The organism is Micromonospora cathayae (assembly GCF_028993575.1).
Taxonomy (GTDB): Bacteria; Actinomycetota; Actinomycetes; order Mycobacteriales; family Micromonosporaceae; genus Micromonospora; species Micromonospora cathayae.
In genome coordinates, this window is record NZ_CP118615.1 from 570,326 (window position 1) to 684,632 (window position 114,307).

General features: G+C 72.3%; 104 protein-coding genes, 4 tRNA genes and 3 pseudogenes (2 of these 111 cut by a window edge). 43 read left to right on the forward strand and 68 right to left on the reverse strand.

Translation table 11 applies throughout. The features are described from left to right. The 11 genes from nusG to PVK37_RS02670 form a co-directional block, all read right to left on the reverse strand. A protein-coding gene (nusG, locus tag PVK37_RS02620) for a transcription termination/antitermination protein NusG (RefSeq protein ID WP_275032076.1) crosses the window boundary here: on the reverse strand, positions 1–525 show its 5' portion. Its footprint begins 198 nt before the window's first position; the window shows 525 of its 723 coding nt (coding positions 1–525); it begins with the start codon at positions 523–525; its stop codon lies off the left edge, out of view. 27 nt (positions 526–552) lie between these two features. Then, positions 553–945: a preprotein translocase subunit SecE gene (secE, locus tag PVK37_RS02625; RefSeq protein ID WP_275032077.1), complete on the reverse strand. Its 393-nt coding sequence runs from the start codon at positions 943–945 to the stop codon at positions 553–555. Between the two features lie 211 nt (positions 946–1,156). Continuing rightward, positions 1,157–1,229 (reverse strand) — tRNA-Trp (locus PVK37_RS02630). Positions 1,230–1,357: 128 nt separating this feature from the next. After that, positions 1,358–1,750, reverse strand: a complete 393-nt coding sequence (locus tag PVK37_RS02635; RefSeq protein ID WP_275032078.1) for a MaoC family dehydratase — start codon at positions 1,748–1,750, stop codon at positions 1,358–1,360. Position 1,751: 1 nt separating this feature from the next. Continuing rightward, positions 1,752–2,198 (reverse strand): MaoC family dehydratase N-terminal domain-containing protein, encoded by a 447-nt coding sequence (locus PVK37_RS02640; protein ID WP_275032079.1) that lies wholly within the window; start codon positions 2,196–2,198, stop codon positions 1,752–1,754. 122 nt (positions 2,199–2,320) lie between these two features. Next, positions 2,321–2,488 (reverse strand): 50S ribosomal protein L33, encoded by a 168-nt coding sequence (rpmG, locus tag PVK37_RS02645; RefSeq protein WP_013288652.1) that lies wholly within the window; start codon positions 2,486–2,488, stop codon positions 2,321–2,323. 130 nt (positions 2,489–2,618) lie between these two features. Beyond that, positions 2,619–2,691: transfer RNA gene (locus tag PVK37_RS02650), tRNA-Met, on the reverse strand. Positions 2,692–2,717: 26 nt separating this feature from the next. Then, positions 2,718–2,790 (reverse strand) — tRNA-Thr (locus tag PVK37_RS02655). Positions 2,791–2,897: 107 nt separating this feature from the next. Next, positions 2,898–5,426: a putative bifunctional diguanylate cyclase/phosphodiesterase gene (locus PVK37_RS02660; RefSeq protein ID WP_275032080.1), complete on the reverse strand. Its 2,529-nt coding sequence runs from the start codon at positions 5,424–5,426 to the stop codon at positions 2,898–2,900. Positions 5,427–5,606: 180 nt separating this feature from the next. Next, positions 5,607–5,741 carry a hypothetical protein gene (locus PVK37_RS02665; RefSeq protein ID WP_275032081.1) on the reverse strand — a complete coding sequence of 45 codons (135 nt, stop codon included), beginning with the start codon at positions 5,739–5,741 and terminating at the stop codon, positions 5,607–5,609. 475 nt (positions 5,742–6,216) lie between these two features. After that, on the reverse strand, positions 6,217–7,077 hold the full coding sequence (locus PVK37_RS02670; protein ID WP_275032082.1) for an SDR family oxidoreductase: 861 nt from the start codon (positions 7,075–7,077) through the stop codon (positions 6,217–6,219). Between the two features lie 126 nt (positions 7,078–7,203). On the opposite strand from PVK37_RS02670, the gene PVK37_RS02675 reads away from it, so the two are divergent. The 3 genes from PVK37_RS02675 (at position 7,204) to PVK37_RS02685 (ending at position 8,921) form a co-directional block, all read left to right on the forward strand. Next, a complete protein-coding gene (locus PVK37_RS02675) occupies positions 7,204–7,557 on the forward strand; it encodes a winged helix-turn-helix transcriptional regulator (protein ID WP_275032083.1) in 354 nt (117 codons plus the stop codon). 69 nt (positions 7,558–7,626) lie between these two features. Continuing rightward, entirely contained in the window at positions 7,627–8,112 is a 486-nt protein-coding gene (locus PVK37_RS02680) for an Rv0361 family membrane protein (RefSeq protein ID WP_275032084.1), read from the forward strand. Between the two features lie 155 nt (positions 8,113–8,267). Beyond that, entirely contained in the window at positions 8,268–8,921 is a 654-nt protein-coding gene (locus tag PVK37_RS02685) for a hypothetical protein (RefSeq protein ID WP_275032085.1), read from the forward strand. 4 nt (positions 8,922–8,925) lie between these two features. On the opposite strand, the gene PVK37_RS02690 is transcribed toward PVK37_RS02685, so the two are convergent. After that, positions 8,926–9,183 carry a hypothetical protein gene (locus PVK37_RS02690; protein ID WP_275032086.1) on the reverse strand — a complete coding sequence of 86 codons (258 nt, stop codon included), beginning with the start codon at positions 9,181–9,183 and terminating at the stop codon, positions 8,926–8,928. Continuing rightward, positions 9,183–9,494 (reverse strand): DivIVA domain-containing protein, encoded by a 312-nt coding sequence (locus tag PVK37_RS02695; protein ID WP_275032087.1) that lies wholly within the window; start codon positions 9,492–9,494, stop codon positions 9,183–9,185. Before PVK37_RS02695 ends, PVK37_RS02690 begins: the two co-directional genes overlap by 1 nt. A 263-nt stretch (positions 9,495–9,757) precedes the next feature. On the opposite strand from PVK37_RS02695, the gene PVK37_RS02700 reads away from it, so the two are divergent. The 5 genes from PVK37_RS02700 to PVK37_RS02720 all read left to right on the forward strand — a co-directional run bounded on the left by PVK37_RS02700 (position 9,758) and on the right by PVK37_RS02720 (position 13,559). Next, complete coding sequence (locus PVK37_RS02700; protein ID WP_275032088.1) at positions 9,758–10,588, forward strand: sigma-70 RNA polymerase sigma factor region 4 domain-containing protein; 831 nt, start codon at positions 9,758–9,760, stop codon at positions 10,586–10,588. Positions 10,589–10,590: 2 nt separating this feature from the next. Then, complete coding sequence (locus PVK37_RS02705) at positions 10,591–11,439, forward strand: protein phosphatase 2C domain-containing protein (RefSeq protein WP_275032089.1); 849 nt, start codon at positions 10,591–10,593, stop codon at positions 11,437–11,439. Continuing rightward, on the forward strand, positions 11,426–12,325 hold the full coding sequence (locus PVK37_RS02710) for a DMT family transporter (protein ID WP_275032090.1): 900 nt from the start codon (positions 11,426–11,428) through the stop codon (positions 12,323–12,325). Before PVK37_RS02705 ends, PVK37_RS02710 begins: the two co-directional genes overlap by 14 nt. Before the next feature lie 124 nt (positions 12,326–12,449). Next, on the forward strand, positions 12,450–12,986 hold the full coding sequence (locus PVK37_RS02715) for a DUF3592 domain-containing protein (RefSeq protein ID WP_275032091.1): 537 nt from the start codon (positions 12,450–12,452) through the stop codon (positions 12,984–12,986). A 123-nt stretch (positions 12,987–13,109) separates the two neighbouring features. Then, complete coding sequence (locus tag PVK37_RS02720; RefSeq protein WP_275032092.1) at positions 13,110–13,559, forward strand: hypothetical protein; 450 nt, start codon at positions 13,110–13,112, stop codon at positions 13,557–13,559. Positions 13,560–13,712: 153 nt separating this feature from the next. Here the strand turns inward: PVK37_RS02720 and PVK37_RS02725 are convergent, their stop codons facing one another. The 3 genes from PVK37_RS02725 to PVK37_RS02735 all read right to left on the reverse strand — a co-directional run bounded on the left by PVK37_RS02725 (position 13,713) and on the right by PVK37_RS02735 (position 19,652). Then, entirely contained in the window at positions 13,713–16,328 is a 2,616-nt protein-coding gene (locus tag PVK37_RS02725; RefSeq protein WP_275032093.1) for a KGGVGR-motif variant AAA ATPase, read from the reverse strand. 2,457 nt (positions 16,329–18,785) lie between these two features. Then, positions 18,786–19,493 carry a hypothetical protein gene (locus tag PVK37_RS02730; RefSeq protein ID WP_275032094.1) on the reverse strand — a complete coding sequence of 236 codons (708 nt, stop codon included), beginning with the start codon at positions 19,491–19,493 and terminating at the stop codon, positions 18,786–18,788. 75 nt (positions 19,494–19,568) lie between these two features. After that, positions 19,569–19,652: transfer RNA gene (locus PVK37_RS02735), tRNA-Tyr, on the reverse strand. 159 nt (positions 19,653–19,811) lie between these two features. On the opposite strand from PVK37_RS02735, the gene PVK37_RS02740 reads away from it, so the two are divergent. Both PVK37_RS02740 and PVK37_RS02745 read left to right on the forward strand, forming a co-directional pair. Continuing rightward, positions 19,812–20,306 carry a YajQ family cyclic di-GMP-binding protein gene (locus PVK37_RS02740; protein WP_275032095.1) on the forward strand — a complete coding sequence of 165 codons (495 nt, stop codon included), beginning with the start codon at positions 19,812–19,814 and terminating at the stop codon, positions 20,304–20,306. Positions 20,307–20,427: 121 nt separating this feature from the next. Then, positions 20,428–20,991: a GNAT family N-acetyltransferase gene (locus tag PVK37_RS02745; RefSeq protein ID WP_275032096.1), complete on the forward strand. Its 564-nt coding sequence runs from the start codon at positions 20,428–20,430 to the stop codon at positions 20,989–20,991. Between the two features lie 73 nt (positions 20,992–21,064). Here the strand turns inward: PVK37_RS02745 and PVK37_RS02750 are convergent, their stop codons facing one another. The 8 genes from PVK37_RS02750 to PVK37_RS02785 all read right to left on the reverse strand — a co-directional run bounded on the left by PVK37_RS02750 (position 21,065) and on the right by PVK37_RS02785 (position 30,089). Beyond that, positions 21,065–22,333: an MFS transporter gene (locus PVK37_RS02750; protein ID WP_275032097.1), complete on the reverse strand. Its 1,269-nt coding sequence runs from the start codon at positions 22,331–22,333 to the stop codon at positions 21,065–21,067. Positions 22,334–22,508: 175 nt separating this feature from the next. Next, positions 22,509–23,387 (reverse strand): zinc metalloprotease HtpX, encoded by an 879-nt coding sequence (htpX, locus tag PVK37_RS02755; protein WP_275032098.1) that lies wholly within the window; start codon positions 23,385–23,387, stop codon positions 22,509–22,511. A gap of 189 nt (positions 23,388–23,576) precedes the next feature. Further along, a complete protein-coding gene (locus tag PVK37_RS02760; RefSeq protein ID WP_275032099.1) occupies positions 23,577–25,046 on the reverse strand; it encodes an NADH-quinone oxidoreductase subunit N in 1,470 nt (489 codons plus the stop codon). Further along, positions 25,043–26,605, reverse strand: a complete 1,563-nt coding sequence (locus tag PVK37_RS02765; protein WP_275032100.1) for a complex I subunit 4 family protein — start codon at positions 26,603–26,605, stop codon at positions 25,043–25,045. Before PVK37_RS02765 ends, PVK37_RS02760 begins: the two co-directional genes overlap by 4 nt. Before the next feature lie 88 nt (positions 26,606–26,693). After that, entirely contained in the window at positions 26,694–28,610 is a 1,917-nt protein-coding gene (locus tag PVK37_RS02770) for an NADH-quinone oxidoreductase subunit 5 family protein (RefSeq protein ID WP_275032101.1), read from the reverse strand. After that, positions 28,607–28,984, reverse strand: coding sequence for an NADH-quinone oxidoreductase subunit NuoK (nuoK, locus tag PVK37_RS02775; protein ID WP_275032102.1), 378 nt, complete (start codon positions 28,982–28,984; stop codon positions 28,607–28,609). The genes PVK37_RS02770 and nuoK overlap by 4 nt, the downstream gene beginning before the upstream one ends. Then, positions 28,981–29,505 carry an NADH-quinone oxidoreductase subunit J family protein gene (locus PVK37_RS02780; RefSeq protein WP_275032104.1) on the reverse strand — a complete coding sequence of 175 codons (525 nt, stop codon included), beginning with the start codon at positions 29,503–29,505 and terminating at the stop codon, positions 28,981–28,983. Before PVK37_RS02780 ends, nuoK begins: the two co-directional genes overlap by 4 nt. Then, a complete protein-coding gene (locus tag PVK37_RS02785) occupies positions 29,502–30,089 on the reverse strand; it encodes a NuoI/complex I 23 kDa subunit family protein (protein WP_275032105.1) in 588 nt (195 codons plus the stop codon). Before PVK37_RS02785 ends, PVK37_RS02780 begins: the two co-directional genes overlap by 4 nt. Before the next feature lie 24 nt (positions 30,090–30,113). On the opposite strand from PVK37_RS02785, the gene PVK37_RS02790 reads away from it, so the two are divergent. Then, positions 30,114–30,809: a Uma2 family endonuclease gene (locus tag PVK37_RS02790; protein ID WP_275032106.1), complete on the forward strand. Its 696-nt coding sequence runs from the start codon at positions 30,114–30,116 to the stop codon at positions 30,807–30,809. A 108-nt stretch (positions 30,810–30,917) separates the two neighbouring features. Here the strand turns inward: PVK37_RS02790 and PVK37_RS02795 are convergent, their stop codons facing one another. Further along, positions 30,918–31,511 (reverse strand): TetR/AcrR family transcriptional regulator, encoded by a 594-nt coding sequence (locus PVK37_RS02795; RefSeq protein ID WP_275032107.1) that lies wholly within the window; start codon positions 31,509–31,511, stop codon positions 30,918–30,920. Positions 31,512–31,572: 61 nt separating this feature from the next. Here PVK37_RS02795 and PVK37_RS02800 point away from each other — a divergent pair, with 61 nt between their 5' ends. The 3 genes from PVK37_RS02800 to PVK37_RS02810 all read left to right on the forward strand — a co-directional run bounded on the left by PVK37_RS02800 (position 31,573) and on the right by PVK37_RS02810 (position 34,959). Then, a complete protein-coding gene (locus PVK37_RS02800; RefSeq protein WP_275032108.1) occupies positions 31,573–32,298 on the forward strand; it encodes a CPBP family intramembrane glutamic endopeptidase in 726 nt (241 codons plus the stop codon). A 93-nt stretch (positions 32,299–32,391) separates the two neighbouring features. Beyond that, positions 32,392–33,474 carry a glutathione S-transferase family protein gene (locus PVK37_RS02805; RefSeq protein WP_423791047.1) on the forward strand — a complete coding sequence of 361 codons (1,083 nt, stop codon included), beginning with the start codon at positions 32,392–32,394 and terminating at the stop codon, positions 33,472–33,474. Positions 33,475–33,696: 222 nt separating this feature from the next. Next, complete coding sequence (locus tag PVK37_RS02810) at positions 33,697–34,959, forward strand: S8 family peptidase (RefSeq protein WP_275032110.1); 1,263 nt, start codon at positions 33,697–33,699, stop codon at positions 34,957–34,959. Positions 34,960–35,000: 41 nt separating this feature from the next. Here the strand turns inward: PVK37_RS02810 and PVK37_RS02815 are convergent, their stop codons facing one another. After that, positions 35,001–35,963 (reverse strand): complex I subunit 1/NuoH family protein, encoded by a 963-nt coding sequence (locus PVK37_RS02815; protein WP_275032111.1) that lies wholly within the window; start codon positions 35,961–35,963, stop codon positions 35,001–35,003. Beyond that, positions 35,963–36,715 carry an NADH-quinone oxidoreductase subunit C gene (locus PVK37_RS02820; RefSeq protein WP_423790986.1) on the reverse strand — a complete coding sequence of 251 codons (753 nt, stop codon included), beginning with the start codon at positions 36,713–36,715 and terminating at the stop codon, positions 35,963–35,965. The genes PVK37_RS02815 and PVK37_RS02820 overlap by 1 nt, the downstream gene beginning before the upstream one ends. Positions 36,716–37,008: 293 nt before the next feature. Here PVK37_RS02820 and PVK37_RS02825 point away from each other — a divergent pair, with 293 nt between their 5' ends. Then, positions 37,009–38,055, forward strand: a complete 1,047-nt coding sequence (locus tag PVK37_RS02825; protein WP_275032113.1) for a glucose 1-dehydrogenase — start codon at positions 37,009–37,011, stop codon at positions 38,053–38,055. Between the two features lie 13 nt (positions 38,056–38,068). Here PVK37_RS02825 and PVK37_RS02830 read toward each other — a convergent pair whose 3' ends face one another. Then, positions 38,069–39,385, reverse strand: coding sequence for a DUF2252 domain-containing protein (locus tag PVK37_RS02830; protein ID WP_275032114.1), 1,317 nt, complete (start codon positions 39,383–39,385; stop codon positions 38,069–38,071). A 37-nt stretch (positions 39,386–39,422) separates the two neighbouring features. Continuing rightward, entirely contained in the window at positions 39,423–40,016 is a 594-nt protein-coding gene (locus tag PVK37_RS31790) for a hypothetical protein (protein WP_423790987.1), read from the reverse strand. Between the two features lie 263 nt (positions 40,017–40,279). Between PVK37_RS31790 and PVK37_RS02840 the strand changes: the two genes are divergently transcribed. Further along, a complete protein-coding gene (locus PVK37_RS02840) occupies positions 40,280–40,465 on the forward strand; it encodes a helix-turn-helix transcriptional regulator (protein WP_275032115.1) in 186 nt (61 codons plus the stop codon). A gap of 1,215 nt (positions 40,466–41,680) precedes the next feature. Here the strand turns inward: PVK37_RS02840 and PVK37_RS02845 are convergent. Next, positions 41,681–42,277 (reverse strand): NADH-quinone oxidoreductase subunit B, encoded by a 597-nt coding sequence (locus tag PVK37_RS02845; protein ID WP_275032116.1) that lies wholly within the window; start codon positions 42,275–42,277, stop codon positions 41,681–41,683. Between the two features lie 131 nt (positions 42,278–42,408). Between PVK37_RS02845 and PVK37_RS02850 the strand changes: the two genes are divergently transcribed. Together PVK37_RS02850 and PVK37_RS02855 are read left to right on the forward strand one after the other, a co-directional pair. Next, positions 42,409–42,969: an RNA polymerase sigma factor gene (locus tag PVK37_RS02850; protein ID WP_423790988.1), complete on the forward strand. Its 561-nt coding sequence runs from the start codon at positions 42,409–42,411 to the stop codon at positions 42,967–42,969. Beyond that, the gene (locus PVK37_RS02855; RefSeq protein ID WP_275032118.1) at positions 42,962–44,188 is read left to right on the forward strand and encodes a hypothetical protein; all 1,227 of its coding nucleotides are present in this window, start codon (positions 42,962–42,964) and stop codon (positions 44,186–44,188) included. The genes PVK37_RS02850 and PVK37_RS02855 overlap by 8 nt, the downstream gene beginning before the upstream one ends. A 24-nt stretch (positions 44,189–44,212) precedes the next feature. Here PVK37_RS02855 and PVK37_RS02860 read toward each other — a convergent pair whose 3' ends face one another. The 3 genes and pseudogenes from PVK37_RS02860 to PVK37_RS02870 all read right to left on the reverse strand — a co-directional run bounded on the left by PVK37_RS02860 (position 44,213) and on the right by PVK37_RS02870 (position 47,697). Further along, a complete protein-coding gene (locus PVK37_RS02860; protein ID WP_275032119.1) occupies positions 44,213–45,748 on the reverse strand; it encodes a pyridoxal phosphate-dependent decarboxylase family protein in 1,536 nt (511 codons plus the stop codon). Positions 45,749–45,939: 191 nt separating this feature from the next. Next, positions 45,940–47,280, reverse strand: a pseudogene (locus tag PVK37_RS02865) (MFS transporter); the annotation flags it as partial. Positions 47,281–47,373: 93 nt separating this feature from the next. Beyond that, positions 47,374–47,697: an MGMT family protein gene (locus PVK37_RS02870; RefSeq protein WP_275032121.1), complete on the reverse strand. Its 324-nt coding sequence runs from the start codon at positions 47,695–47,697 to the stop codon at positions 47,374–47,376. Positions 47,698–47,733: 36 nt separating this feature from the next. On the opposite strand from PVK37_RS02870, the gene proB reads away from it, so the two are divergent. From proB to PVK37_RS02885, 3 genes are all read left to right on the forward strand, one after another. Next, positions 47,734–48,891 (forward strand): glutamate 5-kinase, encoded by a 1,158-nt coding sequence (gene proB, locus PVK37_RS02875; protein ID WP_275032122.1) that lies wholly within the window; start codon positions 47,734–47,736, stop codon positions 48,889–48,891. 15 nt (positions 48,892–48,906) lie between these two features. After that, positions 48,907–50,151 (forward strand): glutamate-5-semialdehyde dehydrogenase, encoded by a 1,245-nt coding sequence (locus PVK37_RS02880; RefSeq protein WP_275032123.1) that lies wholly within the window; start codon positions 48,907–48,909, stop codon positions 50,149–50,151. Positions 50,152–50,372: 221 nt separating this feature from the next. Continuing rightward, the gene (locus PVK37_RS02885; RefSeq protein WP_275032124.1) at positions 50,373–51,389 is read left to right on the forward strand and encodes a methyltransferase; all 1,017 of its coding nucleotides are present in this window, start codon (positions 50,373–50,375) and stop codon (positions 51,387–51,389) included. A gap of 125 nt (positions 51,390–51,514) precedes the next feature. On the opposite strand, the gene PVK37_RS02890 is transcribed toward PVK37_RS02885, so the two are convergent. The 6 genes and pseudogenes from PVK37_RS02890 to PVK37_RS02915 all read right to left on the reverse strand — a co-directional run. Then, positions 51,515–52,393: a prenyltransferase/squalene oxidase repeat-containing protein gene (locus tag PVK37_RS02890; protein ID WP_341483415.1), complete on the reverse strand. Its 879-nt coding sequence runs from the start codon at positions 52,391–52,393 to the stop codon at positions 51,515–51,517. Positions 52,394–52,545: 152 nt separating this feature from the next. Beyond that, positions 52,546–53,794: pseudogene (gene moeZ / locus PVK37_RS02895) on the reverse strand (adenylyltransferase/sulfurtransferase MoeZ). Between the two features lie 71 nt (positions 53,795–53,865). Further along, a complete protein-coding gene (locus PVK37_RS02900; RefSeq protein ID WP_275032127.1) occupies positions 53,866–54,762 on the reverse strand; it encodes a DUF3152 domain-containing protein in 897 nt (298 codons plus the stop codon). A gap of 62 nt (positions 54,763–54,824) precedes the next feature. After that, complete coding sequence (locus PVK37_RS02905) at positions 54,825–55,424, reverse strand: DUF3152 domain-containing protein (protein WP_275032128.1); 600 nt, start codon at positions 55,422–55,424, stop codon at positions 54,825–54,827. Between the two features lie 330 nt (positions 55,425–55,754). Then, a complete protein-coding gene (locus tag PVK37_RS02910; RefSeq protein ID WP_275032129.1) occupies positions 55,755–56,714 on the reverse strand; it encodes an alpha/beta fold hydrolase in 960 nt (319 codons plus the stop codon). A gap of 23 nt (positions 56,715–56,737) precedes the next feature. Beyond that, positions 56,738–58,120: pseudogene (locus PVK37_RS02915) on the reverse strand (hypothetical protein); the annotation flags it as partial. Between the two features lie 492 nt (positions 58,121–58,612). Here PVK37_RS02915 and PVK37_RS02920 point away from each other — a divergent pair. The 3 genes from PVK37_RS02920 to PVK37_RS02930 all read left to right on the forward strand — a co-directional run bounded on the left by PVK37_RS02920 (position 58,613) and on the right by PVK37_RS02930 (position 61,047). After that, positions 58,613–59,695, forward strand: a complete 1,083-nt coding sequence (locus tag PVK37_RS02920; protein WP_275032130.1) for a hypothetical protein — start codon at positions 58,613–58,615, stop codon at positions 59,693–59,695. A 394-nt stretch (positions 59,696–60,089) separates the two neighbouring features. After that, positions 60,090–60,755 (forward strand): TetR/AcrR family transcriptional regulator, encoded by a 666-nt coding sequence (locus PVK37_RS02925; RefSeq protein WP_275032131.1) that lies wholly within the window; start codon positions 60,090–60,092, stop codon positions 60,753–60,755. Between the two features lie 64 nt (positions 60,756–60,819). Continuing rightward, positions 60,820–61,047 carry a DUF3107 domain-containing protein gene (locus tag PVK37_RS02930; protein WP_275032132.1) on the forward strand — a complete coding sequence of 76 codons (228 nt, stop codon included), beginning with the start codon at positions 60,820–60,822 and terminating at the stop codon, positions 61,045–61,047. Positions 61,048–61,185: 138 nt separating this feature from the next. On the opposite strand, the gene PVK37_RS02935 is transcribed toward PVK37_RS02930, so the two are convergent. Beyond that, the gene (locus tag PVK37_RS02935; protein WP_275032133.1) at positions 61,186–61,839 is read right to left on the reverse strand and encodes a ferritin-like fold-containing protein; all 654 of its coding nucleotides are present in this window, start codon (positions 61,837–61,839) and stop codon (positions 61,186–61,188) included. A 408-nt stretch (positions 61,840–62,247) separates the two neighbouring features. Here PVK37_RS02935 and PVK37_RS02940 point away from each other — a divergent pair, with 408 nt between their 5' ends. The 3 genes from PVK37_RS02940 to PVK37_RS02950 all read left to right on the forward strand — a co-directional run bounded on the left by PVK37_RS02940 (position 62,248) and on the right by PVK37_RS02950 (position 65,791). After that, positions 62,248–63,933: a DEAD/DEAH box helicase gene (locus PVK37_RS02940; protein ID WP_423790989.1), complete on the forward strand. Its 1,686-nt coding sequence runs from the start codon at positions 62,248–62,250 to the stop codon at positions 63,931–63,933. A gap of 76 nt (positions 63,934–64,009) precedes the next feature. After that, entirely contained in the window at positions 64,010–65,206 is a 1,197-nt protein-coding gene (locus PVK37_RS02945; RefSeq protein ID WP_275032135.1) for a class I SAM-dependent methyltransferase, read from the forward strand. A gap of 168 nt (positions 65,207–65,374) precedes the next feature. After that, positions 65,375–65,791: a helix-turn-helix domain-containing protein gene (locus PVK37_RS02950; RefSeq protein WP_275032136.1), complete on the forward strand. Its 417-nt coding sequence runs from the start codon at positions 65,375–65,377 to the stop codon at positions 65,789–65,791. Between the two features lie 141 nt (positions 65,792–65,932). Here the strand turns inward: PVK37_RS02950 and PVK37_RS02955 are convergent, their stop codons facing one another. The 10 genes from PVK37_RS02955 to PVK37_RS03000 all read right to left on the reverse strand — a co-directional run bounded on the left by PVK37_RS02955 (position 65,933) and on the right by PVK37_RS03000 (position 76,052). Continuing rightward, on the reverse strand, positions 65,933–66,829 hold the full coding sequence (locus PVK37_RS02955; RefSeq protein ID WP_275032137.1) for a hypothetical protein: 897 nt from the start codon (positions 66,827–66,829) through the stop codon (positions 65,933–65,935). 116 nt (positions 66,830–66,945) lie between these two features. Further along, positions 66,946–69,294, reverse strand: a complete 2,349-nt coding sequence (locus PVK37_RS02960; RefSeq protein ID WP_423791048.1) for a RecQ family ATP-dependent DNA helicase — start codon at positions 69,292–69,294, stop codon at positions 66,946–66,948. Positions 69,295–69,414: 120 nt separating this feature from the next. After that, positions 69,415–70,167: an SDR family NAD(P)-dependent oxidoreductase gene (locus tag PVK37_RS02965; protein ID WP_275032138.1), complete on the reverse strand. Its 753-nt coding sequence runs from the start codon at positions 70,165–70,167 to the stop codon at positions 69,415–69,417. A 171-nt stretch (positions 70,168–70,338) separates the two neighbouring features. After that, positions 70,339–71,466, reverse strand: coding sequence for a branched-chain amino acid ABC transporter permease (locus PVK37_RS02970; protein WP_275032139.1), 1,128 nt, complete (start codon positions 71,464–71,466; stop codon positions 70,339–70,341). Beyond that, positions 71,463–72,353, reverse strand: a complete 891-nt coding sequence (locus tag PVK37_RS02975) for a branched-chain amino acid ABC transporter permease (RefSeq protein ID WP_275032140.1) — start codon at positions 72,351–72,353, stop codon at positions 71,463–71,465. Before PVK37_RS02975 ends, PVK37_RS02970 begins: the two co-directional genes overlap by 4 nt. Continuing rightward, complete coding sequence (locus PVK37_RS02980) at positions 72,350–73,105, reverse strand: ABC transporter ATP-binding protein (protein WP_275032141.1); 756 nt, start codon at positions 73,103–73,105, stop codon at positions 72,350–72,352. Before PVK37_RS02980 ends, PVK37_RS02975 begins: the two co-directional genes overlap by 4 nt. 117 nt (positions 73,106–73,222) lie before the next feature. Next, positions 73,223–73,966: an ABC transporter ATP-binding protein gene (locus tag PVK37_RS02985; protein ID WP_275032142.1), complete on the reverse strand. Its 744-nt coding sequence runs from the start codon at positions 73,964–73,966 to the stop codon at positions 73,223–73,225. Between the two features lie 7 nt (positions 73,967–73,973). After that, positions 73,974–75,179, reverse strand: a complete 1,206-nt coding sequence (locus PVK37_RS02990) for a substrate-binding domain-containing protein (protein WP_275032143.1) — start codon at positions 75,177–75,179, stop codon at positions 73,974–73,976. Positions 75,180–75,438: 259 nt separating this feature from the next. After that, positions 75,439–75,708: a hypothetical protein gene (locus PVK37_RS02995; RefSeq protein WP_275032144.1), complete on the reverse strand. Its 270-nt coding sequence runs from the start codon at positions 75,706–75,708 to the stop codon at positions 75,439–75,441. Beyond that, positions 75,705–76,052: a DivIVA domain-containing protein gene (locus tag PVK37_RS03000; protein WP_275032145.1), complete on the reverse strand. Its 348-nt coding sequence runs from the start codon at positions 76,050–76,052 to the stop codon at positions 75,705–75,707. The genes PVK37_RS02995 and PVK37_RS03000 overlap by 4 nt, the downstream gene beginning before the upstream one ends. 286 nt (positions 76,053–76,338) lie before the next feature. Between PVK37_RS03000 and PVK37_RS03005 the strand changes: the two genes are divergently transcribed. Together PVK37_RS03005 and PVK37_RS03010 are read left to right on the forward strand one after the other, a co-directional pair. After that, positions 76,339–76,566: a winged helix-turn-helix domain-containing protein gene (locus tag PVK37_RS03005; protein WP_275032146.1), complete on the forward strand. Its 228-nt coding sequence runs from the start codon at positions 76,339–76,341 to the stop codon at positions 76,564–76,566. Between the two features lie 78 nt (positions 76,567–76,644). Next, positions 76,645–76,875: a GntR family transcriptional regulator gene (locus PVK37_RS03010; RefSeq protein WP_275032147.1), complete on the forward strand. Its 231-nt coding sequence runs from the start codon at positions 76,645–76,647 to the stop codon at positions 76,873–76,875. 51 nt (positions 76,876–76,926) lie between these two features. Here the strand turns inward: PVK37_RS03010 and PVK37_RS03015 are convergent, their stop codons facing one another. Continuing rightward, the gene (locus PVK37_RS03015; RefSeq protein ID WP_275032148.1) at positions 76,927–77,475 is read right to left on the reverse strand and encodes an AAA family ATPase; all 549 of its coding nucleotides are present in this window, start codon (positions 77,473–77,475) and stop codon (positions 76,927–76,929) included. Between the two features lie 204 nt (positions 77,476–77,679). Here PVK37_RS03015 and PVK37_RS03020 point away from each other — a divergent pair, with 204 nt between their 5' ends. Next, positions 77,680–78,183: a zinc metalloprotease gene (locus tag PVK37_RS03020; RefSeq protein WP_275032149.1), complete on the forward strand. Its 504-nt coding sequence runs from the start codon at positions 77,680–77,682 to the stop codon at positions 78,181–78,183. A gap of 3 nt (positions 78,184–78,186) precedes the next feature. Beyond that, the gene (locus tag PVK37_RS03025) at positions 78,187–78,735 is read left to right on the forward strand and encodes a hypothetical protein (protein WP_275032150.1); all 549 of its coding nucleotides are present in this window, start codon (positions 78,187–78,189) and stop codon (positions 78,733–78,735) included. A 99-nt stretch (positions 78,736–78,834) separates the two neighbouring features. On the opposite strand, the gene PVK37_RS03030 is transcribed toward PVK37_RS03025, so the two are convergent. Continuing rightward, complete coding sequence (locus tag PVK37_RS03030; RefSeq protein ID WP_275032151.1) at positions 78,835–79,953, reverse strand: glycerophosphodiester phosphodiesterase; 1,119 nt, start codon at positions 79,951–79,953, stop codon at positions 78,835–78,837. Positions 79,954–80,228: 275 nt separating this feature from the next. Here PVK37_RS03030 and PVK37_RS03035 point away from each other — a divergent pair, with 275 nt between their 5' ends. Continuing rightward, on the forward strand, positions 80,229–81,563 hold the full coding sequence (locus PVK37_RS03035) for a TrkH family potassium uptake protein (RefSeq protein ID WP_423790990.1): 1,335 nt from the start codon (positions 80,229–80,231) through the stop codon (positions 81,561–81,563). Then, positions 81,553–82,230, forward strand: coding sequence for a potassium channel family protein (locus PVK37_RS03040; RefSeq protein WP_275032153.1), 678 nt, complete (start codon positions 81,553–81,555; stop codon positions 82,228–82,230). Before PVK37_RS03035 ends, PVK37_RS03040 begins: the two co-directional genes overlap by 11 nt. A gap of 22 nt (positions 82,231–82,252) precedes the next feature. On the opposite strand, the gene PVK37_RS03045 is transcribed toward PVK37_RS03040, so the two are convergent. From PVK37_RS03045 to PVK37_RS03075, 7 genes are all read right to left on the reverse strand, one after another. After that, entirely contained in the window at positions 82,253–83,986 is a 1,734-nt protein-coding gene (locus PVK37_RS03045; RefSeq protein WP_275032154.1) for a serine/threonine-protein kinase, read from the reverse strand. A gap of 78 nt (positions 83,987–84,064) precedes the next feature. Then, positions 84,065–85,624, reverse strand: coding sequence for a fused MFS/spermidine synthase (locus PVK37_RS03050; protein WP_423790991.1), 1,560 nt, complete (start codon positions 85,622–85,624; stop codon positions 84,065–84,067). Positions 85,625–85,660: 36 nt separating this feature from the next. Next, complete coding sequence (locus PVK37_RS03055; protein WP_275032155.1) at positions 85,661–86,674, reverse strand: coiled-coil domain-containing protein; 1,014 nt, start codon at positions 86,672–86,674, stop codon at positions 85,661–85,663. Between the two features lie 182 nt (positions 86,675–86,856). Continuing rightward, positions 86,857–87,672: an inositol monophosphatase family protein gene (locus PVK37_RS03060; RefSeq protein WP_275032156.1), complete on the reverse strand. Its 816-nt coding sequence runs from the start codon at positions 87,670–87,672 to the stop codon at positions 86,857–86,859. Next, positions 87,665–88,117, reverse strand: a complete 453-nt coding sequence (locus PVK37_RS03065) for a response regulator (protein ID WP_275032157.1) — start codon at positions 88,115–88,117, stop codon at positions 87,665–87,667. Before PVK37_RS03065 ends, PVK37_RS03060 begins: the two co-directional genes overlap by 8 nt. Then, positions 88,114–89,910 carry a sensor histidine kinase gene (locus PVK37_RS03070; RefSeq protein WP_423790992.1) on the reverse strand — a complete coding sequence of 599 codons (1,797 nt, stop codon included), beginning with the start codon at positions 89,908–89,910 and terminating at the stop codon, positions 88,114–88,116. The genes PVK37_RS03065 and PVK37_RS03070 overlap by 4 nt, the downstream gene beginning before the upstream one ends. After that, positions 89,907–91,157 (reverse strand): PP2C family protein-serine/threonine phosphatase, encoded by a 1,251-nt coding sequence (locus tag PVK37_RS03075; RefSeq protein ID WP_423790993.1) that lies wholly within the window; start codon positions 91,155–91,157, stop codon positions 89,907–89,909. Before PVK37_RS03075 ends, PVK37_RS03070 begins: the two co-directional genes overlap by 4 nt. Positions 91,158–91,349: 192 nt before the next feature. Between PVK37_RS03075 and PVK37_RS03080 the strand changes: the two genes are divergently transcribed. Continuing rightward, a complete protein-coding gene (locus PVK37_RS03080; RefSeq protein WP_275032158.1) occupies positions 91,350–93,737 on the forward strand; it encodes a M28 family peptidase in 2,388 nt (795 codons plus the stop codon). A gap of 129 nt (positions 93,738–93,866) precedes the next feature. On the opposite strand, the gene PVK37_RS03085 is transcribed toward PVK37_RS03080, so the two are convergent. From PVK37_RS03085 to PVK37_RS03100, 4 genes are all read right to left on the reverse strand, one after another. After that, positions 93,867–94,394 carry a dihydrofolate reductase family protein gene (locus PVK37_RS03085; RefSeq protein ID WP_275032159.1) on the reverse strand — a complete coding sequence of 176 codons (528 nt, stop codon included), beginning with the start codon at positions 94,392–94,394 and terminating at the stop codon, positions 93,867–93,869. 33 nt (positions 94,395–94,427) lie between these two features. Continuing rightward, positions 94,428–94,682 carry a Smr/MutS family protein gene (locus PVK37_RS03090; RefSeq protein WP_275032160.1) on the reverse strand — a complete coding sequence of 85 codons (255 nt, stop codon included), beginning with the start codon at positions 94,680–94,682 and terminating at the stop codon, positions 94,428–94,430. Between the two features lie 111 nt (positions 94,683–94,793). Next, positions 94,794–95,162 (reverse strand): tetratricopeptide repeat protein, encoded by a 369-nt coding sequence (locus PVK37_RS03095; RefSeq protein WP_275032161.1) that lies wholly within the window; start codon positions 95,160–95,162, stop codon positions 94,794–94,796. A gap of 83 nt (positions 95,163–95,245) precedes the next feature. Further along, a complete protein-coding gene (locus PVK37_RS03100) occupies positions 95,246–95,995 on the reverse strand; it encodes an ROK family protein (RefSeq protein WP_275032162.1) in 750 nt (249 codons plus the stop codon). A 63-nt stretch (positions 95,996–96,058) separates the two neighbouring features. Here PVK37_RS03100 and PVK37_RS03105 point away from each other — a divergent pair, with 63 nt between their 5' ends. Both PVK37_RS03105 and PVK37_RS03110 read left to right on the forward strand, forming a co-directional pair. After that, positions 96,059–97,696 carry an ABC-F family ATP-binding cassette domain-containing protein gene (locus PVK37_RS03105; protein WP_275032163.1) on the forward strand — a complete coding sequence of 546 codons (1,638 nt, stop codon included), beginning with the start codon at positions 96,059–96,061 and terminating at the stop codon, positions 97,694–97,696. A 101-nt stretch (positions 97,697–97,797) separates the two neighbouring features. Next, positions 97,798–98,523 carry a methyltransferase domain-containing protein gene (locus PVK37_RS03110; RefSeq protein ID WP_275032164.1) on the forward strand — a complete coding sequence of 242 codons (726 nt, stop codon included), beginning with the start codon at positions 97,798–97,800 and terminating at the stop codon, positions 98,521–98,523. Between the two features lie 113 nt (positions 98,524–98,636). Here PVK37_RS03110 and PVK37_RS03115 read toward each other — a convergent pair whose 3' ends face one another. The 3 genes from PVK37_RS03115 to PVK37_RS03125 all read right to left on the reverse strand — a co-directional run bounded on the left by PVK37_RS03115 (position 98,637) and on the right by PVK37_RS03125 (position 101,886). After that, on the reverse strand, positions 98,637–100,226 hold the full coding sequence (locus PVK37_RS03115; RefSeq protein ID WP_275032165.1) for a hypothetical protein: 1,590 nt from the start codon (positions 100,224–100,226) through the stop codon (positions 98,637–98,639). Then, complete coding sequence (locus tag PVK37_RS03120) at positions 100,223–100,741, reverse strand: hypothetical protein (RefSeq protein ID WP_275032166.1); 519 nt, start codon at positions 100,739–100,741, stop codon at positions 100,223–100,225. Before PVK37_RS03120 ends, PVK37_RS03115 begins: the two co-directional genes overlap by 4 nt. A 137-nt stretch (positions 100,742–100,878) precedes the next feature. Continuing rightward, positions 100,879–101,886: a LacI family DNA-binding transcriptional regulator gene (locus tag PVK37_RS03125; protein ID WP_275032167.1), complete on the reverse strand. Its 1,008-nt coding sequence runs from the start codon at positions 101,884–101,886 to the stop codon at positions 100,879–100,881. A gap of 149 nt (positions 101,887–102,035) precedes the next feature. On the opposite strand from PVK37_RS03125, the gene arfA reads away from it, so the two are divergent. The 5 genes from arfA to PVK37_RS03150 all read left to right on the forward strand — a co-directional run bounded on the left by arfA (position 102,036) and on the right by PVK37_RS03150 (position 107,838). Beyond that, positions 102,036–103,547 carry an arabinosylfuranosidase ArfA gene (arfA, locus tag PVK37_RS03130; RefSeq protein ID WP_275032168.1) on the forward strand — a complete coding sequence of 504 codons (1,512 nt, stop codon included), beginning with the start codon at positions 102,036–102,038 and terminating at the stop codon, positions 103,545–103,547. 76 nt (positions 103,548–103,623) lie between these two features. Continuing rightward, positions 103,624–104,949 (forward strand): ABC transporter substrate-binding protein, encoded by a 1,326-nt coding sequence (locus PVK37_RS03135; RefSeq protein ID WP_275032169.1) that lies wholly within the window; start codon positions 103,624–103,626, stop codon positions 104,947–104,949. Between the two features lie 7 nt (positions 104,950–104,956). Further along, positions 104,957–105,919 (forward strand): carbohydrate ABC transporter permease, encoded by a 963-nt coding sequence (locus PVK37_RS03140; protein WP_275032170.1) that lies wholly within the window; start codon positions 104,957–104,959, stop codon positions 105,917–105,919. A gap of 12 nt (positions 105,920–105,931) precedes the next feature. Beyond that, positions 105,932–106,756, forward strand: coding sequence for a carbohydrate ABC transporter permease (locus tag PVK37_RS03145; protein ID WP_275032171.1), 825 nt, complete (start codon positions 105,932–105,934; stop codon positions 106,754–106,756). After that, entirely contained in the window at positions 106,753–107,838 is a 1,086-nt protein-coding gene (locus PVK37_RS03150; RefSeq protein WP_275032172.1) for a glycoside hydrolase family 43 protein, read from the forward strand. The genes PVK37_RS03145 and PVK37_RS03150 overlap by 4 nt, the downstream gene beginning before the upstream one ends. Positions 107,839–107,893: 55 nt before the next feature. Here PVK37_RS03150 and PVK37_RS03155 read toward each other — a convergent pair whose 3' ends face one another. Further along, entirely contained in the window at positions 107,894–109,366 is a 1,473-nt protein-coding gene (locus tag PVK37_RS03155) for an amino acid permease (RefSeq protein ID WP_275032173.1), read from the reverse strand. A gap of 267 nt (positions 109,367–109,633) precedes the next feature. Between PVK37_RS03155 and PVK37_RS03160 the strand changes: the two genes are divergently transcribed. Continuing rightward, complete coding sequence (locus PVK37_RS03160; protein WP_275032174.1) at positions 109,634–111,295, forward strand: glycoside hydrolase family 10-like protein; 1,662 nt, start codon at positions 109,634–109,636, stop codon at positions 111,293–111,295. A 253-nt stretch (positions 111,296–111,548) separates the two neighbouring features. Further along, positions 111,549–112,103 carry a phospholipase gene (locus PVK37_RS03165; RefSeq protein WP_275032175.1) on the forward strand — a complete coding sequence of 185 codons (555 nt, stop codon included), beginning with the start codon at positions 111,549–111,551 and terminating at the stop codon, positions 112,101–112,103. Positions 112,104–112,153: 50 nt separating this feature from the next. Here the strand turns inward: PVK37_RS03165 and PVK37_RS03170 are convergent, their stop codons facing one another. Continuing rightward, on the reverse strand, positions 112,154–114,307 hold the 3' portion of the coding sequence (locus PVK37_RS03170; RefSeq protein ID WP_275032176.1) for an ATP-binding protein. The gene runs 588 nt beyond the window's last position; the window shows 2,154 of its 2,742 coding nt (coding positions 589–2,742); its start codon lies beyond the right edge, outside the window; the stop codon is at positions 112,154–112,156.

The following is a 114,307-nucleotide window of genomic DNA, read 5'->3' on the forward strand; positions in this document are numbered from 1 at the left end:
CTGCTCGGTCTCCACCGCCGGGGCCAGCCACTTCAGCACCTCGTCGAGGGAGAGCGGAGCCGGCCGGTCGGCCCGGTCGGTCGCGCCCACGAACCCGGTGACCCCCGGGGTGTTGCGGACGCAGGAGTACGACTCGGCGGTCAGCTCCATCCGGACCAGGATGTAACCGGGGAAGACCTTGGCCTGGATCTGCGAACGCTTGCCGTTCTTGACCTCGACCTCTTCCCGGGTCGGCACCTCGACCTGGTAGATGTAGTCCTCCATGTCGAGGGACGTGATCCGGGTCTCGAGGTTGGTCTTGACCTTGTTCTCGTAGCCCGCGTAGGAGTGCACCACGTACCAGTCGCCCGGCGCGTAGCGCAGCTTCTGCCGCAGCTCGGCGACCGGGTCGTAGTCCTCCTCCGGGGCCGGCTCGGTCAACGCGAACTCCGGCTCGCTGGCGGCCTCGACCGACTCGTCACCCGCCGCCGTCACCACCGAGGACTGCTCGTCCGCGGGTCCGGCGGTCTCGTCGTAATCAGGCACGCTCGCTCACTTCCGTCACTATCTTGGTCAGCTGGATCCGCCGAAGACCAGCAGCGCGCCCTTGGCGAACACGAAGTCGAATCCGACAACGATCGCGGTGACCACCGTCACGAACGCGACCACCACCGCGGTGTAGGTCAGCAGCTCCTTGCGGGTCGGCCAGATGACCTTACGCAGTTCGGCCACGACCTCGCGGAAGAACCGCGCGAAGCGCCCGAACAATCCGACCTTGTCGTCCGACCTGGTCCTCGGCTTGCTGTCGGCGGACTCGGCCTTGGTCCGCTCACGGGTGGCGGTGCCGCCCCGGGAGACCGGCTCGTCCGCGTCGGTGGCGTCGTCGTCGGCCCCACCCTCGACGATGTTCTCGTCGTCGAGACGGTCGTCGCCGGCGTCCTCGCCGCGCCGCTTGTTGTCGGCCACTTCGCCCTCCGTCGCGGATGTCGGGTCGTACGCCGTACGGCGCACGCGGCGTTGGTCACGCCGGCCGGACCAAACCGTCCCGCGACGGGCCGCGGCCGGCGGATCAGCTAGCGGTGCCCGATGCCTCGGGGCCACCCCGCTGACGCCACCACCACGGGCCGAACGCCGCCGGCTGGCGGCGCGACCCACGGGAACGGTCAGGCCTGAGGCGCAGGGGTGACAGGACTTGAACCTGCAGCCTGCGGTTTTGGAGACCGCTGCTCTGCCAATTGAGCTACACCCCTGTGCGGCAACGCTCGCCCCGCCACGACACGCAGGTCGTCGCAGGGGTCACTTGCCCCACGGCGGACCAGTGTACGGGTACCGACCCGACTTTCCCAACCGGTCTACCCCTCGCGGGTCGAAACCCAGGTCAGCGGGGTGCCCGGATGGTCGCCCGGGCCTGGGCGAGCACCTTCTCGCCCCCGCAGGTGGCGATCAGGTCCAGCCGGGTCAACCCGTCCTCGGTGACCTCACGCACCTTCGCGTCGACCACCACCTCGGCCCCCTCGTCGTCGTCCGGCACGACCACCGGCCGGGCGAAGCGGACGTTGTAGTCGACCACCGCGTCCGGCGCACCGGCCCAGTCGGTGACCGCCCGACCGACCAGGGCCATGGTGAACATGCCGTGCGCGATCACGCCGGGCAGCCCCACCCCGGTCGCGAACCGGTCGCTCCAGTGGATCGGGTTGAAGTCGCCGGAGGCACCGGCGTAGCGGACCAGGTCCGCCCGGGTGATCCGGTACGTCTTGGTGGGCAGCTCCATCTCACTCCTCCCCGCGTACGACGATCTTCGACCAGACGGTGACCACCGGCTCGCCGGCCACCGTGGTGACCTCGGTGCGGGTGGTCAGGAAGCCGTGCCCACGCCGGACGGTGGCCTCCTCGATCTCGTTGGCGCAGACCAGCTCGTCCCCGGCGACCACCGGACGGACGTAGGCGAACCGCTGGTCGCCGTGGACCACCCGGCTGTAGTCGACGCCCAGGTCCGGGTCCTCGACGACCTGCCGGCTCGCCGCCATGGTGAGCAGCACCGGGAAGGTCGGCGGGGCGACCACGTCGGCGTACCCGAGCTTGCGGGCGGCCTCCGGGTCGTGGTGGGCCGGGTCGGTGGCCCCGATCGCGGTGGCGAACTCACGGATCTTCTCGCGGCCCACCTGGTAGGGGGCGGTCGGCGGATAGGTACGGCCGACGAAGGACGGGTCCAGTGGCATGCCGAGAACCTACACGTACGCGAAAACGCCGACCCGGTACGCGGGAGCGACGGAATGTCGCGGCCCGCGCCGGATCGGCGTACGCGCGTGACTGGCCCGGCCGGCGGTGTGCCGGCCGCAGGTCAGCGGGTCTCGCGGTGGACGGTGTGCTTGCCGTCCCGGGGGCAGAACTTCTTCAGCTCGATGCGGTCCGGGTCGTTACGGCGGTTCTTGCGCGTGATGTAGTTGCGCTCCTTGCACTCCACACACGCCAAAGTGATCTTCGGCCGGACATCGGTCGCCTTCGCCACGGCGGAGTGCCTTCCTCGCTAAGGATCAACTACGGCGTAGCAGCTTACGCGCTTACTACGCGGACATGCAAAGTGGGCGCCTATGGCGCCCGTTCCACCGACCACCGGCAACAAGCCCGGAGGACGAGAGTAGCGGTGGCCGGACTTGAACCGGCGACACAGCGATTATGAGCCGCTTGCTCTGCCATCTGAGCTACACCGCCGCAGGTGGGCCCAGCCGGACCCTCTGAGCCCCCTTACGGAATCGAACCGTAGACCTTCTCCTTACCATGGAGACGCTCTGCCGACTGAGCTAAGGGGGCCTACCCGATCGCCCCGGGGGGCGTCGCGCACGGGTTACATTACACGGCCCGCCGCCGGAGGTGAAATCGGATCCCCCGGCATTCGCCGTGCGCCGTGTCCGCCCAGGTCAGGGCACCACTCGCAGCCGCCGCACGTCCGCGCCGGGCAGCGGTTCGACCTCCGCCTGGGCACCGAACCACGCCTCCAGGCGCTCGTACGGCAACGGACGGCTGAACAGGAAGCCCTGGCCGATGTCGCAGCCGATGTCCTGGAGCAGTTCCAGGGTCAGCTCGCTCTCCACCCCCTCGGCCACCACGGCCAGCCCGAACTGCTGGGAGAGGGTGACCACGGCGTTGACGATCGCCAGGTCGCCCGGGTCGGTCGCCATGCCCTGCACGAACGAGCGGTCGACCTTCACCTCGTGCACCGGCAGCCGGCGCAGGTGCGCCAGGGAGAAGTACCCGGTGCCGAAGTCGTCCACGGAGAGCCGGACCCCGAGGTCACGGAGCCGGCGCAGGGTCGGAATGGGCCGGTCGGCCCCGTCCAGCACCCCGGTCTCCTTGATCTCGAAGGTGAGCTGCTGCGGCGGCACGTCGTACTCGGTCAGCAGCTCGCGGACCCGGGCCGGGAAGTGCTGGTCGGTGAGGGTACGGGCGGAGAGGTTGACCGCGACGGAGAGCGGCTGCTCGGCGTGCGCCCAGTCCCGGCAGCGCCGCAGCCCTTCGCGGAGCACCAGCTCGGTGAGCCGGCCCAGCTGGCCGGTGTGCTCGGCCACCGCGACGAAGTCCTCCGGCATCACCGCGCCGTGCGCGGGGTGCTCCCAGCGGGCCAGGCACTCGACGCCGACCAGTCGCCGGTCCCGCAGGGTCAGCTTGGGCTGGAAGTAGACCTCCACCTCGCCCGCGTCCAACGCCCGGCGCAGGTCCCCGGCCAGACCCAGGCGACGCAGCGACCGGGACTCCAACGCCGGGTTGAACAACTGGATGCTGCCGGGCGTCGACTTCGCCGCGGTGGCGGCCAGGTCCACCCGTTGCAGCAGGGTGGCGGCGTCGCTGCCGTGGTCCGGGTACACGGCGACCCCGACGGCGGTGTCCACGTCCAGGGTGAGCGCCTCGAAGACCATCTCGTCGCGGATCTGCTCGCGCAGGCCGGCGGCCAGTTCCAGGGCCACCTCGGCGCTCTCCACCCGGAGGGTGACCAGGAACTCGTCCCCGCCGACCCGGCCCACCAGCGCCGAGGACGGGGCCGAGGAGCGCAGCCGCTCGGCGACCTCGACGAGGACCTTGTCCCCGGCGGCGTGGCCGAGGGACTCGTTGACCTGGCGCAGGCCGTCGACGTCGAAGAGCAGGACGGCGACCACCTCGCCCGGGGCGCGGATCCGCACCGCCTCGCCGAGCGCGTCGGTGATCCGCCGCCGGTTGGGCAGCTTGGTCAGCCCGTCGTGGTACGCGTCGTGCCGCAGCCGGTCGACCAGCCGGGAGTTCTCCAGGGCGACGGCGGCGTGCGCGGCCACCGTCTCGAAGACCGGCACGTCGTCCGCGGTGAAATGACCGAGGTCACTGAGCCGGTTCACCACCTCGAGCGTGCCGATCACCGCCTGCCCGGAGCGCAACGGCACCGCGATCACGTCCTTGACCCCGCTGGTCCGCAGGACGGCGTGCAGCCGCTCCTCGCCGTCGAGCCGGGCGCCCCAGGCCAGGGTGCGCCGTTCCCGGCGGGCCTCCTCGCGGACCAGCGCCGGGGTGGGGGCCACGTCCAGCAGGCCCGGATCGTCCACCCGGGCGGTGAGCATGACCTCGGAGTGCCGGCCCTGCGCCGGGAGCCAGAGGGTGGCGTACTCGGCCTGCATGAGCTTGCGGATCCGGCCGAGCAGCACGTCGATGACGGTGCCGTCCTGCCCGCTCGCGGTCATCGCGCGGGTCAGCTCGTACATGTCGCCGAGGGTGCGGTGCTGCCGGAAGAACTGCGCGTAGGAGCGGTAGACCAGCAGCACCGCCACCGCCAGCACGGCGATGAGCAGCAGAGCCCAGGCGTTGGTGTCGATGGCGATCAGGACCACCAGGCCGACCACCACGTTGATCGCGGAGGTCAGCAGCGGCGGCCCGGCGGTGCGGATCACCTCCCAGCCGGCCTGCCAGCCCTGGATCAGCGAGATCACCCCGCTGACCGCGGCCAGCGAGACCAGCGTGTTGACGCTGACCACCCCGAACAGCGCCAGCCAGGTGCCGGGGCCCATGTCCTCCAACGGGGGCAGGGCGACCAGCACCAGCCCGGCCAGCGACACCGAGGCCGCTGTCTTGGCGACGTTGAACCACCGTTTCGTCGCGCTGCTACGCCGCCGGAGCTGCACGATCAGCGCGGCGATCACCGAGATGGCGACCACCGACAGGGGCGGCAGATAGAAGAACGCGAGGACCAGGGGGATCTCGGTGATGGTGACGGCCAGCGCCTGCCGTCGGATGACGAAGTGCAGCACCTGGCTGCCCGCCGCCACGATGGTGACGAGCAGGGCGAGGACGATCCACAGCTTGCCCGGCGGGGGCGGCGCGACGAGTCCGAGGGCGACCGCGCAGACCACCGCGAAGAGACACAGCGGACCGGTGATCAGCCAAGCCTGATCGGTCGATCCGCGCGTCGATGGGCGGGCGCTCGCCATCCAGCTCCCTCGTAACTCATGCCGGACCAGCCCCCAACCAGTGGCCTCTCGGCGTCACTCCCCACGCGGGAGTGGTGTCACTCCCGGGCCGGGAGCGACGTCACCCGCAGCGCGGAAGCGACATCACCCGAGTCACAGGAGCGGCACCACTCGCGGCGCAGGAGTGCTGAGCGGTACCGCTCAGCGCAGCGGCGCGCCCCAGTCGAAGTCGGCCATCGGGGAGGTGGACTCGATCCCGAGGACGCCGCCGGCAACGACGGCCAGAGCCATCAGCGCCAGGACCGCGGCGAAGCGGACAGGCTTCCGACCAGACATCACGTGCTCCTGTCGACAGGGGTGCGGAGAAGATGGATGGAGGTGTCAACGATCGTGCCACAGCGCTCCGATGGAGCAAAGGGGCGCGGGAACGCGCCTTCCGGGATTGCTGTGGTTCAGACCGTTCGTACGTACCCCGACTCCGAATAGCTACCCCTGATTTCGGCGTTCATCTCACCATCTGCACCTTCCCGCTGATGTTGACGCAGTACATGTTTCACCACTAATCCCCAAGATCGTCGTCAAGGGTTCATCCGCTCCACCCACCCCCACCTGCGCCGACGCCCCGTCGACTGTGGAAGCCCCGGCACCGACCACCCAAAATAGAGGCACGTCGAAGAAGTGGGAATGGATGTGACGACTTTCCGCGGAAGCCGACGGATCCGACATCGCCCCGCACCAACACCGCACCTCAGGTAACGAATCGGTGACGGCCCGTCGTGGCGCCCCCGGTGCCGTTCCTGCGGCGGTCGGGCTAGCGGCGCGCGGCGAGGGCGGCACGAACGGCGTCGGCCAGCGAGGTCGGCTCCCGTCCGAGCAACGTCCGCAGGTCGTCACCCTCGACGGACAACTCCCCCACGGCCAACCCCCGGTCGGCGTCGGCGAGCACGGCCGCGTACGGCTCGGGCAGCCCCGCCCCGACCAGCAGTTCGGTGTACTTCTCCACCGGCAGGTCGAGGTAGCCGACCGGCCGGCCGCTCTGGTGGGACACCTCGGCCGCCAGGTCGGTGAGCGTGAACGGTGCGCCGCCCAGCTCGTACACCCGACCGGTGTGCCCCTCGCTGGTCAGGACCTGCGCGGCGGCCTCGGCGTAGTCGGCGCGGGTGGCGGCGGCGACCCGCCCGTCGCCCGCCGCGCCGGCCACCCCGTGCTCCAGGTACGTGTCGAGCTGGCCGGTGTAGTTCTCCAGGTACCAGCTGTTGCGCAGCAGCACGTACGGCAGACCGGACGCCACCAGTTCCTGTTCGGTGGCCCGGTGCTCGGCGGCCAGGATCAGGCTGGAGGTGTCCGCCCTGGCGATGCTGGTGTAGACCACCAGCCCGACGGCGGCCTCCCGGGCCGCGGTGATCACCTGGTGGTGCTGGGCTGTTCGCCGGCCGACCTCGCTGCCGGAGACGAACATCAGCTTCTCGGCTCCGGCGAAGGCGGCCCGCAACGAGTCGAGGTCGTCGTAGTCGGCCGACCGCACCGCCACGCCCCGCTGTTCGAGGTCGGCCAGGCGGGACACGTCCCGGCCGAGCGCGACGATCCGGTCGGCCGGTACGCCGCGATGCAGCAGCGACTCGACGATCAGACGACCGAGGTGCCCGGTGGCACCGGTGACGACGATGGACATGCTGTCCTCCTGTTGAGCGGGTACCTGTTCTCCTGTCTTCCGTCCGCAACGGGAACACCGTCGCCATACTTCCCGTTGGAGAGTAGGCACCTTGAAGTGCGTGACTTACCGGTGGAGAGTGAGACCATGGAACCGGACCCGTTCAACCGCAACTGCGGCAGTCGGCAGGTCATCGACCGGATCGGCGACCGCTGGAGCGTCCTCGTCGTGCTCACCCTCGCCGACGGCGCGAAACGCTACGGCGAGCTGGCCCAGCGCATCGACGGGATCAGCCAGAAGATGCTCACCCAGACCCTGCGTGGGCTGGAACGCGACGGGCTGGTCACCCGGACCGTGCACGCCAGCGTCCCGCCCCGGGTCGACTACGAACTGACCGGCCTCGGCCACAGCCTGGTCGACCTGGTCGCCGGTCTGGAGGCGTGGGCCACCACCCACCTCGGCGAGGTCGAGGCCGCCCGCGCCCGCTACGACACCCGCTGAACGCGACCGCGTGCCCGCCGATCACGGCAGAGAAACCGCAGGTTGCGCCGCATCCCTACCGTCTGCGCCATGGCGTACCAGCCCAACCAGCCGTACCAACCCAACCAGCCCTATCCGCCCTACTCCACGCCCCCGCCACGTCCGCGCCGCACCGCGCGGACGATCGTCATCGTCGTCGCCGTGGTCCTCCTGGTGTGCTGCATCGGCGGGTCGGCCGGCGGCTACTGGATCTACCGTTCCGTCAGCAACGCGGTCGCCCCGGCCTCGGACACCACCCGCACGTACCTCGACGCGGTACGACGGGGCGACAACTCGACCGCCTACGCCCAGCTCTGCTCGTCGACGCGGGACCGAATGAGCGAGGCCGACTACGCCCAGCTCGCCGCCACCCAGCCGAAGCTGCTCACGTACGACATCGACGGCGTGTCGGTGAACAACGTGAACGGCGTGACCACCGGCACCGTCACCGTGCAACTCGGCTACGACGACGGCACCGAACGGACCCAGGTCTACACGCTGGTCAAGGAGGACGGCACTTTCCGGGTATGCGAGTAACCTCAGCCCGCTTTGATCGGGGTACGCAGATCTTGGACAGTTACCGTCGTGTGTGGACGGTAACTGTCCAAGATTCCGCCTGCCGAGGACTGCTCGGCCGCTCGGCCGACGACGACCGGACGGCCCGATTCTCCGCCGCCACCTACCCTGGCGGTATGACACGGGGGAACGAGTCCGGCCCGACGATCGACCCGGCCGAAGACCGACGACGACGTTTCCCGTACCCGGCCGACCGACGACGTTTCCCGTACCCGGCCGATCCGCGCGCCGCGCTCCGGACCGGCTGCGTCCTGCTCGCCTTCGCGCTCATGATCGCCGGCTGGAGTGGGCTGCTGGTGGTGGTCGCCGGTCAGGTCGTACCCGGCTGGGCGCTCGCCGGCGCGGTGCTCGTCGTACCGGTGGTGGTCCGGCTGATCCGGGCTAAAGCACCTGTAACGGACGGGACCGGGCCATCCTGGGTACGGACCCTGCTGTCGACGCTGGCGACCACGGTGACGGCGCTGGGCGTCCTGCTCGGCGCGGCAGCCGACACCGCCGCGACGTACCACGTCCTGGAGCCGGCAGGCCCGGACGGCTGCCGGGCCGTGGTCCGGGAGGTCTCGTTCCTCTTCGCCGGCAGCGGCGACGTTTACGCCGTGGGCAGCCTGGGGGTCGGTCGACGGATGGGTTCCTGGACCGCCGACGACGGATACCAGCCCATCGCCTCCGGCACCTACCGGCTGGAATGGCACGCCGACGGCGGACTCCTGACCGTAGGCGGCCGGAACACCGATCCGGTGATGTCCGACATCGGCACCATCACCTGTTGACCGTTCAGCGCGGGTTGGCGAGTCGGCGGGTGCAGGGTCCGTCGTGGTGGGCGCGGAGCAGGCAGCGCCGGCCGTCGGTGAGGCGGGCGTCGCAGAAGACCCGGTGCCGTACGCCCTGGTCGTCCTCGTGGGAGACGGTGGTCTCGCCGGGGTCGGTGTACGGCAGGACGCGCGCCCAGCGGGCCAGGACCCGGGCCAGGCGTACCGCGCCGGGCAGGTCGCCGGCGAGTACCGGTAGGTGGATGACGAAGCGTTCGGGCATCAGCGGTAGCTCCGCTCGTTGGTGTACTCGGTCTGCCAACGTCGGAGGGCGTCCTTGACCCGGGCGGTCTCCTGGCGGCTGCGGTGCAGCAGGTCGTAGAGGGTGGTCAGGTCGTCGGCGACCCGGTCGAGGAAGTCGGTCACCTCGTCGGGGTCGAGGCCGCGTCGCCACCAGCGGGCCAGCCCGAACCGCCGCCCGCGCACCTGCCACGGCCCGAGCGGGGTGTACGTCCTGGACCGGTACCGGCCGGGTGTGGTCGTGGCTTCCGGCCGGTGGTGCCGGCCGCACGACCGCCGCAACAACGTCCGCATACTTCGCCCTCTTCCGTGAGATGACGTGGAAGGGGTGGTCCGTCCGCCCGCCGCGCACGGGCGGACCACCCCGGCCCTGCCACCGCAGCCCCATTCGGCAGTACGGCACCAGAGCCAGCCTTCTGTCTATCCCCCTAGACACTTGAGTCGGATTCACAGTCGACACGTCTAGGGGGATAGACAGAACGGTAGGCGAGGTAGAGTAAAGCGTCAAGGGGGCTAGACACTCTTAGGTCAACGCGAGAGGCGATATGCCGGGCGAAGTGGACAGAATTGCCGCAATCCGTGATCCGTACGAACTGCTGCGGGAGGCCACCGTTCGCATGGCAGCGGCTCAGGAGGAGGTGACCGAGCTTGCCCGACTACGCCGGCGGGTCATCCAGGACCTGCACGACTCGGGAATGTCGTACGCCCGCATCGCGCAAGAGGTGGGCCTGACGCGCGGTCGCATCCACCAGATCCGGCACGCCGGCCCAGCGCCCGAAGGCGCGTTCCTCGGATCGGGACGCGTCGTCATCGCGACACCGCTGAAGAAGGAGGCGATCAGGAGCCGTCCGGTCGTCGCCATCGAGGATGTCGCCGCCGCTCAACGGCTCGGCGAACTTGCGCGCAGTCTGGGATTGGAACCATCGTTCGAACACGTCCCGGCCGACGGAGCAGTCGACCTCAACCGGCCGAACCTGGTGGTGATCTGCGGCCCGCGCATCTCCGAACCCGTGGCCCGAGTCCTCGCCCAGGATCCGATCCTGCAATTCGAGCGAGCCAGCGACGGCACCTGGACACTCGTCGACCGAACCACCGGCACCGTCCACCGGTCCGGCCAGGACCAGGACCCACCGGTCGCCTCGGACGTCGCCTACCTGGGCCGACTGCCCCGGCCCGACGGACATGGCTCGCTCATCGTCCTCACCGGTATTCATCCGCCCGGCTCGCTCGGCGTGGTGCACCTGATCTGTACGCAGATCACCGAACTCTTCGCCCAGGTCAACACGGCCAACTTCTCCGTGCTGGTGGGCACCGAGTACGAACCGGGTACGAACGAACCCCACGAGGTCACGCTCCTCACGCCGTTCTACCGGCTGGAGGAAGCCTGAGCATGCAGGTCACCATGGCGACCGCTCCCGCCAAACCCGACCAGCCCAACGAAGACTTCACCGGTGCCGTCCCCAACGCAGTCGTGCTCCTCGACGGGGCGGGTTTGTCCGGCACCACGTCGACCTGTGTCCACGGCGTCGCCTGGTACACCCGCCGCCTCGGTGCGGCACTGCTCTCCCGACTGGCTGCCAGGTCCGACGCCGACCTCACCGCTCTGGTGAGCGATGCCATCGCGGAGGTGGCAGACAGCCACCGTGACACCTGCGACATCGACGACCCGAGCACTCCGTCCGCGACCGTCGTCGTCTTCCGGGTCCACGGTGACCGTGCCGACTACCTGGTGCTCGCGGACTCCATTCTCGTTGTCGAACTGGACGGGAAGAGCCCACTCGTCATCACCGACGACCGTGAGGCGGACATCGGGCGGCGTTACCGGGCCGCCATGGATGCCGCCGTCAACGACACCCCAGAACACCAGCAAGCCCGCCGCGCGTACGTCGAAGCCATGCGCGACCATCGGAACCAGCCCGGCGGCTTCTGGGTGGCCGCAGCCGACCCACGGGCAGCGGCGGAAGCCCTCACCGGAAGCCTGCCCACCGACCACCTCACCTCCGTGACCCTGCTGAGTGACGGCGCCAGCAGACTCGTCGACCGGTTCCATCTCGCGAACTGGCCCGAACTTCTGGCCCTGCTAGCCACAGCGGGACCGGCCGAGATCATCCGACGGGTCCGCGACGCGGAGACCAGCGATCCACACGGTGCACGGTGGCCGCGCGGCAAGACCTTCGACGATGCCACCATCACCTACTGGAGTGGCCTCAGGAAAGGTGGCGGCGGTGAAGCGGACTGACCACCGGGCGGTCAGCCGGGCAGGACTGGCCCGGATGGCGGCGTTGGCGCTGCTCTGGGGCTCGGGCTTCCTCTGGATCAAGCTGGCGTTGCGGGGCTTCAACCCGGTGCAGATCGTCTTCGCGCGGCTGCTGCTCGGGTTCGTCGTCCTCGCGCCGCTGGTGCTGTCGCGCGGCCTCGGCTTCCCGCGCGGCTGGCGGGTGTGGGGGCACCTGTTCGTCGCCGCCCTGGTCGCCAACGCGATCCCGTACGTGCTGTTCGGTATCGGGGAACAGACCGTCGGGTCGAACGTCGCCGGGGTGCTGAACGCGACCACCCCGCTGTGGACCCTGCTGCTGGCGTTCCTGGTCGGTGTGGACCGGTCGGTGACCTGGCGGAAGGGGGCCGGGTTCGCGCTCGGGTTCCTCGGGGTCGTGGTGATCTTCTCGCCCTGGGAATCCGCCAACGAGATCGCGAGCTGGGGTGGCCTCGCCTGCCTCGCCGCCGCCGCCAGCTACGGCGTCAGCTACGTCTACATGGGCCGGTACCTGGCCGGTCGGGGAATCAGCCCGATCGTGCTGTCCGCGAGCCAGCTCGGCGCGGCGACCGTACTGCTCGCCCTGGCCATGCCGTTCGCCGGACTGGAACCGCCGGTCTGGCGGGCCGACGCCGTGCTCAGCCTGCTCGTCCTCGGTGTCCTCGGCACCGGCCTGGCGTACGTGCTGAACTACCGCATCATCAGCGACGAGGGCGCCACCGCCGCCTCCGTGGTCACCTACCTGCTGCCGATCGTCGCCGTAATGCTGGGATGGATCGTGGTGGACGAGCCGGTCACCGGCGCGATCCTGGCCGGCGTCGGCCTGGTCCTCGTCGGCGTCGTCCTCACCCGCCGCCGCACCGCCCGCTAGCCACCGGTCGATCCGGTGCCGGCCTTCCCGGTCGCCGGTCTTCTCCGGTCGCTCGCCTTTCCGGCTTGCGGGGCGAAGGCACGATGGCCCGATGGCCCTGACCACACCACGTCCAATCCCCTGGATGACCGCCGGTGCCGTACTGCTGCTGATGCTCGGTGGGAGCCTGCTGTGGTTGCCGATCCACACCCAGCTCGAGTTGGACGACTGGATGACCGAGTTACGCAGCGACGGCGTTCCGGCGCAGGCGGTCGTCCACAACCGGGTGACGGAGGACGGCGGGAACCGGTCCAGCCCGTCGACCACCATGTACTTCCGCTATGAGATTGCCGGCCGGACCCACGAGGCGGAGGTCGGCTGCGTCGAAGTGTGCCGGAACAGGGGCGAGACGGTCACCATCTGGGTGAACCCCGCCGACCCGAGTGACTTCGTCACCGACTTCGACCAGCTCAGCGGGCACCGGGGACGGGTGCAGGGCGTACTCGGGGCGGTCGGGTTCGGGCTCCTGCTGGTGGCGGTGCCGCTGACGTTGTCGCGTATCCCGTTCCGGCGCTGGGTTCCGGGCCGCCCGACCCGGGAGCGGCGGAATCGGTCCCGGACACCGACCGATGACCGGGCGTTCATCAGTCGCTCGAAGCACAAGCGGGGCAGTCGCCGGTGACGGGGCGATCCGTCCGCACACGACGTCGAACTAGGGCTGAGCTTCGTGTGGACGTCTGTGTCCCGACCCCCGGCTGGCACCGTGGGGTCCAACGGAATCGTCGAACGTTGGAGAATCGATCGGATGGAGACCTGGCGTCTGCTGGCGGGTGTCGTCGCATGTCTGGCCGTGGGCCTCGCGGGTATCGCACTGGCCACCAATTTTCGCGGCGTTGCGGAGTGGCACGTGCGACAGTCGATGGCATTCGCCTCGGCCCCGCTACGGCAAGTTCCGCCGTGGCGTTGGCTGCCCGAAGTGCCGTACGAGAAGCGGCTGGCACGCCTGATCCTGCTGGACCGCGCGATCGGCATCGTGTTCGCCGCTGCCGGCGTCCTGGCCGTTCTCGCCTACGGCTCCGCCACCAACACGCCCCTGACCGGCACCGGTCGTGTGACCATGAAGTTTGGTCATGACACGCCGGGCAGGGGGACAACAACTTCTTGGTCAACGCCCAGCAGCAGGGGATCAACGACAGCGGCCCCCGAGCAGCATTGCTGCTGTTCAAGGGCCGTAGTCGCACCTGATGGCGGGTAAAGGATTCGAACCTGTGTGCCTTTTCGCGACGGATCTACAGTCCGTCCGCGTTCCGGGCAAGCGGTGAACTGCCAACTGCGCACACGTGACGTCCGCTGCGGCAACCCAAAATCCTGCCACCATCTGCCGCAGTGGCAGGCGTCCTAGCTCACTTCATGCTTGGCCCCGACGGGTCATCCCCAAGGCGTGCCGGTAGAGGTCGGGCACCCGGAACCGACGGACCTCTTCCTGAGTACCTTCATGCACCGCTATCAGACCCACCTCTAGCGCCAGTTCGAGCTGTTCCAGCGCATTCGGATTCACGGCCTCAATGTCACCAGGGACAAGTGGGGTACGACCGACCACCTCCAAGGCATCGACCATCGCCTTGAGTTCGGGAAACTCCTCGTGGAGCGCCCCTACGGCCTCCGCACTGACCTGCTCCAGGCTGGGGACGAGCGCACGTGGCCGTATGACGCTCTGGTCATAGGAGCCCCGCTCCACCATTTCCCACTCCACTGCCGTGGCGAACAGTTGGGAAAGAGTCCGAGGGCTATGATCACCCTGACCATCGGCGAGCCTGTTCCATACCCAGTTGCGGGTAAAAGTGGTCTTGGCACCCTTCATGCGCTCGCCAATCAGGACGTTCCACGCTTGAAATACCTCTTCAGTCCGCCAGGCATCCACATCGGAAGCAATTCCAATGTCAGTCAGAATTGCCTGAAACGCTCTACTCCGGACCGCCTGCTTCAGCACAGTCTTGAAGTAGTCTGCCTGGTCTCTCCATCGAAGCTGCACGTAGCGTCCGAACAGGTGGCTCTTGTTTTCGAACTGCAACTGTTGCCAGATATCGAGACGCAATAGCACCTTGAAGGACAAGTTCTCCAGCCGCGTCTCAGCCTCGGTAAGGAATGTGAACAGACCGGCGACTGCTTCTGTTCTCCGGTTGCGACTAGCCACGTCGTTTCCGAAACCAGTATCCAGCCCGTCGAACAGGAGGAACCTCGGCGCCGGCAGACTCTTATCAAGGTCTCGAAGCCACCGGGCAGCAAGCAGCCCTGCCTGCGCATCCTCCATCATCTTAATGACGGTCTCGACGACAAAAAGTTCATCCGTATGCCCTGGCTGCACAAAATCATCTACATCGATTTTGAACCGCAAAGGTGGCGTGGTTTCAGGCCGTCTAGGCAGCGCCAAGAAGGTAGCTAGAGCGGTATAACAAGCCCAGAAACGCGACCACCCTGCCCCTCGCGCAATTAATGCATCATCGACCGCAGCAAACCCTTCGACGCCAAGCACCCATGGGAACCTATTGCGGAATGTATGAGGGCACATGACTACGACCGGCGGATCGCCGCCAGGACGGTCCAGCAGCCATCGAAAGACAGCCGTCTTGCCCGTCCCCTTCCGCCCAATTACGAGCGGATATTGCGAGTCTGATGCCTGTATGGCTACGCGGGTCTTGACAAAGTCATCGAGGAGGTTCTCGTGGACCTCTGCCTGCCCGCGAGAAAAGTTCAACTCGCGAAGCGCTTCACGCTTACCGCTTAAACGGACCGTGCCTTGAGACGAAGATTGCGGCAGCAGCTGCTCAAGCCAGTCGACAACCGGACCGTATGACTCGTCTACCGCCGGCGAAACCTCCATGAAGTCTTTGAATGCCATATCGGGCGAATAGCTGACACTGTGAGTCAACTCGTCGGCCTGCAGGGCGCCGACATCCAAAGAGCGCCGGTCAGCAGCCTTAGCGAGCCAACTGTCAATCCACGTTAGCGCACGCTCGCGAACCCGGCCAGCAGAGGGACCGGGTGGAACAGGCGATACGAGAAACCTCGGTTCCGGCGAAATTGTACGCACACCGTCCGAACGCCTTGTTCTAGCAGCTAGAAGTGACTGAACCAGCAACTCGGTACCCAATTGAGCCTGCGGATGCGGAAAGAAGCAGACGACCGCTAGGTCGGATATATCAAAGAGCAGCGGCGCACTAATAGGCGATATTCCAGTGCGGGAGTCTACAAGGATGAGTTCGGGCTGTATGGAGGATACGGATGCCAAATCAAACAGCGCGTGTAGAGGGTTACTCTCCTCGACGTACCAATTCTCTGGCTCAAGGAGTCGCAGGCGTTGTGCATAGTCAGCCCCGAGCCGACCGGAGGGAAGGCAATAAAGCTCTTCAGCCTCACTCACCCGCTGCACATGATCCCTAATGTCGACCTCATCCCCCCGCTCAAGGGCTAGCAGCAAGGGGAGAACCCCCTGCCCGGGACTAGGCTCGGTGAGACGCATCAGATGATGCAGCCCAGGCGCTTCAAAGTCCATGTCGATGCAGAGAACGCGCCGGCCACGTGACGCAAGTATCCGTGCAGCAGCGGCCAACGCTGTTGTTCGACCAACGCCGCCACGAAGGCTGTAGAAGGTGACAACTGCGGGAGAAACGATGTCTTCGTCTAGATCGCTTGCGAAGAGGAGCGGCAGGTTCGATGATTGGCCAAGCGCATCGGACCAAACCGGCAATGCGCCTTCAACTTCTCGTGGCGGAGGACCATACCACTCCTCTTCTGCCGATGTAAGTAGTTCCGCAGCCTCTACCTGCCCCTCTAAACCACTAAGGAGCAGGTTACGCCTTTCCACATCCGACAGACCGGCTAGGGAATCGCTGACCAGCCGTACGCGCCAGCCGTTCTCCATCCCGCGTGCGATGTGAACACGAAGGTCGGCCACACCGCTGTTCAGGCCATTCTGTTCCAGCGCGCGCTTTACGGCATCCGCATCGGACTGTTCGGGGTTCATGACTTCCTTCCGCTGTTCCGAAGCGGGCGAGCGTACCTAACCCGGCGTGTCACGATGCCGGCCAGTTCGATCGCTCCGTTGAGCAAGTCTCTCGGCGCATGTGGCGAGTCCACTATGCAGGTATATCTGATGCTCGTGCTCCAGTAGTCCAGGAACGCGCGCTTGTGACCCCCGATGTCTTCTCTGCGGAGACCAGCTGCGTCCCACAACCCCTGTAGATCATGTCCAGCTTGCCCGGATCGCGGGAATGGCTTGCCCGACCGGTTGAGAAGGTCCTTCAACTTGCACTCGATGACGTAGCCAGCCAGGTAGAGAGCCCCGCACAGATGCCCCCCATCCGCTAGATGCTTCGCCTCGGTCGCACGCATCCGCGCAGCGTCCTCATACACGCCGATGGCTCCTCTCCCCGTCAGGCGTCCCCTAACCTATGCGTTCGGGCCGCTGCGCCCAAGTGCCTGGTCGGCCCGTCGTCTATCAGGCGGGCTGCTGGGGCAGCCTGCTCGGTAATGACCTACTCGGTCCGTTCATCCGAAGGCGTCACCGATCTTGTCGTTCATGGTGTCGTCTCCCCCGTCGATGCAGCTGGCGTAAACCCGGAGCAGCACCGCGACGCCGTGGCCCAAGCGCCGAGCGACCTCGGTCGGTGGGACGCCGGCATTCAGCCAGAGCGAGACCGTCGCATGCCGCAGTCCGTAGGGCGACCGACGAGCGGTGGGGCGACCTGCGATTCGGTCAGCACCTTCTCGCGGGCGAACTTCCACCACCGGTCGTAGACCAACTCGGAGAGCGGTCCGCCCGCCGTGCTTCCCCGGAAGAGCCGACCATCCGAGCCGACGCCGTGATTCTCGGAGTGCGCGGCCAGCAGCTCGATGATCCGGGGTGGAATCGGGACCGTGAGGTTTCCTGCCGCTCGGTGCTTAAGTCAGCGCCGCTCGTGGCAGCCGCCGTCATCGATCCAGTACGACCCGGCACGCGGCGAGGTCCCGGCGAGCACCAGACGGCCCCAGCGGGGTTCGGTCTTTGGGTGGTCGCAGGAAGCCGAGGGCTTGAGGGCCGCCAGATCGTCGAAGTCGGTCCCGCAGCCAAGGCAGTGGGGGAAAGGTCACCGTCGTTCCGCCGCAGGCCGGTCGCTTCGTAGGGCCGCATGCCGCGTAGCAAAGGCAGCCGAAGAACGCCGTCACCCTGTCGGCCCGGTTGCCGAGAGATTGCACCGCCTCCAGCAGCGTGGCGACCTGGGCCGGGTTCGCCACCACCCGCCGGTCGTTGAGGTGCGCGACCTCGGGGGCGGTCCACTGGACCCGGCATCGGGTTGGAGTCGATCAGCTCCAGCTCGACGGCGTACCCGAGGGCCGTTGTAGAAGGTGGTCCGCTTGCGCTGGGCGGTAGAGGCCGCTGCCGGCCTGCCGTCAAGGCGCGCCTCGCTCTGCGCGGCGCGGTAACCCGGCGGGTGGCTCTCCGCCCCGAGTCTGCTGATCCGAACGGCGGAACGATCACAGCCAGGCGGTACGGAAGCCAAACCGGTCGGCCGCGTCGGCGATCAGGGCTTCCGACTGCCGCGCCAGTCCAATCCCGGGACTGGCTTTGCCCCGGCTCCTCTCCCGCATCCGCGGTACCTTACCGCGACCCCGCTCAGCCGATCGCTACACGCACGGACTCCGCCAGGACCGGACCCAAACCCCAGCGTTCGCAGCCCCAGAGGACCCTCAGCGGGCAAGATCGACCTGCCCACAACCAGTCGTCAACCGCTGGACTCAGCCGGACCCCGCCAGACAAACCACTACGGCCCCCGATCAGCATTTCTGCTGGTCAGGGGCCGTTGTCGCACCTGGTGGCGGGTAGAGGATTCGAACCTCTGTAGCTTTCGCGACGGATTTACAGACTTGCCCGTACCCGCGACGCCCGCCGACAGGATGCCCAGGTCAGGGCCGGTCCGGTGAGGAGCCAGCATCTCCCGACTCCCCCGCGTGCCCGTTGCGTGCCCGATCGGAAGATCCACCGCCCTGCCGTGCCCGATCAAGGCGGCCCGCAAGCGGGCCGCGCCGGCCCGGCCACGCTGAGAGGACACAAACCTTGAAGACCTCGGGGCTCCGCCCCGAACCCCGGCCCTCCTCAGAGATGCCGCCGCAGATCACCTCGCCGGGCACCGCAAGGGCTACCAGTCTCCCCGGACCGGGACAAGGTGGAGCGCCCTACCGGACGAACGACCTTGGCCCGGTCCGGGGAGACTGGTCGGTCGGTGACTGCCCGACGAAGAGATCCGCTCTCAAGAGCCAGCTTTTTCCTCTCCACCTGCAGACTTTGCAGGCACGAGGGGATCAGCCGCCTCCCACAGCGCCTCCGCAAGCTGCTTGAGCGCATCCGCACCCGACTCAGGAACCCTCATGAAGACGGTGTTGGCGGTGCCAATGGTACCCAACGAGGCCCCCAGCATGTAGACCTCGCCAGTGTCAGCGACGATCAATCGATCGTGAAGGGTCGAGCTGCCCGTCGCGCGAATCTCGATGTCTGGAGCGGGGTCCAAGCTCGCGAGCGCAACGGCCAGTTCCGCTCTCGCCTCCGTGCTGTTTTGTACTGCTTGGAGATCAGCACCCGCTTGATCCGCGTTGACTGAAGCACCGTTTCCAGCTGAGGCAGACGGAAGTAAGGGTCGACCAGGAAGGCGTCGCCCAATCGCGCTATTTCGCCAATCAGCCTGGCGTAGGCGAAGCGGTCTGTGGTTTCCAGCACCACAACTGGCGATCGCTCGTCCTGGTCCAAGGCCCTCTGCGTGTCCTTAAACAGAGCGTCACCAAGCCGGGTCAGCTGAAGTCGTTCGTCTTCAGAGGCAGAGATCCACTTGATGCGCACGAGATGGTCAACAGGATGCTCTTCTGTGGTCTCGCGAACCCCGTAGAACTGCTGGCCGAAAGCCTGCAAGATGCGTTCCATGCTCTGCGTCAGGGCACCGGGCTGAACAACCTTCGTCGTGGTCTTTGGGGCCGGCTCGTCAAACCACAGCTTCACCTCCTCCAGAGTCGGACGGTAGCCCGACCGGTTGCATGCCTGGATGAAGGCCAACGTCCTGCGCTGCCCAGTTGCGACGATGTCCACAGCCACCCTCCCGAGATCAACCTGCCGCCACCGCGTGCCCGCTGCATGCCCGATCAGCGGGTCGATCAGGGTCAACCACGGAGAACGGTGGAAGGAGACAACGAAGGCCCCTGACCAACGTTTCCGCAGGTCAAGGGCCTTGCTGTTCCCTGGTGGCGGGTAGAGGATTCGAACCTCTGTAGCTTTCGCGACGGATTTACAGTCCGCTCCCATTGGCCGCTCGGGCAACCCGCCAGGGCGTCGCCACCACGCCGTAACGCGGCAGCGGAGCAAGGATAGCGGTTCCACCCCGGCCTCGTGCAACCGGGTACGGTCAGGGGGTCGTACCGCTGCCCAGTGGGCGACCCGTGACACCACGTTCAGACCCCGGACAGCAAGCAGGAGCAGAGGATCATGGCAGCGAACCCGTCCTTCGACATCGTGAGCAAGGTCGACCGTCAGGAGGTCGACAACGCCCTCCACCAGGCGGAGAAGGAGCTTGCGACGCGGTTCGACTTCCGGGGCACCGGCGCGGAGATCTCCTGGTCGGGCGAGGAGGCGATCAGCCTCCAGGCGGAGACCGAGGAGCGGGTTCGCGCCGCCCTGGAGGTCTTCAAGGAGAAGCTGGTCAAGCGGAACATCTCGCTCAAGTCCCTGGACGCCGGCGACCCGCGCCCCTCCGGCAAGATCTTCAAGATCGACGCCAAGGTGATCCAGGGCATCGAGTCCGACAAGGCGAAGGCGATCAGCAAGAAGATCCGCGACGAGGGGCCGAAGGGCGTCCAGGCGCAGATCCAGGGCGACCAGCTCCGGGTCACCGGCAAGAAGAAGGACGACCTCCAGGCGGTCATCACGCTGCTCAAGACCGAGGACTTCGGGATCGCCCTCCAGTTCACGAACTACCGCTGAACGGACGTCTCCGGCTGACCCCGGCGGGTGTGCCAGGGGTCAACCGGAGCAGGACGGCCGCCCGGGGAACCCGTCGTCGGAGACCTACACTTCGGCCCACCAGCGACCGGGGAGCGTGGGGATGCGGTTACGGGACGTCGAGATGGGCGACGGGCCGGCGTACGTGCGGATGCGCTGCGACCCGGAGATCATGGCCCACCTCGGCGGGCCGTTCTCCCGGGACCGGGCGGAGGCGCAGGTGGCCCGGGATGTCGACCTGGTCGCCAGCGGCAACGCCCTGATCAAGATGATCGTGGTGGACTCACCGAAGCCGAAGCCGAAGCCGGAGACCGGGCCGGAACCGGAGACCGAGCCGGAGTCACAGCCGGAGCCGGAGTCGGAGACCGTGGCCGGCACGGTGACGCTCTGGCGGCACGAGGTGAACGGGTCGGCGGGGGCGGAGATCGGCTGGCTGGTGCTGCCCGCGTACCAGGGTCGGGGGCTGGCCCGGCGGGCCGTGTCGACGCTGCTGGGCGAGGCCCGCCGGGACGGCCGGTGGGGCGTGGTGCACGCCTTCCCCGGCGTCGACAACACCGCCTCGAACCGGCTCTGCCGCACGCTCGGCTTCACCCTGGTCGGGGTGCGGGACACCCCGTTCCGAGATCAGGTTTTCCGGACCAACCACTGGACGATCGACCTGCACTGATCCAGCTCAGGCCGGCGGCGCGACGACGGCCAGGCCAGGCCAGGCCAGTACGACAGCCAGGCCAGTACGACGGTCAGGCTGGTTCGACGGTGAGGCCGGGCTCGGCGCGTACCGCCCGGGTCTCGGCGGTGGCGATGGAGCCGCCGGGGCGGCCCGCCACCCCGGCCACGACGGTGACCGCCGCCGCCGCGAAGACGAACGCCCACGGCACCCCGCCGGCCCGGTCGACGATCAGGCCGGCGACCGCCCCGCCGGCCGCGCTCGCGCCGACCGACATGGTGACCACCCAGGTGTACGCCTCGTTGAGCATGCCGGCGGGGATGACCAGGCCGACCATGGTGTTCTCCAGGGTCAGTGCGGGGGCGATGGTGGCCCCGCCGACCACCAGGGCCACGCCGAGCGCCAGCGGCGTCGGCATCAGCGCGAAGACCAGGAAGCTGGTCGCCACCCCGGCGAGCAGCCAGGTGAACAGGCGGGTCATGTTGCGGGCCGGGCGGCGGGTGCCGAACCAGATGCCGCCGGCCGCGCTGCCCACCCCCCAGACGGCCAGCAGCAGCCCGGCCAGGCTCTGCGCGTCGGTGTCGGTCCAGGCGCTCGCGTACGCCGGGATGCTCACCCCGGCCGCGCCGAACGCGAGCCCGAGCCCGGCGGCGCAGCTCAGCAGCGCCGGGAACCCGGCGACCCGTAGTGGGCCGAGCCCTCGGGCGTGCGCGTGCCGGGGGTGCGGCTGCCAGTTCCGCATCACCCGCCCCAGCGCGATGACCGTGGTACCGACCAGGGTGACCAGCGCCGCCCCGACCAGGGCCGCCGCCGCGTCGGCGACCAGCACGAACGCGGCCACCAGCAGCGGACCGACGACGAAGACCACCTCCATCAGGGTGGTCTCCGCCGCCAGCGCGGCGTTGCGCAGGTGGTACCGGCCGCTGACGACCGTGGTGAGGTCGTTCCACGCGCCCCGGATCGCGGCGGTCAGCGGCGGGTAGGCGGCCCCGGCCAGCCCCGACGCGACGTACGTCAGGGGCAGGGTGTCGGTCCGGCCACGGGCGGCCAGCAGCAGGCCGACCAGGGCGAGCGGGTGGGCGACCGCGGTGGTGAGGAGCACCGGGGTGGGGCCGATCCGGTCGGCGAGCCGGCCGGCCACCGGGCTGAACGCGGCCCCGGCCAGCGCATACACCCCGCCGGCGACGGCGGCGAGCGCGTACCGTCCGGTGGTCTCCTCGACCAGCAGCAGCAGGGCGAGCGGGGTCATGCCGACCCCGAGCCGGCCGACAATGCCGGTGACCAGCAGCACCGGCGCGCCGGGGATCCGCCAGACGGCCTGGTACTGGCGCAGTGCGGCCATGGCAGCGCTCCTCGGGTGGTACGGCTGGTCAACCTAACCGCTTCAACGAGCGGGCCGGGTGTTGGTGTGCCCATATCCGGGCCGGTACGTCGGACACGCGTCCGCCCGCGACCGGACGATGGTCGCGGGCGGACGGGACTTACTGGTCAGGCGGCTGGTCGCCGGCCGGGCGGGTTCAGCGCAGGTACTGCACCGGGCCGCTGTTGGCGGCCATCTGCTCCAGGCGGCGGACCCGCTCCTCCATCTTCGGGTGGGTGGAGAAGAGTGCGGCGATCCCGCCGCCCTTCTTGAACGGGTTGTCGATCATCAGGTGCGCGGTGCTGGTGAGCTGCCCCTGGGCGGGCAGCGGGCGCATCTGGGTACCCATGTGGATCTTCCGGAGGGCGCTGGCCAGGGCCAGCGGGTCCCGGGTGAGCTGGGCGCCGGACGCGTCCGCCTGGAACTCGCGGCTCCGGCTGATCGCCAACTGGATCACCGTGGCCGCGATCGGGCCGAGGATGATGGTCAGCAGCAGCACGGCCGGGTTCGGGCCGTCCTCGTCGTCCCCGCCGCCGAGCGGGATGAAGAAGGCCAGGTTCGCCAGCATGGTGATGATGCCGGCCAGACCGGCCGCCACGCTGGAGATCAGGATGTCCCGGTTGTAGACGTGGGACAGCTCGTGCCCGATCACGCCCCGCAACTCACGGTAGTCGAGGATCTCCACGATGCCCTGGGTGACGCAGACCGCCGCGTTGCGCGGGTTGCGGCCGGTGGCGAAGGCGTTGGGCTGCGCGGTGGGGCTCACGTACAGCCGCGGCATCGGCTGCCGCGCCTCGGTGGCCAGCTCACGCACCATCCGGTACAGCTCGGGGAACTGTGCCTCGCTGACCGGTTGCGCCCGCATCGAGCGCAACGCGAGCTTGTCGGAGTAGAAGTAGGTGACCCCGTTCATCAGCAACGACACGACGACGGCGATGACCAGTCCGCCACTGCCGCCGAACCAGTAGCCCACCGCCAGGATCAGCGAGGTGAGCAGGCCGAGCAGCGCGGCGGTCTTGAGACGGTTGTGGTGCACGATCACTCCTTCGGTGCCCGGACCCACCAGTGGATCCGTCGACCGGTACAACAACCCGGTACCCCGCAACCATCCGTCTAATAACTGAGAGTTATCTGGGAGCGGGGCGCGAGGTTGCTGGGGAGTGGGTGCGGCAGGTGTGTGCAGGGTGCCGTCGCGGTGCAGAAAGCGGCAACAGGGTGCCTCTTCTCACACCAGCCCGAGCAGCAGTTGGGGGGCGAAACCGAGCAGGACCGCGACGGCCGTGGCGGCGGCGAGCGCCACCGTCACCGCCCGGGTCGGCCGGGTGCCGGTCGTCCCGGCAGCGTCCCCGGGGGCGTACAGGGTGGCGGTGACCCGCAGGTAGTAGGCCAGCCCGAGGACCGCGTTCAGGGCCACCACCAGGGCGAGCCAGCCGGCCCCGCCAGTGGTCAGCGCCCGCACCACGGTCACCTTGGCGAACAGCCCGGCCAGCCCCGGCGGCAGCCCGGCCAGCCCGATCAGGGCCAGCCCGAACGCCGCCCCGACCCAGCGGTGCCGGCGGGCCGCCCCCCGGTAGTCGGCGACGGTGCCGCCGTCCGCGCCGGCCGGACGCAACGCCACCACCCCGGCGAACGCGGCGAACTCCAGCAGCACGAAGAAGACCGCGTACCCGACGACGGCGGCGTACGCGGCGGTGCGGGCGTCGGCCCCGCGCCCGGCGGCCAGCGCCAACGCGCCCAGCGGGGCCAGGATGTAGCCGGCCTGGGCCACCGACGACCAGGCGAGCAGCCGGACCATCCGGCGCTGCCGCAGCGCCACCAGGTTGCCCACCGTCATGGTCGCCACGGCGAGCAGGGCCAGCACCGGGCCGGTGACGGTGGCCGGCAGCGCGTACTGGACCACGGCCAGCAGCGCCACCACGCCACCCAGCTTCGAGGCGGTCGACAGGTACGCGGCCACCGGCACCGGCGCGCCGTCGTAGGTGGCCGGCGCCCAGGCGTGGAACGGCACCGCCGCCACCTTGAACGCCAGCCCGAGCACCAGCAGCGTCACGGCGACCGTGGTCAGCGGCAGGTCCAGCAGGTCGGAGCCGGCGGTGAGGGCGCTGCCCAGCGGACGCAGGTGCAGCCGGCCGGTGACCGCGTACAGCAGCGCCGCGCCGAGCAGGGTGACCGAGGTCGCCACCACGCTGACCACGAAGAAGGTGACCGCCGCCTCGGCTCCGGCCCGGCTGCCCCGGCGCAACCCGACCAGCACGTACAGCGGCAGGGTGAGGGTCTCCAACGCCACGACCAGGGTGATCAGGTCGCCGGCCGCGCCCAGCACCACGCCGCCGGTCATCGAGCAGGCGAGGAGGAAGCAGTACTCCCCCACCGGTACCCGGCCGTCCCGCAGCAGCGGGCCGGACAGCGCCAGCACCCCGAGGGTGAGCAGGGCGAACAGCACCCCGACCAAACCGGCCCGGTCGTCGGCGAGGTACGAGCAGCCGTCGGGGACGCAGAACGTGCCCCGCTCGCCGCCGGCCCCGACCAGCGCCGCGCCGACGGCGGTGGCGAGCGCGCCCGACGCGGCCGTGCCGACGGTGACCCGGGGGCGGGCCACCAGCAGGTCGGCCAGCAGGACCAGGACGGCGGTGCCGGCGGCCAGGTACGCCGGCAGCAGCGCCACATTGTCGACGGACTGGACCACGCTGGTCACGGGCGGACCACCTCCACGAGGGCGGCGACCGGCGTCTCGGCCACCCCGAGCACCAGCGCCGGAACCAGGCCGATCACCAGGGCGAGCAGCACCAGCGGGGCCCACGCGACCAGCTCCGGGACGGCGATCCCGGGCGTGATGCCGGCCACCGCCGGACTGGGTCGGCCGTGGGTGACCCGGCGCAGCAGGCGCAGGAAGTAGGCGGCGGTCAGGGCCGCGCCCACCGCGCCGAGCACACCGAGCGTGGTCCACAGCGGCCCGCCCACCTGGATCGCGGCGACCACGGCGAACGCCTCACCCCAGAAGCCGGCGAGGCCGGGCAGCCCGAGCGAGGCGACGGCGGCGAAGGCGAGCAGCCCGGCCAGCCGGGGCGCGGTCTCCCGCAGCCCGGACAGGTCGGCCAGCGCGCCGGTGTGGGTACGGTCCTTGACCGCGCCGGCCAGGAAGAACAGCAGGCCGGTGATCACGCCGTGCGCGACATTGCCGATCAGGGCGGCCTGGATGCCGGTGGTGGTAAGGGTGGCGATGCCGAGCAGCACGAACCCCATGTGCCCGACGCTGGAGTAGGCGATGAGCCGTTTCAGCTCGTCCTGGGCGAGACAGACCAGCGAGCCGACGACGATCGCGGCGACGGCGAGCACGCCGAGCACCGGCGCGGCCCAGCGGGCCCCCTCCGGGGCCACCCCGACGGCGACCCGGATCAGCCCGTACGTGCCCATCTTGAGCAGCACCCCGGCCAGGATCACGCTGCCCACGGTCGGTGCCTGGGTGTGCGCGTCGGGCAGCCAGGTGTGCAGCGGCCAGAGTGGACTCTTCACCGCGAAGGCCAGCCCGAGCAGGGTGAACGCGGCCAACTGGGTGCCCCGGGAGAGCCCGGTGCCGCCGGTCAGCGTGGTGAGGTCGGCGGTGCCGGCGGCGGACACCACCACGTACACGCCGACCAGCAGCAGCACCGAGCCGGCCAGGGTGTAGAGGGCGAACTTGCGGGCCGCCGCCCGCGCCGCGTCCCGGTCCACCGGCTGGTAGGTCGCGTGGCGGCGGGCCATCCCGGTGCCGGCGGTGCCGCCCCAGCCGGCGATGACCGCGTACATGGGCAGCAGGACGACCTCGAAGAAGAGGAAGAACAGCACCAGGTCGAGGGCGAGGAAGGTGCCGAGGATGCCGACCTCGATCACCAGCAGCAGCGCGACCAGGGCCCGCCCGGATCCGCCGCCGGGCACCCGCCACAGGGTGTACCCGCAGCAGAGCAGGGTGAGCAGGGCGGTCAGCACCACCAGCGGGTACGAGATGCCGTCCACCCCGAGGTGGAAACGCAACTCCAGGGCGGGTACCCAGGGCACGTCGACCCGGTGCCAGGGCAGCACCGCCGGCTCGGTGGCGGTGTACGCGGTCCAGGATCGGGGGCCGGTGGCCAGCAGGGCCGTGCCGGCCAGGGTGAGCGCGGCGACGGCCACGCCGACCAGCCGGGCGGCCCGGTCGTGCGGCAGCACGGCGACCACGACCGCGCCGAGCGCCGGCACCGCCAGCACCGCGACCAGCAGGAACTGACCGAACGTCACGCCGCACCCCCGAACAGGTGAACCCGGCCGGGCAGGGCGGGCGAGCCGGGCAGGTGGATCCGGCCCGACAGGGTGGGCGAGCCGGGCCTCATGCGGCGACTCCGAGCAGGGCGGCGGCCAGGCCGATCAGCAGGGCACCGGCCAGCACCGCCACGGCCGCCCGGGGCAGCGCCGCCCGGTGCAGGGCGGCCAGCCCGCCGCCCAGGCCGGTCGCCGCACGTCCGCTGCCCTCCACCGCGCCGTCCACCACCCGCTCGTCCGCGGTACGCGCCAGCCGGGCCAGCCCGACGACCGGGCGTACCACCAGGGCGTGCTGGACGGCGTCGAGCCGGAACGCGGACGCGAACACCGACCGCAGCGGACCCAGCGCGGTCGCCGGGTCGGCGGCCGTGTCCCGCCGCCACCGGGACCAGGCGAGCCCCGCCCCGAGCAGCAGCAACGCCACCGGCAGCAGCAGCTCCGGACCGAGGTGGACCAGGTCCCCGGTGGACGGGGCGGCCAACCGTGCGGCGAACGCCGGCCAGAACCCGGCCAGGCCGAGCAGGGCGGCCGGCACGGCGAGCAGCAGGATCGGCCAGCGCATCAGGGCGGGCGGGTCGTGCGGGTGGGCCAGTTCGGCGCGCCGCCGGCCGAGGAAGGTGCGCAGCAGCAGCCGGGTGGCGTACCAGGCGGTGACCGCGACGCCGAGCAGCCCGGCCAGCCAGACCAGCCAACCCACCCAGACCGGCGTCGGGCCGGTGCCGTGCAGCGCCGCCTCCTGGGCGACCGCGAGCACGCCCTCCTTGCTGAAGAAGCCGGACAGCGGCGGCAGCCCGGCCAGCGCGCCCAACCCGACCACGGTGCACCAGAAGGTGACCGGCATGTCCCGGCGCAGCCCGCCCATGCCGGACATCAGCGTGGTGCCGACCGCGTGGATGACCGCCCCGGCGGCCAGGAACAGCAGCGCCTTGAACGCGGCGTGGGTGAGCAGGTGAAACAGGGCCGCCGAGGTGGAACCGACGGCCAGCGCCCCGGTCATGTACCCGAGCTGGGACACCGTCGACCAGGCCAGGACGCGTTTCAGGTCGTCCTGGGCGGTGGCCGCGAACGCGCCGAGCAGCAGGGTGACCGCGGCCATGACGCCGAGCACCGCCAGCGCGGTCGGGGCGGCCAGGAACAGCGGGTACAGCCGGGTGACCGCGTACACCCCGGCGGCGACCATCGTCGCGGCGTGGATCAGCGCCGAGATCGGGGTGGGGCCGGCCATCGCGTCCGGCAGCCAGGTGTGCAGCGGGAACTGGGCGCTCTTGCCGGCCACCCCGGCGAGCAGCAGCAGGCAGGCGGCGGTGAGCGTACCGGTGGCGTGGTCGTGGGCGAGCACGTCGGCGATCCGGAAACTGCCCGCGCTCACCCCGAGCAGGGCGATGCCGAGCAGGAATCCCACGTCGCCCACCCGGGTGACCAGGAACGCCTTCATCGCGGCGGCCGGCGCCCCGGGCAGCCGCCGGTCGTGGGCGATGAGCAGGTACGAGCAGACCCCCATCACCTCCCAGCCGACCAGCAGCAGGATCAGGTCACTGGAGACCACCACCAGCAGCATCGCGGCGGTGAACAGGCTGATCTGGGCGGCGTACGGCGGGTAGCGGTGGTCCACCTCGACGTCGTCGTGCGGGCCGCGCCGCAGGTAGGCCACCGAGTAGACCTGCACGGCCAGGGCCACCGCGGCCACCGCCACGGCGACCAGGGCCGCCGCGCCGTCCAACCGGACGCCGAGGGTGACCCGCAGGTCGCCCAGCTCGATCCAGGTCCGGCTGGCCTCGGTCGGGGCGTCCAGGCCGACCAGCAGGGCCACCGCGAGCGCCAGCGCCCCGGCCGCGCCGGCCACGCCGAGCGCGATCGCGGCCCGTCGGGCCCGTTCCCCGCCACCGGCCCGGCCCCGGGGGGAGGGTGCCAGCAGCAGCCCGGTCAGCCCCGCGAGCAGCGGTACGGCCGGCAGCAGTACGCCGAGGGTCGTGACGCCGCTCACCGGGCGACCTCCTCGGCGGGCCGGTCCGTCCGGTCGGGGCGCTGTTCCGGGTCGGCGGCCACCGCGGGGCGTTCGGTCAGCGGGATCTCGTCCACGGCCACGGTGGCCCGCAGCCGGTACAGCTGGAGCACGATCGCCAGCCCCACCCCGATCTCGGCGGCGGCCAATACGATCACGAACAGCGCGAACACCTGCCCGCCGTGCGGCAGGGTGGCCCGGACCGTGGTGTCGGCGGTGACCAGGACCAGGTTGACCGCGTTCAACATCAACTCGACCGCCATCAGCACCAGCACGGCGTTGCGCCGCCGCAGCACGCCGTAGACGCCGAGCCCGAACAGCAGGGCGGCGGTGACGTACGGGATGACCGGCCTCACCGGCTGTCCCCGCCCCGTCGCGGCCCGGCACCGATGTCGGGGCGACTGATCACGATCGCGCCGACCAGGGCGGACAGCAGCAGCACCGAGAGCACCTCGAACGGCAGCACCCAACTGGCGAACACCTGCGTGCCGAGGCGCTCGGCGGTGCCCGCCTCCGGCAGGTCCACCCGTGACCAGCGGTACGCGTCAACCAGCAGGACGGCCAGCCCCAGCCCGGTACCGCCGCCGATCAGGGCGGCCGGCCAACCGGGCCGGTCCAGGTCGTCGGACGGGCCGATCGGGGCACGGGTCAACATCACCGCGAACAGCAGCAGCACCACCACCGCGCCGACGTAGATGAGCACCTGCACCCAGGCGACCAGCTCGGCGGTGAGGACGAGGTAGATCCCGGCCAGCGCGCCGAGGCACACCACCAGGTAGAGCCCGGCACGGACCAGGTGCCGGGTGGTCACCACCAGGACACCCGCGCCGACCGCCACCGCGCCGAGCGCGAGCAGCAGCACGTCCGCACCGGTCACTCGGGCGTCCCTCCGGTCGCGGCGTCGGGGCGTACCCGGGGGGCGGCCGGACGGGCGGCGGGGCCGGCCGGGAGGGCGGCCTTGCGCGCGGCGGTGGTCTCCTCCTTGGCGGGCTCGCCGTTCGGATCGTGCGCGGGCGGCGGTGGGACGGTGCCCATCCACTGCCCGAGGTGGTCCTTGTCGTGCAGCAGGTCCTTGATGTCGTACTCGGCGTACTCGAACTCCGGCGACCAGTAGAGCGCGTCGAACGGGCAGACCTCGACGCAGATGCCGCAGTACATGCAGAGCGAGAAGTCGATGTCGAACCGGTCGAGGACGTTGCGCTGGCGGGGGCGGGCCGCGCCGGGCACGGCCACCTCCTCCTTGTGCGAGTCGATGTAGATGCACCAGTCCGGGCACTCCCGGGCGCAGAGCATGCAGACCGTGCAGTTCTCCTCCAGCAGGGCGATCACCCCACGGGAGCGCGGCGGCAGTTCGGGGGCCACGTCCGGGTACTGCTGGGTGTGCGTGCGGCGGGTCATCGTCTTCAAGGTGACCGCCAGCCCCTTGGCCAGACCGCTGCCGGGCACCCCGCCCCCGCTCACGACGCCGCCTCGCTGCGCTCGCTCATGGTGCTCATCCTGCCCGGTCCGCCGGGCGTGCGCGACCACCACCCCACACTTGCCGGCGGTACGGTGGACGGCGGGGAGAACGACCGCACCGGCATCCGTACCTGGAAGGACCGACCGATGACCGCCGCGCTGCAGAGCGACCTTCCGCCCGAGGGCGGGTGGACGACCGACGATCTGGACGCGCTGCCCGAGGACGGCCACCGCCGTGAACTGCTCGATGGAGTGCTGCTCGTGTCCCCCTCCCCCACCCGGATCCACCAGACCATCGCCGCCCGCCTGACGGTGGCGCTCGAGGACGACTGTCCCGACGAGTACGACGTGACCCAGGCCGTCGAGGTGCGGATCGGCCGGAGCCGCTCCTTCATCCCGGACGTGCTGGTCACCACTGCCGAGGCCGCCGCCCGTAACCCGTCCCACTACCGGCCGCACGAGGTGGTCCTGGTCGTCGAGATCGTCTCGCCGAGCACCCGCTCGATCGACCGGGTGCTGAAGCCGGCGCTGTACGCCCAGGCCGGCATCCCGTTCTTCTGGCGGGTCGAGGTCTCCGACGACGGATTGGTCGTGCACACCCACCGGATCGACCCGGTGGACGAGGTCTACACCGAGACCGGGCGTTGGACGAAGGTCGTCGACACCGGGGAGCCGTTCCCGGTGAACCTGCCGATCGCCCGGATCATGCCCCGGGGCCGGTGAGCGGGGCACGTCCGACGCCGGGGCGCGCCACCGTCGGGCCGGGTGCCCCTGGCTCGGTGCCGACCAGTCGGGTACCCCTGGCTCGGTGCCGACCGGTCCGGACGAAGGTCAGCGCGGCGACGCCAGGCGGGTGAGATGGGCGTCGACCTCGAACCGGGCGTCAGCGGCCCCGAGGGCACCGTAGAGCAGCCGGACGGTGAGCCCGTCCAGCAGGGTGGCCAGCCCGTCCGCCGCCCGGGTCACGTCGAGCCCGGCGGGTAGGCCGCCGTCGGTCCGGGCCAGGTCGACCAGGCGTTCCAGGTTGCCGCGCAGCTCGTCGGCGCTGCCCCGCATGATCTCGCCGATCCGGTCGTCGATCAGCGCCTCGGCGGTCAGCATCAGCCAGACCCGGGCCTCGAAGACCCGCTCCGCGTCGAGGGGGACCAGCTCCAGCACGGCGCGGCGCAGCGTCTCCAGGGCACCCACTTCGGTCGCCGGGATCCGCCGGGCCCGCCGGACGACCCGGTCCGCCAGGTGGGCCAGGGCGGCGCGGACCATCAGTTCCCGGGTCGGCAGGTAGTGCTGGGCGGTGGCCAGCGGCATCCCCGCCTCGGCCGCGACGGCCCGCACGGTGGTGCCGGCCACCCCGGCCCGGCTCAGCACGACACACGCGGCGGCTCCGAGCCGCCGTCGACGTTCCTCGTGATCCACGACCTTCGGCATCGGGTGATGGTACGTTATCGGTCGCTTGACCTAAATAGGTCAGCAGACTAATCTCGTCGCGATGAACCCGCAGCCGACCCTGGAACGTCCCGCCCGCCCCGCCCCGCCGGCCCGATTCACCTGGCTGGACCTGGCGATCGTGCTCGCCGTCGGTCTCGGCCTGGCCAATGCCCCGGTGGCCGACCTCCTCGCCCGGGGGCCGGCCCTGCTCGGCGCCTCCGACCTCGCCGCCACCACCGTCGCCTGGCTCGTGATCAACGGCACCCAGCTGGCGGTGGGCCTGCTCGTCACGTACCACCGCTTCGGTGCCGTACGCGGACCGCTGCTGCTGCACCGGCCCCGCGCCGGGCAGCTCCGCGCGGCGACCGGATGGGGTCTGGCGAAGGCCGCCGTCACCCTCGGGCTGCTCCTCGTCCTGCCGACGGCGCTGACCGCCGACGGCGGCGGTGAGGGCGGCTACCCGCCCGGCGGCCTGCTCGCCCAGTTCACCTTCGCGTTCTTCTTCGGGGCCATCGCCTCCCCGGTGTACGAGGAGGTCCTCTACCGGGGCGTCTTCTTCCAGGGGCTGGCCGCCCGGCTACCGGCGGTCACCGCGATCACCGTCTCCGCCGGGCTCTTCGCGCTGATGCACCTGCCCCGGGTGTTCAACACCATCAGCGCGCTGGTCGCCGGGCTGCTCTTCGCCTGGCTGCTGCACCGGTACCGCAACCTCTGGGTGCCGATCCTGGCGCACACGGTCAGCAACGGAACCCTGGTCGCGCTGGCCTTCCTCGCCCAGGCCGGCTGAGCAGCCGCCCGGCTCACCGGCCCAGCCACCCGGCTCAGCCGCCCACCACCCGGCTGAGCAGCCACCGGGCCGGGCCGCCGGTGATCGGCCATGATGGGGACGGCAGGCGAGCTGACACGACCGCGAGGGGGCGACGTGAGCGACGACGAGGTGCTGGAGCGCACCGGGGGCAAGTACGTCGAGCCGGGCGGCGAGTTCACCCGCGACCAGCGGTACATCGCCACCCGGATCACCGGGGACGGGCGGGACGGGTACCCGGTGGAGCCCGGCCGGTACCGGCTGGCGGTGAGCCGGGCCTGCCCGTGGGCCAACCGGCTGATCATCGTCCGGCGGCTGCTCGGGCTGGAGGACGCCATCTCGATGGCGGTGGCCGGCCCCACCCACGACAAGCGGAGCTGGACGTTCGACCTGGACCCGGACGGTCGGGACCCGGTGCTCGGCATCGAGCGGCTGGCCGAGGCGTACTTCCGGCGCTTCCCCGGCTACGACCGGGGCATCACGGTGCCGGCGATCGTGGACGTGCCGACCGGCCAGGTGGTCACCAACGACTACGCGCAGATGAGCCTGGACCTGTCGACCGAGTGGACCGCCTACCACCGTCCGGGCGCGCCCGCGCTGTACCCGGAGCACCTACGGACGGAGATCGACGAGGTCAACGCCCTGGTGTTCAAGGACGTGAACAACGGGGTCTACCGGTGCGGTTTCGCCGGCAGCCAGGAGGCGTACGGGAGGGCGTACCACCGGTTGTTCGAGCGGTTGGACTGGCTGGGCGACCGGCTGGCCGGGCAGCGGTACCTGGTCGGTGACACGATCACCGAGGCGGACGTCCGGCTGTTCACCACGCTGGTCCGGTTCGACCCGGTCTACCACGGGCACTTCAAGTGCAACCGGCAGAAGCTGACCGAGATGCCGGTGCTGTGGGCGTACGCGCGGGACCTGTTCCAGACCCCCGGGTTCGGCGACACCATCGACTTCGACCACATCAAGCGGCACTACTACGAGGTGCACCGGGACATCAACCCGACCGGGATCGTTCCGCTCGGTCCGGACCTGTCGAACTGGTTGACCCCGCACGGCCGGGAGGAGCTCGGCGGTCGCCCCTTCGGCGACGGCACTCCCCCGCCGCCTCCGCCAGCGGCCGAGCGGGTCGACCCGGCCCACACTCCGCTGCGCTGAGCCACCCCGTCGACCAGGAGTTCCCCGCCCCGATCCGCTGCCGGACCGGGGCGGGGGCCTCCTGACCGACGCCCCGGAGACGCCGCGGATTCATCGACATTCTTCACCGCTTAACGTAGCCTTCAATCGAATCTGATCGAATTAGTGGCGTTTCGCGCCGGAACCAGCCGGGCGGACGTCCGACCACAGTGTCCACTGTGGACGATCATCGAGGAGGGAACCTTGCGGAAGCCAGGTGGCAGAACGGTCCGTCGAGGCGTACTGGCCGGCATGGTCGCCGGGGCGCTCGTCGCCGCGGTCGCCGTACCGGCGGCGGCAGCCCCGGACGCGGCGGCCCCGGACCGGCCGGCCCCCGCCCCATTGCGGGCCGGCGGGCCGGAGGTCGCGCCGGACCGGTACATCGTGGTGCTCTCCGACGCGCCGACCGGCACCGACCGCAGCGCACGCACCGCCCGCACCACCCGGGCCGCCGCCCTCGCCGAACGGGCCGGCGGCACGGTCACCACCCGCTACACCCAGGTCCTCGACGGGTACGCGGCCCACCTGCCGCCGGCCGCCCTGGCCGCGGTACGCAACGACCCCGCCGTCGCGTACGTCGAGCGGGACACCCGGATCCGGGGCGGGCTGACCAGCGACGTGTCGACGCAGGCCACCCAGCCGAACCCGCCGTCGTGGGGGCTGGACCGGATCGACCAGCGCTACCTGCCGCTGAACAACAGCTTCGGGTACACCACCACCGGCTCCGGCGTCACCGTGTACGTGGTCGACTCGGGCATCCGGGCCAGCCACGTCGACTTCGGCGGCCGGGCCAGCGGGGTCTACGACGCCGTCGGCGACGGCAACGGCACGAACGACTGCCACGGCCACGGCACCCACGTGGCCGGCACCATCGGCGGCGCGACCTACGGGGTCGCCAAGTCCGTGACCATCAAGGCGGTACGCGTCCTCCAGTGCGACAACAGCGGCTGGACGTCGGACCTGATCGAGGGCATCGACTGGATCGCCGCCAACCGCGACCCGGTCTCGGTGGCGAACTTCAGCCTCCAGGGCTACGGCACCACCCCCAACACCGCCGTGGAGAACCTGATCAACACCGGGGTGCACACCGTCTTCATCGCCAACAACTTCAACACCGACGCCTGCACCAACGGACCCCGCTCGTCCCGGGGCATCACCGTCGCCGCCACCGACAGCGCCGACAACCGGGCGTCGTTCTCCAGCTACGGCACCTGCGTCGACATCTTCGCCCCCGGGGTGAACATCACCTCCGCCGGCATCGCCTCGAACACCGCGTCCGCCCCCGGCTGGTCCGGCACCTCGATGGCGGCACCGCACGTCAGCGGCTGGGTGGCCCGCTACCGCCAGCAGTTCCCCACCGCCACGCTGGCCCAGGCCAAGAGCGCCCTGATCGCCGCCGCCACCACCGGCGTCGTGGTCAACCCGGGCCCCGGCTCGCCGAACCGGCTGCTCTACGCCGCCCCGTGACCGTCAGGAGGGGTCCCGGTCGTCCCGGGGCCCCTCCGCCGTCACACCGCCACCCGCACGGCGGCGGTGAGGACGAGCTGGGCGAGCGCGGCGGGGACCAGGACCAGCCAGCACAGCCGCTGGAGCTGGTCCTCCCGTAGCCGGGGGTACGACACCCGCAGCCAGATGATCACGAACGAGACGGCGAACACCTTCAGCAGGGTCCAGAGCCAGCCCAGGTACTCGTCGCCGAACGGCCCCTGCCAGCCACCGAGGAACAGCACGGTGGTCAACGCGGCGATCACCACGATGCCGACGTACTCGGCGAGCAGGAAGAAGGCGAACCGCAGGCCGGTGTACTCGGTCATGTACCCGAACACCAGCTCGGAGTCGGCCACCGGCATGTCGAACGGGGGCCGCCGGATCTCGGCCAGCCCGGCGACGAAGAAGACCAGCATGGCCGGGGCCTGCCAGAGCAGCCACCACGGCCGCCACGCCTCGACGATCCCGGACAGGCTGAGCGTCCCGGCCGCCATCGCCACCGACGCGGCGGCCAGCACCAGCGGCAGCTCGTACCCGAGCAACTGGGCCGCCCCGCGCAGGCCACCGAGGAGGCTGTACTTGTTGGCCGACGCCCAGGCGGACATCAGCACCGCCACCACGCCGACCCCGACCACGGCGAGGACGAAGAACAGCCCGATGTCCAGCGGCTGACCGACCAGGTCACCCGGCCCGAGCGGGATCACCAGCAGGGCGAGCAGGTACGGCACCAGCGCCACCGCCGGGGCCAGCCGGAACACCTGCCGGTCCGCCTCGCGCGGGGTGACGTCCTCCTTCTGGACGAACTTGACCCCGTCCGCGATGAGCTGCGCCCAGCCGTGGAACCCGCCGGCGTACATCGGGCCGAGCCGCCCCTGCATGTGCGCCATCACCTTGTGCTCGACCTGCCCGACGATCAGCGGCAGGGTCAGGAAGGCCACCAACACCCCGACCACCCGGACGGTCAGCTCCAGCCAGAGCGGCATCAGGACGTACCCCCGTCGGCGGCCGCCGCCCCGGGCTGTTCACCGGCGTCAGCGGCCGACGACCCGGGCTGCTTGCCGGACGGACGGACCGGGCGCTCGCCGGGCACCCGGGGCGGACGCTCACCCGACGGACGGGCCGGGCGCTCGCCGGGCACCCGGGGCGGGCGGGCCGGGCGGGCGGGGGCGCCGCCGCGTGGCCCCTCTCCGGCTCCGGCGGCACCGGCCGGGGTGGGTACCGTGCCCCACTCACCCGGCGCGGGCACCCCCGGCGGCCGGATCGGGCGGCGACCGCCACCGGCCTCCGACTCGCCCGGTTCCTTCGCGCCCGGCCACGGCTTCGCCACCCGGGAGGCGAGGACGAACTCCTTGCGCAGCGGGTTCCCCTCGAACTCGGGCGGCAGCAGCAACGGGCGGAGGCTGTCGTGCCCGGTGAACCCGATGCCGAACATCTCGTACGTCTCGCGCTCGTGCCAGGCCGCGCCCGGGTACAGGTCCACCACGGACGGCACCTCGGCCCGGTCCCGGGGCACCCGGGTGCGCAGCAGCAGCCCGTGCCGGTGCCTGGTGGACCAGAGGTGCGCGACGATGTCGAAGCCGCTGTCGAGCTCGTCCACGGCGGAGAGCCAGTCGAAGAAGTCGCAGGCCAGCTCGGTGTCGTCCCGGGCGGCCCGGACCGCGTCCCGCCAGCGGGCGACCGGCACGTCCACGGTCGCCCGCGCGTACGCCTGACCGCCCGACACCGTCGCCGTCACCGCCCCAGCCTCTCCCGCCGCGCCGTCCACACCGGCTTCCCCCCGCACGCCGCCGGCAACGCCCACGCCATCGGCAACGCCCACACCGCCGGCAACCAGCGCAACCAGCCGTCCCCCGACCCCCTCCGCCTCCATGCCCCCGATCCTATGGCCCTCCCGGCCCCGCGCTCCCCCTCGGCATCCCGTCGATCATGAAGTTGGTGCGGCTCGGGCCGGCGTGTCGTGACAACAACTTCATGATCAACAGGGGTAAGGCGGTGTGGGGGGTGGGGTGAGCGGGGAGGATCGGGAGGGTGCGGGCGATTGTGGTGACAGCGGGGGTGGCGGGGTCGTTGCGGCTGGACCGGGACTGGCCGGAGCCGCACCCCGAGGAGGGCGCGGTCCTGGTCGAATCGCTGGCCGTGGGGATCTGCGGCACCGACCACGAGATCATCGCCGGCGAGTACGGCGAGACGCCGCCCGGTGCCGACGCCCTGGTCATCGGGCACGAGTCGCTGGGCCGGGTGCTGGAGGACCCCACCGGCACCCTGCAACCCGGCGACCTGGTGGCGGGCATCGTCCGGCACCCCGACCCGGTACCGTGCACCAACTGCGCGGTCGACGAATGGGACATGTGCCGCAACGGCCGCTACACCGAACACGGCATCAAGGCGCTCCCCGGCTTCGCCCGGGACCGGTGGCGGATCCCGCCGAAGTTCGCCGTCGGACTGGAACCGGACCTCGCCGACGTGGGGGTGCTCCTCGAACCGGCCAGCGTGGTCGCCAAGGCGTGGGACCACATCGACCGGATCGGCCAACGCGCCGAGTGGCAGCCGCAGAGCGTACTGGTCGCCGGGGCCGGGCCGATCGGCCTGCTCGCCGCGCTGGTCGCCAGCCAACGCGGGCTGACCGTGCACGTGCTGGACCGCACCCCCACCGGACCGAAACCGGCGCTGGTGGCGGCACTCGGCGCGACGTACCACACCGGCACGGTCGGCGAACTGGACTTCGAACCGGACATCACCCTGGAGTGCACCGGCGCACCCGCCGTGGTGCTGGAGGTGATGTGCAAAGCCGGACACAACGGCATCGTCTGCCTGACCGGGGTGTCCAGCGGTGGCCGCACCATCGACTTCGACGCCGGGGCACTCAACCGGGCCCTGGTGCTGGAGAACAACGTCGTCTTCGGGTCGGTGAACGCCAACCGCCGGCACTGGGAGCTGGCCGCCGCCGCGCTCGGCCGGGCCGACCCCGACTGGCTGGGCAGCCTGATCACCCGGCGGGTGCCGGTGGAGGCGTACCCCGAGGCGTACACCCCCACCGGGGAGGACATCAAGGTGGTGCTGGAGTTCGCCCGCTGAACGGGGGCAGGGGCTACAGGCCGGGCAGCTCGCCGTTGCGGAACAGGTCCACGAAGAGCTGATGGTCCCGCCGGGCCTGGAGGCCGTACCCGTGGGCGAACTCCACCAGGTACGTCACGAAGCCCTCCGGGTCGGCGTCCACCGCCGCGACGATCGCCTCCTCGGTGGAGTAGTCGACCAGGTCGTGGCTGGACTCGTCGTCGGCCACCGAGTGCATCCGGGCCACTGCCCGACCCAGGTCGCCGACCACCCCGGCCAGCTCCTCCGGCTCGTTGACGTCGGCCCAGTCCAGGTCGGCGGCGTACGGGGACACCTCGGCGACGAGCTGGCCCACCCCGTTCAGCTCGGTGAAGCCCAGCCACGGGTCGGCGTGCGCCTGCAACGCCCGCTGCGACTCCGCCGTACGGTGACCCTGGTGCCGGAAGTAGCCACGGACCCGCTCGTCCTCGATGTGCCGGGCCACCGCGGGCACCTGGGCCTGCTTCATGTAGATGACCACGTCGTTCTCCAGCGCCTGGGTGTGCCCCTCCAGCAGGAGGTTGTACGACGGCAGCCCGGCCGAACCGATACCCACCCCCTTACGCAGCACCACGTCCTTGACGTGCGCGGAGACCGGACGCAGCCGGGCACTGGACGGCGGCAGGGTGTCCAGGTACCGGCCGAACGCCTCGCACACCGCCGCCCGGGTGGCGTCGTCGACCTCGTACACGCCGTCGCCGAGGGAGAACCGGCGCTCGTAGTTGTCGACGGTCGTCTGCGCGGCGAGCAGGTCGACCCGGGTGTTCAGCCGGGCCTGCTGGAGTACCTGCCGCAGCACCCCGTCCGCGTTGTCCAGGGTGATCGAGCCGATCGCGTCGTCACCGCCGTGGGCGATGGCGCGCAGCTCGGTCAGGTACGCGGTGGCGAAGGTCTCCACCAGGTCGCTGATCACCCGGTCGGAGAGGGCCTTGGCGTACCCGATCAGCGCCACGCTCGCCACGAACCGCTTCAGGTCCCAGGAGAACGGGCCGACGTACGCCTCGTCGAAGTCGTTGACGTTGAACACCAGCTGCCCGGAGGCGTTCATGTAGGTGCCGAAATTCTCGGCGTGCAGGTCGCCGTGGATCCACACCCGGCTGGTCCGCTCGTCGAGGAACCGGTCGTCGGCGTACTCGCCGCGCTGGTCGGCGTAGAACAGGGATGCGCTGCCCCGGTAGAAGGCGAACGGGGTGGCCGCCATCTTGCGGAACTTACGACGAAAGGCCGCCGGGTCGAGGGCCATCGACTCCCCGAACTCCTTGATCAGGACGTCGACGATGTGGGCGGAGCGGCGGTCCGCAGTGTGGTTCATGGCCGGCAAGGTTAGCCGCCGCCCGCCACGCCTCCGACTACCCCCGTGGGTGGACCCAACCGACGAAACGGTCGGCCAGGTCGACGGTCGGCGTACCCCCGTCGAGCTGGGCGAGCTGCTCGACGGCCTCCGCCTGGAGCGCGGCCAGACGCAGCGCCAACGCCGCCCGGTCGCCCCGGAACTCGCCGAGCAGCCGCAGCTTCGCCGGCGAGCAGGGCCAGGCGATCCCGCAGGCCCGGCAACGCCAGGTCGGGCGGGACGGCAGATGCTCCCGGAACCTCATCGCGGGCACCTGCCAGCCCCGCTGGGAGCCGGGCATCGGTGAGCCCCGTTCCCGGGAACCGGGCGTCCGCGCGTCGTGAGCGCCCCGGACCGGGCGGCGGGCCGCCGGCACGGGCGGGGTGGCGAGCCACCGCAGCCCCGCGCGCCACACGAACAGCTCACGCTTGGCGACCGCCTCGCCCCGGGCGTCCAGCTCGTACGCCTCGATCCAGGCCCAACCGTCGTACGCGGGCCGGTCGGCCAGGTGCCGGATCACCCGTACCACGATCGGGCGGACGAACTGCACACTCGCCGCGCGGGTGAGGTGCAGCAGGTCACCGCCCCGGATCGGCCGTTCCGCCGTCACCACCGGCCCCCGTTCCTCGGCCGGTACGGGCGCAGTCCGACCGCCCTCGACGTGAACCGGTCCGGGCAGGGTGCCGGCAGGCCACACGAGCAACGCCGCCACCACGACCACCACGTCCGCCGGTGCCGAGGAGCGAACGGCACGGGTCTGGGTACACGTCGGAAGACCATGGCCGCAGACTCGTGGCCCCGCCGTTGACAGGTGGTCAACCCCTCGGTTGACAGGTCGCCAACCCCCGGTCGCCGGAGGCTGCGACCGTGCACGTGGTGGCACTCTCCGAAGTCGCCGCCCACCTGGGCGTCTCGCGTCAACGCGCCGCGATCCTGGTGGACCGCCCCGACTTCCCCGCCCCGATCGACACCCTCACCGTCGGCCGCAGCTGGGACGCCGCCGAGGTCCGGGCGTACGCGGCCCGACGCAACCGCCACCTCGCCGACGACGAGCCCACCTGACCCGTCCCCGCGCTCCCGACCGCCCGGGACTGCTGATCATCGCCGACACGGCTACGTGTCCGCTGCACTGGACTGCTGGGCCGAACTGGACCGTTGGCTGGCCGAGCGCGAGGGCACCTACTGCTCGTCGAGCACGCATGGCCGTGCGGGGGCGGCCGCGACTCCCGGGACCCGCACGCTGTCCGGAGCCGCATGCTGTCCGGGACCGGGCGGCGCGATCCGGCTGCTCCGGGATCGGGGACCCGGTGACAGCACGACCGTTGGTGGCTGCCTGAGGTGTAATCCGTACGGCGTGTCGTCCACCTGAGCCACCCAGAACGCCGCCGCGACGCCCAGCCCGTTCCGGATGACCCGCAGCACAGGATCCGTGGGACAGGACCTCAGTGCTTACTCGTCCAGGGTGGCTGGATGGCACATGCAAGCAGGCCGCGGACGCTTACTCCTCGTGATGATGACGCGCAGGCTTTCCTCAAGAGATGACCGGAAAGCCCATACTCACGGTCTACGCTTTGCGTTGGAATTAGTCAACGCAGCCTTGGCGCGGCGTCGCGTCTTGTGCCCACGACTGTCGTAACTTCGTGACGGTGCCATGTAGCTAGCGGCCATGTAGCTAGCGCTTGGTCATCAACATCATAACTCTGGGTAACCAGAAGGGGCGGGAAGTCAAACTTCCCGCCCCCGGTGGACATCAGCGACGAGAACGGGCTACCAACCAGACCGTCGCCGACTGTCCCAGCACTGCGAGGGCCTTTGCCGCTATGGCGAGGCCCTCGCGCTGTTGATAAGCCGCCATCAAGGCGACCAACTCCAGCGCGGGGCCCGCGATACGCCACACCCGCACCACTCGCGGGACCGGCCGTACCGGCTCTTGCCCCTCCTGCTCCTGCACTTTCCCTCCAAGTGGCCCCCGGACGGTCCGGAGCACCGCGGATGGCCCCGGAACATGGGGCGCTGGAGGTAAGCGTCAGGCGCAGCAGCACCGAGGAATGACGTTACGGGAACGGCTAGACACACTCCTCCTCGTCTTGGACGACACGCCGACAACGCAGGGAAAAGTCGCGTCCACAGTTGTGGCGTTGCCGCCCGCGTCCTGACTGAGCCCTCACCCTGGACTTAACGAGCTCCTTCGCCTGCGCCTGAAGGCGCAGACCTCGGGAGTCCTCCGCCAGCGGCCGATCTTGTCCCAGTTCGGCGAGCTCGGTGATACCAGGCCGATCAGGTGGTCAAGGGGTGCGGCGCTCGGCCGGGGGGGCGTACCGGCGGTGCGGTGAGCGACTCGACCGGTCGCGGCGCGGCGCCCGGCGGGAGGGAATCGACCGGGGAGGCCAGCGGGTCCGGGCGGGACACCCCGCCGATGCCCGACTGCTCGGCGGCGATCTTCTCCTGGAGGCGGAGGATGCCGTGCAGCAGCGCCTCCGGCCGGGGCGGGCAGCCGGGCACGTACACGTCGACCGGGATGAGTTGGTCCACGCCCTTGGTCACCGAGTACGAGTCCCAGTACGGGCCGCCGCAGTTGGAGCAGGCCCCGAAGGAGATCACGTACTTGGGCTCGGGCATCTGGTCGTAGAGCCGCTTGATCGCCGGGGCCATCTTGTCGGTGACGGTGCCCGAGACCACCATCAGGTCGGCCTGGCGGGGGCCGTGCGCGAACGGGATCACGCCCAGCCGGATGAAGTCGTGCCGGCCCATGCTGGTGGCGATGAACTCGATCGCGCAGCAGGCCAGCCCGAAGTTGAAGACCCAGAGCGAGTAGCGGCGGCCCCAGTTGAGCACGAACCGGATCGGCTCGCCGAGCACTCCCGGCAACTGCACCCCGGCCTCCTCCCGTGTCCCCGAACCGACAGTCAACCACAGTGGTACCGGGGCCGACCGGTGCAACCGGACCGGCGGCCGGTACGTGTCACCAGCGTCGCCCAGCGCGGCGACCGTGACGGGGAGGAACAGTGACGGTGACCACGGATCCGAGGCTCGATGAGCCCCCGCCCGGCCATCCCGGAGCCCGACCGGGCCACCCGGAGCAGCCGGTGACCTTCGACGAGCTGTACCACGCGCACTTCCGGTCGCTGACCGTGCAGCTCACCGCGTACTGCGGGGACCTGTCCCAGGCCCAGGACATGGTGCAGGAGGCGTTCTACCGGGCGTTCGCCCGCTGGTCGACGGTCTCCCGGTACGACGATCCGGTGGCCTGGGTACGACGGGTCGCCTGGAACCTCGCGACCAGCCGGTGGCGGCGGCTGCGGACCGCCCAGTCGTTCCTGCGCCGGCAGCGCGAGGAACACGTACCCGGTCCCGGTCCGGACCGGGTGGCGTTGCAGGCGGCGCTGGCGCTGCTGCCGCCCAACCAGCGACGCGCGGTGGTGCTGCACTACCTCGCCGATCTCTCTGTCGCCCAGATCGCCGAGCAGGAACAGGTACCGGAGGGGACGGTCAAGTCCTGGCTGCACCGGGGGCGGGCGACGCTGGCGACCCACCTGATCCCGAACGGGGTGAACGACCATGCCTGAACCCGACGACGCACGGCTCGGCGCGGAGTTCGAGGCGTACCGCGCCCGGATCCTCGCCTCGGTCGACCCGGCCGGACCGGTCGACGTCCGACGCACCGTCCGGCGGCGGCACCAGCGCCGGGTGGCGACGGTCGCGGCCGTCACGGTGGCCGCGGTGGCCCTGCCGATCGCCGGCTTCGCGGCCCTGGCCCGCCACGACGACCCGCCCCCGACACCCGGGCAGACCACGCCCGCCCCCCTCCCGACCACCCCGCCGACCAGCGCCGTTCCCGACCCCACCCGCACCCCGAGCAGCAGCCCCACCGGCCCGGACGGGCTGATCACCCGGGCCCAACTGCTCGCCACCCGGCTCGACCTGCCGGACTGGGAGCCCGGTCCGGCCTGCCCGGCCGAGAGTGTCCGGCTGGCCGGCGACGACGACACGCCCGGCACGGTCTTCCTGGCCGGTCTCGACCACGGTGACGTGGACCGCGACGGGGTGGTCGAGACGGTGGTCCGGTTGCAGTGCGTCCGACCGTACGGCGGGCTGGGCCAGGTGGTGGCGCTCGAACGGAACGCCCAGGGCGGGATCGTCGTGCTGGCCCGGGTGATGCACACCGACGTGGACACCCCGGAGGTGCTGGACGCCGTCGAGGTGCGGGACGACGGCACGGTCCGGGTGCGGATCACCGACCGGCTGCCGGGCGCGCCCGGACCACGGCAGACCCTGTGGCGGACCTACCGGTGGACCGGTGACGGGTTCGTGCACAGCGGCGGGCCGACGGGCTGGCCGGTGGCCCCCGGCGCGTCCGGTACGCCCACCGGTACGGCACCGCCGGGCCGTCCGCCGCTCACGGTGACCGCCACCGACCTGGTGTACGAACCGGCGGCCGACGTCGGCGGCTACCGGGGCACCAGCACCGTCACCGTGGTGAACACCAGCTCACGGACGATCCAGCATCCGATGGTGACCTTCCCTACCAGCGAGACCGACCATCCGGTGCACGCGGAGTGGACCGACTGCCCCACCGGGGTGGGCCGACCCGACCGCCTCACCTGCGTCACCCGGCCGATGGCCCCGGGCGAGAAGCGCCGGATCGTCTTTCCGTTCTCGAGCACCGACGCCGGCCCGGCCCGCAAGGTGGTCGTCCTGGTCCAGGAGGGCACCGGCGACGAGGACGCCACCCCGGTGTCCGGTTCCTCGATCCGGACCACCTTCACCGCCTCCTTCGCCGACTGAGGTACCCCGGGGGACGGAGGAGCGTCAGTACACCGGGCGCTGGAGCAGGCTGACGAACTCGACCAGCAGGCGTTCCCGCAGCGCCGGCGGTGCGGCGTTGAGCAGCGTGTTCACCGGGGCCATCCGGTCGGGCAGGCCGGCGGCACCGCCCAGCCCGAGGCCGGCGGCGAGCCCGGCGACCAGCTCCGGGGTGAGCGCCTCCGGGGGCAGCGACGCCGCCATCGCCAGCAGCTCGTCCGGCAGCCGGACCGGCCCGGCGGCGCGGGCCGCCGCCACCGCGTCGGCCAGGTCCGGGCCGAACTCGTCGACCTTCGGGGCGACCGCGGCGGTGACCGTCAGGTGCACGCTGGCCGGCAGGTCGGCGTACGCCATCTGGGGTTGGGTGTGCCAGCCCCGGGCGGTCAGCTCGTCCACCAGCACGAACAGGTCGAGCCCGGGGTCGGTGGTGGTGAGGCAGACCACCGTCGACTCCGGTTCGGCCAGCAGCCGCAGCCCCTCGACGCCGCGTACCGCGTCGGCAAGCCGCCGGACCGCCGTCAGGGTACGGTCGGCCAGCTCCAGGTAGCCGGCGTCGCCGAGGTGCCGCAGGGTGGCGTACGCGGCGGCGATCGGCCCGCCCGAGCGGGTGGACGAGATCACCGGGTTGATCATCGTGTACCCGGGCCAGTCGGCGAAGGCGAAGTACTGCGGGGCGCGCAGTGTCGGGTCCCGGTGCAGCAGCACCGACACGCCCTTCGGGGCGTACGCGTACTTGTGCAGGTCCACCGAGATCGAGGTGACCCCGGGCACGGAGAGGTCGAACCGGGGCACCGGCAACCCGAGCCGGCGCAGGTACGGCAGGGTCCAGCCACCGAAGCAGGCGTCCACGTGGCAGCGCACCCCGGCCCGCGCGGCCACCGCCGCGATGCCCTCGACCGGGTCCACCACCCCGTGCGCGTACGACGGCGCGGAGCAGACCACCAGCACCGTCTCCGGGCGGATCGCGGCGGCCACGTCGGCGACCTCCGGACGCAGCGTGGCCGGGTCGACGGGTACCGGGTCGAGCGCCACCCGCAGGTAGTGCGCCGCCTTGGCGAACGCGGCGTGCGCGCTGACCGGCACCACGATCCGGGGTTCGACGAGGTCCGGGCGGGCGTCCCGGGCGGCCTTCACGGCCAGGATCAGCGACTCGGTGCCACCGCTGGTGACGCTGCCGACCACGTCGGGCGCGCCGGTGCCCGGCCCGCCGCCGAGCAGCTTCGCCGCCGCCCCGACCAGCGCGTTCTCCATCGCCAGCAGGGACGGGAACGCGGTCGGGTCGAGCCCGTTGACGTGCGCGCTCGCCGCGTGGGCCGCGGTGGTCAGCTCATCCAGGCCGGGCACCGCCGGGTCGTAGACGTAGGCGAACAGGCGTCCGCCGTGGGTGGGGCGGTCGGCGGCCCGCAGGGCCGCGATCTCGGCGAGCACCCGGTCGGCGGGTACGCCCTGCGCCGGCAGCGCCGGAGGCGGCCCACCCGCGCCGGGCGTACCCGGATCGTCGCTCGCCTGGTCGGTGCCGGACGCTGCGGCCTGGTCGGTCATCGGCTCGTGGGGCCCTTCTGTGCGGGGTCGGCGGTCCCGGCCGAGGCCGGCTGGACGGCGGCGGCCCGCCCGGCAGCGGAGCCAGGCTGCGCGCCGGCAGCGGTACCGGCCGGCGTGCTCGCGGCAGCGGTACCGGCCGGCGTGCTCGCGGCAGCGGTACCGGCCGGCGTGCTCGCGGCGGCGGTACCGGCCGGTGTGACGGCGGCGGCGAGGCGGTCGGCGGTCAGGTCGTACCGGCGCAGCAGCAGCACGACCGGGCCGACCAGCAGCGCGGGCAGCACGGTGAAGCCGAGCAGCACACCGAGCCGGGCGGTGTCGGACTGCGCCGCCGCCGAACCGGTCGTCGAGGAGGCGTACCCGGTGAGCTGGAGGACCAGGCCGTAGATGCCCGGACCGAGGGCCAGCCCGAAGGTCTCGCCGGCCGTCCACACCCCGGTGAACACGCCGGCCTGCCGGCGTCCGGTCCGCGCGGTGTCCCAGGCGATGCAGTCCGGCAGCATGGCCAGCGCGAAGACCTGCTGCCCGGCGTACCCGCAGCCGATCACCGCGACCAGCAGGTACACCCCGACGGCCGGCAGGACCGGCGCGGCGACCAGGGCCGCCGCGCCGACCGCGAAGATCACCGAGGCGGCGACCAGCCCGGCGCGCTTGCCCGACCGGCGGCCCACCCGGGTCCAGACCGGCATGACCAGCAGCGCGGGGCCGACGAAGCAGGCGAACAGCACGGTCGGACCGGTCCGTGGGTCGGCCAGGATGTGCTCGGCGAAGTAGTTGACCCCGGCCAGCACGGTGGCCACCCCGGCCGACTGCACCACGAAACAGACCAGCAGCGCCCGGAACGGCCGGTTGCGGGCGGCGACGGCGAGCTGCGCGCGCAGGCTCGGCTCGCTCTCCCCCACCTCGCCGGCCGGCGCGGTCCGGGTGCCGAGGAACGCGCCGAGCGTGCCGACCACGATCAGGCCGGCGACGAAGAGGCCCATCCAGCGGTGCCCGGCCAGCCCGTCGCCGCCCACCGTCACCACCAGCGGCGCGACCGCCCCGGCGACCAGGATGGCCACCGCCAGTACGGCGATCCGCCAGCTCATCAGCCGGGTCCGCTCGGTGTAGTCGCCGGTCAGCTCGGCCGGCATCGCCACGTACGGCACCTGGAAGAACGCGAACGCGGTCGCGGTGGCCAGGAAGGCGAACGCCACGTACGCCCCGGCGGCCGGCCCGGCCCCGAACGGCGCGGCGAAGATCGCGGCGAACAGCACCGCCAGGGCGAGCCCACCGAAGAGGAGGTACGGCCGGCGGGCACCCCAGCGGGACCTGGTCCGGTCGGAGATCCGCCCGGCGACCGGGTTGACCAGCACGTCCCATGCTTTCGGCAGGAGCACCAGCAGGGCGGCCACGCCCGCCGCCACGCCCAGCGTGTCGGTCAGGTACGGCAGCAGCAGCAGCCCCGGCACCGTGCCGAACGCCCCGGTGACCAGCGAACCCAGGGCGTAGCCGAGGTGCACCCGACGGGGCAGCTCAGCCGGCGGCGCGTTCATGGAGCCGAATGCTACTCATGTCAGGGGTGGGGAAGGGACCCCTGCGCCCCGCCTTCCGGGCCGGGCGGGCCGATCGCCGCCCGAGCCTCCGGGTCACCTGGTCCGGTCGTCCCCCGGTGGGGACCAGTTCGCGGCGGCAATGTCGACCTTGTCGCCCCGCAACGGGGTGCCCTCGGCGCGCAGCCTGGCCCGGGCCTCCCGCTCGTGGCCGGGTGGCAGGCGGCCGGCCGCGTTGACCACCCGGTGCCACGGCACCCCGCCACCGTGCCGCGCCATGATCGATCCGACCAGTCGGGGGGAGGCCCGACCGGAGCGCTCGGCCAGCGCGTCGGCGACCGCCCCGTACGACATCACCCGCCCCGGCGGAATCCGCTCGACCAGCGCGAGCACCGCCTCCACGTACTCGTCGGGAGTCACCACACGTACCCGTCAGGAGTCACGAGCAGCCACGATATGGGAACGGCGGCGGGTGCCGGGGAGCCGACCGAGCAGAATGGGCGGGTGCGCGAAGCGGTAACGACAGCCCGGCGGGTCGTGGTGAAGATCGGCTCCTCCTCGTTGACCACCCCGACGGGTGGCCTGGACGACGACCGGGTCACCGCGCTGGTCGACGCGCTCGCCGCGTTGACCGCGCAGGGCCGTGAGGTGGTGCTGGTCTCGTCCGGGGCGATCGCCGCCGGTCTCGCCCCGCTCGGTCTGCCCCGCCGGCCGCGCGACCTGGCCACCCAGCAGGCCGCCGCGAGCGTCGGGCAGGGCCTGCTGATCGGCCGGTACGCCGCCGCCTTCGCCCGGCACGGCCGGACCGTCGGGCAGGTGCTGCTCACCGTGGACGACGTGACCCGGCGGGCGCACTACCGCAACGCGTACCGGACCCTGCGCAAGCTGCTCGACCTGCGGGCGGTGCCGATCGTCAACGAGAACGACACGGTCGCCACCGAGGAGATCCGGTTCGGTGACAACGACCGGCTGGCCGCGCTGGTGGCCGCGCTGGTCCACGCCGACCTGCTGATCCTGCTCTCCGACGTCGACGCGCTGTGGACCGGTGACCCGGCCAGCCCGGCGTCCACCCGGATCGCCGAGGTGCACGGCGAGGCCGACCTCAGCGGGGTCGAGATCGGTGGCGCGGGCCGGGCCGGGGTGGGCACCGGCGGCATGGTGACCAAGGTCGAGGCGGCCCGGATCGCCACCGGCTTCGGCATCCCGGTGGTGCTGACCGCCGCGCCGCTGGCCGCCGCCGCGCTGTCCGGCGAGCCGGTGGGCACGCTCTTCCATCCGGTACGCCAGCGGCCCACCGCGCGGCTGTTCTGGCTGGCCCACGCCACCTCGCCCCGGGGCCGGCTGCACCTGGACCCGGGCGCGGTGCAGGCGGTGGTGGGCCGCCGCAAGTCGCTGCTGCCGGCCGGGATCACCGCCGTGGACGGCGCGTTCACCGCCGGTGACCCGGTCGACCTGGTGGACGTCTCCGGCGCGCCGGTGGCCCGGGGGCTGGTCAACTACGACGCGGTGGAGCTGCCCGGTCTGCTCGGCCGGTCCACCACCGAACTCGCCGCGGCGCTCGGCCCGGCGTACGAACGTGAGGTCGTCCACCGCGACGACCTGGTGCTGCTGTAGTCACCCGGAGGAGAGATGAGCGTTTCGGAGCAGGCACGACGGGCGCGGGAGGCGGCGGGCGCGTTGGCCGTGGCGACGCGTACCGCCAAGGACGCCGCCCTGCACGCGATGGCCGACGCGCTGGTGGCGCGTACGCCGGAGATCCTGACCGCGAACGCCGCGGACCTGGCGGCCGGCGCCGAGGCCGGGCTGAGCGCGGCGATCCTGGACCGGTTGAAGCTGGACGCGGGCCGGGTGGCCGGGATCGCCGACGCGCTGCGGCAGATGGCCGCGCTGCCCGACCCGGTGGGTGAGGTGGTCCGGGGTTCGACCCTGCCGAACGGGCTGGAGCTGCGGCAGATCCGGGTGCCGTTCGGGGTGGTCGGGATCATCTACGAGGCCCGCCCCAACGTGACCGTGGACGCGGCCGGGATCTGCCTCAAGTCCGGCAACGCGGCGCTGCTGCGCGGCTCGTCGTCAGCGGCCCGGTCGAACGCGGCGCTGGTCGCGGTGCTGCGGGACGCGGTCGCCGACGCCGGGCTGCCGGCGGACGCGGTACAGCTGCTCGATGCCAGCTCCCGGGACTCGGTCAAGGAGCTGATGCGGGCCCGGGGCCTGGTCGACGTGCTGATCCCCCGGGGTGGGGCGTCGTTGATCCGGACGGTGGTCGAGGAGTCGACGGTGCCGGTGATCGAGACCGGGGTGGGCAACTGCCACGTGTACGTGGACGCCGCCGCCGACCTGGCCAAGGCGGTGGCGATCACCCTGAACGCCAAGACCCAGCGGCTGTCGACCTGCAACACGGCCGAGTCGCTGCTGGTGCACGCGGACGTGGCGGACGCGTTCCTGCCGGCGGTGCTGGCGGCGTTCGCCGGGGCCGGGGTGACCGTGCACGGTGACGCCCGGGTGGCCGGGTACTCGGACGCGGTGGTCGCGGCGACCGACGAGGACTTCGCCACCGAGTACCTGTCGGCGGACATCTCGGTCGCCGTGGTCGACTCGCTGGACGCGGCGGTGGCGCACATCCGCCGGTACGGCAGCGGCCACACCGAGGCGATCGTGACGGACTCGCAGGCGGCGGCCCGGGAGTTCGTGGCCCGGGTGGACGCGGCGGCGGTGATGGTGAACGCGTCGACCCGGTTCACCGACGGCGGGGAGTTCGGCTTCGGCGCGGAGATCGGCATCTCCACCCAGAAGCTGCACGCCCGGGGTCCGATGGGGCTGCCCGAGCTGACCAGCACGAAGTACGTGGTGACCGGGGACGGTCACCTGCGCACCTGACGCGAGCCCGGCGGGCCGGGCGGGTCGACCGGCCGGGTCGACCAGCCGGTTGACCACCCGGACGCGCCCACGGGGTGACCTCCGGGGCGGGCCAACCGTTCGGTGGATGACCGGCGGACGTAACGTGGAGGGCAGGCTGGCCGAAAAGCCAGCCTGACACGCTGGCGCAGCGTATCGGATTCCTGACATCCCGTGACGCCAGAAGATGATCATATTTACCCATGATCACCCCAACGCCCCTCATGCAACTCGTGACCGGTTACTGGTCATTCAAGACCCTCGCCGCCGCGGTCGAACTCGACCTGTTCGGCCGGCTCGCCGACGGCCGGGTGATCACCCGGGAGGAGGCTGAGAAGGAGTTCGGCCTGCCCGAACGACCGGCCGACCTGCTGCTCTCCGCCTGCGCGTCACTCGGCCTGCTGGAGAAGGACGGCCCGGGATACCGCAACAGCGAACTCTCCGAGCAGTTCCTCGTCCCGGGCCGGCCGCACTACTTCGGTGGGCAGGTGCGCTACTGCGACGAACGCACCTACCTGCCGTACCACCGGCTCGGCGAGGCGCTGCGCACCGACAAGCCGCTGACCTGGGACCCGGACACCCAGGAGTCGCTGTTCACCACCGCCGACCCGGTCATGCTGGCGATGTTCTGGGAGGCCATGTACTCGACCTCCGCCTTCACCGCCCGCGCCCTCGGCGAGGCGTACGACTTCGGTACGCACCGACGGCTGCTCGACGTCGGCGGCGGGGCCGGGGCCTTCCCGATCGAGTTGTGCCGGCGGTACCCGCACCTGCGGGCGACCGTCCTCGACCTGCCGCACGTCACCGGCAAGGCCCGGGAGAAGGCGACGGCGGCCGGGCTGGCCGACCGGATCGGCACCGCCGACGGGAACTTCCTCACCGACCCGGCCCTGCCCGGCGGGCACGACGTGATCCTGCTGAGCATGATCCTGCACGACTGGTCCGAACCGCAGAACCGGACGATCCTCGCCAAGTGCTTCGACGCCCTGCCGTCCGGCGGTGCGATCGTCATCAGCGAGCTGCTGCTCAACGACGAGCGGACCGGCCCACCGGCCGCCGCGCTGATGGGCATGACCATGCTGGTCGAGACCGAGGGCGGCCGGAACTGGTCCGGGGCCGAGTACACCGCCTGGCTGACCGACGCCGGATTCACCGACGTCCGGACGATCGCCTTCGACGCGCCCGGCGCCAACGGCGCGGTGATCGCCCGCCGCCCCTGACCGCCGACGGGGTGTGCGCCCACACCTGACCGCCGACCGGGCGGGGCAGCCGCTCACCCCCACCGCCGACCGGGCGGGGTGCGCGCCCGCACACCTGACCGCCGAGTGCGGTCGGGCGCGCCCGGTCAGCGGAAGGCGCGGATCACCGCGAGGGTGGTGTGCACGTCGAACTGGTGGCCGTCGTCGCTGTCCCAACCACCGTCACTGCGCTGGGTGGCGGCGAGTCGACGGCGGGCGGCCACCAGCGTCCACTCCGCGGCCGGCAGACCCACCCGGCACAGCGTCGCGGCCAGCCAGGCCACGTCGGCCGGGGACATCTCCGCCATCCGTTCGTCGAGCACCGCCCGGATCCGGGCCGCCTCGTCGTACGCCCGCATCAGGTGCAGGACGGCGGCGCTGAGCCAGCCCACCGGCAGGAACGACGGCCAGGTGCCGTCCGGGTTGAGCTGCCCGGTCAACACCCGGGCGGCGGCCTGCACCACCCCGGCGTACGCCCCGCCGACCCGGTGGTCGAGCGGACCGGCCGGGCGGGCGTCCGGGCCGGCGACGCTGAGCCAGAAGGCGGCGTTGGCGGTGAGGTACAGCCGTGCCTCCGGGTCGCCGGGCCGGGCCCAGACCGGGGCGGTGTCGGCCAGCGCCGGGTCCTCCTCCCAGCTGCCGTCGCGCGACTGGCGGGAGGCCAGCCAGTCCAGCGCCCGGCGGGCCGCCGGCCGGCCGAGCGCGCCCAGGTCGTCCAACTCGGCGAGGCGGAAACAGGTCGCGTCGACCGACGCCACGTCGCCCGCCCAGACCGCCGGCCAGCCACCGTCGGGGGCCTGCCCCACCTCGGCCGTGGCGAGCGTCTCCGGCGGGGGCGGCGTGCCGGCGCGCAGCCAGGTCAGCCGGGCCCGCTCCACCGCGTCACCGTGCGCCACGACGAAGCCGATGGCACCATCGAGATCGACCACGGCCACGACGCTACCGACGGCCGACCGGCTGCGCCTCGGTAGCTCGGCCGGGATCATCCCAGCTCACGGTGGTACGCCGGGGCCGCCGGCACATGTTAGGGGCCGCAACCGTACGGCTGCGGCCCCTGATCGTCGACTCAGTCGACTCAATCGACCCGGTCGGCTCCGGCGGCCCGGTCGACTCAGCCGGTTCGGTCGGCTCCGGCGACTCAGTACGTGGGCAGCGACGGGTCGATCTGCTTCACCCAGGAGAGCACCCCGCCCTGGACGTGCACCGCGTCCCGGAACCCGGCCGCCTTCAGCGCGGCGAGCGCCTCCGCGGACCGTACCCCGGACTTGCAGTGCAGCACGATCTGCCGGTCCTGCGGGAACTGCGCCAGCGCCGCCCCGGACAGGATCTCGCCCTTGGGGATCAGGGTGGCCCCGGGGATGCGGACGATCTCGTACTCGGCCGGTTCCCGGACGTCGACCAGGAAGATGTCCTTCCCGGCGTCCTGCCAGTCCTTCAGCTCGGTGGCGGTGATGGTGGCGTCGACCACCGCCTCCTGCGCCTCGACCGAGACCGCGCCGCAGAAGTCCTCGTAGTCCTCCAGTAGGTCGGTGACGGTCGGGTTCTCGCCGCAGAGGGCGCAGTTCGGGTCCTTCCGCACCTTGATCTTGCGGTACTCCATCTCCAGGGCGTCGTAGACCATCAGCCGGCCGACCAGCGGCTCACCGATCCCGGTGAGCAGCTTGATCGCCTCGTTGACCTGGATCGACCCGATCGACGCGCAGAGCACGCCGAGCACGCCGCCCTCGGCGCAGGACGGGACCATGCCGGGCGGCGGGGGCTCCGGGTAGAGGCAGCGGTAGCAGGGACCGTGCTCGGCCCAGAACACCGACGCCTGGCCGTCGAACCGGTAGATCGACCCCCAGACGTACGGCTTGCCGAGCAGCACCGCCGCGTCGTTGACCATGTACCGGGTGGCGAAGTTGTCCGTCCCGTCCACGATCAGGTCGTACTGGGAGAAGATCTCCCGGACGTTCTCCCGGTCCAGCGCGGTGTTGTGGATCTCGATGCTGACCAGCGGGTTGATCTCACGGACGGTGGCCGCCGCGGACTCGGCCTTGGACCGGCCGACGTCGGACTGGCCGTGGATGATCTGCCGCTGGAGGTTGGACTCGTCGACCGTGTCGAAGTCGATGATGCCGAGCGTGCCCACCCCCGCCGCGGCCAGGTACATCAGCGCGGGCGAGCCGAGACCACCGGCACCCACACAGAGCACCCGGGCGTTCTTCAGCCGCTTCTGCCCCTCCACCCCCACGTCGGGGATGATCAGGTGGCGCGAGTAGCGGCGGATCTCGTCAACGGTCAGCTCGGCGGCGGGTTCGACGAGCGGGGGCAACGACACGGTGGACTCCCCGGGATCGGCGTTGGTTGCCGCGCCATTGTTGCTCGCCCGACCGCCGGTCGGCCATGAGGAGTGACACGTAGCCCGACATCCGGGACCGGGAATAACCACCGGCCGGACGCCGCACCGCCCGGCCGGTCAGGGGATCAGGTCGCCCGCGTACCGCCGGCCGTCCAGGTAGGGCCAGGCATTGGCGACGCAGCCGACCAGGCCGTACGTCTGCTGCTGCATCACCGGAGCCGGCCGGCCCGGACCGGGGCAGCTCTCGTGCAGTTCGCCCAACTCGTGCCCGACCTCGTGGTTGATCACGTACGCCCGGTACACCGATAGCGGTGCGGCGTAGTCCGGTACCGCGGTCAGCCACCGGTCCAGGTTGATGATCACCTGTCCGGGCAGCTGACAGGAGGTGTAGCCGGCGGTGCTCAGCCCGCCCTCGGCGCACATCCGCTCCGAGGTGGCGGCGGTCGCCAGGTAGATCGTGAAGTCCGCGGGCTCCGGCCCGGCGACCCGCTGCAACCGCAGCTCACCGGAGGCGGTCCAGCTCCGGGGGTCGGCCAGCGTGCCGTCCACGGCGGCGGCGAAGGCGACCGGGTCCTGGCCGGTGGCGACCTGCACGTTGACCCGGTAGCGGCGCAGCGGGCCGCCCGTGCCCCACACCGGCGACTCTCCCGGAACGTCGACGAACCCGTCAGGCGGCACCGAGGAGGCGGTCGGCGGAGCCGGCACGCCCGGCGGAACGGCGGCGGCCGGCGGGGCGGTGGCGGGCGGCGGAACGGTGGCGGGCGATGGAACGGTGGCAGGCGGCGGGGCGGTGCTGGCAGGCAGGGCGGTATCGGTCGGCGGCACCCGCGCGGGCGGCGGCGAGGCGGCCTGCGGGGCAGGCGCGGGTGGAGCCGGCGTCGGGGTGGCCGGCGGCTGCCCCTGACCGATCAGGGCCACCCCCGCCGCCACGGCCACGGCCAGCGCCGCCACGGCGGTCGTCCCCCACCGGTCCCGGACCGCCGTCCCCCGCCGGCCCCGGACCGGCCGCGCCATCCATCCCACACCTCCACTTTCCCCGCACAACCCCCGGAAAGTGCCGGTACCGGGAAAAGCCGTCAGAGGCGGGGACCGGTGTGGCGGCGGCCGTCGAGGTAGGGCCAGGGGTTGGCGGTACAGCCCTTCAGGAAGAGGGTCTGCTGCATCATCACCGGTGCGGGCCGCCCCCGGCCGGGGCACCGCTCGTGCCGGTGCCCCAACTCGTGCCCGACCTCGTGGTTGACCACGTACGCCCGGTACACCGACAGCGCCACCCCGGCGGCGACGAAGTGCGGCACCGACGTCCGCCACCGGTCCAGGTTGAGGATCACCTTCCCGGGAGCCCGGCAGGAGGTGTACGGCCGACCACCCACCCGGATGTCCACCCCACCCGCCGCACACATCCGGCCCGCCGTCCGGGCGGTCGCCAGATAGACGGTGAAGTCGTGCGCCGCGCCGGCCGGCACCCGCTGCAACCGGAGCCGACCGCCGCCGATCCAGCTTCCCGGCGCGGCCAGCACCTGCTCCACCTCGGTACCGACGGCCCGCACGTCCTCCCCGGAGCCGTGCTCCACCGCCACCCGGTACCGCCGCAGGGTGCCCGAGCGGCCCAGCAGCGCCCCGGCCCGGTCGTCGAACCCGAAGCTGCCCCGCCCGGCGGACGGCACCGGACCCGGCATGGCCAACAGCGGCGGCGCGGGTGTGGCCGCGGACGGCGTCGGGGCCGGCGTGGGCGTGGCCGGTGACGCGACAAGCGGGGCCACCGGGGCGGCCAGCGATCCGGCGGCGGCCGGCCCGGTACTGCCTACCGGCCCAGTGCTGCCTACCGGCCCAGTGCTGCCGACCGGCCCGGTGCTGTCGACGGGCGCGGTGCCGGAGCGGGCCGGCAGCACCACCGCCGCACCAACCGCCAGCGAAACCAACGTGACCAGCGCGTACGCCAGGACCCTCCGAGACGGACGACGGGGGCGGGCGGAGGAGGGCGGGGACATCGCGCCCAGCCTGCCACGTCACTCCACGCGACGCACACCCGCCACGTCGTCGAGCAGACCCAGTACCGCACGGGCCACCGTACGCGGCAACTCCATCTGCGCCACGTGCCCGGCGTCCAGCATCAACAGTCGACTGTCCGGGATCACCCGGGCCGCCTGCGGGGCCACCCGCACGTCGACCAGCCGGTCTCGCCGACCGCCCACCACCAGCGTCGGGGCCCGTACCGCGGCGGCCTGCCGCCACAGCGACTCCGCCCCCGGCAGGTACGAACGCAGGAAACTCGACACGATCCCCCGGAAGGTACGCAGGTACGCGGCAGCATGGTGCTCCACCTCGTACCGCAGCCGGATCTCCGCCAGCGCCTCCTGCCGGCGCTGCTCGCCGATCCGGCTCAGGTCGGCGACGCAGGCCGCCATCACCTGCTCGGCCATCACCTCGGGGGCCAGCCGGGCCAGCCGCCAGGCGACCAGTCGTTCGCCCCGGGGGATCACCAGCACCGGCAGCATCCGACCCTGCAACGACCGGCGGGCGTCCAGGAACGGCAGGGCCGGCGAGATCAACGTCAGGGTGCGGACCAGCTCCGGACGCAGCGCCGCCACCCGCACCGCCACCGCACCGCCCAGCGAGTTGCCGAACAGGTGCACCGGCCCCCGGTCGGAGTGCTCGATCCAGCGGACCACCAGGTCGGCGAACGCCGGGACGGTGTACCGGCGGGCCGGCTCGCTGAGCCCGAAACCGGGCAGGTCGATGGCCTGCCCGGCGAGGCGGCCCGCGAGCAGGCCGGCCAGGTCGGTCCAGTTCTGCGCCGAACCGGCCAGGCCGTGCAGGTACAACGCCGGTTCCGCGTCCCCGCTGGTGGCCGGAGTGTCCCGGACGTGGACCAGCGAGCCGTCGAGGCGTACCAGCCGACCGGGCCACGGGGGCGGCAGCAGGTCGGCCGGCAGGACGTCGTCCGACCCGAGGATCGCGCGCTTCATGCCTCCAGTCTGCCCGCAGCCGGTCAGGTCAGCAGCGCTTCCAATCGTCGGTTGACCGCCGCCAGGGTGGCCCGGACCACGGCCTGCCGGGGATCGTTGCCGGAGACCAGGGCCGACCCGGCGAGCTGCTCGACCCAGCCGTCGCAGACCAGCAGGACCACCACGGTGGCGACCTCGCAGGTACCGAACGGCACCACGGCCGCGTGCTCGACGAAGCACCGGCCACGACCGGCCGCGGCGACCCGCAGCAGCTCGTCCACGGCGGCTGCGGCGGCGACCGCGCAGAGCCGCAGGACGTACCCGTCGACGGCCGGCCCGACCGCCCGACCGGCGGCGTTGCGTTCCCCGGCCAGCAGGCGCACCTCGACGTCGGCGTCCAGCCCGAAGGTGCTCACCTGGACGTGGTCGATCACCACCCGGGGGCCGGGCGCACCGCCGGTGTCCAGCGGTCGGGACGGCGCGGTCTCCGTCGTGGTCCGCTGCCCACCCGAGTACGACGTGCCGAGCGTCACCGGGCTGCCGGTGGCCGACCCACCGAACGGCGCCCACGGGCTGCCCGGGGGCGGTGGCTGCTGCTCCTCCACGGTGGCCCGGCCACGGGGCACCGGCCCCGGCTGCCGACGTCGACGGCGTACCTCGGGTGGTACCTCGGCCCGGCGTACCTCCGACGGACCTTCGGCCCGGCCCTCCGGTGGCGGCGCGATGCGACGCCGGACCGGCGCGGTCGGCGCGGTCGGGACGTTCTGCGGCGCGGCGGCCAGCCCCATCCGTTCCTGGAGCAGCCGGGCGACGTGCCGGCTCACCTCGGCCGCGTCCGCCCCGTCGGCGAGGTCCAGCCGGAGGCTGTGCGCCCCGGCCGGGGTCTTACGCAGTTCGGCGCCGCGCACCCCGGCCACCCCCTGCACGGCGTCGAGGATCGCGTCGATGTCGAACCCCTCCGGGCGCTCCTGCGGCGGGGCTGGTTCGTCCTCCCGGCGCAGGTGGGTGGCGATGCGGGCGAGTTCGGGGGTCTGGGCGGGGGGCTCCACGGCAGGCGGCTCCGGCACGACGGGCACATCCGGCTCGGCGGGTACGCGCTGGGGCAGCACCGCTGCCGTGCCGTCCGGTCGACGGTCGGCGACAGTGGGCGGGGCCGGGGAAACCGGGTCGGGCGCGGATCGGCGGGCCGTGTACGGGGGTGCGCCCGCGGGGGCGGGCGCGGACAGGGGAAGGTCGGCGCGCTCGGCTCCGCTCGTGGCGGGCGGCGTGAGGGGACCGGCGCCGGTACGGTCCGGGTGGTGACCGGAGGGCACCTCGGCCGGTGGGGGATAGTCGGCCTCGGCGGCCTCCGGCCGGAGCCGGAAGGGCCGGACGGTACGGGTCTCCGGTCGGACGGCGGTCGGGTCGCCCGCCGGGTCAGCGGACGGTGGTACCGGTGGTGCGCCGGCAGGTGGTGCGCCGACGGACGCGAACGGCGGAGCACTGGCCGGCGCGAACTGGTCCTCCGGGTACCCGGACTGGTCTCCGGGGTACGACCGACGGGGCTCCGGTTCGTAGGAGCGCTGCCCGGGTGGCCCGGCGGGCGGAACCCGGCCTTCGGCCGACGTCGGCCCCCCGTCGGGGTACCGGCGCGGTTCAACGCTGTGCGGTTCGGTCTGCGGGGGTGCCCAGCCGGAGGGAACCTCGTCGCGGGCCCGGCCGGCACGTGAGCGACGCCCGACCGGCTCGTCGTCCTCCCAGTGCTCCACCCGGGACCGTCGACCGCGTGTCTCGCCCCCGTCGTGCGGCCGGACCCCGCCACCGTCGTGGGCCTGGCTCCCACCGCCGTCCCGGGACCGGGCGGCACCGCCCACAGCGGGCTGCGGGGCCACCCAGCCGCCGCCGGCCCAGGCGGGACGTTCCGGGTCGCCGGTCCCGGCATGACGCTCGGTGTCGGCGGCGGCCCGGGTACGGCGTTCCGCGTCCGGGGTACGCCAGCCGTGGCGGTCGGCGTCCTGGTCGGCCCGCCCCTGCCGGTCGAGGTCGGGGGCGGCCCAGTCCTGCGGGGCGTGGTCGGCCCAGCCCCGCCGCTCCGGGTCCGGTACGGCCCGGTCCTGCCGGTCGGCGTCGGCATCGGCGGCCCGCCGGCCGGCGTCGACGGCCCGGCGGTCAGCGTCGACGGCCCGACGGTCAACGTCAGCGGCCCGGCGATCGGCGTCGACGGGACGACGCTCAGCGTCAGCGGCCCGGCGATCAGCGTCGACGGGACGACGGTCAACGTCAGCGAAACGGCGGTCGGCGTCGGCCCGGGTCGGCTCGCCAGGATAGGGACCGACCGGCTCGGCCCAGGACGGCGGCGCGGACGCGGCCGGGTCCGCGGTGGCCCCGGGGCCACCGGACGACGGCCCGAACCCGACCGCTGGCTCCGGCCCGCCGGACGGCGACCCGGGACCGGTGGTCGGCTCGGGCCCGCCGGACGACCGGAACCCGGGGTCCGTGGTGCCAACCGGGGACGACGCCGGCGGCGCGGAGGCCGGTCGGCTCCCTGCGGACCACCGGTCCGGGCCGGTGCTGGCGGGCTCGTCGGAGGCGTGGCGCGCCGACCCGGCGTCAACCGGCGGCAGCGGGTGCGCGCCGGTCGGGTAGCGGGACGGCCCGGGTTCCACCACGGGATACGCGCCGGTGTGGTGGCGGACCGCCCCGCCCGGTTCGACCAGGGGCTGCGGGCCGGTGGGGTGCCGCAGCGGAGCCGGGTCCGGTGCTACGACGGGCTGATTGCCGGTCGGGTACCGCAGCGCCCCGGAGTCCCGGCCCGCGTCGCCGGACTGCTCCGCTTCGGGTGCGGGCCGCTGCGCGGGGACCACCAGGCGGCCGTGGTCGGGATCACGGGGCTCGCCGGCCGGGCCGGGTGGCGCGCTGACCGGGGCCTGCCGCCCGACGGACGCCAGGTCGGGGGGAGAGTGTCCGTTCACCCGCTGCCGGCCGTTGACCCGGGTCGGCAGCTCACCCGGCCCGACCGGTGAGCCGGTGGCACCGGGCAGCGGAGCGGGCAGGTCCCCGTGGTGGACGGACGAGGAGGCCCAGCCGTGGCCCGCGTCGACGGGACGCCACGAGCTGCGGGTCGGCTCCGCTCCGCCGTCGGCGGCACGTGACCAGCCGGCACCGGACGGCGCCCAGGCACTGGCCGAGTGAGCCAGGTCATCGTGCTGACCCGTCCCATCGTCGTGCTCTCCCGGGGTGGCGGCACCGGGTTGCCCTGTTTCATCCACCGCGCGCTCCTTGGTCGCCCCCGCTGAGGCTACCGTGTGGTGACAGTGGCGATAAGTTACAGCGGCGGGCCAATTCCGCAGTGGGGCGAGCGACCCGGCCGCTTCGGGTGGTAGGTGCCGGCCCGTACTAAGAAACTCGGAGGTTCCCATGACAGCTGTGGGGAACGGCTCACAGACGGCCGGTCGTCCCACGCGCCTGCCCAGGTCGGCGCGGCGCAAGCAGCTGCTCGCGGCGGCGCAGGAGGTGTTCGTCGCGCACGGCTACCACGCGGCGGCGATGGACGACATCGCCGAGCGGGCCGGGGTCTCCAAGCCCGTCCTGTACCAGCACTTCCCCGGGAAGCTGGAGCTCTACCTCGCCCTGCTGGACACGCACTGCGACGCGATAGTGGCAAAGGTGCACGACGCGATGCGGGAGACCAGCGACAACAAGGAGCGGGTCGAGGGGGCGGTCCGGGCGTACTTCGACTTCGTCGACCACGAGAGCGAGGCGTTCCGGCTGGTCTTCGAGTCGGACCTGCGCAACGAGCCGGCCGTACGGCAGCGGGTGGAGCGGGTCGAGCAGGGCTGCATCGCCGCGATCACGGACACCATCATCTCGGACACCGGGGTCAGCCGGGCGCACGCGGAGCTGCTGGCGTCCGGGCTGGTGGGAGCGGCGGAGACGGCCGCCCAGTTCTGGCTGGCGGGCGGCCGGCAGGTGCCGAAGGCGGAGGCCGAGGCGTTGTTGGCGGCGCTTTCCTGGCGCGGTATCGCCAGCTTCCCCCTCCAGGGGGAACCCGCGGCGGGGCCGACCCAAACCGAGTCAGCGTGACCATTGCCTCCCCGGATCGGCTAGCCTTCCCAGGGCGGCCGTTTCGCCCGGATGAGGAGGCACTGTGGAGGTCAAGATCGGCGTGCAGTACGCGCCGCGCGAGCTGGTTCTGGAGAGCGCGCAGTCGCCGGCCGAGATCGAGCGGATCGTGACCGACGCCATCGCCAAGAACGAGGGCACGCTCTCGCTGACCGACGAGAAGGGCCGGCGGGTCATCGTGCCGGTCAGCAAGGTCGCGTACGTGGAGATCGCCGAGGCGTCGCCGCGGGCGGTCGGTTTCACCGTCCGCTGATTCCGCACCGGGTCACCACGGGGCGGACGCCGATGTCCGGCTGCCGCGTGGGAGGCCCGTCGCAACCGACCCTTCCGTGACCCCGTGCCGCCGGTACGGGGTCACGGAACGTGTCACGACTTTTCTGCTGGTTCAGCGCTAGTTGTTCAGCCCGACGGCGGTCATCCGCTCGGTGTGCGCGGCGGTCAGCCGCCGGAACAGCTTCTGCGGGTCCTCCCAGTCGCCCCGGGCGATCAGCGCGGTGAGCGCACCCCGGTCGGCGGCGGCGACCCGGCCGGCCTGGCTCAGCCCCTCCCCGACCAGTCGCCGGGCCCACATCGAGAGCCGGTTCGCCACCCTGGGGTCGGTGCCGATCGCGGCCCGGATCTCGGCCGCGGCGAAGTCGGCGTACCGGGACTCGTGCAGGACGTCCAGGACGAGTTGCCGGTCCGGCTCGTCCAGCGCGCCGGCGATCTCCCGGATGAAGTCGTCGGCGATGGCGTCCCCGACGTACGCCTTGGTCACCGCCTCCAGCCAGTCCCGCGGCTCGGTGGAGTCGTGGTACGCCTGCAACGCCTCGACGTAGGGTGCCATCGCGTCGTCGGGGTGCGCGCCCAGTTCGGTGAGGCGGTCGGCGAGCCGCCGGTAGTTGGTCATCTCGGCGGCGGCCATCGCGCTCAGCTCGGCGCGGCGTCTCAGGTCGGGCGCGAGCCGGGCGTCGGCGGCCATCCGGTCGAAGGCGAGCAGTTCCCCGTAGGCCACCAGGCCCAGCAGGTCGACGACGGCGGACGGGGGCGCGGAGGCGGCGGGCACGAGCGCAGGCTACCCGCCGACCCGGCCGTCCGTGGCCCGGCGGCAGCCCGGCCCGACCCGACGGCGGCCGGCCGCGGGACCGGGTGCACACGCCCGGCGGGAGCCCGTCATCGCGCACCGGGGAAGTTGTGACCTGACTCACAACATCTACCCCCGCCGAGCCGTGCTGGAACCGGACCAGGACGGCATCCCCCTTGGCCAGGTAGTATGGGGCAGTTGCCGTGGGCGCCGTTGGAGATGTTCGTCCGCCGCAGGTGCGGCCGTCGATCCGGCCCGACGTCCTGCCCCCGGCGCGCGTGCGGCCCGGTCCGGCACGGCGATCCGCCGCCGACCGTGTGGCCCGCGCCATACCGACCGCGCCCTGAGGACATGACGGGGCGCACCACGAGAGGGCACCCCCAACACCACATGAACGAACAGAATCTTCACCCGGAAGGCCAGGAACTGGCCGAAATCACCGAAACGGCCGAACTGGCCCCGACAGCTCCGGTCCGCCCGGAAGCCCCGACCTTCGCCGAGCTGGGCGCCCGGCACGAGACCGTCGAGGCGCTCGCCGCCGCCGGCATCACCCGCGCCTTCGCCATCCAGGAGTACGCGCTGCCGATCGCGCTGCGCGGCACCGACCTGATCGGGCAGGCCCCGACCGGCACCGGCAAGACCCTCGGCTTCGGCGTCCCACTGCTGGAGCGGGTCTTCGCGCCCGAGGAGGGCGGCGACGGCCTGCCCCAGGCGCTGGTCGTGGTACCCACCCGTGAGCTGGGTATCCAGGTCGCCAAGGACCTCGCCGCCGCCGGCCGTACCCGGGGCGTGCGGGTGCTGCCGATCTACGGCGGCATCGCGTACGAGCCGCAGATCGAGACGCTGCGCAAGGGCGTCGAGATCCTGGTCGGCACCCCCGGCCGGCTGCTCGACCTGTCCAAGCAGAAGCACCTGCGGCTCGACCGGGTCCGCGCCCTGGTGCTCGACGAGGCCGACCGGATGCTCGACCTGGGCTTCCTGGAGGACGTCGAGCGGATCCTGGCGATGCTGCCGGAGGACCGGCAGACGATGCTCTTCTCGGCCACCATGCCGGACCCGATCGTCGCCCTGTCCCGGCGCTTCCTGCGCCGACCGGTGACGATCCACGCCGGGCACACCGCCGAGACCGGCCCGTCGCCGCAGACCCAGCAGCTCGCCTACCGCACCCACTCGATGAACAAGATCGAGATCGTGGCGCGGATCCTCCAGGCGGAGGGCCGTGGCCTGACCATGATCTTCACGCGGACCAAGCGGGCCGCCGACCGGGTCGCCGAGGACCTCGACTTCCGGGGCTTCGCGGTCGCCGCCGTACACGGTGACCTCGGCCAGGGCGCGCGGGAGCGGGCGCTGCGGGCGTTCCGCGCCGGCAAGATCGACACGCTGGTCGCCACCGACGTCGCGGCCCGGGGCATCGACGTCAGCGGCGTCACCCACGTGATCAACTACGACTGCCCCGAGGACCAGGACACCTACACCCACCGGATCGGCCGGACCGGCCGGGCCGGGGCCACCGGGGTCGCGGTGACCTTCGTCGACTGGGACGACATGCCCCGTTGGCGGATCATCGACAAGACCCTCGGGCTGGACATGCCCGAACCGCCGGAGACGTACCACACCTCCGCGCACCTCTACACCGACCTGGGCATCTCCACCGAGATGACCGGCACCCTGCCGACCGCCGAGCGGACCCGGGCCGGGCTCTCCGCCGAGGTCGAGGAAGACCTCGGCGGCGGCCGACGCCGAGGCGAGGGCGGCCGGCGCGGTGAGCGTCCGCGCCGTTCCCGCCGGGGTGGTTCCGCCGCTTCCGCCGCCCCGTCCGACGAGCCGTCCGCCGGGGCCGCCACCGACGACGAGACCACGCGGACGCCGCGCCGTCGGCGTCGCCGCCGGGCCGGTGAGGTGGTCAGCGACGGTGGGGCCACCGCCACGCTCACCGACGACGGGTCGGCCCCGGAGGCCACCGGCGACCCGGTGACCGCCAGCGCCGAGGGCGGCGCGGAGGCCACCAAGCCCCGCCGGCGTCGTCGTCGCCGTTCCGGCACCGGTACGCCGGCCGAGGCGACCGCCGACAACTGACACCCGCACCGCCGACACGTCCCCCGCACCGGTTCCCGGTACGGGGGACGAACCGGTTGACGAGGATGATGGACCGATGCCCCCCGTACCGCTCGACGCCGCGCTGACCGACATCCGGGCCCTGCTGCTCGACCCCACCCTCACCCGGGCGGTCGCGGCGGGGCGGCGACGGGGGCAGCGGCCCTCCGTGGTCCGGGCCGAACTGCGGCCGGTCAGCCTCAAGGCCGGGTCCCGGCTCCAGATCTCGACCTCCGACGGCAGCCGCCCGTACACCCGCAACGTCGCCCCGGGGCCGGAAGCGGACGCCGCCGTCGACGCGCTGCTCGCCGAGCCGTTCGGCAACTGGCACGTGGAGACCACCGACGCCACCGTCCAGCTCCGGGTGACCAAGTCGGGCGAGGCCCAGGTGCACCGGGCCGCCACCAGCCGACCCGTCGTCGCCCCGGGCGGGCACGACCGGGAGAAGGAGTACCTGCTCGACCCGGGTGACCCGATCTTCGCCGAGATCGGTGGCTCGGCGGCGAAGCGTCGCCAGGTGGACGCCTTCCTCCGCGCCCTGGTCGCCACCCTTCCCGACGACCTCACCGGGCCGCTACGCGTGGTCGACCTCGGCTGCGGCAACGCCTACCTGACCTTCGCCGCGTACCGGTACCTGAGCGGTCGGGGCGTCGAGGTGGACCTGGTCGGCGTGGACGTCCGGGAGGACCAGCGGCAGCGCAACAGCGCACTGGCCGAACGGCTCGGCTGGGCCGACCGGGTCCGGTTCGTAGCCGGCACCATCCTGGACGCCGAGGTGAGCCCCGCACCCGACCTGGTGCTCGCGCTGCACGCCTGCGACACCGCCACCGACGAGGCGCTGGCCCGGGCGGTACGGTGGCGGGCCCGCTGGGTGCTCGCCGCCCCCTGCTGCCACCACGACCTCGCCGCGCAGCTGCGGTCCCGGCCCGCTCCGGCACCGTACGAGCTGCTCACCCGACAGGGCATCCTGCGGGAACGGTTCGCCGACGTGCTCACCGACGCGCTCCGGGCCGGGCTGCTCCGGTTGCACGGGTACCGGGCCGAGGTGGTGGAGTTCGTGGACTCCCGGCACACCCCCCGGAACCTGCTGATCCGCGCCCGACGTACCGGTGCCGAACCCACCGACGAGCAGCTGGCCGACTACCGGGCCCTGGTCGACCGGTGGCAGGTGACACCGCGACTGGAGACCCTGCTCGCCACTGCCCGACCGGAGACCCCGCCCGGTCCCGCCGGACCGGGGGACACCCCTGCTTGACTCCCGCCGGCCCGGCGGACACCCCTACTTGACTGCGGACAATGATTGCCGCCGGGACAGCAAAGTCGCCTTGACCTGCAAGGCGATCGGGCGATCCCCCATCTCGGCAGGGGTATTACTCTCGAAGGGCACCGTCCGGTGCATCCGGCCGGAAAGGGACACCCGCAGATGGGCTCCGCAGAGGTTTCGCCCCAGATGGCCTTCGCGCGCTTCGTACGGCGGGCCATCGACGACGCCCGCGAGGAGCGGGGGTGGACGGTCTCCGACCTGGCCGCCCACACCGGCGTGGGCCGATCCACCGTCTTCCGCTGGCTGGCCGGCGACTGGCAGGACTATCCCGAACTGGCCAAGGTGCGCGGCTTCTGCGCCGCGCTGGACGTGCCGGTCGCGGCGGCCTTCCGGGCGCTCGGGCTGCCCGACGGCAGCCCGACGGCCCGGCGGGTCCCCGATGACTCCCCGGTCGAGGCGGACGTCCGGGTGATCCTGGACCGGCTGGCCGACCCGGCCGTCCCGGCCGACGAGAAACACCAGATCAGAGACCTGCTCCGCTACCTGGCCCACCGCCCGACCCGCCAGGCCGGCTGACCGCCCACGACCGCTGCCCGCTCACGACCGCTGCCCGCCACCGCAGCGGACGAGCGCCCGGCCGCTACCCGGGACCGCGACCGACGGCCGCTGCCCGGGACCGCGACGGACGGGACGTGGCACCGGCCGGCCGGCGGCGGGTCAGGGCGTGGTGAGGGTGAACTCGGCGGTACGTACCTCGCCGGCCACCTGGAAGTCGAAGTAGAGCCGGTACCGGCCGGGGCCGGGCACGGTGAGCTGGAACGACACCCCGTCCCCGGTCAGCCCGGTGTCCGGGTGCACGTGCAGGTAGCCCAGGTCACCCTCGCGGAGCACCACCAGGTGCCCGTACGCGCCGAGGTAACGCTCCAGCACCGGGCTGGTGTCCCCGGCGCGTACCCGGAACCGCAGCGCTGTGGCCGTGCCCATCACCGGCGTGCCCTGGTAGTCGACGGTGAACCCGTCCACCGTGGACTCCCGGCCCGGCGGGGGCAGCGGCCGGGGCGCGTACCCGCCGGGGGCGACCAGGTCCACCCCGAGGGTGACCGGCTGCTGCCCGCCCTCGGCGGTCAACGCGGTGAAGTCGGCGTACGCCCGCCAGACCCCCGGCTGGGGCAGGGTCAGCGGCACCGACCAGGTCCCGTCGGCGGCCATGCTCGGGTGCAGATGCTGGAAGCCGCTCAGGTCCCGGCGTACCACGATCAGGTGCAGCGGTTTCTCGTGCACGACCGCGAACCGGGTCACCGGCCGCTGCCCGGCGTCCCGGATCTGGAACCGGAACTCGCCGGCCCGGCCGGCGGTGAACTCGCCGCCCAGCGGGGCGAGCGTGTACCCGGCCGAGGTGACCGCCAGGCCACCGACCTCCGTCGACCCGGCGGGATGGTCGTGCGGCGCGGTGCCCGGCGGATGGGTGTGGTCGGACCCGGCGGCCGACGGTGCCCCGGCCGCCGACGGGTCCGGGTCGAGCCGGCCGACACCGAAGCCGACGACCAGGGCCAGCACCAGCCCGGCCACCACCGACGCCAGCCGGAGCGTACTGGTGGGGAGCTGGTCGGTCATGGCGCCCACGGTACCGCCGGGCACCGGGGCCGCCGGGCGGTAACGGCACCGGCGTGGCAACCGTCGCAATCCGCCCCGCCCGGGAACTTTTCCGCCGGTAAGCAGGGCACAACCGGTCAGCCGGCGACGGCCAGGGCCAGCGGGAGGACGTCCGGCGCACCGTGCCGACGCAGCAGCCGGGCGGCCAGGGCCATCGTCCAGCCCGAGTCGACCAGGTCGTCCACCAGCAGCACCGGCCCGTCGACCCCGGCCAGGGCGTCGGCCAGGTCGTCCGGCACGGTGAAGGCGTCGTGCAGCGCGCGTACCCGCTGGGCGCTGTTGCCGCGCGGACCGTCCGGGCCGGCGACACCGGCCGGGGTCAGCCGGCCGAGCAGCGGCAGCCGGCCGACGCCGGCGATCCGCTCGGCCAGCGAACCCACCAGGCGGGGTCGCCGCCGCGACCCGACCGCCACCAGCCCGACCGGTCGGCGCGGCCACGGGTCGTCGCCGTGCGCCCAGGATTTCAGCACCTCGACCACGGCGGCGGCCACATCGTCCGGCACCGGCACGTCGGGGGCCTCCGGGCCGAGCAGGGTACGCAGCCGCGCCCCCCAGCCGAGGTCCGACAGCCGCCCGACCGCCCGCCCGGCCAGCGCCTGCTCCGCTGGCGGAATCCGCCCCTTGAGCGGTACGCCCACCGCGTCCAGCCCGGTCGGCCAGAGCTTCTTGGGCGCGACGGTCACGCCGGGGCGACCGAGGAACGCCTGCGCGGCGGCCAGCGCCGGCCCGGAGACAGTGTTGTCGAAGAGTGGGCCGGCGCACCGGTCGCACCGCCCGCAGTCGGCGGCCGTCTCGTCGTCCAGGCATTCCCGCAGGTAGCGGAGGCGGCAGCCGGGCGTGGTGGCGTACTCGCGCATGGCCTGCTGCTCGGCGGTGCGGGCCTGGGCGACGCGGCGCAGCCGGGCCTCGTCGTAGGTCCAGGGCTCGCCGGTGGCGAGCCAGCCGCCGCGCACCCGGCGGACCGCGCCGTCCACGTCGAGCACCTTGAGCATCATCTCCAGCCGGGCCCGGCGCAGGTCGACGATCGGTTCCAGGGCCTGGGTGGAGAGCGGGCGGTCCGGGCGCAGGGCGGCCAGTACGGCCCGGACCTGGTCCTCGGGCGGGAAGGCGAGCGAGGCGAAGTACCGCCAGATGGCCGCGTCCTCGACGCCGGGCAGGAGCAGCACCTCGGCGTGTTCGACGGCCCGCCCGGCCCGGCCGACCTGCTGGTAGTAGGCGATCGGCGAGGGCGGTGCGCCCAGGTGGACGACGAAGCCGAGGTCCGGCTTGTCGAAGCCCATGCCGAGCGCGGAGGTGGCGACCAGCGCCTTGATCTTGTTGTCGAGGAGGTCCTGTTCGGCGGCGCGCCGGTCGGCGTCCTCGGCCTGACCGGTGTACGCGGCCACCGACCAGCCCCGGGACCGGAGGAAGTCGGTGGTCTCGGTGGCCGCCGCGACGGTGAGCGTGTAGACGATGCCCGAGCCGGGGAGGCGGTCCAGGTGGTCGGCCAGCCAGCCGAGCCGGTGCGCCGGGCTGGGCAGGTCGAGTACGGCCAGCCGCAGCGACTCCCGGTCCAGGCTGCCGCGCAACACCAGCACGTCGTCCGGTCGGCCGGGGGTACCGGGGGACGGCGGGTGGACGGCGGTCGACGTGGTGCCGAGCTGCTCGGCGACGTCGGTGGTGACCCGGGCGTTCGCGGTGGCGGTGGTGGCCAGCACGGGCGTACCGGCCGGCAGGTTCGCCAGGAAGGTGCGCAGCCGTCGGTAGTCGGGGCGGAAGTCGTGCCCCCAGTCGGAGACGCAGTGCGCCTCGTCCACCACGAGCAGCCCGGTGGTGGCGGCCAGCTTCGGCAGGACGGTGTCCCGGAAGTCCGGGTTGTTGAGCCGTTCCGGACTGATCAGCAGCACGTCGACCGTACCGGCGTGGATCTCGGCGGTGATCTCGTCCCACTCGTCGAGGTTGGCCGAGTTGATGGTGCGGGCACGGATGCCGGCCCGCTCGGCCGCCGTCACCTGGTTACGCATCAACGCCAGCAACGGCGACACGATCACCGTAGGACCGGGTCGCCCAGCAGAACCGGCAGCCCCAGCCGGGCCGGCAGTGCCCGTAGTGCCAGCCGGGCCGGTAGAACCGGTAGTGCCGGTAGAACCGGTAGCGCCGCTAGAACCGGTAGTGCCGGTAGAACCGGTAGCGCCGCCGCCCTCCCCCGCCAGGACGTGCTGCCGCTCCGCCCCACCCCCACCCTCAACGGACCCGACCCGCTCCCGCAGCAGCGCCGTGGCGACGAAGTAGACCGCCGACTTCCCCCAACCGGTGCGCTGTACGCAGAGCACCCGCCGCCGGTCGACGACCAGCGCCTCGATCGCCCGCCACTGGTCCTCGCGCAGCCGTGCGTGCTCACCGGCCAGTCGCCGCAGCACCGCCTCGGCCCGCCCCCGCACCCCCAGGTGTCCCTCCCCCACCCACCCTTTCTACCAGCCCCCACCCCCCGCCCCGTTGATCATGAAGTTGTTGTCCCTGGCCCCGGCGTGTCGGGACAACAACTTCATGGTCAACGAGGGTCAGCGTCAGCGGCCGAGCACCGAACCGCCGTTGACACCGAGTACCTGACCGGTGACGTAGCCGGCGGCCGGGCTTACCAGGTACCGGACCGCCTCGGCGATGTCCGCGGGCTCGCCGGCCCGGCCGACCAGGGTGTCCGCGACCCGCTTGGCGTGCCCCTCCGGGGTCATCCGATCACCGAAGAACTCCGTCTCGGCGACGTAACCGGGGCTGACCACGTTGACCGTGATGCCGTCCGCACCGAGTCGACCCGCCAGGTCGTACGCCCAGCCGTGCAGGGCGGCCTTGGCAGCCGAGTATGCGCCGCCGCCACCCCGTTGTGCGGCGATCGAGCTGACCAGGACGACCCGTCCGCCCGGGCGACGCAGCGCCGGCCGGAGCGCCTCGGTGAGCAGGATCGCGGTGACCACGTTGGCGTCGAAGTTGGCGCGCAGGTGTGTCGCCATGCCGGCCAGCGTCCCGAGGTCACCACCCCGGTAGCCGCCCGCGTTGTTGACCACCGCGTCGACCGGCCGGTCCCCGACCGCTCCGGCGACCAGGGACACCTGCTCCGGGTCGGCCAGGTCAGCGGCGACGGTACCGACCGCCCCGGGCCGCCCGCATTCCGCACCGATCCGTTCGGCGGTAGCGGCCAGTACCTCCGCCCGTCGCCCGACGATCAGCACGTCGTACCCGTCGCCGGCGAGAGTCGAGGCGATGGCCGCCCCGATCCCGGTCCCTCCGCCACTGACCACCGCAAGTCGCGCAGAATCCCCCATGACCCGCCCCGTCAACCCCGTCAAACATGGACGATCATGAAGTTATCACCACCCGAACCGGCGTGTCGTGGCGATAACTTCATGATCAACGGGGTCGGCGGGGTCGGCGGGGCCAGCGGGGTCGAGCGGGGTCGAGCGGGGCCAAGCGGGGTCGGCGGGGTCGAGCGGGGGTCAGTGGGGTCGGCGGGTGGAGGTGCGGAGGGCGGTGCGGAGGGGGGTCAGGCGGGAGGTGAGGGTGGCCAGGCCACCGGGGAAGAAGTAGACCGCCAGGATGAACACGGTGCCGAGCACGAACAGCGGCTGGGACAGCGGAGCGCTGAGCCAACCGGGCAGCGCGTCCACCGCGCCGGAGCTGCCGAAGGCGGTCAGCCGGTGGTCCAGGTACATGTAGAGGACACCACCGAGCACCGGACCCCAGCGGGTGCCCGGCCCGCCGAGCACCACCATCACCAGCAGCGAGAGCGTCAGCTCGCTGGAGGTGATGTGCGGGGAGGCACCGCCGACGATCAGGCAGTACACCACCCCGCCGCCCGCCGCCAGCCCGCCGGCCAGGGTGAACGCGACCAGCTTGAACCGGTACGGGTCCAGCCCGAGCACCCCGATCCGCCGCTCGTCGTCGCGCAGCCCGGCCAGCACCCGCCCGGTCGGCGAGGCGGCCACCCGGTGCACCACCAGCACCACGACCGCCAGGTACGCCAGCGCCAGCCAGTACAGGTTGACGGTGTTCGTCACCCCGACCAGGGCGGCCGGCAGCCCGGACACGTCCAGCGGCAGACCCTCCTCGCCACCGGTGAGCCCGCCGAAGTCCCGGGCCACCAGGATCGCCCCGACCTGCGCGAACGCCAGGGTGACCATGGCGAAGGCGATGCCCACGGTACGCAGCGCGATCGCGCCGAGCAGTGCGGCCAGGATCGTCCCGCCGGTCAGGGTGAACAGCGCCGCCAGCCACAGTGGCAGCCCGGCCCGGGTGACCAGGATGTCGGTGCCGTACACCCCGGCGGCGAAGTAGAGCGCGTGCCCGAAGGAGAGCATCCCGGTCCGGCCGAACAGCAGGTCGTAGCCGGCGGCCAGGCCACCGAAGACCAGGCAGATGGCGAGCAGTTGCAGGGTGCCGGGCGAGTTCAACGGCCCCTCGAAGATCCCCGGCAGGTGCAGCGTCGAGTACGGCAGGATCGCCGCCACCGCCAACGCCACCAGCGGCAGGAAGGGACGCAGCCGGGACAGGCGCGACGGTTCCGGCCCGGCCGGCGCGGAGGCGGCCGGTGTCTCGACGGCCTTGTCGACCACGGAGTTCGTCATGCGACGGCCACCTTCCCGGCGATGCCCTGCGGGCGGAGCAGCAGCACCACGGCCAGCAGCGCGACGACGCAGACGTCCCCGAGGCCGGAGGTGCCGTAGTAGTTGACGAACTGTTGCAGCAGCCCGACCGCGACCGCCGCGTACGCGGAGCCGACCACCGAGCCCATCCCGCCGATCACCACCACGATGAACGCGAAGATCAGCAGCGAGCCGCCCTGACCGGGCGACACCGACCCGAAGTAGACCCCGCCGAGCGCGCCGGCCAGCGCGGCAGCCGCCCCGCCGATCGCGAAGACCAGGGTGAACGCCTTCCGGACGTCGATGCCGAGCGCGGTGACCATCTCCCGGTTCTCCACCCCGGCCCGGATCACCAGGCCGTACCGGGTGAACCGGAGGAACGCCAGGATCGCGGCGAGCACCAGGGCGGCGGCGACGATCAGCAGCAGCCCGGCGTTGGGCACCTTCGCCCCGAGCACCGGGGTCACCTGTCGGGTCCACTCCGGTCGCGGGAACGGCCGCGGGTCGGCCCCCCACACCGCCTGGAGCAGCGCCACCCCGGCCAGCGACAGACCGACGGTGACCAGCACCTGCTCGATGGTGCGGGAGTACAGCGGCCGGATCAGCACCAGCTCCACCAGCACCGCGACCAGCGTCCCGGCCAGCACCCCGAAGGCCACCGCCACCACGAACCCGAAGCCGTCCGGGCCGGCTCCGGGCAGGTTCCCGGCGGCCCACCAGGTCGCGTACGCGCCGACACCGAGGAACAGCCCGTGCGCGAAGTTGAGCACGTCGGCCAGGCCGAACACCAGGGAGAGCCCGGACGCGACCAGGAAGTACAGCGCGGCCAGCCCCAGCCCGGTCAACGTGAGCAGCACGACCGTGTTCATGAATGCACCTCCTTGCTGGCGGCCGGGGCGTGCGAAGCCTCCGCCGTGCCGACGCCGAGCAGGGATCTGGTCAGTTCCGCCTCGGCCAGCAGGTCCCGGGCGTCGCCGCGCCAGGCCACCCGGCCGGCGGCGAGCACCACCGCGGCGGTGGCGAGCCGGCGTACCACGGCCAGGTTCTGCTCGACGAGCAGCACCGGGACGCTCTCGGCGACCCGTTCCAGCACCTCGGCCACCTCGGTCACCACCTTCGGGGCCAGCCCCTTGGTCGGCTCGTCCACCAGGAGCAGCCGGTTGTCGTTGAGCAGCACCCGGCCGATGGCCAGCATCTGCTGCTGGCCGCCGGAGAGCGAGCCGGCCCGCTGGCGTCCGCGCCGGTCCAGCTCCGGGAAGAGCGCGAACACCCGGTCGTACGCGGGCTCGGTGCCGCGCCGTTCGGCGAGCCGTAGGTTCTCCGCGACGGTGAGGCCGGCGAAGACGCAGCGGTCCTCGGGTACGTAGCCGAGGCCGTCCCGGACCAGCCGGTGGGTGGGCCGGTCGAGCAGGCTGCGCTCCCCCATCCGGACCCGGCCGGTGACCTCGCCGCCGGGTGGGGTGAGGCCGACGACCGCGCGGAGCGTGGTGGTCTTGCCGACGCCGTTGCGGCCGAGCAGCACGGTGACCCCGGTCGGGGCGACGTCGAACGACACCCCCTGGAGGATGTGCAGCCCGGCGATCCGCACCGACAGATCCTCGACAGTCAGCACCGGTGTCACCGTGTCGCCTTCCGTTCGCGACTGCGGGGCTCGCAAACCCGGCTCACTCCTCGCGCTCACAGCACTGCCCTTCCGTTCGCGACTGCGGGGCTCGCAAACCCGGCTCACTCCTCGCGCTCACAGCGACTCCCCCAGGTACGCCTCTTGCACGGTCGGGTTCGCCATCACCGTCTCCGGGGTGTCGCAGGCCAGCAGCGCGCCGTGGTGCATCACGGCGATCCGGTCGGCCAGTTCCAGGATCACGTCCATGTGGTGTTCCACCATGAGGACAGCCCGGTTCCGGTCCCCGGTCAACGACTTGATCACGCGGACCAGTTCGGGGACGTCCTCGGCGCTGACCCCGGCCATCGGCTCGTCCAGCAGCATCACCCGGGGTTCCCCGGCCAGCAGCAGGGCGATCTCCAGTTTGCGCTTCTCGCCGTGGGCGAGGGTGCCGGCGAGCGCGGTACCCCGGTGGGCGAGGCCGACCCGGTCGAGCGCCGCGTCGGCGGCGGCGACCACCTCCCGGTCGGCCGCCGCCCGCCGCCACAGCTTCATCGAACCCCCGCGGTACGCCTGGACGGCGAGCCGCACGTTCTCCCGGACGCTGAGCGAACCGAAGACCGAGGACGCCTGGAAGGTACGGCCCAGCCCGAGCCGGGCCCGCCGGTGCGGTGGCAGGGTGCCGATGTCCCTGCCGTCCAGCAGGACCGTGCCGTCGGTGGGTCGACGCAGGCCGGTGATCAGGTTGAACAGCGAGGTCTTGCCGGCGCCGTTCGGCCCGATCACGCCGAGGAACTCTCCCGGCGCCAGATCGAGGTGCACGTCGTCGACGATGGCGACCTCTCCGATCCGCCAGGTCAGACCGCGGGTGGCGAGCATGTTCCGATCAGCCCTTCATCGCGGCGACCGGCGGCGCGGTCTCGTCGCCGGTGAGGCTCTTCTGCGCGGTGGCGGTGAACGCGGTGCCGCTGCCGGTCAGGCTGGCCTGGAACATCGGCTGGAGCAGCGCGTGGTCCTCCTTGCGGATGGTCATCTTGCCCTTAACCCCGTCGAAGCTCCACCCTTCCAGGGCGGTGACCATCTTCTCCACGTCGTCGCCGCCCTCGGCGACCGCGCGGACCACCATCTGCGCGGCGGCGAAGCCGTCCGGGTGGAACAGGTCGAGGGTGCCGCCGGGGATCTTGGCCTTGGCGGCCTTGGCGGCTTCGGTGTCGCTGGCCCCGTCGAAGTAGTGCGACAGGAACGAGATCTTGCTGCCGGCCGCGCCGAACGTCGGCCAGGAGGCCCGGATGTCCAGCCCGGTGACGACCGTGGTGGAGGTGAGTACGCCCTGCTGGTCGAGGGTCTGCCACATGGCCGGGGCGGTGGTGCCGGCCCAGGCGACGAAGAGCAGGTCCGGCTTGGCGGCGGTGATCTGGCTGGCGAACGGGGTGAAGTCGGTGGCGCTGGCCGGGGCCCGGACGCTGCTCACCGTCGCGCCGGCCCCACCGATGACCGCCTTCACGGCGGCCTCGTTGGCGTCGCCGAACGCGCCGTCCTGGGCGAAGACCACGACCTTCTTGCCGGTCGGGTCGCCGATGAACGAGCGCGCGGTGACCACGTCCTGGTACGACTGCCGGCCGGAGCGGAACGTGTACCGGTTGGCTCCGGTGACCGCGTCGGTGGCGGCCGGGCCGGAGATGAAGAGGACCTTGTTCTGCGCGGCGATCGGGGCGACCTGCAACGCCACCCCGGAGGCGGTCGACCCGGCGAGGATCTTGTGGCCCTTGCCGATCAGGTCCTTCGCCGCCGACACCGCCTTGGCCGGGTCACCGGCGTCGTCCATCTCGGTGATCTCGATGGTCCGGCCGTCCACCTTGCCGGTGCCGTCGGTGGCGAAGTCCAGGCCGGCCTTGAACCCCTCGATGTACTGCTTGCCGTAGCTGGCCAGGGCTCCCGACTGGGAGTACACCAGGCCGACCTTGACCGGGGCGGCGTCGTCACCGCCACCGGTGGCGGTCTCCTGCGGGCTGCCGCAGGCGGTCGCGGCGACTGCCGCGGCCATCATGGTGGCGGCGGCGAGGACCGCGCGCCGCGTCGTCCGGACCGTCATAGCGACTCCACGTGAGGACTCGGGGGAAGAGGATTCGTTGTCGGCTCACGCTAGGAGTGACGTCACCCACGAGCTATGTGGCAGCAACACACAAGTAACACCGTCCGGATGGCCGATCCGGACAATCGTCCACCCTGATGTTTCTCTCCGATGGCCCCGATCCCCACTGCGTCGTGTCGGGTGGTGTCGGTCTGACCCAGGTTCACCTCGCGTGGTGGGTGCCGGCAGAGGCTCAGCGGTCTCAGCACCGTGCGGCGGCTCAGTGTCGCGCGGCGGCGGGTGACGGGCCGCAGCCGCCGAGGTGGCGGGCGGGTTGTGGGCAGCGCCGGCCGCCGTCGAGCAGCCGGTCACAGAAGACCCGGTGCCGTACGCCCTGCGCGTCCTCGTGCGAGACGGTGGTCTCGGCGCGGTCCACGTCGGCGAGGAAGCTCACCGCCCGGGTGACCGACCGGGCGAACCGCAGCGCGGCGGCCAGGTCGACGGCGATCACCGGCAGGTGCACGACGAACCGTTCCCGCTCCCGGTTCACCGGTGCAGCCTCGGCGCGAACCGGGACTGCCAGCTCCGCAGCGCCCGCTTGATCCGCACGTTCTCCTCGACCGTGTACGCCAGTTCGCGCCGGGCGACGGCCAGCTCACCGGCCACCCGGTGCAGGAACGCGTACACCTCCAGCGGGTCCAGGCCGTCCCGCCGTACGCTACGGAACCGCCGCTCCCGGATCTGGCACGCGGTCAACGGCCGGCAGGCGCCGGACCGGTACCACCCCTCGTTCGGTGACCGTCGCCGACCGTTCGCCGTCCGGACCTGCCGGTCGTTCGTCGCGCGGAGTCGCCGGTCGTTCGTGATGCGGAACAAGCTCCGCAGGAGTCTCATCGTCCCTCCGGTGGGGTCGGTGTGGAGGGCGGCCCGGCCGGCGGTACGGGGAAGCGGGCCGGGCCGCCGGCCCCGTGACCGCAGCCCTGCACGGCGGTACGACCACGAAGCCCACTGAGGCGTCCAACCCGGAGGGTTTGCCGAACCAACCGGAGCCGGACACCCAGCAACCTACACCAGTATATAAGGAAGCACTACCCGGAGTTACCTCATGTCGACAGCTTGTTGCAGTTACTGGTGGAGGTAGGGCAGGATCGGACGTGCCGAACCAACCGGAGTCCTCACCATGCCCACAGCACCAGCACCCTTCCGAGAGATCGCCAACGCGTTCACCGCGAAGATCAAGAGCGGCGAACTGAAACCCGGCGACAAGCTGCCCTCCACCCGGCAGATCGCCGAACAGTACGGCGTCAGCATGAACACCGCCTACCGGGCGATGTCGCTCCTGCACGACCGAGAGTTGATCACCGGCCAGCCGGGGCGCGGAACGTACGTCGCCGAACCTCGGCAGTAGCGACGGTCGGGCATGGCCGCACTCGGCTGAGGCGGAAGTCGACGCCGCTGCCGATCCCGCGATGTCTGGAGTCCTGTCATGACCACCGCACCAGCCTCGTTTCGCCTGATCGTGGACGAGATCGCCGAGAAGATCCGCACCGGCGAACTCAAGCCGGGAGAAAAGCTGCCCTCAACCAGTCAACTGGCCACGAAGTACGGCGTCAGCAACAACACCGTCTACCGGGCCCTGGCGATCCTGCACGATCGCGACCTGATCATCGGTCAGCAGGGGCGCGGGACGTACGTCGCCGAACCTCCGCCGGGTTGAATCTGAATCTTGGACAGTTTCCGTCCGCTGAGAACGGAAAGTGTCCAAGATTCAGGTCAGGCAGGCGAGGAAGGCCCGGTACGCCTCGTCGATCCTGCCGTCCTCGGTGTGTACCACCTTCGTCGCCGGGCGGTCCCGGATCACGGTCAGCAGCCGGTCGTACATCGCCGCCAGTTCGGCAAGCCCACCCTGTTGTTCGAGCATCCGGTGGGCGTCGAGGTGGGCCGGGTCCGTACTGGTGCGGGAACGGGCGAGGAACCGGCGCAGGGCGTTCTCCCGACTGTCGAGCAGTACCACCTCGTGGAAGACGGCGTCCACCTCGCCCGCGAGGCGTTCGGCCTGCTCGATGAAGGTGGGACGGGCGACGAGCTGCGGGATGACCACGTCGCGCCCACCCAGCAGGTGTGCCCGCGCGCCGGCCAACGCGACCGACCTCGCCAGCAGGCCCGCCGGGCCGGGCTGGTCGCGCCAGCCGCCGATCAGGTCGCGGACCCGGTCGACGTCCAGGTCGAGCGCGAGCGGATGATCCTCGACGTACCGCCGCGCCAGGGTCGACTTGCCGCAGCCGGGCGGCCCGTTCAACAGGATCAGCCGGGGCACCGCGCCAGTCTAGGGTTCGCACCGATCCGTCGACCGGCCCGCCCGGCTCCGGTACCGGCCACTCCGGATCATCCGGCCGAGATCACCTCTGGTAGCTTCCCGGGGACTCCTTGTGATCATCGACCACCCGGGCTACCTTATATCGATACTTATCGATAAATTGGAGGACGGATGCCCAGCAGCAGGCTCCGCAGGGTGGGATGGGTGGCGCTGGCCACGACCGCCACGCTGGTGGTCACCGGGGGCATCGCCCCGGCGGCGTCAGCCGACGTGACACCGATGGACCACTGCACGTCGGTGGACGGCGGCGAACTCGTGTACGACGACTTCACCAAGTACGACACCTCGTTGTCACACGCGGTGAACCAGTGGAACTCGCTGAACCCGATCAACGTCAGACCTGATGACGCCACCACCTACGCCGACCTCGACGTGTCCGACTACACGTCGTCCAGCGACAGCCGGGCCGGCTGGTTCGACTGCAGCGCCGGCGCGGACGACCTCAAACTGAACACGCACTGGATGGACGGCTACAACACGTCACAGAAACACGCCGTCGTCACCCACGAGTTCGGGCACGCCCTGAAGCTCGGACACGGACCGGAGGTCTCCGTCATGGACGCCTGCCCGGCCTGTTACAACCCGAACATGAACAACAATCTCCAGTCCTGGGACATCAGCTCGTATCACGCCGTGTGGGGGTACTGAATCATGAGTCGTCGCCTCGTCAAGCCGCTGGTCGCGGTGGTCACCGCCACCACGATGGCGATCGGCGGATGGTTCGCGTTCAGCTCGGCCGGGTCCGGCGGTACGCACGTCGTCCACTCCTCGTACTCGTTCGACGTGCACGACGACACCAAGGTCGCCGGGTTCGCCGACTACGTCGTGGTGGGCACCGTCGAGCGCGTCGCCGAGGTACAGGAACGCCACGGCGACACCCCGTACACGGTGTTCGACGTGCGGGTCCGGCAGACGCTCAAGGGCCAGCCGGTCCGGCACCTGCGGATCAGCCAGCTCGGCGGCACCCTCGACGACGAGTCCTGGCGGGTGGCGGGCGAACCGCTGCTGGAGACCGGTACCACGTACGTGCTGGCCGCCCGGACCGAACGCGGACTCGGCACCCACCAGTTGGTGGCCGGGGCCGACTTCCCGGTGGTCGACGCGGCGGCGACCACCGGCGCGACCTCCGGGCCGGTCGCCGAGTGGCGGCGCAACGTCGCCAACCAGCGCTGGCCCGAGGAGCTGCCCCGCACCCCGTGACGCCCCGGCCGGCAGATCGCCCCGGCGTCGGCCTGATAGGGCCGGCCCGCCACCCGGGCGGTCGGGTGGCGGGCCAGCGAGGGGAAAGGCGTGGAGGGCTCAGGCCAGGCCGGCGCGGGCGGCCACCGCGGTGTCCGGGTGGTCGGCGAAGACGCCGTCCAGGCCGAGCCGGTAGAACAGCTCGTACTCGGCGGTGATGTCGCCCCGGGCGTTCGGGTCGTTGCCGGTACGGAAGTCGGCGGGCAGGAACTGGTTCTCCGCGCGGAACGTCCAGGCGTGCACGATCAGCTTCTCCCGGTGCGCGTCCCGGACGATGGTGGTCGGGGCGAGCAGCTTGCCGGTGGCGTCCCGGGGCACGATCAGGTTCTTGTTCGCCCCGATGCCGTCGGCGTACCCGGCGATCCACCGCAGGCCGGCCGGCTTGGCCAGGTCGGCGTAGGTACGCGGGTCACCGGCGACGGTGAAGTCGTACGGCCGGCCGGACGCGTCGAGCAGCTGGGCCAGCGGCACGTCGATCATCCGGTCCAGCTTGCGCAGGTTCGCCGTCTCGAAGGACTGGATGATCACCGGCGAGTTGGGCCGGGTCAGCTTGTTGGCGCGCAGCACCTCGACCAGCGGCTCCTCCAGCGGCAGCCCGATCGACTGGAAGTAGGTCGGGTGCTTCGTCTCCGGGTACACGCCGATGGTCCGGCCCCGGGCCCGGCCCTCGGTCCGGGCCAGGTCGATGACCTCCTGGAGGGTGGGCACCTCGAACCGGCCGTCGTACGCGGTGTTGGTCACCCGGACCTGCGGCAGCCGTTCCTTGGCGCGCAGCGTCTTCAGTTCGGCCAGGGTGAAGTCCTCGGTGAACCAGCCGGTCACCGTGACCCCGTCGATGGTCTTCGTGGCCTTGCGGGCGGCGAACTCGGGGCGCGCGGCCACGTCGGTGGTACCGGAGATCTCGTTCTCGTGCCGGGCGACCAGCACGCCGTCCTTCGTCGGCACCAGGTCCGGCTCGATGTAGTCGGCGCCCATCCGGATCGCCAGCCGGTACGCCTCCAGGGTGTGCTCGGGCCGGTAGCCGCTCGCCCCGCGATGGGCGATCACGATCGGCCGGTCGGTGGCCCGTGCCCGCTCGGTACGCGGCTCCGGGCCGGCCCCGACGGCCGTGGTGGGCACGGCCACCGCGACCGTGAGCAGCGCGCCGGCCACACCGAGGGCGGAAAGGGTACGTCGCAACGCCGTCTCCTGTCGTCGAGAGGGAACGCCCACAGCCAAGCGGCGACCGGCGACCGGAAGTTGGTCTCCGGTTGGCCGTGGGATGAACGTCTCGACGGCCGGTGCCGAGCCTCGACAGTCGGTGCAGGTCCTCGACGGCCGGGAACGGCCCGGCCGGTCGGTGCAGGCCCCGGCCGGTCGGGGACGGCTCGGGGACGGCTCGGGGACGGAGCCGGGGCCGGACCGGGATGCCGGTTTCCCCGCCCCCGGTCCGGGTCGGCCGTGAAGATTGGCTGGTGCGCCGGTTTCTCCGTCATCCCGTACGGATCGTGCCGCTAGGCTTCCTGGTGGCGATCCTGCTGGGCACCGGCGTGCTGATGCTGCCCCCGGCCACCGCCGAGCACCGGTACACCCCGTTCGTGACCGCCCTGTTCACCGCCACCTCGGCGATCTCGGTGACCGGGATGAGCGTGGTGGACACCTCGACGTACTGGACCCCGGTCGGACTGGTGATGATCACCGTGCTGACCCAGCTCGGCGGGCTGGGCATCCTCACCGGCGCGACCCTGGTCATCCTGGTGGTGGCCCGGCAGTTGGGGCTGCGCAACCGGCTGCTGGTGCAGGCGGAGACGGCCGAGTTCGGCATCGGCGACGTCCGGCGGCTGCTGCTGCGGATCGGCCTGACCCTGCTGGTCTGCGAGGCCGTGATCACGGTGATCCTGGCGTTGCGCTTCACGCTGACCTACGACTACCCGTTCGGCCGGGCGGTCTGGTACGCCGTCTTCCACGCCGTCCAGGGCGTCAACAACGGCGGTTTCTCCCTCTACCCGGACAGCCTGGTCGGCTTCGACCGCGACGCCTGGGTCACCGTCCCGCTGGCCCTCGGGACGGTGGTCGGTGGGCTCGGCTTCCCGGCACTGTTCGAGGCTGTCCGGTCCTGGCGGCGACCGGGCCGCTGGACGGTCAACACGAAGCTCACCATCTGGGGCAGCGCCGTCCTGCTGGCGGTCGGCTTCGCGGTGCTGCTCTCCGCCGAGTGGAGCAACCCGCGCACGCTCGGCCCGTTGGGCTGGGCGGAGAAGGTGCTGGCCGCCTTCACCCAGGACGCGTTCATCCGTACCGGCGGGTTCAACACCGTCGACGTCACCCGGCTGGACGAGGAGAGCTACCTGCTGCTGATCGCGCTGATGTTCATCGGTGGCGGCAGCGCGTCCACCGCAGGAGGGATCAAGGTCGCGACGTTCTTCCTGCTGGCGTTCGTCATCTGGGCCCAGCTGCGCGGCGAGCAGGACGTCACCGTCGGCCACCGCCGGGTGGCGCCGGCCAGCCAACGGCAGGCGCTGACGGTGGCGCTGCTCAGCGTCGCCCTGGTGGTGGCCGGCACGGTGACGGTGATCCTGATGACCACCGGGATCACGTACGACAAGGTGCTGTTCGAGGTGACGTCGGCGTTCAGCACCACCGGACTCTCGGTGGGGGTGGCCGGGTCGCTGCCCGCCGCCGGCCAGGTCGCCCTGATCGTCCTCATGTACGTCGGCCGGGTCGGCACCCTCACCCTCGGCTCGGCGATCGCGTTGAACACCCGCACACGGCTGTACCGCTACCCGGAGGAGCAACCCATTGTCGGCTAGACGTTCCCCCGATCAGGACGGCCAGGGTGTCGTGGTGGTCGGCCTCGGCCGGTTCGGCAGCTACCTGGCCGGCTCACTGGGACAGCTCGGACACGAGGTGCTCGCCATCGACCGTGACCCGGCGGTGGTGCAGAGGTGGGGGTCCCGGCTGGACCGGGTGGTGCAGGCCGACGCGACCGACGAGGCGACGCTGCGCCAGCTCGGCGTGGCCGACTACGTACGGGTGGTGGTCTGCATCGGGGCGTCGGTGGAGGCGAGCGTCCTCACCGTGCTGGCCCTCGGGGAGGTCGGCGGGCCGGAGATCTGGGCGCGGGCCACCTCCGGCAAGCACGCCCGCATCCTCTCCGCTGTCGGTGCCCGGCACGTGGTGTTCCCGGAGGCGGAGACCGGGGAGCGGGTGGCCCATCTGATCGTGAGCAAGATGCTCGACTTCATCGAGTTCGACGACAACTTCGCGATCGCGAAGGTACGGGTGCCGCCGACCCTGGTGGGCCGCGGGCTGGGGGACATCACGCCGGCCGAGTGCCACGGTGTGCTGGTGGTCGGCGCGAAGCAGCCCGGCCACCGGTTCGGGTACGCCGCGCCGGACACGGTGCTCGCCGAGGGCTGCCTGCTGATCGTGGAGGGCACCATCGACCAGGTGCAGCGCTTCGCCGGGCTCAGTTGAGCCCGGCCGCCGGGACGGTCAGTCAGTCGTCGTCGGCACCGTCGTCGTCATCGTCGTCCTTTTCCCGGTCCTCGTCCGGGCTTGTTGCTTTTTTTGCCGCATCACCCTTTTCTTTGCCCTTGCCCTTCTCCTTGGGCTGGCCCTTGCCGGTGGACGCCGGACCACTGCCACCACCGGAACTGTTCCTCGCGCCGCCGGAGGTGTTCTTCGTCCCACCCGAGGTGGACCTCGTCCCGCCGGAGGTGGTCTTCGCGGCGGCGGGCGGGGTGGTCGGGGCCACGGTGGGTGACGGCGCGCTGCCGGCCACCCCGGAGACCCGGACATCGCACGTCCGGTCGTCGACCTGGAACCGCACCGGCAACGGGTTCGATCCGGCGTACCGGCCGGTCAGCGCGGTCCGCACGGCGGCACCAGGTGCCAGCGCGGCAGACCCGGCGGCCGGGTCGACCTCGACCGTGCGGCCCTGCTGCCGTACCGGGGTCGGGCTGCCGCTGGTCACCGTCTGGTCGCCGGGCAGGTCGAAACGGAGCGTCCAGTCGCGCAACTCCACCGGCCCGGTGTTGCTCAACGCCACCTCGGCGCGGAAGGTCCGGCCGTCGTCGCCGAGCAGCGTGTACGCCACCGTGCAGGGGGCGGGACCGTCCAACGCCATCCGGGCGTCGCCCGACCCGGTCTGGTCGCCGTTGGCGGCGGTCTGCCCGCTCATCCCCCACGCCACGCCGGTCACCGTCAACAACCCGACCGCCACCACCGCCACCTGCGCCCCGCGCCGCCGCTTCCCGACCGTCGGACGGGAGCGCCGCAGCGACAGCGGCAACGCGTCGGTCTCCGCCGACCAGGGCAGGAACGTGGTGCCGGCGTTCGCCAGCAGGTCCGGGTCGACCGGGCCGGCGGCCGGCGACACCGGCACGGCGGCCAGGATCCCGGCCGCGTCGGCCAGGCTCCGGGCCAGCTCGGCGCTGGACGGCCGGTCCCCGGGGCGCTTCGACAGGCAGCGGTGCACCAGGTCGGCCACCCCGTCGGGCAGGTCGGTCACCGGGGGCATCGGCCCCGGATCGGCGTACATGTGGGCGCGCAGCATCTGGGTGGTGGTGCTCGCCTCCCAGGGCAGCCGGCCGGTGAGCATCCGGTACAGGAGCAGCCCGACCGCGTACACGTCGGTGGCCGGGGAGACCTGGCCGTCGTCGAGCCGCTCCGGGGCCAGGTACGCCGGGGTGCCCAGCAGCGCGCCGTCCGGCCCCTTCTCGCTCTCCCCCACCAGCGCGGAGATGCCGAAGTCGACCACCTTGACGCCGGCCGGGGTGAGCATCACGTTGCCCGGGGTCACGTCCCGGTGCACCACCCCCCGGGCGTGCGCGGTCGCCAACGCGGAGGTGGTCTCGGCGGCGATGGTCAACGCGTCCCGCCAGGGCAGTCGCCGGTCCCGGCCGAGCCGGGCGGTCAACGGCTGGCCGTCCACCAGCTCCATCACCACGTACGGCACGGTCAACCCGACCTGCTGGGACTCGCCGTAGTCGTAGACGTTGGTGATGTGCGGGTGGACCAGTCGGGCGGCGGCCTGCGCCTCGGTGCGGATCCGGTGCCGGAACGCCCGGTCGCTGGCCAGCCGGGAGGCGAGCACCTTCACCGCCACCTGCCGGCCGAGCACCTCGTCGTAGCCGCGCCACACCACGGACATGCCGCCGGCACCGAGCTGTTCGATCAGCCGGTACCGGTCGCCGAGCAACTGCGCGCCGTTTCTGGCCCGTACCCCCATGGGGGTTCTACTTGCCCCACGGCAAGAAACCTAACCGTACGCCGACCGAATCGGTCAGAAACCGCCGGCGTGGCGGTCTCAGGCGGTGGCGAGGAGCTGGTCGACCGGGGCGTAGTCGTCGGTCAACACCAGGGCGTCCCCGACGAAGGCGGTCAGGTCGTTCCCGGTCAGCACCCGGGTCGGTTCGTTCAGGGCCCCGAGCCGGGGGGCGAGCGCGGCCAGCGGCAGCGGCTGGTCCGAGGCGACGATGAGGAAGTTCGACCCGTACTCCCCGGCCAGCGCGGCCGGCGGGGCGATCAGCGCGACGTGCCGGAACTCGGCGGCCACCGTGGCCACCTCGCTCCGGATGAACCGCAGCGGCGGATAGTCGATGACGTTCTGCACGTAGATCCCGCCCGGCCGGAGCACCCGGTGGATCTCGGCGGCCATCTCCCGGGTCGCCAGGTGCCACGGCACCACCAGATGCCCGAAGGCGTCCCCCACCACCAGGTCCCGACTGGCGGCCGGCTCGGCGGCGACCAGCATCCGGGCGTCCCCCACCTCGGCCCGCAGGTCCGGCCCGGTACGCAGGCCCAGCTTCTCCCGGCCCAGGTCGACCAGCCCACCGTCGATCTCGAAGACCAGGTTGTCGGTGCCGGGGCGGGTGGCGGCCAGGTAGCGGGGCATGGTGAAGCCGCCCCCGCCGACGTGCAGCGCGTCCAACCGCTGCCCGCTCGGGGCGGTCACGTCGGCGACCCGCCCGATCCACTGGGTGTACGCGAACTCCAGGTACGTCGGGTCTTCCAGGTCCACGTACGAGTGCTGGGCCGAGTTCAGCAGCAGCATCCGGCCGGTCGGGCGGCTGTCGTCGGTCTCGACCGACGCGCAGTGGTACTCGGTCTCCACGTCGCACGGGTCCGGGGCGACCGCGGCGAGGCTCGCCCCGGCCAGGCCGAGCACCGCCAGGGTGGCCCGCACCCGGGCCGGACCGGGCAGCGAGGTGCGCTCCTGCCGGCGCAGCCACACCCACAGCCCGACGCCGGTCAGCCCGAGCGCCACCGCCAGGCCCACCATGATCACCGAGCTGGGCAGGGCGGCCACCAGTACGAACCCGGTCAGCAGGGTGGCGGTGATGCCGCCCAGCGTGCCGATGCCGGAGAGCTTCCCGACCACCTGCCCGGTACGGCGCAGGTCGGCCAACTGGAGCTTCACCACCAGCGGGCTGACCGCCGACAGCAGGGCCGCCGGCACGAACACCGCCGCCGCGACCAGCAGGATGATCGCGCTGGCCGCGCCGCCGCGCAGCACCTCACCGGCGTACCGGACCACCGGCAGGGTGACCGCGGTGGCGATGCCGGCCAGCACCAGCGCCGGGGCCAGCAGCGGACGTGGGTCCCGCCGGTCGGCCAGCCAGCCGCCGGTCCACGCCCCGTACGCGATGGCGGCCAGCGCGATGCCGATCACCGAGCTGGTCACCTGGAGGGTCACCCCGACGTACGGGCCGACCAGACGCAGGGCGACGGTCTCCAGCACCAGCACCGCCCCGCTGGAGAAGAAGACCAGGAACGCGGCGAGCCCGTTGGGCAGCGCACGGGGCACCGCCGGCGCGGGCGGTGCCGGTGGGACGTCGACGTCGACCGGGGAGTTCGGGGAGCTCACCGCTGCGATGGTACGCAGCGTTCCTGGCAGGGATGGTCAGTACATGGAGAGGTGAACGTGGTTCGTGTGGTCGGCGGCCGGGCTGCCGCTGCCGCCGTACCGCTGCCACCCGGTGCCCGGGTGCCAGATCTGCCGGTACCAGATCACGTAGAGCACCCCGAGCCGGCTGGCGTTGCGGACGTACCAGGCGGCCAGCCGGTCGCCGTAGTCCTTGTCGCCGCCGGTGGCCGTCTCGTTCTTGAAGCCGCCGGTGGCGGCGGAGAAGTCGCAGGCCCGGCCCTTCGGGTGCTCGCCGGAGCCGCCAGGACGGAAGCAGGAGACGTACCGGTTGTAGCCGGCCGCCTGGGCCTGCTTGAGGGCGTGGTAGGTGCGCGGGGTGATGCAGTTGGAGGTGGTCGGGTCGTCGACCGAGCAGGACTCCGACGGCCAGGAGCCGTCCGGGTTGCGCGGCGCGGGCTTCGCCGAGGCCGAGCCGCCGCTGCCGAACCCGCCGCTCGGGCCGGAGCTGACCGCGGCCAGGGCCTTCTGGGCGTCCCGCTTCTTCTTGGCCATCAGGTTGACCTGCTTGAGCTGCTCACGGACCTCGGCGTCGATGGCGAGCTTGGCGATGTTCGCCCGCTCGCGTTCCTCGTTCAAGGTCCGGATCCGCTTGCCGTCCCGCTGGGCGATCACGTCCAGTTCGGCGGCCCGCTGGAGGAACTGCTCCGGCCCGGTGCTCTGCAACAGCAGCCCGGTGGCGTTGAGCCGGCCCAGCTTGTACGACTGGACGGCCACCTCGCCGACCTGCGCGCTCAGCCCGCCCAGCCGCGTCTCGATCTTCTTCAGCTCGGCGGTCAGCAGGGCCTGGCGCTTCTTGGAGTTGTCCAGCTTGGCCTGGGCCTCGATGTGCCCCTTGGCGCTGGCCTCCAACGCGTCGCGGAGCGCCTTGGTGCCGCCCTCGTTGGGTTCGGCGTGGGCGGGAGCGGCCCCGCCGACCAGCAGCGCCACCACGGCGAGCAGCGCGACCAGGGGTCGTAGGGCACGACACCGGGTGAAAGCCGTCCTGCGCACGAAAGTCGATTCCTCTCGTCAGCCGGGGCCGTCGTGGACGCCCGCCGCCCGGGGCCCGTACGGACCGACCGGATGCTCCCCCGCAGGCACGTCCTCGGGGCGAAGACCGCCGGTCACAATACCGGACCCGGAGCCGCTGGCAGAGCCGCCGACGACGCGGGTCGCGAATCGTCGACGCAGGGTCACCGGCCGAGCAGCGCGGCGTGCACCTCGGCCCAGATCCGCTCGTCCGCGGCGACCAGCAGCCCCCGGTCGTCGACCGCCGGATCGTACTCGGTGCCGTCGAACCGCCGGACCACCCCGCCCGCCTCCCGCACCAACAGCGCGCCGGGGAGATGATCCCAGGGCAGCGTCCGCCAGAACAGGACGAACTGCTGCGTCCCGGCGACCACGTCCAGGTACTCCCGGCCGGCGCAGTGCTGACCGGGCAGGAGTTCCCCGAGCCGCCGGCCACCGTCGGTGACCCGCTCCCGGGTGGCCGGGGGAAGGTACCGGCTCATCGCCGCGCCACGCAGCTCGCCGACCGCCGGGGTGTCGCCGGCCAGCGTCACCCGCCGGCCGTTCAGGTAGGTGCCGGCTCCGGCACGGGCCACCGCGAGGTCGTCGGCCAGCGGGTCCAGGATCCAGCCGGCCGCCGGCTCGCCGTCGGTCAGCAACGCCACCATCAGGGCGAACGGACGCCGTCCGGCGGCGAAGTTGGCGGTGCCGTCGACCGGGTCGACCACCCAGACGTCACCGCTGCCGGCCCCTACGTGCGCCAGCAGGTCGGGGTCGGCGGCGACCGCCTCCTCGCCGACCACCACCGAACCGGGCCGCAGCCGCAGCAGCCCCTCGGCGATCAGCTCCTCGGCCCGCTGGTCGGCCACGGTGACCACCTCACCGGGGGCCTTCTCGGTGATCTCGTGGTCGTCCAGCCGGCGGAACAGCGGCACGACGATCTCGTCGGCGGCCCGGCGGAGCAGCTTGCCGACCTCGTCGGAGAGGGTGTCGTCAGCCACGCGGCGGCAGCTTGACCACGCTGACGAAGAACTCGTCGATCTGCCGGACCACCGAGATGAACCGCTCGAAGTCGACCGGCTTGGTCACGTACGCGTTGGCGTGCAGCTGGTAGCTGCGCAGGATGTCCTCGTCGGCCTGGGAGGTGGTGAGCACCACCACCGGGATCCGGCAGAGCACCTCGTCCTTCTTGATCTCCTCCAGCACCTCCCGGCCGTCCCGGCGGGGCAGGTTGAGATCGAGCAGGATCAGGTCCGGCGTCACCGCGTCGGCGTACTGGCCCTCGCGACGCAGGTAGGCGAGCGCCTCGGCCCCGTCGGAGACGACGGTCAGCCGGTTGCGGAGCTTGTGCTCCTCGAACGCCTCCTGGGTCATCAACACGTCACCCGGATCGTCCTCCACCAGGAGAACCTCGATCGGGCTCTTGCCGTCCGCCGGAGCGGTCATCTCACTGTCTCCTTCGTGCCACCCGGCCTGCCGGTCCCCGCCCCGTCCGGGCGCTGGCCGTCAGCGTCCGGGCCGGGCTGGGCGGGCAAATCGGTCCGCTCGGTGTGGTCGGCGGGGTGGTCGGCCGGCGCGTCGCCGGCTCCTCCGGTGCGGTCCGCCTGCGCGTCGCCGTCCGGTCCGGTGTCCTCGGTCGCCGGGTCGCCGTCCTGTTCGGCACGCTCGGCCGCCGCGCGGGCCGCCTCCACGTCCTCGGGCAGCGCCGGGAGGGTGAACCGGATCGCGGTGCCCTCCGCGGTGTCGGTGTCCACCCAGACCCGACCACCGTGGTATTCGACGATCTTCTTGACGATCGCCAGGCCGATGCCGGTACCCGGGTAGGCGTCCTTGGAGTGCAACCGCTGGAAGATGACGAAGATCTTGTCGGCGAACTCCGGTTCGATCCCGATGCCGTTGTCCCGGCAGGTGATCTCCCACTCGTCGTCCACCAGCCGGGCCGAGACGTGCACCTTCGGCGGCACGTCCGGCCGGCGGAACTTCACCGAGTTGCTGACCAGGTTCACCAGGAGGTTGGTCAGCAGCGGCTCCTCACCGCGGATGGTGGGCAGCTCCGACCAGGTGAGTTCGGCGTCGACGTACTGCCGGGCGGCCTCGGTCTGCCCGGCCACCTCGCCCATCACCCGGTTCAGGTCGACCTCGGTGAAGCCGGTGGTGAGCCGGCCGATCCGGGAGAACGCCAGCAGGTCGTTGATCAGCCGCTGCATCCGCTGCGCGCCGTCCACCGCGAAGGCGATGTACTGGTCGGCGCGCTCGTCGAGCTGGCCGGCGTAGCGGCGCTGGAGGAGCTGGCAGAAGCTCGCCACCTTGCGCAGCGGCTCCTGGAGGTCGTGCGACGCCACGTAGGCGAACTGTTCGAGGTCACGGTTGGAGCGGACCAGTTCCTCGGCCTGCTTCTGGAGCTGGGTGTTGACCCACTCGATGCGCTCCCGGGCCTCCCGTACCTCGTCCAGGTCCTTGGCGATCTTGCGGCGCATCGCGTCCACGTCGTCGGCGAGCTGCTGGAACTCCGGCGGGCCGGACCCGTGGATGCGGTGCTGGTAGTCGCCCTCGGCGACCTCGCGCACCTGGCCGGCCAGCCCGGTCAGCGGCCGGATCACCATCCGCTCCAGGGCGATCAGCAGCAGCCCGCCGGCCACCGCCACCACCAGCGCCGCGATCACCAGCAGGACGACCAGCAGGTTGCCGGTCCGCTCCACGTGCCGGGCGGTGTCCTGCCGGGCGGTGAGGATCTCCCCTTCGAGCTGGGTCATGGTGGTGCGGATCTGGTCGAACTGCGCCCGCCCCTGGTCGTTGATCAACTCCTGGCCGGCGGCGGTGCCGTTCTGCTCGACCGCGGTGATCACCGGCACCGCCACCGCCCGGCGCCACTGCGCGGCCTGCGCCTCGACCTGGTCCAGGTCGGCGGTGATCTCCACGTAGTCGGCGGCGAGCCGGCGCATCGACGTCAGCCGCTCCTGCTCCTGCCGGACGCCGGTGTCGTACGGGGCCAGGTCGGCCCGGTCGCCGCTGACCGCGTACCCCCGGACCGCGGTCTCCTGGTCGAGCAGGGCGTTGAGCAGCTCCTGGGCCTGCACCCGCAGCGGACCGGCCTTGCCCAGCAGGGCGTCCGTGTGGGAGCGGTTCTGTGCCGCGACGGTCGCCTCGGCCGCGGCCAGGCCGACCAGGAACAGCCCCACCACGGCCAGCATGCTGACCACCCGCTGGCGCAGCGTCCAGCCCCTGCCCACCGGGGTCACCGGCCACCACCGCGGGTCACCAGCAGCATCGCCACGTCGTCGGCGAGCGGACCACCGTTGATCTGCTCGGCCCGGCCCACCAGCCAGGCCGGCAGCTCCGCCAGCGGAACCGCCTGGGCGTCCCGGTCACCGACCAGCTCGCTGAGCCCCGGCACGTCGAGTCGCTCCTCGCTGTCCCCGACGCGTCCCTCGATCAGCCCGTCGGTGTACATCAGCAGGGACCAGTCATCGGTGGCGAACTCCAGGTCGTAGGCGACGGGCCGGCGCGGGCGTACGCCGAGCAGCAGCCCGCCCGGCGCGGGCACCGGCGCGACCTTACCCCCGGCGATCAGCAGCGGTGGCGGATGCCCCGCCAGGCGTACGGTGGCCCGGTTTGCGGCCAGGTCCAGCCGGGTGGTCGCCACCGTCGCGAAGATCTCCTGGAGCCGGCGCTCGCTGATCAGCACCTGTTCCAGGGCGGGCAGCACCTCGTCGTCGGGCACCCCGGCCAGGATCAGCGCCCGCCAGGCCACCCGCAGTTCGACGCCGAGCGCTGCCTCGTCCACCCCGTGCCCGCAGACGTCGCCGACGATCAGGTCGACCCGGTCCGGCCGGGTCTGCACCACGTCGTAGAAGTCCCCGCCGATCAGGGCGGCGTGCCGGCCGGGCCGGTAGAAGGTGTGCACGGCGACCTGGTCGGTCTCCATCAGCGGCTGGGGCAGCAGACCCCGTTCGAGGCGGGCCGACTCGGCCTGGCGCAGCTCGACCTCGCGCAGCCGGCGGGCGTTCTCGTCGGCCCGCTTCCGCTCCACCGCGTAGCGCAGCGCCCGGGTCAGCAGGACCCCGTCGACCTGCCCCTTGACCAGGTAGTCCTGCGCGCCCTCGGCGACCGCGACGATGCCCAGGTGCTCGTCGGACCGGCCGGTCAGCACGCAGACCGCGGCCCCGCTGGACATGTCGAGCACCTGCCGCAGACCGTCCAGGCCCTGCGCGTCCGGCAGGCCGAGATCGAGCAGGACGCAGTCCACCCCGACGATGCGCTGCCGGGCCTCGCTCAGGCTCGTCGCGACCAGCAGGTCGATCATCGAGTTGGTCTCGGCGAGCAGCTCACCGACGAGGAACGCGTCGCCCTCGTCGTCCTCGACCAGCAGGACCCGCAGCCGCTCACCCGGCGGCAGGGCGGGATGCCGCCCGAGGCCGCCGTGCGGGTACGCCAGCGGCGCGACGGTGGAGCCGGTCAACCCGGCCCCCGGCACGGACCGGGTCACCGCCGCGAGGCGCGGAAGCTCACTACTGATGTCGGGACTCCTTCCGAGTGCCCTGCTGATCCTGTATTAGACAACGGTCGCACACAACACGACGGCCACGGCACGGGCCGAGATGGGCTCCGTCACTACGCATCGGCCGACAAACCGGACACGCACCTCCCGCCCCCACCCACCATCCCCGTAGGAGAACCCGTGGGCACACCGCCCCCCACTCCGGCCGCCGACCGGGCGTTCGCCCGGCCCCGCCGACGAGCGGTCGCCGCGCTGGCCGCGCTGGCCGCGCTCGTCGCGGTCGCCGCCGGTGTCCTGTTCGACCTCCGTACGCCCGCAGTGGCCCCGCCGGACGCACCCGCCACCGAGTTCAGCGCCAGCCGGGCGTACGAACACGTCCAGGTGGTCGCCGCCCGTACCCACCCCGCCGGCAGCCCGGCCAACGACCAGGTACGCGGCCACCTGGAACGGACCCTGCGCGACCTCGGCCTGGAGACCTCGGTGCAGGACACCGTCGCCCCGGAGGCCGGTCAGCTCAGCGGGGCGGCCAGCGGCACCACGCTGGCCCGGGTCCGCAACGTGGTGGCCCGGCTGCCCGGCACCGATCCGACCGGCCGGGTCTTCCTGGTCGCCCACTACGACTCGGTGCAGTCCGGGCCGGGCGGCAACGACGACGCCGCCGGCACCTCCACCATCCTGGAGGTGGCCCGCGCGCTGACCAGCGGCCCGAAGCCCCGCAACGACGTCGTGTTCGTGCTGACCGACGCCGAGGAGGCGTGCCTGTGCGGGGCGGCGGCGTTCGCCGCCGAGCACCCGCTCGCCGCCGACGGCGGGGTGGTGCTCAACCTGGAGGCGCGCGGCTCCACCGGGCCGGTGATCATGTTCGAGACGTCCCGGCGCAACGCCGCCCTGGTGGACGTGTTCGGCCGGGCCGCCCCGCACCCGGTGGGCACCTCGTTCGCCGTCGAGGTGTACCGGCTGCTGCCCAACGACACCGACTTCACCGCGTTCCTCGACGAGAACTTCGCCGGGCTCAACTCGGCGTACCTGGACGGCGGGGCGATCTACCACACCCCGCTGGACACCCCGGCCAGCATGGACCGGCGCAGCCTCCAGCACCACGGGGACAACGCGCTCGCCCTGGCCCGCGAGTTCGGCCGGATCGACCTGGACACCCTGGCGGCCGGACACGACGCCACCTACTTCCCGGTGCCCGGCGGGCTGGTCCGCTACCCCGGCTGGGCGACCTGGCCGCTGGCCCTGGCCGCCGTGCTGGCCGTCGGCGCGCTCGGCTGGCTGGCCCGGCGGCGGGGCCGCACCAGCCTGCCCCGGCTGGCCGCCGGCTTCGGGCTGGCCCTGGTGCCGGTCGTGGTCGCCCCGCTGGCCGCCTGGCTGCTCTGGGCCGGCGTGCTCGCCGTCCGGCCCGGGTACGCCGAACTGCTCGACCCGTACCGGCCGGGCTGGTACCGGCTGGCCGTGGTGGCGCTGGCCGCCGCCGTCCTGTTCGGCTGGTACGCGCTGACCCGGCGCGCCGTCGGCCCGGCCGCGCTGGCCGTCGGCGGGCTCGGCTGGCTCGCCCTGTTCGGCGTACTGCTGGCCCTGGCCGCGCCCGGCGGGTCGTACCTGGCGACCCTGCCGGCCCTGGCCGGCGCGCTCGCCGGGCTGGTCGCGCTGGCCCTGCGGATCGACGGCCCCGGCCCGGTGGTCGCGGTGACCGTCGGCGCGGCGGTCGGCGTGCTGGTGCTGCTGCCCACCGTGGTGCTGCTGTTCCCGGCGCTGGGCATGGGCATGGGTGCGGTGGCCGCGCTGTTCGCGGTGCTGCTCGGGCTGGCCGCGCTGCCCGTGGTGGACCTGCTGCACCCGCCGGCCGGCGGGGAACGCGGGATGGCCGCCGCGCGGGCCCGCCGCCGGGGCGCGCTGCCGGCGCTGGCCGCGGCGCTCGCGGCGGCGGTGTTCGCCGGGGTCGGGCTGGCCGTGGACCGGTTCGACGCCGCCCACCCCATCCCCACCCACCTGATGTACGCGTTGGACGCCGGTACCGGACAGGCCCGCTGGCTCAGCCACGAGACCGACCCGCAGCCCTGGACCGACGGGTACGTCGGCGGGGTCGAGCAGGTCGACGGGGAGTTCCCCGGCCTCGGGGACACCGAGCTGCGTACCGGTCCCGCCCCGGCGGCCGACCTGCCCGCCCCGACGGTGCAGGTGCTGGCGGACGACACCGCGCTGAACCGGCGCACGCTGCGGCTGCGGATCGTGCCGCAACGGCAGGTCCGGCTGCTCACCCTGCACGTGGACGTGAACACCGCGCACGTGCAGCAGGCCACGGTGGCCGGTCGGCCGGTGTTCTTCGACCGGATCACCGGTGAGCAGCGCTGGGACTTCGGGATCGTGTTCCACGCCCCGCCGCCGGAGGGCGTCGAGGTGACGCTGGTCCTCGCGCCGAAGGCCGACCGGGCGGCCCTGCGGGTGATGGACGCCAGCGACGGGCTCGACGCCCTGCCCGGTTTCCGGCCCCGGCCCGCCGACGTCGGCGTGGTCGGCTCGCACTCCTCCGAGATGCTGGCGGTGGCCCGCACCTACCAGCTGTGACGACGCGGCCCTGACGTCGGCGGCGGGGTACGTCGCCGACGTCAGGGCCGGTGTCGCGGGTGCCGCCGACGTCCCGTTTCGGGGCGTCGGCGGTGGCAGCGCGCCGGCGTCCGTCGGGCCCGGACCGGGTCAGTACCGGACGCGGTACCAGTGGTCGGTCTCGCCGGGGATCGGTTCCAGCCCGATGGTGGTGCCGCCCGGCTGGTCGAAGATGCGTACCCCGTCGCCGAGCAGCACCGGGGCGAAGAAGATCAACACCTCGTCGAGCAGCCCGGCCGCGAGGCACTGCCGGGCGACGTCCGCGCCGAGGACGTTCACGTACCGGTCACCGGCGGCCTCCCGGGCGGCGGCCACCGCGCGGTGCAGGTCGTCCACGAAGACGACGCCCGCCGGCGGGTCGGCCGGCGGCCGGTGGGTGAGCACGAAGGCCGGCCCGTGGTACTGGCCGCCGAACGCGCCCTCCTTGTCGGTGCCCCGGTTCGGGTCGTCACCACCGAAGGTACGGTTCCCGGCCAGGATCGCGCCCACGTTCGCCAGCAGGCGCTCCGCCGTCGGGTTCGGACCCGTCAGGTGGTCCTTCAGCCAGGACATGTCGCCCCCCGGGCCGGCGATGAAGCCGTCGAGCGACGCCGTCGCCGAGTACAGCAGCTTGGCCATGGTTCTCCTCGTGGTGCGGGTTCCGTCCCTACTTCACTTCCAACGGAAGTGGACGAACAGCCGGCCGAAGTTCTTGGAGTCCTTCTCGACCCGGTGGTAGAGCTGCTTGATCTCTTTCTGGTCGAGGAACCGCAGCACCCGCTTCTTGAGCTGGCCCGACCCCTTGCCCGGGATGATCTCGACGAGGGTGGCCTTCTTCGCCACCGCCTCGTCCATGATCCCGCGCAGCGCCCGGTCGATGTCCTGGCCCCGGTTGAAGATGTCGTGCAGGTCCAGCTTCAGTTTCATCGCGCGCCCCGGTCCGGTCTCGTGCCGCCCGCCGGCCGGGTGCTCCGGGCACCCGGCCGACAGGCCGACTCCATGACCGCCAATCGTAGGTCGGCCGGGGTCGCCACCGGGTCAGCGTGCGCCGCCGACCCGGCCCTCCACCCGGTTCAGGGCGGTCCGGTACTCGTCGTTGGTCGCGTACATCGCGGCGGCGATCCGCAGGTGCCGCAGCGCGTCCGCCGGACGGTTCAGCCGCTCCAGGGTCCGACCGAGGACGTGGTGCGCGTAGTGGTCGCTCGGGTCCCGGTCGACCAGTTCCCGCAGCTGCTCCTCGGCCCGACCGAGCTGGGCCGACTGGAAGTACGCGCGGGCCAGGAGCTGACGTACCGCCGCGTTGCCCGGCTCGGCCGCGACGATCGGCTCCAGCAGCCGGGCCGCCCCGGTCGGGTCACCGGCCTCGAAGAACATGGTCGCCCGTCGGTAGTCCGCCAGAAGATCCATCAGACCCAACCTCCTCGTGTCGTACCGCCGCCTGAACCCGACGCTGGCACAACACTTCCCGGGGCGCGGCTGTTCCCCGCCCGCTATCCGGTGAGCTGCCAGGCGCGGACGCCGCCGACCAGGGCGGCGGTGTTCGGGACGACCACCACGTCCTCGCCCATCCGGGTGAGCTGTTCGGGACGGATCAGCCGGGAGTTGCCGCCGCCGAGGTACAGCCGGTCCCAGCGGAAGACCGGGCGCAGCCCCTCCACCACCTGCCGGACCCGACGGGACCAGAAGCCGTCGCCGAGCCGGCGGCGCTCCGGCTCACCGACGTAGGTGTCGTAGGTCGTCCCCCAGCGGACCGGGGCGTGCGACAGCTCCAGGTGCGGGGCGAGCACGCCGCCGTCGAACAGCGCGCTGCCCAGCCCGGTGCCGAGGGTCAGCACCAGTTCACAGCCGCTGCCGGCGACCACCCCGGCCCCGTGCACCTCGGCGTCGTTGAGCACCAGCGCGGGCAGGCCGAAGGCGTCGGTCAGTGCGGTCCGCGCGTCGTACCCGGACCACTGCGCGAACAGGTCCGGGTCGATCTTCGTCCGGGGCCCGGCCCGGGTCACGTAGTGCGGGGTCGCCACCACCACCCCGTGCCGGATCATGCCGGGCATCCCGACGGTCAGCCGGTCCGCCGCCGGAAGCTGGCCGGCGAGGTCCAGCAGCGTCTTGACGAACAGCTCCGGCGGCAGCGGGTACGGCGTGGGCACCCGCAACGGCCGGGCGCGCATCGTGCCCGCCTCGTCCAGTACCGTCCCCTTGATCCCACCGCCACCGCAGTCGATCGCCAACGTGGTCACCACGCCGGCCAGTCTGCCCAATCCGTTCGGCCGGCGCAGGCCCAGCCGGATAGCATTCGCCTCCTGATGAGCGCCACGATGATCGTCAAGGACCTCTCCGCCGGCCACGGCGACCGGCTCCTCTTCGCCGGACTCGACCTGGTGGTCGCCCCCGGCGACGTGATCGGCCTGGTCGGGGTGAACGGGGCCGGGAAGTCGACGCTGCTGCGTACCCTCGCCGGGCTGCTGCCCGTCGAGGCCGGCAGCGTCACGCTGAACCCGCCCACCGCGAACGTCGGGCACCTGCCGCAGGAGGCGGAACGCCGCCCCGGCGAGACGGTCCGCGACTTCCTGGGCCGGCGGACCGGGGTGACGGCGGCGCAGGCCGCGCTGGACGCGGCGACCGAGGCGCTCGCCGCCGGGGCGGCCGGGGCCGACGACAGGTACGTTGAGGCGCTGGAGCGGTGGCTCGCCCTGGGCGGGGCGGACCTGGACGACCGGGCCGCGCAGGTGGCCGCCGAGCTGGGCCTCACCGTCGACCTGGACCACCCGATGACCGGGCTCTCCGGCGGCCAGGCGGCACGCGCCGGCCTGGCGTCGCTGCTGCTCAGCCGGTACGACATCTTCCTGCTCGACGAGCCGACCAACGACCTGGACCTGGCCGGGCTGGCCCAGCTGGAGGAGTTCGTCACCGGGCTGCGGGCCGGCACCGTGCTGGTCAGCCACGACCGGGAGTTCCTGACCCGCACGGTGACCCGGGTCCTCGAACTCGACCTGCACCAGCAGCGGATCCAGCACTACGGCGGCGGCTACGCGGCGTACCTGGAGGAGCGCGAGGTGGCCCGCCGGCACGCCCGCAACGAGTACGAGGAGTACGCCGACACCCGGGCGTCCCTGGAGGAGCGGGCGCGGACCCAGCGATCCTGGATGGAGAAGGGCGTCCGCAACGCCCGCCGCAAGGCCACCGACAACGACAAGATCGGCCGGAAGTTCCGGTCCGAGGCTTCCGAGAAGCAGGCCGCGAAGGCCCGGCAGACCGAGCGGTTGATCGAACGGCTGGAGGTGGTCGAGGAGCCGCGCAAGGAGTGGGAGCTGCGGATGGAGATCGCCGCCGCGCCCCGCGCCGGCGCCGTCGTGGCCGCGCTGCGCGGTGCCGTGGTACGCCGGGGAGGGTTCACGCTCGGCCCGGTGAACCTCCAGATCGACTGGGCCGACCGGGTGGCGGTGACCGGGGCGAACGGGTCCGGCAAGTCCACCCTGCTGGCCGCGCTGCTCGGGCGGCTGCCGCTGGACGCCGGACACGCCTCGCTCGGCCCGGGGGTGGTGGTCGGCGAGGTCGACCAGGCCCGGGGACTCTTCCTCGGCGACCAGCCGCTGATCGACGCCTTCCGGGCCGCCGTACCGGAGCTGAACCCGGCGGACGTGCGGACCCTGCTCGCCAAGTTCGGCCTGCGGGCCGGGCACGTGCTGCGGCCGGCGGCGACCCTCTCCCCGGGCGAGCGGACCCGGGCGGCGCTCGCCCTGCTCCAGGGGCGCGGGGTGAACCTGCTGGTGCTGGACGAGCCGACCAACCACCTGGACCTGCCGGCGATCGAGCAGTTGGAGTCGGCGCTGGACAGCTACCCGGGGACGCTGCTGCTGGTCACCCACGACCGGCGGATGCTGGACGCGGTACGCACCGACCGGCGGTTGCGGGTGGACGCCGGACGGGTCACCGAGGACTGATCCGGGTTCCCGACCCGCATCCGGACCCGGCACCCACCGACCCGGCCAACCGGTGCATACCGGGCGCGGATCCGGGTAACGGCGGGCTGGAGGTGGCCCGCATGGTCGCGACGGCGCAGGCACCGCCCTCGGCCGAACGGCTGCGGGCGATCGACGTGTTTCTCCGCGAGGCGTGGACGGACCAGGCCCGGCACGACGACCGGCTGCGTGACCTGGCGGTGCAGGTGACCTTCGACCGGGGGGTGGCCCACCTGACCGGGGCGGTGGACGAACCCGCCCAGCTACGGCTGGTCCGGGACCGGGTCGGCCGGCTGGCCGGGGTCTTCGGGGTCTGGGGGCGGGTCGCCGTCGGCGGCCGGGAACCGGTCGTCGTGGACCTGGGCTGCGGCGGCACCAAGCAGTACCCGGGCAACCTCGGCCTGGACATCTACCCCGCGCCGGGGGTGGACGCGGTGGCGGACCTGTCCGGGGCGCTGCCGCTGGCCGACGACTCGGTCGACGTCCTCTTCGCGGTACACATCCTGGAACACCTGATCGACTTCCTGCCGCTGCTGGACGAGTGCCACCGGGTACTCCGCCCGGGTGGCGTCCTGCACGTGATGAGCCCCTGGTGGCGGCACGTGAACGCGGTCGCCGACCCGACCCACGTACGGCTCCTCGACGTACAGACGATCAAGGGGATCTGCGGGCAGCGGCCACCGGGCACCCCCCGCTGGTACCCGCTGCACGTCGGCTGCGACGCCGCCTCGATCTTCGCCGACCTGACCCCGCTCGGCCCGGACGACCCGGGACCGGAGCCGGCGCACCTGGCCCGCTTCTTCGACTGACCGGCCCGCATCTCCGCCTGACCGGCCCCGCCGGCCCGTGATCGACTCCGTTTCGCCGATGTCGGGGTGTCCGCGCGGGGGCTGACACCCCGACATCGGCGATCTGGAGTTGATCAGGCCGGCCCGTACCCCGGCGGGCGCGGCCACTGTTCCGCCTCCGGGTCCACCTGCCGGGCCGGTCCGGGCGGCACGGGTACGGCGGCCGGGGGTGCGGGGGCCGGCGGCGGAGGCACCGGGGCCGGCGGCGGAGGCGCGGAGGCCGGCGGAGGCACCGGGGCCGGCGGCGGGGGTGCGACGGGGGCCGGGGGTGGGGGTGCGACGGGGGCCGGGGGTGGCGGCCCGGGTGGGGTGTCCACGGTCGGCGGAGCGGGCGGCACCGGGGGTTCCGGGGTCGGCGCGGCGGCCACACCAGGCGGTGGGGTGGTGGCCGCGCCGGGCGGTGGGGTGGCGGCCACACCAGGCGGCGGGGTGGCGCGTGGCTGCCAGAGCCGGTCGCCGGCGATCAGGCCGCGGAAGTCGAACTGGCACTTCGGGCAGGTCCGCAGGGCCGTCTCGGCCCGCCGGTCGCCGCACCGCTGGCAGTACGTCACCACCGTCTCGTCGGCGTCCATGCCCTGACAGCGCGGGCAGGCGAAACTGGGGCCCTTGCCGTTGAGCTGCACCAGCCGCCCGGCCAGCACGTACGGCGTGACCACCGCGCTGATGCTGGTCGCCAGGTCCCGGGTGCGTCGGGTCCGTTCCTGCAACCGTTCCAGATCCGGGTTGGTGACCTTCTCCAGCCGGCAGGTGGTGCAGGTGCGCAGGGTCCGCACCGGCAGCATGCCCCGCAGCCGGGCCTGCTGGTGCAGGAAGGTCACCACCGGCACGTCCGCCGGTTCGACGGCGAACCGGGCGGCCGGGACCGGACCGGTTGCACCGGCTGTGCCGGGGGTCGAGGCGAGGTGCTCCTCGATCCGGACCACCAGCGACTGCACCTGGGCGACCAGGTTCGGCGGCATGCCGCCGGGGCGGCTCGCCACCAGGGCGCCGACCATCAGCATCCCGTCGGCCAGTTCGGCCGGTACCTCCGCGACGGCCTGCGGGGTCTCGAAGGTGAAGGTCTCCGTGCCGGCCCGGCTGACCGCCGCCCGACGCTGGGTCACGGCGTCCCCGTCGAGCAGGCGGGAGGCGTGCCGGGACAGCACCGCCCCAGCCCGGTTGGCGATGGTCGCGGCGTTCTGCATGATCGCCACGTCCCCGGGGCCGGTCTGCCGCCACCAGGGTGCGAACGCGGCGGCAGCGGCCGGGTCGAGGCGACCGAGCACACCGTCGACGGCGCTGAGGACGGACCCGAACACCTCGACGTAGACGGAGGTCAGGCCCCAGTTCCGGCCCACCTTGCCGGCCCAGCGGTCGGCCAGCAGGACGGTGATCCGGGTGCCGGTCCCGTCGGGCTCCAGCCCGATCCGCAGGAACACCGGCACCCGGGCGGCGGAGAGCGTCACCCCGCCGAGCTTCGAGCCGCGTACCGCCTCCAGCAGGCTGAGCTGTTCGGTCCGCAGGTCGAAGGCGAGGTCCCGGATGGTACGGAGCAGGTGCTGCCGGACCACGCTGGTCGGGGCGGCGGTCCGGCGGTCCGCGCCGGCGGCCAGGCGTCCGGCCTCGGCGGCGAGCACGGCCGGGTCCGGCCGGGTACCGGGGTCCGTGTCGTCGGCCCAGCTCATTCCGCGACGTCGAAGCTCGTACCGGCGTCGAAGGTGCTGCCCGCGTCGAAGCCGGTGCTGGCGTCGTACGAGTCGTAGGGGGCGACCTCCGCGACGGCGGTGTCCAGGTGGGTGCCGGCCTGGGCGGAGTAGTCGAGGGACACGTCGTAGTTGTTGCCGGCCAGGTCGGCGTGGTTGGCGGCGGTGTCGAAGGCGCTGTTGGCGATGTCGACGTTGCCGGCGGCCAGGTTCTCGTTGGCGTAGTCGACCCAGTCCTGCGCCGAGTCGGCCCACTGGTCGCCGCTGGCGGCGTGCCAGGACGACCAGTCCTGGTCGGCGGCGGCACCGGCCAACTCGTTCTCGACGGTGTCGACCACCGGCTCGGGCAGCAGCGGCTCGAACGCCGGTTCGGCCACCGGGTCGGGCAGCACCGGGTCGACCACCGGCGGGTCGTAGGTGTCGAAGGTGCCGGCGCTGACGTCCGGGACGGAGGTGTCGGCGGACAGGTAGTCGCCCCAGCTCGAATCGGTGCTCATCTCGCCCCCAGCTTTCTGCTCGTGCCACGTGCCGCACATCATGGCGACCCGCCGCCACCGCGCCCATCCCCCGTTCGGCGGCGGCCGCCCGGCAGCAGGACTGTCGCATGTGGACGAACCGGGGCCCGGGGCGGGGGTCAACGGCCGAGAGTGCTCTCCCGGGGTTCGAGCCGGTAGGGGGCGGTGAGCGCACGCGGCGGGGCGGCCCGGTCCCCCTCGATCCGGTCGACCAGCAGCTCCACCGCCAGCCGGCCGATGCGTTCCTTGTCCGGTGCGATGGTGCTCAGGGTGGGGATGGAGAAGCGACCGTCCTCGATGTCGTCGAAGCCGGCCACCGCGACGTCCCCGGGGACCCGCAGGCCGTGCTCGTGCAGGGCGCGCAGCGCGCCGAGGGCGAGGGTGTCGTTGAAGCAGAAGACGGCGTCGAACCGTACCCCGGATTCGAGCAGGCCGCGCACGGCGGCGGCGCCGTCGGCGCGGTGCCAGGCCGGGGCGGGGGCGACCAGCCGTTCGTCGTACCCGAGGCCGGCGGCGGCGAGGGCGGCGCGGTAGCCGGCGAGCCGGAGCCGCGCGCTGGCCCCCTCCGGGTCGCGCTGCGAGCCGACCGCCGCGATCCGGCGGCGACCGAGACCGATCAGGTGGCTGGTGATCTCGTGGGCGGCGGCCACGTTGTCGATCATCACGTGGTCGGCCGGGCCGGGGTCGACCCGCTCGCCGAGGAGCACCATCGGGGTGCCGTCGAGGCCGACCAGCTCGTCGGCGGTGAGCGCCAGCGGACTGAAGATCAGCCCGTCGATGAGGTGGTCGCCGATGCCGGTGGCGGCCACCCGTTCCTGCTCGCGCCCGCCGTCGGTCTGGTCGATCAGCACCGTCCAGCCCAGCTCGGCGGCGGCTACCACGACGTGCCGGGCCAGCTCGGCGAAGTAGGGGATGTCCAGCTCCGGCACGGCGAGGGCGATCACCCCGGTACGCCCCTTGCGCAGGTTCCGGGCGGAGAGGTTGGGCCGGTAGTTCAGTTCGGCGATCGCCTGCTCGACTCGCGCCCGGGTCGTCGGTCGGACATGCTGGTATCCGTTGACGACGTTGGACACGGTCTTGACGGAGACGCCGGCCTTCTCGGCCACGTCCTTCAGTCTGTGTCGCACCCGGTCAACCTCCCGACCCCGTCATGCGGGGCACTCTACCTTGTCAGAGCCTCTTTACAACGTTGCCTACAACGTTGTAGAAAGTCGGGGCACGGGCGTGACCACGGTCACTGTCCGCAGTCAAGGCGAACAACGAAAGGTGGCCCCCGGTGCGGACCGCTCAGCTGACGATCGACCCCGCCTTCACCATCGGAGCCGCCGACCGCCGGCTCTTCGGATCGTTCGTCGAGCACATGGGGCGCTGCGTCTACGGGGGCGTCTTCGAGCCCGACCACCCCGACGCCGACCAGCACGGATTCCGTACCGACGTGCTGGAGCTGACCCGCGAGCTGGGCGTCTCGGTGGTGCGCTACCCGGGCGGCAACTTCGTCTCCGGGTACCGCTGGGAGGACGGCGTCGGGCCGGCCGGTGACCGGCCGCGCCGGCTGGACCTGGCCTGGAAGACCATCGAGACCAACGCCTTCGGGCTGCACGAGTTCATGACCTGGGCCGAACGGGCGCAGGTGGAGCCGATGATGGCGGTCAACCTCGGCACCCGCGGCGTGCAGGAGGCCTGCGACCTGCTGGAGTACACCAACCACCCGGGCGGGACGGCGCTGTCCGACCTGCGCCGCAGGCACGGCGCGGAACAGCCGTACGGGGTGCGGCTGTGGTGCCTCGGCAACGAGCTGGACGGCCCCTGGCAGGTCGGCCACAAGACCGCCGACGAGTACGGCCGGCTCGCCGCCGAGACCGCCCGCGCGATGAAGATGATCGACCCGTCGGTCAGCCTGGTCGCCTGCGGCAGCTCCGGCCGGGGCATGCCCACCTTCGCCTCCTGGGAGGCGACGGTGCTGGAGCACACCTACGAGCACGTCGACTACATCTCCGCGCACACCTACTACGACCCGTCCGACGGCGACCAGGCCAGCATCCTGGCCTCCGCCGTCGACATGGACCACTTCATCCGCGAGGTGGTCGCCACCGCCGACCACGTGGCGGCCAGGCAGCGCCACCGGCGCAAGCTCCGGATCTCCTTCGACGAGTGGAACGTCTGGTACCAGTCCCGCCTCCAGGCCGACCTGGACCAGCGCGGCTGGGTGGAGGCCCCGGCGCTGATCGAGGACACGTACACCGCCGTCGACGCGGTGGTGGTCGGCGACCTGCTGATCACCCTGCTCCGGCACGCCGACCGGGTCGGGGTGGCCTGCCAGGCCCAGCTGGCGAACGTCATCGCGCCGATCCGGACCCGCACCGGCGGGCCGGCCTGGCGGCAGAGCATCTTCCACCCGTTCGCGCTCACCGCCCGGTACGCCCGGGGCACCGTGCTGCGGACCGAACCGGTCGCCCCGACGTACGAGACGAAGCGGCACGGGGACGTGCCGGTGCTGGACACCGTGGCGGTGCACGACACCGAACGCGGCGAGCTGGCCGTCTTCGCGGTCAACCGCGACACCACCGAGCTGACCCTGGAACTGGACCTGCGCGGCCTGCCGGGACTCTCCGGCCGGTCCCACCTGACCCTCGCCGCCGGGGACGACCCGACGGCGAGCAACACCGAGGCCGAGCCCGACCGGGTGACGCCCCGGGAGACCACCACCCCCACCATCGACGGCGGTCGGTGCACCGTACGGCTGCCCGCCATTTCCTGGAACGTGCTGCGCTTCACCACCCGGCCCTGACCGGGTGCCCGGCCCGGCCCGGCGTCCGGGTCGGGCCGGGGCGGCACCTACCACCCCGTCCAAGGAGACAGACAGCATGATGCGCAACGAGATGAGCCGACGACGGCTGCTGAGCCTCGGTGTCGGGCTCGGCACCGCGGCCACCCTGACCCTGGCGGGCTGCGGCGGCGACGACGAGGGGTCGACCGCGACCGGCAACGGCGGCAAGGAGTACACCGGCCCGAAGGTCGACCTGAAGCTGTGGAACGGCTTCACCGGCGGCGACGGCGAGATCTTCAAGAAACTCGTCGACACGTTCAACACCGAGCACGCCAACATCGCGGTCGGGGTCACCACGTACCGCTGGGAGGACTACTACGCCAAGCTGCCCGGCGCGGTCTCCAGCGGCGCCGGACCGGACATCGCGGTCATGCACATGGACCAGCTCGCCACCTTCGCCGCCCGGGGCGTGATCACCGAACTGGACGACGTGGCGAAGACCCTGGAGCTGACCGAGGCCGACTTCGCCCCCACCGTCTGGCAGGGCGGCCGTTACAACGACAAGCGGTACGGCATCCCGCTGGACATGCACCCGCTCGGGTTCTACTACAACAAGGCCGTCATGCAGAAGGCCGGCCTGGACCCGGAGAAGCCGCCGACCACCCGCGCCGAGTACGACGCCGCGCTGGTCGAGCTGAAGAAGTCCGGCGTGCAGGGCTTCTGGGTGAGCCCGTTCCAGTTCACCGGCGGGATGACCTTCTACTCGGTGATGCACCAGTGGGGCGGCACCCTCTTCGACGCCGACGTCGCCAAGGCCACCTTCAACTCCGACCCGGCGGTCGAGGCGTGCACCTGGCTGGTCGACATGATCAAGCAGGGGCACTCGCCGGCCAACGTCGGCCAGGATGCCGACTACCTGGCGCTCAAGGCCGGGAAGAACGCCTTCAACTGGAACGGCATCTGGCAGATCAACGACCTGAAGAAGAGCGCCGACGTGCAGTGGGGCGTCGCTCCCCTGCCGCAGATCGGCAGCAAGCAGGCCGCCTGGGCCAACTCGCACAACTTCACCATCGTCAAGCAGCGCAGCACCGACGCCAACAAGGTGGCCGGGGCGAAGGTGTTCATCAACTGGCTCAGCCAGCGCTCGCTGGACTGGGCGGCCGGCGGCCAGGTGCCGGCCCGCAAGACGGTCCGCGAGGACGCCGGCTTCAAGGCCCTCACCGAGGTCGGCGCGCTGGCCCCCGAGATCGAGTACGCCGCCTTCCCGCCCGCCGCGCCGGGCATCGGCGAGGTGCTGCTCACCTTCTACAACTCGTTCAACGAGGCCGTACTGGGCAAGAAGTCGCCGAAGCAGGCGCTGGACGACGGCGTCGCGAAGGCCGACAAGCAGCTGGAGGACAACCGCAAGAAGTACGGAAGCTGAGCCGGCCGTGGCCGACACCAGCACAGTCGGGGCGGCGCGTGCGGACGCGCCGCCCCCGGCGGCCACCCGGAAGCCCCGTTCCGTGCTCCGGCGCGGGCGGGCCGTCACCCCGTACCTCTTCCTCGCGCCGTACCTGGTCCTGTTCCTGGTGTTCGGGCTGGCCCCGGTGCTGTTCGGGGCGTGGCTGAGCCTGCACCAGTGGGACATCCAGCTGCCCAACCGGCCGTTCGTCGGGTTGGACAACTACCGGGACCTGTTCTCCAGCGACTCGGCGATCTACGGGGACTGGTGGTCCAGCGTCCGGGCCACCGGGATCTTCACGGTCTTCTCGGTGCCGCTGCTGGTGGTCGTACCGCTGGGGTTGGCGCTGCTGCTGAACGAGAAGTTCCCCGGGCGGACCTTCTTCCGGGCGGTCTACTTCGCCCCGTACGTGCTCGGGGTGGCGGTGATCGGCCTGCTCTGGCGGTTCCTGCTGGACGCCAACCTGGGCCTGGTGAACCGGCTGCTCGGCGCGGTCGGGCTGCCGGCGGACACCCCCTGGGTGACCGACGTGCCGTGGGCCTGGGTGTCGCTGGTCGGGGTGACGGTGTGGTGGACCTCCGGGTTCAACGCGGTGATCTACCTGGCCGGTCTCCAGGACATCCCACCGGAGCTGTACGAGGCGGCCCGGATGGACGGCGCGGGGGCCTGGGACCGGTTCCGCAACGTCACCCTTCCCGGGCTGCGGCCGGTGATGCTGTTCGTGCTGACCACCACGATCCTCGCCTCGGCGAACGTGTTCGGCCAGTCCTTCCTGATCACGCAGGGCGCCCCGGGCCAGGAGACCCGGACGGTGGTCTGGCGGATCGTCGACGAGGGGCTGCGGGACAACGACGCCGGCCGGGCCGCCGCGATGAGCATCCTGTTCGCGCTGGCCCTCGCCGTGATCAGCATCGTCAACTTCCGGTTCTTCCGGTACCGGGAAGACTGAGGAGGCCCCGACGTGACGACACTGCGCCGTACCGCCCGCTACGCGGTCCTGGTGACCCTGGCCCTGGTGTTCCTCGCCCCACTGCTCTGGATGGTGCTCACCTCGCTGAAGACCTCCGGGGACGCGCAGCGGATCCCGGCGGGCTGGCTGCCGGACCCGTTCTCCGGGTACGGCTACGACCGCATCCTGACCGACGCGCAGAACCCGGTGCTGCGCTGGTTCGTCAACAGCATGCTGGCCGCCACCCTGCACACGCTGCTGGTGCTGGTGACCGCGTCGATGGCCGCGTACGCGCTGGCCCGGCTGAGGTTCCGGGGCCGCCGGGCGGGTTTCGCGCTGATCGTCGGGACACTGTTCATCCCGCCGACCTCGCTGATCATCCCGAACTTCCTGATCGCCGACAGCCTGGGCTGGCTGGACACCCTGACCGTGGTCGTGGTGCCCGGCGCGGCCAGCGCGTTCGGGGTGTTCTTCCTGCGGCAGTTCTTCCTGTCCATCCCGGCCGAGCTGGAGGAGGCCGCCGTGCTGGACGGGGCGAACCAGTGGCAGGTGTTCGCCCGGGTGCTGCTGCCGCTGTCGAAGCCGGCGCTGGCCACCCTGGCGGTGCTGTCCTTCCTGACCAACTGGAACGACTTCCTCTGGCCGGTGTACGTGCTGTTCAGCCCGGACAACCTGACCCTGCCGTCCGGGCTGGGGCTGCTCCAGGGCGCGTACACCACCGACTATCCGGTGATCATGGCGGGTGCGGTGCTGGCCAGCGTGCCGGTGCTGATCCTGTTCGTGCTCGCCCAGCGGCACGTCATCCAGGGTGTGTCCCGCAGCGGGTTGAAGGGGTGACCGCCGGGACCGCCCACCGGCCGGGCACCCACCCGACCGGGTCCGGCCGGCGGGGCGACAGGCCACCGGCCGGGGCCGGCCGACGGCGGGCGGTGGCGGTGGCGCTGACCGCCGCGCTGCTGCTCACCGGGTGCGGCGGCAACGACGAACCGACCACCGATCCGACGACGGGAGCCGACATGTTCACCAATCCGGTCATCGCCACCGACGCCCCCGACCCGCAGGCGATCCGGGTCGGCGACACCTGGTACCTCTTCCACACCAACGCGCAGGGCCGCAACGTGCCGGTGCACACCTCACCGGACCTGGTCGACTGGACGCCGGCCGGGGACGCGCTGCCGGCGCTGCCCGACTGGGCCGACGCCGGCAAGACCTGGGCCCCGGAGGCGATCCAGCTGGCCCCGGACCGATTCGTCCTCTACTACACGGTGGCCGGGCGGTCCTCCGGGCGGCAGTGCGTCGGGCGGGCGGTGGCGGACGCGCCGCAGGGGCCGTACCGGGACGACTCGGCCGGGCCGCTGATCTGCCAGGCGGAGCTGGGTGGCGCGATCGACGCCAGCCCGTTCCGGGACGCCGACGGCAGTCTCTGGCTGCTGTGGAAGAACGACGGCAACGCGGTCGGCCAGGACACCTGGCTCTGGTCGCAGCGGCTCTCCGTCGACGGGCTGACCCTGGTCGGTGAGCCGACGAAGCTGCTCAAGCAGACCGAGCCGTGGGAGGGGACGCTCATCGAGGGGCCGTTCTTCTGGCGGCACGACGGGAAGCTGTACCTCTTCTTCGCCGCGAACGCCTACGACAGGGCCGAGTACGCCGAGGGGTACGCGGTCTGCGAGAGCCCGACCGGGCCGTGCGTGAAGGCCCCGGAGAACCCGGTCCTGGCCGGCAACGCCGCCGCCTCCGGCCCCGGCCACGCCTCGATGGTCGAGCACGCCGGCCGCACCTGGCTGCTCTACCACGCCTGGCCGCCGGGCCAGGAGGGCGCGATCGACCCGGGCCGGCAGACCTGGTTGGACGAGGTGGTCTGGCGCGACGGCCGGCCGGTGGTGAACGGCCCGACCGCCGGGCCGCAGCCCCGCCCCTGAGCCGACTGACGGCGGTGGCCCTTCCCCGGCCGGGGAAGGGCCACCGCCGTACCGGTCAGCCGGCGCGCTGGGCGAGCCGGTTGCGGCGGCGGCCGTAGCCGAAGTAGATGATCGCGCCGAGCAGCATCCAGGCCAGGAACCGCAGCCAGGTCTCCACCGAGAGGTTGAGCATCAGGTAGAGGCAGGCCAGCGCGGAGACGACCGGCAGCACCGGGGAGAACGGCACCCGGAACGGCCGCTCCAGGTCGGGACGGGTCCGGCGCAGGATCGGCACCGCCAGCGAGACCAGCACGAAGGCGCAGAGCGCGCCGATGCTGACCAGGTCGGCCAGCGCGGTCAGCGGCAGGAAGCCGGCGAGCAGCGCCACCACCACGGTCATCACCGCGCTGATCCGGTACGGGGTGCCGAAGCGCGGGTGCACCTTGGCGACCGCCGGCGGGATCAGCCCGTCCCGGGCGATGGCGAAGCCGACCCGGCCCATGGCGACCAGGTCGACCAGGATCACGCTGGTCAGGCCGGCGACGGCGGCGATGGAGACGAGGATGGCCGCCCAGCCGGCGCCGACCGACTCGAACGCCGACGCGATCGGGGCGCCCCGGTCGATCTCGGTGTACGGCACCATGCCGACCAGCACCAGCGAGACGCCGATGTAGAGAACGCTGGCGATCAGCAGCGTGCCGAGCAGGCCGAGCGGCAGGTCCCGGCGCGGGTTCTTGGTCTCCTCGCCGAGGTTGGCGACCGCCTCGAAACCGGTGTACGCGAAGAAGACCACGGCGGCGGCGGTGAGCACCCCGGCGAAGCCGAAGACCGAGGCGTCCATCCCGAAGATCAACTGGGTGACCGGTTGCCGGATGCCGTCCTCGCCGCTGCCGGCCTCCTCCGCCGGCGGGATGAACGGGGTGAGGTTGGTGGCCTTCACGAAGAACGCCCCGGCGATCACCACGAAGACGCAGATGGCGACCTTGACCAGGACCAGCACGTTGGTGACCCGGGCCGACTCGCGGACGCCGACGATGGCGACCACGCCGAGCAGCAGCACGATGCCGATGGCCCCGAGGTTGACCACGCTGCCCTCCTCGCCGAACCAGGCGGTCGGCAGGTCGAACAGTTCGGCGAGGTAGCCGGACCAGCCCCGGGCGACCACCGCCGCGCCGAGGGCGAACTCCAGCAGCAGGTCCCAGCCGATGATCCAGGCGACGATCTCGCCCATGGTGGCGTACGCGTAGGTGTAGGCGCTGCCGGCGGCCGGGACGCTGGAGGCCAGTTCGGCGTAGCAGAGCGCGGCGAGCAGGGCGACCAGCCCGGCGATGGCGAACGAGATCACCACGCCGGGGCCGGCGTGTTCCCGGGCCTCCAGGCCGGTCAGGGTGAAGATGCCGGTGCCGATGACGATGCCGATGCCGAACCCGGTGAGGTCACGGGCACCGAGACGGCGCTTCAGGCCGGGTCCGCCGTCCGACCCGTCCGCCTCACTCTGGGCGATCACGTCCTTGATCGGTTTGGTACGCAGCACGGACACCGCGCTCACCTCCCACCGTGCGACCACCACCGTGGCGGCCGGTGACCGGTGCTGCTACCCAGCCGCCCGGCCGGTCAACCGCCACGCGGCGTACCAACCCGGTAACGGTCCGGCGACGGTGGTGAGCTGCGGCGGGGGCGGATCGGCGGCGGGGTCTTGCGCGGAACGGGGCGGGTGTGAAAATTTTCTTCTGACGGCGAATCGCTGGCGACGAATCTTGCCGGACGGCCGCCGTACGCCCTCTGCCTGCCGAGCCCCAACGAAGGGACGCACCAGATGAAGGCACCTCGGCTCAGCGCCGCCGGGCTGGCCGTCGCGCTGCTCGGCGCGCTCGTCGCCACGCCCGCGCCCGCCACCGCCGACCCGTCCCCCACCCTCAGCACCGACACCAGCACCTGCGACACCGACCCGGCCACCCCGAAGCGGCAGTTCCGGGCGATGTGGATCTCGTCGGTGGTGAACATCGACTGGCCCACCAAGGCGTCCCAGACCGCGCCGGACCGGACCGCCGTGCAGAAGGCCGAGTACCTCGGCTGGCTCGACCTGGCCGAGCGGCTCAACCACAACGCGGTGGTGGTGCAGGTCCGGCCGACCGCCGACGCGTTCTGGCCGTCGCCGTACGAGCCCTGGTCGGAGTACCTGACCGGGGTACGCGGCCAGGACCCGGGGTGGGACCCGCTGGCCTTCCTGGTCGACGAGGCGCACAAGCGGAACCTGGAGTTCCACGCCTGGTTCAACCCGTACCGGGTCTCGATGCCGGCCCCCGGCGGCGCGGGCGCGGACGTGAACCAGCTCGCCCCGAACCACCCGGCCCGGCAGCACCCGGACTGGACCTTCGCCTACCCGCCGGCCGGGGTGGCCGGCAGCCGGCTCTACTACAACCCCGGCATCCCCGAGGTCCGCGCGTTCGTGCAGACTGCGATGCTCGACGCGGTGAAGCGGTACGACGTCGACGGGGTGCACTTCGACGACTACTTCTACCCGTACCCGAGCGGCACCCACCAGGTGCCCGACGACGCCACGTTCGCCCAGTACAACCGGGGTTTCACCGACAAGGCCGACTGGCGGCGGGACAACATCGACCTGCTGGTCAGGGAGATGGGCGAGCAGGTCAAGGCGGTCAAGCCGTGGGTGAAGTTCGGGGTCAGCCCGTTCGGCATCTGGCGGAACAAGTCGGTGGACCCGCTCGGCTCGGACACCACCGGCAGCCAGTCGTACGACATCATCTCCGCCGACACCCGCAAGTGGGTGAAGGAGGAGTGGATCGACTACGTGGTGCCGCAGCTCTACTGGTACATCGGGCAGTACCCGGCGGCCGACTACGCCCGGCTGGTGCCGTGGTGGGCCGAGACGGTGCGCGGCACGAAGGTGCAGCTCTACATCGGCCAGGCCGACTACAAGAGCGGTGACCCGGCGTACGGGTCGTTCTGGATGAACCCGAACGAGCTGTCGAACCACCTGACGCTGAACCGGTCGTACCCGGAGGTGCTCGGCAACGTGCACTTCTCCGCCGTACAGGTCAAGGCGAACCGGCTCGGCGCGACCGACATCTACGCCGCCGAGCACTACTCGAAGCCGGCGCTGGTGCCGGCCATGCCGCACCTGGCGGCGAAGCCGCTGCTGTTCCCGGTGGTCACCGGCGCGTCCCGGACCGATGACGGGGTCCGGCTGAGCTGGCGGCAGCCGGCGAACGGTGTGGGTCCGCTCGGCACGGCCACCTCGTACGCGATCTACCGGTTCGACGGTGCCGGACGGCCGGACGGCTGCGCGCTGGCCGACGCGACGCACCTGGTCGACACGGTCCGGGCCACCCCCGGCGCGGTGCAGTCCTGGCTGGACCGGACGGCCGAGCCGGGCCGGACGTACACCTACCTGGTGACCGCCCTGGACCGGCTGTCGAACGAGAGCCCGGCCGGTCCGGCACGGGTGGTCCGCTGACCTGCGCTGAGCCGACCGGCCTGAGCTGAGCCGACCTTGAGCTGAGCCGACCGGCCTGAGCTGACCTGATCCGGGCCGAATGCCCCGGGGTGGCCCGTCCACCCCGGGGCATTCGTCTGTTTCGACGCATCGATCCAAATTCGAGTGGGACTGGACCGGACATCAACCAAGATCGATAAAAACTGTTAGTCATCCGGTAACCCGCCGGAGAAAAGTTCCACCCTCGCCCGACCCCCGCGGAGGAGAAACCCCCATGCGCCGTCGCCTCACCACCATGCTCGCCGCCAGCGCGTTCGCGCTGCTCACCCTCCTCGGGGTGGCCTCACCGGCCGCCGCGGTCACCCGTGACCAGAAGCTCAGCGTGATGTACAGCTGGACCCAGACCAGCGCCAGCAGCTACAACGCCTGGAACTCCGCCCGGGTGAACCAGGGCGCCTGGTCGGCGTACGCCTTCAACTGGTCCACCGACTACTGCTCGTCCAGCCCGGACAACCCGCTCGGGTTCACCTTCAACCTGTCCTGCTACCGGCACGACTTCGGGTACCGCAACCACAAGGCGATGGGCGTCTTCACCAGCGCCAACAAGGCCCGCATCGACAGCGCCTTCTACGAGGACCTGAAGCGGGTCTGCGCCACGTACAACAGCGTCGTCAGCCCGGCCTGCTACAGCCTGGCCTGGACGTACTACCAGGCGGTGCGGGCCTTCGGGTCGATCGCCGCGGTCAGCCAGGCCGACCTCGACCGGGCCGCCAAGCTGAAGGCCGACGCCGAACGGGCCGCGAACCTGAAGACCGCCGCCCTGCGCTGAGCCCCGCCGGCCGCCGGGTCGACAGTTCGACACCCCCGCCGGCGGCCAGGTCAGTAGCTCGACGTGAACCGTGGGGAGGCGGGGGACAGGTCCGGGTGCTCCACCGCCAGGGCCAACGCCGCCGCCTCCTCCAGCCGCAACTCCACCCCCGCCCCGTAGGCGGCGTCGAACGCCGCGTCCCCCAGCGCCCGGCGTACCTCCGTCTGCCAGCGCAGCCAGTACGCCCCGAACAGGCCCGGCGTCGACCGCATCCGGGCCCGGGTGGCCTGGGCCGCGCCGAACAGCCGGGCCGCCGTCGCCGGGTCACCCCCGTCCGCGCAGCGGACCGCCAGCGCGTTCACCGTGTCACAGGCCCGGCCGTGGTAGCCGTGGCTCATCCGGGACCGCAGCGCCACCTGGAGATGCTCGTGCGCGGCGACCAGATCCCCCCGGGCCAGCGCGACCATGCCCAGCAGCATGTCCACCGAACGCTGCCCGCGCTCCACCGGGCGGGTCGACTCCACCGTCCGGGCCCGGCCCAGCAGCTCCGCCGCCTCGTCCAGCGCCCCCCGCCGCCACAGCAGCTCGGCGAGACTGTAGACGGCCAGCAGCGCCTCCCCCGCCACGTCCCGCTCCCGCGCCCAGTCGATCACCTCCCGGCAGACCCGCTCCGCCTCGGCGAACTGCCCCATGTCGACCAGCGGCGCGGCCCGACCGGCGAGCACCCGGGCCAGCAGACCGGCGTCCCCGGCCTGCCGGGCCGCCGCCTCGGCCCGCTGCGCGAACCGCAGCTCCTCGGCGAACTCACCGTCCGCGCCGGCGTGCAGCGAGTGCATGTGGTACGCCGCCGCCAGCTCCGCCTCCGGGATCCGCTCACCGGTCTCGGCGATCCGCCCGTACAGCCGGAACAGCCAGAGCCGCCCCTCCCGGGCCAGCCCGCGCTCCCGCCACCACAGGTCCATCCCGCCGGCCAGCCGCAGCCCGTCCCGGGCACTGCCCCCGGTCGCCGACCAGCGCAGCGCCGCCCGCAGCTCACCGGCGAGCGGGTCGAGCGAGTACAGCGACAGGGTCACCGGCTGCCCGTCCGGGCCCAGGTGCGCCCGCCGCAGCATGTGCCGCGACCAGGCCACGTGCCGGTCCCGGACGACCTGTTCCTCACCGGCCGCGGCCAACCGCCGGGCCGCGTACGCCCGGATCGGGTCGAGCATCCGGTACGTGCTGCCCGAGGCGCTCGGCTCGGCCAGGATCATCGACTTGTCGACCAGTACCGACAGCGGCCCGAACGGGTCCTCGTCGAGCAGCCACTCCACCGCCGCCAGGTCCACCGGGCCGGCGAACACCGCCAGCCACCGCAACAGCCTCGCCGACCGGGGCCCCAACGTCCGGTACGACCAGGTGACCGTGGCCTGCATGGTGGCGTGCCGCTCCACCGTCGACCGGGTCGAGTCACCCAGACCCGCCTCCGGGCGCAGCTCGACGGTGTCCTCCTGCCCACCGGACCAGGAGCGGGGCGGGGCCGGCTCGTCCCGCCCCGCGTCCAGCGCGCCCAGCACGTCGGCCAGCCGCTCGGCGAGCTGCCCCGCCGACAGCACCCGCAGCCGGGCCGCGGCCAGCTCGATGGCGAGCGGCAACCCGTCCAGCCGTTGCACCACCCGCCGCAGGTCCCCCACCTCCGCCGGCCCGGGACGCCGGCCACCCCGGGCGGCCGTGGTCCGGTCCAGCAGCAGGGCCACCGCGTCGCTCTCCCCGCCGCCCGGCGCCGGGTCCACCGACAGCGGCGGGATCCGCCACACCGCCTCGCCGGGCAGCCCGAACGACTCCCGGCTGGTGGCCAGCACCCGCACCCCCCGGGCCCCGGTGAGCAGCCGCGAGATCACCGCCGCGGTGGCGGCCGGCTGGGCGTCACAGGTGTCCAGCACCACCAGCATCCGGCGGGTCGCCGCGTACTCGACCAGGGTGTCCATGATCGGGCGGCCCGGTTCCGGCCGCAGCCCGAACACGGCGGCCACCGCGAACGGCACCAGCCCCGGGTCGGTGACCGTGGCGATGTCGACGAACCACACCCCGTCCGGGTACGCCTCGACCAGGCCGGCGCACAGCTCCACGGCCAGCCGGGTCTTGCCCGCCCCGCCCGCGCCCAGCACCGTGACCAGGCGGTGCCCCGCCATCAGCCCCTCCAGTTCCACCCGCTCGGCCTCCCGGCCGACGAACGAGGTGACCCGGGT

Bases quoted from the DNA above. Each gene is read 5' to 3' on its own strand.
- PVK37_RS02635 (WP_275032078.1), bottom strand. From the start codon at position 1,750: ATGGAGCTGCCCACCAAGACGTACCGGATCACCCGGGCGGACCTGGTC.
- PVK37_RS02640 (WP_275032079.1), bottom strand. From the start codon at position 2,198: ATGCCACTGGACCCGTCCTTCGTCGGCCGTACCTATCCGCCGACCGCC.
- PVK37_RS02660 (WP_275032080.1), bottom strand. From the start codon at position 5,426: ATGGCGAGCGCCCGCCCATCGACGCGCGGATCGACCGATCAGGCTTGG.
- PVK37_RS02665 (WP_275032081.1), bottom strand. From the start codon at position 5,741: ATGTCTGGTCGGAAGCCTGTCCGCTTCGCCGCGGTCCTGGCGCTGATG.
- PVK37_RS02670 (WP_275032082.1), bottom strand. From the start codon at position 7,077: ATGTCCATCGTCGTCACCGGTGCCACCGGGCACCTCGGTCGTCTGATC.
- PVK37_RS02675 (WP_275032083.1), top strand. From the start codon at position 7,204: ATGGAACCGGACCCGTTCAACCGCAACTGCGGCAGTCGGCAGGTCATC.
- PVK37_RS02680 (WP_275032084.1), top strand. From the start codon at position 7,627: ATGGCGTACCAGCCCAACCAGCCGTACCAACCCAACCAGCCCTATCCG.
- PVK37_RS02685 (WP_275032085.1), top strand. From the start codon at position 8,268: ATGACACGGGGGAACGAGTCCGGCCCGACGATCGACCCGGCCGAAGAC.
- PVK37_RS02690 (WP_275032086.1), bottom strand. From the start codon at position 9,183: ATGCCCGAACGCTTCGTCATCCACCTACCGGTACTCGCCGGCGACCTG.
- PVK37_RS02695 (WP_275032087.1), bottom strand. From the start codon at position 9,494: ATGCGGACGTTGTTGCGGCGGTCGTGCGGCCGGCACCACCGGCCGGAA.
- PVK37_RS02705 (WP_275032089.1), top strand. From the start codon at position 10,591: ATGCAGGTCACCATGGCGACCGCTCCCGCCAAACCCGACCAGCCCAAC.
- PVK37_RS02715 (WP_275032091.1), top strand. From the start codon at position 12,450: ATGACCGCCGGTGCCGTACTGCTGCTGATGCTCGGTGGGAGCCTGCTG.
- PVK37_RS02720 (WP_275032092.1), top strand. From the start codon at position 13,110: ATGGAGACCTGGCGTCTGCTGGCGGGTGTCGTCGCATGTCTGGCCGTG.
- PVK37_RS02725 (WP_275032093.1), bottom strand. From the start codon at position 16,328: ATGAACCCCGAACAGTCCGATGCGGATGCCGTAAAGCGCGCGCTGGAA.
- PVK37_RS02740 (WP_275032095.1), top strand. From the start codon at position 19,812: ATGGCAGCGAACCCGTCCTTCGACATCGTGAGCAAGGTCGACCGTCAG.
- PVK37_RS02745 (WP_275032096.1), top strand. From the start codon at position 20,428: ATGCGGTTACGGGACGTCGAGATGGGCGACGGGCCGGCGTACGTGCGG.
- PVK37_RS02750 (WP_275032097.1), bottom strand. From the start codon at position 22,333: ATGGCCGCACTGCGCCAGTACCAGGCCGTCTGGCGGATCCCCGGCGCG.
- PVK37_RS02790 (WP_275032106.1), top strand. From the start codon at position 30,114: ATGGTGCTCATCCTGCCCGGTCCGCCGGGCGTGCGCGACCACCACCCC.
- PVK37_RS02795 (WP_275032107.1), bottom strand. From the start codon at position 31,511: ATGCCGAAGGTCGTGGATCACGAGGAACGTCGACGGCGGCTCGGAGCC.
- PVK37_RS02800 (WP_275032108.1), top strand. From the start codon at position 31,573: ATGAACCCGCAGCCGACCCTGGAACGTCCCGCCCGCCCCGCCCCGCCG.
- PVK37_RS02805 (WP_423791047.1), top strand. From the start codon at position 32,392: ATGGGGACGGCAGGCGAGCTGACACGACCGCGAGGGGGCGACGTGAGC.
- PVK37_RS02815 (WP_275032111.1), bottom strand. From the start codon at position 35,963: ATGCCGCTCTGGCTGGAGCTGACCGTCCGGGTGGTCGGGGTGTTGGTG.
- PVK37_RS02830 (WP_275032114.1), bottom strand. From the start codon at position 39,385: ATGAACCACACTGCGGACCGCCGCTCCGCCCACATCGTCGACGTCCTG.
- PVK37_RS02855 (WP_275032118.1), top strand. From the start codon at position 42,962: ATGCCTGAACCCGACGACGCACGGCTCGGCGCGGAGTTCGAGGCGTAC.
- PVK37_RS02860 (WP_275032119.1), bottom strand. From the start codon at position 45,748: ATGACCGACCAGGCCGCAGCGTCCGGCACCGACCAGGCGAGCGACGAT.
- proB (WP_275032122.1), top strand. From the start codon at position 47,734: ATGGGAACGGCGGCGGGTGCCGGGGAGCCGACCGAGCAGAATGGGCGG.
- PVK37_RS02880 (WP_275032123.1), top strand. From the start codon at position 48,907: ATGAGCGTTTCGGAGCAGGCACGACGGGCGCGGGAGGCGGCGGGCGCG.
- PVK37_RS02885 (WP_275032124.1), top strand. From the start codon at position 50,373: ATGATCACCCCAACGCCCCTCATGCAACTCGTGACCGGTTACTGGTCA.
- PVK37_RS02890 (WP_341483415.1), bottom strand. From the start codon at position 52,393: ATGATCCCGGCCGAGCTACCGAGGCGCAGCCGGTCGGCCGTCGGTAGC.
- PVK37_RS02900 (WP_275032127.1), bottom strand. From the start codon at position 54,762: ATGGCGCGGCCGGTCCGGGGCCGGCGGGGGACGGCGGTCCGGGACCGG.
- PVK37_RS02905 (WP_275032128.1), bottom strand. From the start codon at position 55,424: ATGCCGGGTCCGGTGCCGTCCGCCGGGCGGGGCAGCTTCGGGTTCGAC.
- PVK37_RS02910 (WP_275032129.1), bottom strand. From the start codon at position 56,714: ATGAAGCGCGCGATCCTCGGGTCGGACGACGTCCTGCCGGCCGACCTG.
- PVK37_RS02920 (WP_275032130.1), top strand. From the start codon at position 58,613: ATGACGCTCGGTGTCGGCGGCGGCCCGGGTACGGCGTTCCGCGTCCGG.
- PVK37_RS02925 (WP_275032131.1), top strand. From the start codon at position 60,090: ATGACAGCTGTGGGGAACGGCTCACAGACGGCCGGTCGTCCCACGCGC.
- PVK37_RS02940 (WP_423790989.1), top strand. From the start codon at position 62,248: ATGAACGAACAGAATCTTCACCCGGAAGGCCAGGAACTGGCCGAAATC.
- PVK37_RS02945 (WP_275032135.1), top strand. From the start codon at position 64,010: ATGCCCCCCGTACCGCTCGACGCCGCGCTGACCGACATCCGGGCCCTG.
- PVK37_RS02950 (WP_275032136.1), top strand. From the start codon at position 65,375: ATGGGCTCCGCAGAGGTTTCGCCCCAGATGGCCTTCGCGCGCTTCGTA.
- PVK37_RS02955 (WP_275032137.1), bottom strand. From the start codon at position 66,829: ATGACCGACCAGCTCCCCACCAGTACGCTCCGGCTGGCGTCGGTGGTG.
- PVK37_RS02965 (WP_275032138.1), bottom strand. From the start codon at position 70,167: ATGGGGGATTCTGCGCGACTTGCGGTGGTCAGTGGCGGAGGGACCGGG.
- PVK37_RS02970 (WP_275032139.1), bottom strand. From the start codon at position 71,466: ATGACGAACTCCGTGGTCGACAAGGCCGTCGAGACACCGGCCGCCTCC.
- PVK37_RS02975 (WP_275032140.1), bottom strand. From the start codon at position 72,353: ATGAACACGGTCGTGCTGCTCACGTTGACCGGGCTGGGGCTGGCCGCG.
- PVK37_RS02985 (WP_275032142.1), bottom strand. From the start codon at position 73,966: ATGCTCGCCACCCGCGGTCTGACCTGGCGGATCGGAGAGGTCGCCATC.
- PVK37_RS02990 (WP_275032143.1), bottom strand. From the start codon at position 75,179: ATGACGGTCCGGACGACGCGGCGCGCGGTCCTCGCCGCCGCCACCATG.
- PVK37_RS03000 (WP_275032145.1), bottom strand. From the start codon at position 76,052: ATGAGACTCCTGCGGAGCTTGTTCCGCATCACGAACGACCGGCGACTC.
- PVK37_RS03005 (WP_275032146.1), top strand. From the start codon at position 76,339: ATGCCCACAGCACCAGCACCCTTCCGAGAGATCGCCAACGCGTTCACC.
- PVK37_RS03010 (WP_275032147.1), top strand. From the start codon at position 76,645: ATGACCACCGCACCAGCCTCGTTTCGCCTGATCGTGGACGAGATCGCC.
- PVK37_RS03025 (WP_275032150.1), top strand. From the start codon at position 78,187: ATGAGTCGTCGCCTCGTCAAGCCGCTGGTCGCGGTGGTCACCGCCACC.
- PVK37_RS03045 (WP_275032154.1), bottom strand. From the start codon at position 83,986: ATGGGGGTACGGGCCAGAAACGGCGCGCAGTTGCTCGGCGACCGGTAC.
- PVK37_RS03065 (WP_275032157.1), bottom strand. From the start codon at position 88,117: ATGACCGCTCCGGCGGACGGCAAGAGCCCGATCGAGGTTCTCCTGGTG.
- PVK37_RS03085 (WP_275032159.1), bottom strand. From the start codon at position 94,394: ATGGCCAAGCTGCTGTACTCGGCGACGGCGTCGCTCGACGGCTTCATC.
- PVK37_RS03090 (WP_275032160.1), bottom strand. From the start codon at position 94,682: ATGAAACTGAAGCTGGACCTGCACGACATCTTCAACCGGGGCCAGGAC.
- PVK37_RS03095 (WP_275032161.1), bottom strand. From the start codon at position 95,162: ATGGATCTTCTGGCGGACTACCGACGGGCGACCATGTTCTTCGAGGCC.
- PVK37_RS03105 (WP_275032163.1), top strand. From the start codon at position 96,059: ATGAGCGCCACGATGATCGTCAAGGACCTCTCCGCCGGCCACGGCGAC.
- PVK37_RS03110 (WP_275032164.1), top strand. From the start codon at position 97,798: ATGGTCGCGACGGCGCAGGCACCGCCCTCGGCCGAACGGCTGCGGGCG.
- PVK37_RS03115 (WP_275032165.1), bottom strand. From the start codon at position 100,226: ATGAGCTGGGCCGACGACACGGACCCCGGTACCCGGCCGGACCCGGCC.
- PVK37_RS03120 (WP_275032166.1), bottom strand. From the start codon at position 100,741: ATGAGCACCGATTCGAGCTGGGGCGACTACCTGTCCGCCGACACCTCC.
- PVK37_RS03135 (WP_275032169.1), top strand. From the start codon at position 103,624: ATGATGCGCAACGAGATGAGCCGACGACGGCTGCTGAGCCTCGGTGTC.
- PVK37_RS03160 (WP_275032174.1), top strand. From the start codon at position 109,634: ATGAAGGCACCTCGGCTCAGCGCCGCCGGGCTGGCCGTCGCGCTGCTC.
- PVK37_RS03165 (WP_275032175.1), top strand. From the start codon at position 111,549: ATGCGCCGTCGCCTCACCACCATGCTCGCCGCCAGCGCGTTCGCGCTG.